At 58.2% G+C, this 95,830-nt stretch carries 87 protein-coding genes and 2 pseudogenes; 56 read left to right on the top strand and 33 right to left on the bottom strand.

The window, feature by feature from the left end; all coding sequences use genetic code 11:
- Positions 1-129: 129 nt before the first annotated feature.
- The 18 genes from C6366_RS09980 to gap all read right to left on the bottom strand — a co-directional run bounded on the left by C6366_RS09980 (position 130) and on the right by gap (position 18,784).
- A complete protein-coding gene (locus C6366_RS09980; RefSeq protein WP_107737539.1) occupies positions 130-462 on the bottom strand; it encodes a pentapeptide repeat-containing protein in 333 nt (110 codons plus the stop codon).
- Between the two features lie 57 nt (positions 463-519).
- Positions 520-1,005, bottom strand: coding sequence for an RT0821/Lpp0805 family surface protein (locus tag C6366_RS09975; RefSeq protein WP_107737537.1), 486 nt, complete (start codon positions 1,003-1,005; stop codon positions 520-522).
- A gap of 64 nt (positions 1,006-1,069) precedes the next feature.
- On the bottom strand, positions 1,070-2,065 hold the full coding sequence (locus C6366_RS09970) for an NAD(P)H-dependent glycerol-3-phosphate dehydrogenase (RefSeq protein ID WP_107737535.1): 996 nt from the start codon (positions 2,063-2,065) through the stop codon (positions 1,070-1,072).
- 349 nt (positions 2,066-2,414) lie between these two features.
- A complete protein-coding gene (locus C6366_RS09965) occupies positions 2,415-2,942 on the bottom strand; it encodes a GNAT family N-acetyltransferase (RefSeq protein ID WP_107737534.1) in 528 nt (175 codons plus the stop codon).
- A complete protein-coding gene (locus C6366_RS09960) occupies positions 2,939-3,217 on the bottom strand; it encodes a DUF1778 domain-containing protein (RefSeq protein WP_107737532.1) in 279 nt (92 codons plus the stop codon). Before C6366_RS09960 ends, C6366_RS09965 begins: the two co-directional genes overlap by 4 nt.
- A gap of 126 nt (positions 3,218-3,343) precedes the next feature.
- Positions 3,344-3,658 (bottom strand): hypothetical protein, encoded by a 315-nt coding sequence (locus tag C6366_RS09955; RefSeq protein ID WP_107737531.1) that lies wholly within the window; start codon positions 3,656-3,658, stop codon positions 3,344-3,346.
- A 42-nt stretch (positions 3,659-3,700) separates the two neighbouring features.
- Positions 3,701-5,677 (bottom strand): lytic transglycosylase domain-containing protein, encoded by a 1,977-nt coding sequence (locus tag C6366_RS09950; RefSeq protein ID WP_107737528.1) that lies wholly within the window; start codon positions 5,675-5,677, stop codon positions 3,701-3,703.
- On the bottom strand, positions 5,674-7,116 hold the full coding sequence (locus C6366_RS09945; RefSeq protein ID WP_107737526.1) for a glycosyltransferase family 9 protein: 1,443 nt from the start codon (positions 7,114-7,116) through the stop codon (positions 5,674-5,676). The genes C6366_RS09950 and C6366_RS09945 overlap by 4 nt, the downstream gene beginning before the upstream one ends.
- The gene (locus C6366_RS09940) at positions 7,116-8,909 is read right to left on the bottom strand and encodes a glycosyltransferase (RefSeq protein WP_107737524.1); all 1,794 of its coding nucleotides are present in this window, start codon (positions 8,907-8,909) and stop codon (positions 7,116-7,118) included. Before C6366_RS09940 ends, C6366_RS09945 begins: the two co-directional genes overlap by 1 nt.
- A gap of 7 nt (positions 8,910-8,916) precedes the next feature.
- On the bottom strand, positions 8,917-9,645 hold the full coding sequence (locus tag C6366_RS09935) for a flagellar motor protein MotB (protein ID WP_107737523.1): 729 nt from the start codon (positions 9,643-9,645) through the stop codon (positions 8,917-8,919).
- Between the two features lie 45 nt (positions 9,646-9,690).
- Positions 9,691-10,437: a motility protein A gene (locus C6366_RS09930; RefSeq protein WP_107737521.1), complete on the bottom strand. Its 747-nt coding sequence runs from the start codon at positions 10,435-10,437 to the stop codon at positions 9,691-9,693.
- Positions 10,438-10,441: 4 nt separating this feature from the next.
- Positions 10,442-11,560 carry a FapA family protein gene (locus C6366_RS09925; RefSeq protein WP_107737519.1) on the bottom strand — a complete coding sequence of 373 codons (1,119 nt, stop codon included), beginning with the start codon at positions 11,558-11,560 and terminating at the stop codon, positions 10,442-10,444.
- A gap of 39 nt (positions 11,561-11,599) precedes the next feature.
- Positions 11,600-11,947 (bottom strand): STAS domain-containing protein, encoded by a 348-nt coding sequence (locus C6366_RS09920; protein ID WP_107737517.1) that lies wholly within the window; start codon positions 11,945-11,947, stop codon positions 11,600-11,602.
- A gap of 57 nt (positions 11,948-12,004) precedes the next feature.
- Positions 12,005-13,168: a PP2C family protein-serine/threonine phosphatase gene (locus C6366_RS09915; protein ID WP_158269729.1), complete on the bottom strand. Its 1,164-nt coding sequence runs from the start codon at positions 13,166-13,168 to the stop codon at positions 12,005-12,007.
- Positions 13,169-13,219: 51 nt separating this feature from the next.
- A complete protein-coding gene (gene dtd / locus C6366_RS09910) occupies positions 13,220-13,684 on the bottom strand; it encodes a D-aminoacyl-tRNA deacylase (RefSeq protein WP_107737513.1) in 465 nt (154 codons plus the stop codon).
- 1 nt (position 13,685) lies between these two features.
- Complete coding sequence (gene queD, locus C6366_RS09905) at positions 13,686-14,072, bottom strand: 6-carboxytetrahydropterin synthase QueD (protein WP_107737511.1); 387 nt, start codon at positions 14,070-14,072, stop codon at positions 13,686-13,688.
- A gap of 14 nt (positions 14,073-14,086) precedes the next feature.
- Positions 14,087-17,587, bottom strand: a complete 3,501-nt coding sequence (dnaE, locus tag C6366_RS09900; RefSeq protein WP_107737509.1) for a DNA polymerase III subunit alpha — start codon at positions 17,585-17,587, stop codon at positions 14,087-14,089.
- Between the two features lie 192 nt (positions 17,588-17,779).
- The gene (gene gap / locus C6366_RS09895; RefSeq protein WP_107737508.1) at positions 17,780-18,784 is read right to left on the bottom strand and encodes a type I glyceraldehyde-3-phosphate dehydrogenase; all 1,005 of its coding nucleotides are present in this window, start codon (positions 18,782-18,784) and stop codon (positions 17,780-17,782) included.
- A 382-nt stretch (positions 18,785-19,166) separates the two neighbouring features.
- Here gap and C6366_RS09890 point away from each other — a divergent pair, with 382 nt between their 5' ends.
- From C6366_RS09890 to C6366_RS09855, 8 genes are all read left to right on the top strand, one after another.
- Complete coding sequence (locus tag C6366_RS09890; RefSeq protein ID WP_107737506.1) at positions 19,167-19,730, top strand: hypothetical protein; 564 nt, start codon at positions 19,167-19,169, stop codon at positions 19,728-19,730.
- Positions 19,727-20,476, top strand: coding sequence for a methyltransferase (locus C6366_RS09885; RefSeq protein WP_233248451.1), 750 nt, complete (start codon positions 19,727-19,729; stop codon positions 20,474-20,476). The genes C6366_RS09890 and C6366_RS09885 overlap by 4 nt, the downstream gene beginning before the upstream one ends.
- Positions 20,469-20,888: a nickel-responsive transcriptional regulator NikR gene (gene nikR, locus C6366_RS09880; protein WP_107737504.1), complete on the top strand. Its 420-nt coding sequence runs from the start codon at positions 20,469-20,471 to the stop codon at positions 20,886-20,888. The genes C6366_RS09885 and nikR overlap by 8 nt, the downstream gene beginning before the upstream one ends.
- 11 nt (positions 20,889-20,899) lie before the next feature.
- The gene (folE2, locus tag C6366_RS09875) at positions 20,900-21,691 is read left to right on the top strand and encodes a GTP cyclohydrolase FolE2 (protein ID WP_107737502.1); all 792 of its coding nucleotides are present in this window, start codon (positions 20,900-20,902) and stop codon (positions 21,689-21,691) included.
- Positions 21,692-21,981: 290 nt separating this feature from the next.
- On the top strand, positions 21,982-22,362 hold the full coding sequence (locus C6366_RS09870; RefSeq protein ID WP_107737500.1) for a flagellar basal body rod C-terminal domain-containing protein: 381 nt from the start codon (positions 21,982-21,984) through the stop codon (positions 22,360-22,362).
- Positions 22,355-23,263, top strand: coding sequence for a rhomboid family intramembrane serine protease (locus C6366_RS09865; RefSeq protein WP_107737498.1), 909 nt, complete (start codon positions 22,355-22,357; stop codon positions 23,261-23,263). The genes C6366_RS09870 and C6366_RS09865 overlap by 8 nt, the downstream gene beginning before the upstream one ends.
- A 59-nt stretch (positions 23,264-23,322) precedes the next feature.
- On the top strand, positions 23,323-24,741 hold the full coding sequence (pyk, locus tag C6366_RS09860; RefSeq protein WP_107737496.1) for a pyruvate kinase: 1,419 nt from the start codon (positions 23,323-23,325) through the stop codon (positions 24,739-24,741).
- 481 nt (positions 24,742-25,222) lie between these two features.
- Positions 25,223-26,236 (top strand): sigma-54-dependent Fis family transcriptional regulator, encoded by a 1,014-nt coding sequence (locus C6366_RS09855; protein ID WP_107737493.1) that lies wholly within the window; start codon positions 25,223-25,225, stop codon positions 26,234-26,236.
- A 207-nt stretch (positions 26,237-26,443) separates the two neighbouring features.
- Here C6366_RS09855 and C6366_RS19590 read toward each other — a convergent pair whose 3' ends face one another.
- Positions 26,444-26,707, bottom strand: coding sequence for a hypothetical protein (locus C6366_RS19590; protein ID WP_158269728.1), 264 nt, complete (start codon positions 26,705-26,707; stop codon positions 26,444-26,446).
- On the opposite strand from C6366_RS19590, the gene C6366_RS09850 reads away from it, so the two are divergent.
- Positions 26,706-29,753, top strand: coding sequence for a tetratricopeptide repeat protein (locus tag C6366_RS09850; RefSeq protein WP_158269727.1), 3,048 nt, complete (start codon positions 26,706-26,708; stop codon positions 29,751-29,753). The genes C6366_RS19590 and C6366_RS09850 overlap by 2 nt on opposite strands.
- Before the next feature lie 24 nt (positions 29,754-29,777).
- On the opposite strand, the gene C6366_RS09845 is transcribed toward C6366_RS09850, so the two are convergent.
- The 4 genes from C6366_RS09845 to rplM all read right to left on the bottom strand — a co-directional run bounded on the left by C6366_RS09845 (position 29,778) and on the right by rplM (position 33,864).
- Entirely contained in the window at positions 29,778-31,919 is a 2,142-nt protein-coding gene (locus C6366_RS09845) for a DUF3488 and DUF4129 domain-containing transglutaminase family protein (RefSeq protein WP_107737489.1), read from the bottom strand.
- Positions 31,916-32,935: a DUF58 domain-containing protein gene (locus C6366_RS09840; protein ID WP_107737487.1), complete on the bottom strand. Its 1,020-nt coding sequence runs from the start codon at positions 32,933-32,935 to the stop codon at positions 31,916-31,918. The genes C6366_RS09845 and C6366_RS09840 overlap by 4 nt, the downstream gene beginning before the upstream one ends.
- Before the next feature lie 95 nt (positions 32,936-33,030).
- Entirely contained in the window at positions 33,031-33,423 is a 393-nt protein-coding gene (gene rpsI, locus C6366_RS09835) for a 30S ribosomal protein S9 (protein WP_107737485.1), read from the bottom strand.
- A 12-nt stretch (positions 33,424-33,435) separates the two neighbouring features.
- Positions 33,436-33,864, bottom strand: a complete 429-nt coding sequence (rplM, locus tag C6366_RS09830) for a 50S ribosomal protein L13 (protein ID WP_107737483.1) — start codon at positions 33,862-33,864, stop codon at positions 33,436-33,438.
- Positions 33,865-34,265: 401 nt separating this feature from the next.
- Between rplM and C6366_RS09825 the strand changes: the two genes are divergently transcribed.
- From C6366_RS09825 to C6366_RS09790, 6 genes are all read left to right on the top strand, one after another.
- Positions 34,266-34,589 (top strand): ArsR/SmtB-type metalloregulator TsoR, encoded by a 324-nt coding sequence (locus C6366_RS09825; protein WP_107737481.1) that lies wholly within the window; start codon positions 34,266-34,268, stop codon positions 34,587-34,589.
- A gap of 18 nt (positions 34,590-34,607) precedes the next feature.
- Positions 34,608-35,069 (top strand): LULAXC motif (seleno)protein TsoA, encoded by a 462-nt coding sequence (gene tsoA / locus C6366_RS20695; RefSeq protein WP_368731484.1) that lies wholly within the window; start codon positions 34,608-34,610, stop codon positions 35,067-35,069.
- 28 nt (positions 35,070-35,097) lie between these two features.
- The gene (gene tsoB / locus C6366_RS09805; RefSeq protein ID WP_368731483.1) at positions 35,098-36,852 is read left to right on the top strand and encodes a rhodanese/DsbD fusion-like selenoprotein TsoB; all 1,755 of its coding nucleotides are present in this window, start codon (positions 35,098-35,100) and stop codon (positions 36,850-36,852) included.
- 59 nt (positions 36,853-36,911) lie between these two features.
- The gene (gene tsoC, locus C6366_RS09800) at positions 36,912-37,145 is read left to right on the top strand and encodes an NEPxGxxU motif selenoprotein TsoC (protein WP_368731485.1); all 234 of its coding nucleotides are present in this window, start codon (positions 36,912-36,914) and stop codon (positions 37,143-37,145) included.
- Between the two features lies 1 nt (position 37,146).
- Positions 37,147-37,461, top strand: a complete 315-nt coding sequence (tsoC, locus tag C6366_RS09795; protein ID WP_368731482.1) for an NEPxGxxU motif selenoprotein TsoC — start codon at positions 37,147-37,149, stop codon at positions 37,459-37,461.
- A gap of 78 nt (positions 37,462-37,539) precedes the next feature.
- Positions 37,540-38,322 carry a sterol desaturase family protein gene (locus tag C6366_RS09790; RefSeq protein ID WP_107737470.1) on the top strand — a complete coding sequence of 261 codons (783 nt, stop codon included), beginning with the start codon at positions 37,540-37,542 and terminating at the stop codon, positions 38,320-38,322.
- Between the two features lie 241 nt (positions 38,323-38,563).
- Here the strand turns inward: C6366_RS09790 and fetB are convergent, their stop codons facing one another.
- The 3 genes from fetB to C6366_RS09775 all read right to left on the bottom strand — a co-directional run bounded on the left by fetB (position 38,564) and on the right by C6366_RS09775 (position 40,565).
- Positions 38,564-39,340, bottom strand: coding sequence for an iron export ABC transporter permease subunit FetB (fetB, locus tag C6366_RS09785; protein ID WP_107737468.1), 777 nt, complete (start codon positions 39,338-39,340; stop codon positions 38,564-38,566).
- Complete coding sequence (locus tag C6366_RS09780; protein WP_107737466.1) at positions 39,337-39,978, bottom strand: ATP-binding cassette domain-containing protein; 642 nt, start codon at positions 39,976-39,978, stop codon at positions 39,337-39,339. The genes fetB and C6366_RS09780 overlap by 4 nt, the downstream gene beginning before the upstream one ends.
- Before the next feature lie 245 nt (positions 39,979-40,223).
- Positions 40,224-40,565 (bottom strand): PadR family transcriptional regulator, encoded by a 342-nt coding sequence (locus tag C6366_RS09775; RefSeq protein WP_107737549.1) that lies wholly within the window; start codon positions 40,563-40,565, stop codon positions 40,224-40,226.
- 280 nt (positions 40,566-40,845) lie between these two features.
- Here C6366_RS09775 and C6366_RS09770 point away from each other — a divergent pair, with 280 nt between their 5' ends.
- From C6366_RS09770 to C6366_RS09755, 4 genes are all read left to right on the top strand, one after another.
- On the top strand, positions 40,846-41,427 hold the full coding sequence (locus C6366_RS09770; protein ID WP_107737547.1) for an arsenic resistance protein: 582 nt from the start codon (positions 40,846-40,848) through the stop codon (positions 41,425-41,427).
- A 233-nt stretch (positions 41,428-41,660) separates the two neighbouring features.
- On the top strand, positions 41,661-44,879 hold the full coding sequence (locus tag C6366_RS09765; protein WP_107737464.1) for a chemotaxis protein CheB: 3,219 nt from the start codon (positions 41,661-41,663) through the stop codon (positions 44,877-44,879).
- The gene (locus tag C6366_RS09760) at positions 44,854-47,010 is read left to right on the top strand and encodes a PAS domain S-box protein (RefSeq protein WP_107737462.1); all 2,157 of its coding nucleotides are present in this window, start codon (positions 44,854-44,856) and stop codon (positions 47,008-47,010) included. Before C6366_RS09765 ends, C6366_RS09760 begins: the two co-directional genes overlap by 26 nt.
- On the top strand, positions 46,979-47,656 hold the full coding sequence (locus tag C6366_RS09755) for a response regulator transcription factor (RefSeq protein ID WP_107737460.1): 678 nt from the start codon (positions 46,979-46,981) through the stop codon (positions 47,654-47,656). The genes C6366_RS09760 and C6366_RS09755 overlap by 32 nt, the downstream gene beginning before the upstream one ends.
- Positions 47,657-48,139: 483 nt before the next feature.
- Here the strand turns inward: C6366_RS09755 and C6366_RS19290 are convergent, their stop codons facing one another.
- Positions 48,140-48,409: a hypothetical protein gene (locus C6366_RS19290; protein WP_146164816.1), complete on the bottom strand. Its 270-nt coding sequence runs from the start codon at positions 48,407-48,409 to the stop codon at positions 48,140-48,142.
- Here C6366_RS19290 and C6366_RS09750 point away from each other — a divergent pair.
- The 7 genes from C6366_RS09750 (at position 48,401) to C6366_RS09720 (ending at position 62,807) form a co-directional block, all read left to right on the top strand.
- Complete coding sequence (locus C6366_RS09750; RefSeq protein WP_146164815.1) at positions 48,401-48,760, top strand: hypothetical protein; 360 nt, start codon at positions 48,401-48,403, stop codon at positions 48,758-48,760. The genes C6366_RS19290 and C6366_RS09750 overlap by 9 nt on opposite strands.
- Positions 48,761-48,798: 38 nt before the next feature.
- The gene (locus C6366_RS20560) at positions 48,799-48,990 is read left to right on the top strand and encodes a Thivi_2564 family membrane protein (RefSeq protein WP_107737456.1); all 192 of its coding nucleotides are present in this window, start codon (positions 48,799-48,801) and stop codon (positions 48,988-48,990) included.
- Entirely contained in the window at positions 48,956-50,062 is a 1,107-nt protein-coding gene (locus tag C6366_RS09740) for a hypothetical protein (protein ID WP_146164814.1), read from the top strand. Before C6366_RS20560 ends, C6366_RS09740 begins: the two co-directional genes overlap by 35 nt.
- 305 nt (positions 50,063-50,367) lie before the next feature.
- Positions 50,368-59,244 carry a glucoamylase family protein gene (locus C6366_RS09735; protein ID WP_107737452.1) on the top strand — a complete coding sequence of 2,959 codons (8,877 nt, stop codon included), beginning with the start codon at positions 50,368-50,370 and terminating at the stop codon, positions 59,242-59,244.
- Positions 59,245-59,286: 42 nt separating this feature from the next.
- Positions 59,287-60,441 carry a hypothetical protein gene (locus C6366_RS09730; protein ID WP_107737450.1) on the top strand — a complete coding sequence of 385 codons (1,155 nt, stop codon included), beginning with the start codon at positions 59,287-59,289 and terminating at the stop codon, positions 60,439-60,441.
- A 179-nt stretch (positions 60,442-60,620) separates the two neighbouring features.
- A complete protein-coding gene (locus tag C6366_RS09725) occupies positions 60,621-61,487 on the top strand; it encodes a DUF305 domain-containing protein (RefSeq protein ID WP_107737448.1) in 867 nt (288 codons plus the stop codon).
- A 186-nt stretch (positions 61,488-61,673) separates the two neighbouring features.
- Complete coding sequence (locus C6366_RS09720) at positions 61,674-62,807, top strand: FprA family A-type flavoprotein (protein WP_233248449.1); 1,134 nt, start codon at positions 61,674-61,676, stop codon at positions 62,805-62,807.
- A 101-nt stretch (positions 62,808-62,908) separates the two neighbouring features.
- Here C6366_RS09720 and C6366_RS09715 read toward each other — a convergent pair whose 3' ends face one another.
- On the bottom strand, positions 62,909-63,280 hold the full coding sequence (locus tag C6366_RS09715; protein ID WP_107737445.1) for an HPF/RaiA family ribosome-associated protein: 372 nt from the start codon (positions 63,278-63,280) through the stop codon (positions 62,909-62,911).
- A gap of 408 nt (positions 63,281-63,688) precedes the next feature.
- On the opposite strand from C6366_RS09715, the gene C6366_RS19285 reads away from it, so the two are divergent.
- The 22 genes and pseudogenes from C6366_RS19285 (at position 63,689) to C6366_RS09610 (ending at position 81,608) form a co-directional block, all read left to right on the top strand.
- Positions 63,689-64,210, top strand: a complete 522-nt coding sequence (locus C6366_RS19285) for a hypothetical protein (RefSeq protein ID WP_146164813.1) — start codon at positions 63,689-63,691, stop codon at positions 64,208-64,210.
- Positions 64,185-66,923, top strand: coding sequence for a cation-transporting P-type ATPase (locus C6366_RS09710; protein ID WP_107737443.1), 2,739 nt, complete (start codon positions 64,185-64,187; stop codon positions 66,921-66,923). Before C6366_RS19285 ends, C6366_RS09710 begins: the two co-directional genes overlap by 26 nt.
- A gap of 590 nt (positions 66,924-67,513) precedes the next feature.
- Positions 67,514-67,615: pseudogene (locus C6366_RS09700) on the top strand (desulfoferrodoxin FeS4 iron-binding domain-containing protein); the annotation flags it as partial.
- Positions 67,616-67,669: 54 nt separating this feature from the next.
- Positions 67,670-67,819, top strand: a complete 150-nt coding sequence (locus C6366_RS20690) for a lmo0937 family membrane protein (RefSeq protein WP_107737441.1) — start codon at positions 67,670-67,672, stop codon at positions 67,817-67,819.
- A 52-nt stretch (positions 67,820-67,871) separates the two neighbouring features.
- A complete protein-coding gene (locus C6366_RS09690; protein WP_107737440.1) occupies positions 67,872-68,186 on the top strand; it encodes a BON domain-containing protein in 315 nt (104 codons plus the stop codon).
- 115 nt (positions 68,187-68,301) lie between these two features.
- Positions 68,302-68,550, top strand: coding sequence for a hypothetical protein (locus C6366_RS09685; RefSeq protein WP_107737438.1), 249 nt, complete (start codon positions 68,302-68,304; stop codon positions 68,548-68,550).
- Positions 68,551-68,572: 22 nt separating this feature from the next.
- Complete coding sequence (locus C6366_RS09680) at positions 68,573-68,752, top strand: CsbD family protein (RefSeq protein ID WP_107737436.1); 180 nt, start codon at positions 68,573-68,575, stop codon at positions 68,750-68,752.
- 130 nt (positions 68,753-68,882) lie between these two features.
- Positions 68,883-69,656 (top strand): BON domain-containing protein, encoded by a 774-nt coding sequence (locus C6366_RS09675; protein WP_107737543.1) that lies wholly within the window; start codon positions 68,883-68,885, stop codon positions 69,654-69,656.
- 101 nt (positions 69,657-69,757) lie between these two features.
- A complete protein-coding gene (locus C6366_RS09670; protein ID WP_107737434.1) occupies positions 69,758-70,324 on the top strand; it encodes a hypothetical protein in 567 nt (188 codons plus the stop codon).
- A 137-nt stretch (positions 70,325-70,461) separates the two neighbouring features.
- Positions 70,462-70,596, top strand: coding sequence for a hypothetical protein (locus C6366_RS20490; protein ID WP_255412091.1), 135 nt, complete (start codon positions 70,462-70,464; stop codon positions 70,594-70,596).
- Positions 70,597-70,979: 383 nt separating this feature from the next.
- A complete protein-coding gene (locus C6366_RS09665; RefSeq protein ID WP_146164812.1) occupies positions 70,980-71,399 on the top strand; it encodes a hypothetical protein in 420 nt (139 codons plus the stop codon).
- On the top strand, positions 71,396-72,886 hold the full coding sequence (locus C6366_RS09660; RefSeq protein WP_107737430.1) for an ATPase domain-containing protein: 1,491 nt from the start codon (positions 71,396-71,398) through the stop codon (positions 72,884-72,886). The genes C6366_RS09665 and C6366_RS09660 overlap by 4 nt, the downstream gene beginning before the upstream one ends.
- A 5-nt stretch (positions 72,887-72,891) precedes the next feature.
- Positions 72,892-73,797, top strand: coding sequence for a GGDEF domain-containing protein (locus C6366_RS09655; RefSeq protein WP_107737428.1), 906 nt, complete (start codon positions 72,892-72,894; stop codon positions 73,795-73,797).
- Between the two features lie 371 nt (positions 73,798-74,168).
- Positions 74,169-74,615 (top strand): BON domain-containing protein, encoded by a 447-nt coding sequence (locus tag C6366_RS09650; RefSeq protein ID WP_107737426.1) that lies wholly within the window; start codon positions 74,169-74,171, stop codon positions 74,613-74,615.
- A gap of 334 nt (positions 74,616-74,949) precedes the next feature.
- A complete protein-coding gene (locus C6366_RS09645; RefSeq protein ID WP_107737424.1) occupies positions 74,950-75,306 on the top strand; it encodes a hypothetical protein in 357 nt (118 codons plus the stop codon).
- A gap of 15 nt (positions 75,307-75,321) precedes the next feature.
- Positions 75,322-75,678, top strand: coding sequence for a phage holin family protein (locus tag C6366_RS09640; RefSeq protein WP_107737423.1), 357 nt, complete (start codon positions 75,322-75,324; stop codon positions 75,676-75,678).
- 33 nt (positions 75,679-75,711) lie between these two features.
- A complete protein-coding gene (locus tag C6366_RS09635) occupies positions 75,712-76,227 on the top strand; it encodes a hypothetical protein (protein ID WP_107737421.1) in 516 nt (171 codons plus the stop codon).
- A gap of 9 nt (positions 76,228-76,236) precedes the next feature.
- Complete coding sequence (locus C6366_RS09630) at positions 76,237-76,590, top strand: hypothetical protein (protein WP_107737419.1); 354 nt, start codon at positions 76,237-76,239, stop codon at positions 76,588-76,590.
- Positions 76,591-76,911: 321 nt separating this feature from the next.
- Complete coding sequence (locus C6366_RS09625; RefSeq protein ID WP_107737417.1) at positions 76,912-77,538, top strand: superoxide dismutase; 627 nt, start codon at positions 76,912-76,914, stop codon at positions 77,536-77,538.
- Between the two features lie 203 nt (positions 77,539-77,741).
- On the top strand, positions 77,742-78,821 hold the full coding sequence (locus C6366_RS09620) for an AI-2E family transporter (RefSeq protein ID WP_107737415.1): 1,080 nt from the start codon (positions 77,742-77,744) through the stop codon (positions 78,819-78,821).
- A 245-nt stretch (positions 78,822-79,066) separates the two neighbouring features.
- A complete protein-coding gene (locus C6366_RS09615) occupies positions 79,067-81,007 on the top strand; it encodes a glycoside hydrolase family 15 protein (protein WP_107737413.1) in 1,941 nt (646 codons plus the stop codon).
- On the top strand, positions 80,994-81,608 hold the full coding sequence (locus C6366_RS09610) for a cyclase family protein (RefSeq protein WP_107737411.1): 615 nt from the start codon (positions 80,994-80,996) through the stop codon (positions 81,606-81,608). The genes C6366_RS09615 and C6366_RS09610 overlap by 14 nt, the downstream gene beginning before the upstream one ends.
- 475 nt (positions 81,609-82,083) lie before the next feature.
- On the opposite strand, the gene C6366_RS09605 is transcribed toward C6366_RS09610, so the two are convergent.
- The 5 genes from C6366_RS09605 to C6366_RS20030 all read right to left on the bottom strand — a co-directional run bounded on the left by C6366_RS09605 (position 82,084) and on the right by C6366_RS20030 (position 89,369).
- Entirely contained in the window at positions 82,084-82,908 is an 825-nt protein-coding gene (locus C6366_RS09605) for a glucose 1-dehydrogenase (RefSeq protein WP_107737409.1), read from the bottom strand.
- A 340-nt stretch (positions 82,909-83,248) separates the two neighbouring features.
- Positions 83,249-84,583, bottom strand: a complete 1,335-nt coding sequence (locus C6366_RS09600; RefSeq protein ID WP_107737407.1) for a ferric reductase-like transmembrane domain-containing protein — start codon at positions 84,581-84,583, stop codon at positions 83,249-83,251.
- Positions 84,584-84,694: 111 nt separating this feature from the next.
- On the bottom strand, positions 84,695-85,198 hold the full coding sequence (locus C6366_RS09595) for a PRC-barrel domain-containing protein (protein ID WP_158269726.1): 504 nt from the start codon (positions 85,196-85,198) through the stop codon (positions 84,695-84,697).
- 587 nt (positions 85,199-85,785) lie between these two features.
- A complete protein-coding gene (locus tag C6366_RS20035; RefSeq protein WP_199221479.1) occupies positions 85,786-87,549 on the bottom strand; it encodes a S41 family peptidase in 1,764 nt (587 codons plus the stop codon).
- On the bottom strand, positions 87,546-89,369 hold the full coding sequence (locus C6366_RS20030; protein ID WP_199221478.1) for a PD40 domain-containing protein: 1,824 nt from the start codon (positions 89,367-89,369) through the stop codon (positions 87,546-87,548). The genes C6366_RS20035 and C6366_RS20030 overlap by 4 nt, the downstream gene beginning before the upstream one ends.
- A 980-nt stretch (positions 89,370-90,349) precedes the next feature.
- On the opposite strand from C6366_RS20030, the pseudogene C6366_RS09585 reads away from it, so the two are divergent.
- From C6366_RS09585 to C6366_RS09550, 8 genes and pseudogenes are all read left to right on the top strand, one after another.
- A pseudogene (locus C6366_RS09585) lies at positions 90,350-90,460 on the top strand (desulfoferrodoxin FeS4 iron-binding domain-containing protein); the annotation flags it as partial.
- Between the two features lie 44 nt (positions 90,461-90,504).
- Positions 90,505-90,654 (top strand): lmo0937 family membrane protein, encoded by a 150-nt coding sequence (locus C6366_RS09580; RefSeq protein ID WP_107737402.1) that lies wholly within the window; start codon positions 90,505-90,507, stop codon positions 90,652-90,654.
- Between the two features lie 236 nt (positions 90,655-90,890).
- Positions 90,891-91,043: a DUF3309 family protein gene (locus C6366_RS09575; RefSeq protein WP_107737400.1), complete on the top strand. Its 153-nt coding sequence runs from the start codon at positions 90,891-90,893 to the stop codon at positions 91,041-91,043.
- A 61-nt stretch (positions 91,044-91,104) separates the two neighbouring features.
- Positions 91,105-91,239 (top strand): DUF3096 domain-containing protein, encoded by a 135-nt coding sequence (locus C6366_RS20485; RefSeq protein ID WP_084185101.1) that lies wholly within the window; start codon positions 91,105-91,107, stop codon positions 91,237-91,239.
- A gap of 82 nt (positions 91,240-91,321) precedes the next feature.
- Positions 91,322-91,501 (top strand): CsbD family protein, encoded by a 180-nt coding sequence (locus tag C6366_RS09565; RefSeq protein WP_107737398.1) that lies wholly within the window; start codon positions 91,322-91,324, stop codon positions 91,499-91,501.
- A 72-nt stretch (positions 91,502-91,573) separates the two neighbouring features.
- Positions 91,574-91,795: a hypothetical protein gene (locus C6366_RS09560; RefSeq protein ID WP_107737396.1), complete on the top strand. Its 222-nt coding sequence runs from the start codon at positions 91,574-91,576 to the stop codon at positions 91,793-91,795.
- A 197-nt stretch (positions 91,796-91,992) separates the two neighbouring features.
- On the top strand, positions 91,993-93,510 hold the full coding sequence (locus C6366_RS09555) for a B12-binding domain-containing radical SAM protein (protein ID WP_233248448.1): 1,518 nt from the start codon (positions 91,993-91,995) through the stop codon (positions 93,508-93,510).
- A gap of 59 nt (positions 93,511-93,569) precedes the next feature.
- Positions 93,570-95,600, top strand: a complete 2,031-nt coding sequence (locus tag C6366_RS09550) for an HD domain-containing phosphohydrolase (protein ID WP_158269725.1) — start codon at positions 93,570-93,572, stop codon at positions 95,598-95,600.
- Positions 95,601-95,830 lie beyond the last annotated feature (230 nt).

Below are 95,830 nucleotides of genomic sequence, written 5' to 3'. Positions count from 1 at the left end.
GGCTGGGAGAAAACGTCTCAGGCCGCCCGGGGGGAGGCGGCCTGAGGGTTTTTGTTCGCCGTGAACAGGTTTCTATGGAACGTGCTCACGAAGTTGGCCGGTGGTTTATTCAGGGTGCAACGCCGCGCGCTAATTGCATTGACCGATGGACCCGAAGGCGCAGACCTTTCCATCGGTCCAGATGGCCTTGCTCAAATCCGCGCCGGTCAGGTTAGCTCCGCTCAGGTCAGCCTCATAGAAATAGACGTCAATAAGCTTGGCGTTCTTTAGGTTGGCACCTTTCAGGTTGGCCCCCTTCAGATACGCGCCTTGCAAGTTGACACCTTCCAGATTGGCATTGCTTAAATTAACCTCAGGGCACCTTGTATAGGCCTGGATCGAGCATCCGTCGATGACTTGCTGGGCCCAGGCCGGAGCGGCCAGGAAAAGTAGGCCGCAGGCCAGGATAACTGATCGGATCATCTTGACTCTCCTTGTTGAACCATGGATTAGGGAAGCATTGGCGGAATCAGCAAATGGTTACGACTGGACCTTCCAGGAACCGTCCGGCATGCGGCAGGCAGTGCCGTAGGCCTGTTCCGTCTTGCCGCCGACTTCGACCTGGGTCACGAATTCGCGGCAGTACTGGCCGTCGGGGCGCTGAAAGGTGTTCACGGGAGTGACTTGGTACTGGTTGCCCGTATCCGGGTTGCGCCACTGAGAGGTTTGCCCCGTGGGCTGGGTTTCCAGGGTGCGATTGACCTGCTGCTGATCCATGCGGTCCATGTAGCCGCCCACGTAGCTGCCCAGGGCCGCGCCGAGGATGGTCCCGCCGATGATCGCCGCGACCCTCCCGCTGCCCGCGCCGATCTGCGCGCCGGCGATGCCGCCGCCGATTCCGCCGAGCAGCCCGCCGCCGATTTGATGGATTTGTCCTCCGCCTCCCTGGGTGCTGCCGCAGCCCGCGGCCAGCAGGGCCAGGATTGCCACCACGGCCAATGATTTCCGACTCGATCTTTTGTGCATGCGTTCCTCCAAAAAAACGTGTTTGCTGGTTTCTCGGGTAGCGGGCTCCGAACGAATGCTCGGGCTATTGCTCGCTTTTCAGTTCCCGCCGCATCAATTCCTGCACGGCCTGTCGCGGGTCCTTGCCCTCGTAAAGAACCTGATACACCTGCTCGGTGATGGGCAGGTCGACCTTGTGCCGACGTCCAAGGGCGTGCACCGATTCTGTGGTCTTGACGCCTTCGGCGACCATTTTCATCTGCCCGAGGATATCCAAAAGTTTGTTGCCCTGGGCCAGTTTCAGGCCGACCTGGCGGTTGCGGGACAAATCCCCGGTGCAGGTCAATACCAGATCCCCCATGCCAGCCAGGCCCATGAAGGTTTGGGCCTGGGCACCCATGGCCACGCCCAGCCGGGACATCTCGGCCAGGCCGCGGGTGATCAGGGCGGCCCGGGCGTTGGTGCCGAAGCCGAGGCCGTCGGAAATCCCGGCGGCGATGGCGATGATGTTCTTCAAGGCCCCGCCTAGTTCCACGCCGCGAACGTCCTTGTTGGTGTAGACGCGGAAGGCGTCCGTGGAGAGCAGATCCTGGATGGACGTGGCCGCGGTCTTGTCCTTGCAGCCCAGGGTGACCGCCGTGGGCATGCCCTGGCTGACTTCCTTGGCGAAAGAGGGGCCGGAGAGCATGGCGAAAACGGGCTTGAGGCCGATAAGGGCATCCTCCGTCACCTCGGACATGGTCCGCAGGGTGTCCAGGGCGATACCCTTGCTGGCGGAGATGACCACCGGCTTTTTTGGGAGGAACTCGCGCACGGTCTTGAGCACCCCGCCGTAAAATTGACTGGGCACGACGAAAAGAAAGAAGTCCGCGCCTTCCGTGACCTGGGCCAGGTCGTCACTGGCGGTGAGGCCGGGGGCCAATTCCAGATCAGGGAGGTACCACGGGTTGCGGCGCTTGGCGCGGATTAGGGAGGCCAGTTCCTTTTCCCGGACCCAGAGCCTAGCCGAGCCGTGCTTGTGCGCCAAAAGGTTGGCCAGGGTCGTGCCCCAACTGCCGCCGCCGAATACCGCTGTTTGCATGATCAGAAGTCCGTTGTGCTGTGGTTTGATGCGCCGGGTTGGGAATCGGTCGCGTTCAGAGGGCCATGGCGGCCCGTAGAGGAAATATGAATTTGTCTACTCCAAGCCATTGACTCAATCAAGTGCGGGCTTGAGCCGCCCACTCAGGTCCTGCTTGAAGCCCAATGGGGCGGCATACGATAGCCCAGGGCAACGTCCCGGGACTGCGGCGACACAACAAGAAAAGCCCTGAAAGGGCGAAACATATGGTAATTCAAAACTGTCTTCGTACTCCCCGTGGCCGCAACCTTGATCAAGGTCAGATTTTTTTTCTAGTAACTGTGACCGGTTGGGAAGCTCGGTACGGGTATCAAAATCTGCTCGTTACGCTGAGTGCCGCCTGGATTGTCTTCAGCGGCAAGAGCAGGGAGAGGGGCTGGTCCAGGAGGGGCACGGCTCCGTAACCGGTATACCACCGTGCGGCACGTTCGTTCTTGGCGTCGATGAGCAATGCCACGCCGCCGACCTGGGATGCCGCCAGCAGGGAGCGCCGACCGGCGGCCAGGAGCAGTTGACCTCCGAGACCGCGGCCCTGGACCGAACGGTCCACGGCCAGTCTGGCCAGCCTGAAGACCGGCACCTCATGACGGGCCAAACCACGTTTGATCAATTTCGGCGTCCGTGCAAAGGCCAGCGAGGCTGGAGCAAGGCTGTAGAATCCAAGAATGGTTGCGCCATCCGCCGCGTTGACCGCCAAAAATGTTTTGGCCCCGCCCAGATCATGGTTTTTGCGGGCATGACGCTGGAGGAACTCGTTTAGCGCTGGCTCGCCGCAATCAAAGCTGTCCCGGTCATGCCCCCTGGCAATGGGCTGCTCATGCCAGGCCGGGACGCTCACGCCCAGTCCGGCAGGGCTTCGGCGGCCCGCAGAATTCTGCTGGTTGGTTTTGGCGGATTTTCCAGCACATCAAGGACATGGAGGCTGTCCCGCTGAGTCAGGGAGACCCGTTCGGCTTGCTGGACAATAGACCGAGCCGCCTCGATCGAGGTGCGGGTGACGAAAGTGGTCAAGTTGGTGCCTTGAATGGCCACGGCCCGCATCAGCAGGGCTTTTTCTTCCGGGGCGATCCGCAAGGACATTCGATAATTGTTTTCAATGGCGGCTTGGGGCATGGGGGGCTCCTATATTGTGTGCGCATTCAAAGCGTACAGAGGCGACTGCGCCTTGTCAATGGTCGACCGAAGGTTCTACAAGTGATCCCCGCATTTTGGCGGACCACTGCACAAATGCCCTTGCCTTCAAAGCACCTTGCGTTCCTGGGTCGAGGTCTCTTTTGGATCGCACGGCCCCAGGGCGTATAGACGGATTTTCGTGCTGCGGGGAAATTCCTTGCGCAGCAGGGTTTGGAGGAGCTTGCGCATTTTTTCCAGGGCAATGTCTTCAAAAAGACCCTTGCCGAAACCATCCTGAAGGACGTCCCAGGCGTTTTCGCCCACCCGTAGAAAAAGCACCCGCCGATTGCGCTTGTAGGTCCGGATATCCAGGCAGTGGCCCAAGGGCAGTTTTTCCAGACGCTCCAGGATGGTGGATACGGCCGAGTTTTTGTCGATCATGGTAGCGTGCGAAGGAGTCGGTGAGGATTATGTAACAGCCCGTTAGGGGCCAATGAGGCAAATGGAAATCTTGTCCAGGGCGTCTTGGCGAACCCAGTCCCATTTTTCCCTGAACAGGCGGTCGCTGCGAAACAGGTTGTTCTCTTGGGCGCGGGTCAGAAATCGGTCCAGCTGTCCCGGTCCTCCGTTGTACATGGCGTAGAGCATTCCGGCCTGGAGGTCCAAGGTCCAAGCCGCGTCAGGAGCCTTGCGCATCCTGGGGCGGGCGTATTTGGAGTGGTAGAGGTCCAGGATTTCGGCCCCGACCTGGGAGTTGTAGGCGATGTCCCAGCGCAAACGGGTCTGGTCGTAGAGGCCGCGCCAGACTCGTTCGTTGATCTGCATGATCCCCACCGAGGTGTTGTTGTAGGACCGGATGTACATGATTCGGTCCCCGGATGTCGTGAACTGTCGGAAACAGCTTTCCTGCCAAGCCGTGGCCAGAACCAGGTCGTGAAAAAAATCGCGGTGTCCGGCTGGCCGTTCGGTTTTGTCCAGAACCTCGCCTGTGCGATCTCTGAGCACCCTGGTCACTCGATCCATATACGTTTCCAGGTCGCGCGCCCGGAAAATCCACTGGGCAAGATCGGCCTCCAGTTCGGCCGGAGGGAACTCGGCCTGGGCGGTGCCTATGAAAAACGCCGCGAGATGGTCCTGGAGAAATTTCAGGCTCCGGGACCACGGAGAACCCGGCGGCGTCGATTCCCTTCCGGAGTCCTCGTTGCCCAGCCCGTTGTCCAGTCCCCTGTCCAACTCCCTGTCCAACCCTAAGACGCGGCGCAACTCCGGAAGCAATTCCGGGCCATACTCCAAAAGGGTCTCCTGCTCGTCCAGCAGCCAGGCCAGACGGATCAGCCCGTCCCGGCTGATCTCCAGCCCCAGGGTCGGACCCAGCTTGTCCAGGGCCAAGAGAGCGTCGGAAGCCGAAAAAAAGGCCAGGTAGCCCAGCAGGGATTCGTTGTCGGCATCCAGAAGGTGGCCGCGAAACAGCGGCCCGAGCCAGGTCCAGGCCTCCACGAACTGGACGCGGACCAAGTCGGCCTGACCCACGGGATCCTCGAGATGATGGGCGAACTCATGGCGCATGCGCAGCAAAACGTCCAGCAGAAGCATTTGCTCGTCGTCCGTAAGCTGTCTGGTCGCCAGGGTCGTGATCAGATGCACCAGGAAAGCGTCCCAGACTTCCCAGGCGACAATGAACTGTTCCAGTTCCTCGTGGGACAGATATGGCTCCAGCCATTCCGGTTCGGGCTGGTACAGTTCGTCGAAAATCGTCATCACGTTCTCCAGGCGCAATCCTTGAGCCTGGATCAGTACGTCTTTCGGACGCAGTCCGTTCAGCATCTCAAGGACTTGCGGCCGATCCGCGTCCGCCAGCATCAGCGGAAGGAAGTCTTGCAACTGCTGTTTGGGCGGGCCCAGGTTCACCGAGACGTCGGCCAATGCCCCCAGAACGTAGTCCTCCACCAAACGCCATGCCAGGGAGGCCAAGCGGGCCGATTGACCGTCCGGGGTGCGCATTTCGGATTTGACCGGTCTGAAACGCAGGGTCCAGTCCTCGGGAGAGATCGAGGGGCGCTGATGCATGACCAGCACCCCGTCGAAACTCAGCGGCAGGACGCAATACCTGCCCATGCTCCGGCCGTAGCGCAGATGAACCTGCGTTTCCATGAGCAACACGCCGCCTTCCTCCCGGAAGCGCGGAGCGGAAACAACGACGCCCTGGCAGCCGTCCTGCTCGTAATATAAGGTCTTGCGTGTTTTCTCCGTATCCACCCCCGCGACGGCTCCCCCTTCCAGAAACGTGTTCCGGACCATGGCGTTGAGCAGCGCATAGTCGAGGGTCATGGGCAGGGTGACCTGCTTGGGCTCGCCCAAGGTGTCGGCGGCCGGAGAGGCGGCGGCGATCAACGCCGTCCAGATCAGCAGGCAACCGCAGAGGGCTGCATATCCGATTCCATGGCGAATTTTCAGCGTCATAGGTTTTTCTCCCCAGCCACGATCCGGAGCAGTTCCTCGGTCATGGTCAAGATTTGTCGTTCACTTTTCCATGAAAAATCGTCGTTTTGCAAGATCAGGTGGGCTTGGCTGTAAAGCGGGCGCAGCATTGGAGGGCCTTGGGACCAAAACGTCTCGTCACTGGCCTGCCGCAGTTTGCGGTGAAAGCCGAACAGGAAGCGGATAAAGGTTTCGGCCAGGTCAGGGAAGGCGCGGGTCAGGTCGGTCCAGGCCGCCAGGGGCTTGTCCCGTTCCCACAGACCGAAGGAACTGCCCCAGAACATCGACCAGAATTCGTCCAGCATGTTCCGGGACGACCGCGTGGCGCTTTCCGGGAGCAGGCGGTTGAGGCGGTACAAGCCTTGGGGCGTTTTGGCGGACAAAAACAGGTTGCCGTTCGCCGTTCTCGGCCTGGCTTCGCCCCGGCCGTCAGGATCGGCCAGGGCATGGACCAGTTGGGCCACGCGGCGGGGCAGGAAATGGTCGTGGCATCTATGGGTTGCGTGGCGGGCTTCATGATGCGCCCCTGGATGTTTGGGGTGGGTGCAACCCCAGCAGCCCGCGCAGCTGATCCGGGCTTGAAGTACATGGTGGCCGGGCTGGTAAGGGCCGGTTTCCCAGGGGTTGACCGGGCCCAGGGACAGGTTGAGAACCCGCAGGCCGGTCCAGGCGGCCAGATGCATCGGGCCGGTGTCCGGCGTGACGAGCAATTCCAGGCTCTGGCCGAGGTCGGCGAGCTGGGCCAGGGTCAGCCGGTCGGCCAGGTTGAGGACGCTGTGCCCGATCTGTTTTTGGACCTTCGCGGCCATGTCCCGTTCAGCGGGGCCGCCCAAGAGGATCGGCCGCAGATCCCGGTGCAGCAGTTCCCGAGCCAGGTCGGCCCAGAAGCGTGGGGTCGGCCTTTTGGCCGGTTCGCTGGCTCCCAGGAACAGACCTATACGGCGTCGGTCTCCCAGACAGGTCCGGGGTTCGGGCCAGCGGGTAGCGGCGATCCGGGACAGAGGAACGCAGTCCAGGGCGTTCAGGTCGGCCCAATGGAAGCGGTTGTGGCGGTTGGCGTGGACCAGTCCGGCCCGGTAGAGGTGCCATGGGCCATGAATACGGCGTACGCCGCTGGTGGACTGCACCGGACCGACGCGGCGTTCGGCCCGGACCTCGCCGGCCAGGGCCGCCGCGGCCCGCTCGTGGCTGAGGTTGACGCACAGGGTGAAGGCGGTTTGGCGTATCTGCTCGGTCGCGGTCCAGGGAAAGTAGGTGGCCGCCGGACTGACGGGCAGCAAGGCCTCGTAGAAGCGCGGCTCGCCCACCACCCAGATCGGATGGCCTGGATGTTCCCGCTGCAACCACAAGAACAGGGGGAAGGACAAGATCAGGTCCCCCATTCGCTGCATCTGGAGAATGAGGATCGGCTTCGCGGACATTATCCGTAAACCGCGAGCATGGTCTTGAGCAGGGAGGTCATCCGCAGGTCGTAGGTATGCTCCCGGAGCACTCGTTCTCGGGCGGCCCGGGCGATTTTCTCGCGGGCCAGGGGATGATGCAGATAGAAGTCGATCAGGTCCGGGATTTCCTCGGGGTCTGAATAGGCCACGACCTCCCGGCCGGGCTCAAACAGCTCGTCCATCTGACGGCGCTGGTCCGTGATCAGAAATTGGCCGCAGGCCGGAACGTCGAAGACCCGTTGATTCACCGCGCCTTTCATCTGCATGCTGGTGCAGTTGAAGTTGATTTCGGAGCAGGGGTAGAACCGGGGCAGATCCGAGTAGTAGCTCAGTTCCGGGTGCCAGCGCCATGCTTCAGGTCGGCCGCGCAGGGCGATCTTCCAGTATTTGTCCCCGGCGATGAGCGGCTTAAAGGGCAGGATGCGCTGGACGCAACGGTTGCGGTACAGGCGGGTGGCCTCCCAGGTCACGGCGGTTTCGAAGGCCAGCCGTTCTTCCACCGATGGCAGGGCATCGAAGCATTGGAAAACCTCTGGGAAGACGATCCGCAGGTGCTCCCGGACGCTGTCGTCCGCTGAATCCCCGAAGGATCGGGCCACCTCGCGATAGGCCAGGAGCATGGGCCGGGGAAAGCGTCCGGCCTTAAGTCTGGCCGCCACCTTGGCCAGCATGGAGTTGCCCACGAAGGAGACCCGGGCCCGCCAGGAATCGGGACAGGACTCGGGGCGGTTCGCGGAGCCGGATGGCGGACGAAACCGGTGGATGTCCGTGCCCAGGGGCAAGTAGTGGACGTGCTCGAAACCCATGGCCCGCAACGAGTCCACGTTGTCCGCGTCCCAGCTGAAGATCGTGGCCCAAGGGCTGACCAAGTTGGTGTAGACGTAGAGCACCAAGTGCGGATTGTCCACGAACCAGGAGGCCAGGGGCAGGCGGCATTTTTCCAGCAGTTCCATGAGTACGCCTTCCCGGTCCACCCCCAGATGGTTGATGGTCAGGACCAGGTCCGGCTTGAACTCCAGAATCGCGGTGAGCAGATCCTGGACGAATTCAGTCCGTCCGGTTTCCCGGGGCGTGAACTCCAGTAACCGGTGGGGTACGTCCATGCGCTGGAAGGCCCCGATCACCTCGCCCAGCAGAAAATACTGGCTGGTCAGCAGCAAGACCCGGGGCGGCCAGGCGCGGCATTTGGGGTAGCTGGCCCGGGCCCAGATGTCGAAGCGGGAGCTGGCTTCCAAGTGAGCCAAGACGACCTTGTAATGTTCCGGGTCCAGGCGGGCGTACAGAGGCATGAGCAACGGACGCAACGGCAATCCGCCATGGTCCATCTGCCAGCGGGTCAAGGCGTCCAGGGCTTCTTCCGGAGTTGAGGCGTCCACCCAGAGAACCCGTGGATCGTCGGCCAAGTCACGGGAGCCGGTCACGGCCTGGATCGCCCTCTCCTTATCCACCACGGCCACGGGGCCGGAAGTGGTTCGCAACAGCTCCCGCAACGCGACGCCCAAACCGCAGCCCAGCAGCACCGGCAGTCCGCGGGACGAAACATCCAGCACTTTCTTGACCAGGTCCTCCTCCCGCCGCTTGCCGTCGCGGCCCCAGAGCCGCCATCGCCGGCCAGAGTCAAATACGATCAGGACGTCCTCCAACGATGAGGGGGAGTTTTTTTCAGGGTCGCCGGGGACGGCCTCGGCCAGATAGAGGGCGGGACCAGGGGGAGTGTCGTGTCTGGAAACGACTGCATTGCTCTCGGACACGGATTGAGGAAGGTCGGTCATGGATGGATCACCAGGATTGAGCGTCCGGGGAGTGGTAGTAGAATTCGACGCGTCGATTTCTCCGCCGGTTGTCTTCCGAATTGTTGGGTACCAGAGGCCGGCTGTCCGCATAGCCCACGGCCCGCATCCTGGTGGGAGAAAAGCCGCCGTGCTCCAGAATGTAGCGCAGGGCAGCGGTGGCTCTCGCCGAGGAAAGTTCCCAGTTGGAGGGGAACTGCGCCGTTCTGACGGGCGTATTATCGGTGTGGCCGCGGATGACCAGGTTCATGTTGTAGTCGCGCAGAATCTTGATGGCCGCTTCCAGGGCCGGGACGGCTTCGGGCTTGAGCACGGCGGAGCCGACGTCGAACATGGACTCGCTGTCCACCCGCAAAACCAGCCCCTCGTCGTCCGCCTCCACCCCTGAGCTTTTTTGCAAGGCCTCGTCGTCCTGCATGATGGTCCGCAACTGGACGACCATGTTCAGGACTTCCTCGTTTTGTTGGCTGAGTTCCAGATCCTTGCGCTCGAACTCCGAGGGGGAAAAGGCCACGTAGTCCGCCTCTCGGCGCTGGACCTGGACTCCGAAGGCGGTCTGGATGGAGCCGAGCATCTCCCGGAAACGGACGATGTCCATGTTCGCGAAGGAGAGCACCAGAATGAAGAAGGTCAGCAACAGTGACATCAGGTCGGCGAAGGTGACCATCCACAAGGGAGCGCCTTCATCTTGCTGGGGCTGTGCGGTGTTCTTGGGCATGGCGTCAGCGTCTTGAAAACGTGAAACGTCGCGAAAGAGTCCCGGTTATTGGCGCAAAGCCGGAGGCACGAAGGATTCCAGCTTTTCCTGGATCAGCCGAGGGTTTTCACCGCGCAGGATGGACATCACCCCTTCCATGGTCATTTCCATGATCGTGAATTCCTCCAGGGAGCGCTCCTCCAGCTTTTTGGAGATGGGAATGAAGGCCAGATTGGCCAACAGGGCGCCGTAAAGAGTGGTCAACAAGGCCAGGGCCATGCCCGGGCCGATGGCCGTGGGGTCGTCCAGGACCTGGAGCATGTTCACCAAGCCGATCAGAGTGCCGATCATCCCGAAAGCCGGAGCCATGGCGCCCATGCCCTTGAACACGCCCTGGCCCTGGCGGTGGCGCTGCTGGGTGAAGCTGAGCTCGGTCTCCAGGATGGTCCGGACCAGTCGCTCCTCAGTGCCGTCGGCAATCAGCAGTACGCCTTTTTTCAGGAACCTGTCCGAGATTGTGGCCCGCTCCAGGGCGATCAGGCTTTCTTTGCGGGCCAGGTTGGCCAGGGAAACCACCTCGTCGATGACGAGTTTGGGGTTGGGACTTCTGGAGAAAAAGGCCTTCAAGGCCACCTTGAAGGATCCAAGTACAACGCTCATGGGAAACATGATGAAGGTCACGGACACGGTGCCGCCGATGACGATCAGCGCCGACGGGGCGTTGACGAAGCCCATGAAGTCGCCGCCGAGCATGATGGCGATGAAGACGAAGATCACTCCGCTGATCAGGCCGAGCAGGGTTCCGATGTCCATAGTTCTAGGAGGCCTTCTCTTTTTTGGGTTCCGCCGGGGACGTCACTTCGATTTCTCCGTCGCGCAGGGTCAGATTGACGTTGGAAACAGAGTCGGAGATGGGCAAAAATGCCTGGCCGATGCTGAGCTCCACTCCCGGCCTGATCTGTCCGGGCACGATCACCGCGCAAGAAGCCAGATCCGAGGCGGAGATGCGTTCGGAACAGGCGAAGCGCTGCTTTTCCAGGACCGACAGTTTGTGGTCCAGTTCCCCAATCAGCTTCGCTTCAGCCTGGCTTTGCTTGTTCCGCGCGCCAAGGGATTCCCGACGGGCTTTCAATGTCCGGATCGTGCTTTCCATGTCGTTGATTTTTTGCATTAAAAACGGATCATAGCCCAGGGAGATGGTGGTCGTGGTGCTCACCCCGCCTCCCAGTTGGGCGCCGACCCGGACCAATCGCCCGCAGACCACTTCGCCCCCGATCAGCCTGTCGCCAACGGCCAGGGCGTTGCCCGCCAGCACCTTGCAGTGCAGGCAGACGCTTTCCACCAGAACGTTTTTGCCGGCACTGATCAGGGCGTTTTCGCAAAACTTGACCTTGATGCTGTTTTTGGCCTTCAATTCCGCCTGCTTGTCCCCTTTGATGCCTGCTTCCACCCGGATGGATTGGGAGGCATCAAGGGACGCGGCCTCCACCGTCCCTTTGACCAGGATGTTCCGGCCCTTGACCTTGAATCCGGATCGAACCGAACCATGCACGACCACATCTCCGACAAAGGAAATGTTGCCCGTGGCGTAATCCACGTCCCGGCGGACGTTGAGCAGGGTTTTAACGGAGATCCGCTCGTCCGGGTCGTAATAGACGTATCCGTTGGCCGCGGCCAGCAGGAGGTTAACGTTCCCAGGGTCGACCTCGGTGTTTGCGCCGACGGGAAAAACCGGCTGTTCCAGAATGAACCGGGGATCATGGCGGCCTGCTTCGTCGTCGGCTATCTGGATCAGCTCGGCCAGAATCTGCCCGATCACCACGTTTTGGACGTAGTCGCGGTTCAGGTGATCCACCCGTTCGTTGCCTCGCACTTTGGGCTTGATGTCCAGATGGTTGAAATCCGGGTCAAAGTGATGTTTCAAGAAAAACGGCATGTCATCTCCTCTCGCCCGTGAGGCGAAAAGGCGTCCCGTCTACACCGGAATGCAGGTGATCAGTGCGGATTCGTTTTCGATCAGCTCGAAGAAGGCCAGGAGTTGAACCAAATCCAGGGTTTTCAGGACCACGTCGTTGGGCTGATACAGGTAGAAGCAGCCGCCTTGCTGGCGGACTTTATTGTTCAGAAAAACCAGAAAACCGATCCCGGAGCTGTCCAGGAACGTGACACGGCCAACGTCGCAGACCAGAAAGGGGTTCTCGCCCATTTCCGCCAGGATGGCTTCAGCCTGGGCCTTCATCGTCTGGGTCGCCTCGTAGGTGATATTTCCTGACAAGGATAATTTGGTCCAGTTGTCCATTGCTTCATGTTGCATGTCGGCCATGACTTCTCCTGTTGAAAAATGCCTGAACGTGAGAGGGCGGGGAGATCGCGGAGGACCTCACCGCGGGCCCGGCCCGCGCAATCCGACCCGCAGGGCGCTGACGTCGTCATTGAGCCGAGGAGCGCTGGAACACCCTAAACCGGAAAACAGATCGTCGAGGACGCAGTCCGGGCGAGCGACGAACGTAGCGGCCCGTTCCAAGAACCGTTCCAGACCAAAGATTTCTCCTGGCCCGACTTCCCATTCGTAGCAGCCGTCGGTAAAGAAAAAGAGCACGGTTTCGCCTGCCAACTCGACGGTCTTCGGGTGCCCGGCGCACGGAAAAACGCCCAGGGCGGGGATGTTCGCCGGCAACTGTTCCGGAGCGGTGCCTTGACGAAGCACCATGCCTGGAACGTGTCCGGCGTTTATATATTCCAGAGATGAAAGGTCGGGGCGGATGTCCGCGATGAACAGGGTGACGAAGTCGCCGTCTTCTCCGGTGAACCGCAGTAACTGTTCGTTAAGCAGTTCCACCAGGCCGGCCAGGCTTTGGCCCGGGGTGCCGGAAAAGCGGATCATGGTCCTGACCATGGACATGATGAACGCGGCCTTGGCGCCGTGTCCGCTGACGTCGGCCATGACCAACCGCAGCCCTCCGTCGGGCAGGGAGAAATAGTCGAAGTAGTCGCCGCTGGCCTGGGATGAAGGAAGATACAGGCTCTGGACCGTGATTCCGGGGTGGTGGGGGGAGGCGGTGGGTAGGAGGCGGCGCTGTAGTCGGGCAATTTCCTCGATCTCCCGGTAGATGGTCCCATAGGCCTTGCGCAGGCTGCGGGTCAGGCGGACTTGGCGCTCGGCGACGCGAACCCTGGCCAGCAGTTCCAGGGTGTCGAAGGGTTTGACCAGATAGTCGTTGGCGCCCTGGTGCAGGGCTTCAGATTTTTGCTCCAGGGAGTCCTCGGAGGTCAGGACCAGTATGAACAGGTCCTGATCCCGGAACTCCCGGCGAACATGGCGAATCACTTCCAGGCCGCCCATTCGTGGCATGTTCATGTCCAAGACGCAGATTTCCGGACGCTCCTCCCCGTAGGCTTCCAAGGCCTCCACGCCGTCGCGACAGGAGCGGATCCGGTACTCGTCCTGGAGGATCTGTTCCAGGTAGTGGCGGACCGTCATGGAGTCGTCCACGATCATCACGCTGATCAGGGCGTCCGCGCCCTGTTGCAAGCCATGATGCATTGAGTGCATGTCCTGGTGGTGGGTTGTCACGGTACTCTCGGATGCAAGCAGCTAAATGTCCAGGGAGTCCCAGATCAGGGTGACCGGTCCCCAGTTGCGCAGTTGCACATCCATTTCCCGGCCGAAGCGGCCGGTGGCCACCCGGTTGGGCAGCAGGGACTCCAGTTCGGAAACAAAGGCCGTGAACAAGGATTCGGCCCGACGGGGCTCCGCGGCCGGGTGGAGCGAGGGACGCCGGCCCTTGCGGCAGTCGGCGTGCAAGGTGAACTGGGATACGGCCAAGATTCGACCTCCCACATCCGCCACGTCCCGGTCAAGTCGTCCGGCCTCGTTGGGGAAGATCCGGACCTGGACCAGTTTGCGGGCCATTCGGGCCAACATAGGGGAAGGCGTCGGCTCGTCCTCGTCTTCGCGTCCGAACCCGATCAGGACCAGCAGTCCCAGGTCGATGGCCGCCACCCGTTCGTCTTCCACCGTCACCGAAGCGGACGTGACCCGCTGGACCACCAGTCGCACGTCATTCCTCTGAATACGTGGCGATGGCGGTGGGGCCCTCGGCCACGGAAACGGCGTGCATGGTCACCCCGGGTCCGGGCAGCAAGGCCGCGAGACGCTGAAAAATATACCGGGCCAGGTGCTCCGAGGAGGGGTTGATCGCGGCGAACTCTGGCAGTTCGTTCAGGTTGCGGTGATCCAGTTCGGCCAGGACCTGTTTGAGCAGTGTTTTGAGTTCCTGGAAATCTATCAAAATGCCCAGCTTCGGATCCAGGTCGCGGCCTTGGACCTGAACCTGGACCGCGAAATTGTGGCCGTGCAGGGATTCGCACTTGCCCTGATAATGGCGCAACTGGTGGGCGGAACTGAAGTGGTCGGAGACGGTCAGTCGCCAGATTTCTCGGGACATGGATGATTCCCCGTTCAGGCTGATGGTGAGGACGCCGTCGGTCCGGCATCGTGCCAGGCGGCCACGTCCCTCCAGAACCGCGGACTTGGAGAAACCTGATGCCCTGGCCCGAGCTGCAGGGTGCATCGTCCCTCGGGCAGGTCCAGGACCACCCGGACCGGTGTCTGGCCTGGGTGTTTTTCGAAGAGTCGGTGCAATTCCAGGAGGTCGTCCTTGGCCAGGTCGGCGCGTCCGATGCGCAGATGTACCGGCTCGTCGTTGCGGGAACAGGCCTCGTCGAGGAAGCTGGCCCGCAGCACCTCCAGCTTGAGCTGTTGGGGGGCGTTCTCCGAGGCCGTATCCCCCCCCCGGCCCTCGTAATCGCTGATCCGGGCTTCCAGCAGTAGCGGGCGGTCGCTTATAAAGAGCGTCTTGGCCGGCAGGTAGACGTCCGCGAAGACCGTGGCCTCGGCCATGCCGGTGAGGTCTTCGATCTGACAAAAAGCCATCTTGTCGCCCTTGCGGGTCTGGAATTCCTTGATCCCGGTGATCAGCACGGCCAAGCGAACCTCGGTTTTTTTGGACAGTTCCTGACATTCCTGGATCGTACGTACGCCCAGCCGACGGGCTTCCTCGCGAAACGGACGCAATGGGTTGCTGGTCAGAAAAAATCCCAAAGCTTCCTTTTCAAAGCGGGACTTTTCCTCGTCGCTCCATTCCGGTTCCGGTCCTTCCCCCATTGGATCCAGCCCGCAGGCCAGTTCCAGGGCCATGCTCTCCCCGCCGGGCAGACAGGAGAACAGGGACATTTGCGAACGCTTCTTTTCCTTGGCCCGCTTCTGCGCCGTGGCCATGGCCGTATCCACTCCGGCCAACACTCTGGCCCGCCCGGGGTGGATGGAGTCGAAAGCGCCGCTCTTGATCAGATATTCAAGGACTCGCTTGGTCACCTTGCGGGTGTTGACCCGCTGGCAAAGATCGGAAATGCCGCGATAGGGACCTTCGACCCGCGCTTGGATGATTTCCCGGATAGCCTCCTCCCCCACGTTCTTGACCCCGGACAGGCCGAAGCGAATCTTGTCCGCCTCGACGCTGAACCGGGCCTGGCTGTGGTTCACGTCCGGAGGCAGGATCGGGATTTCCATCTCTCCACAGTCGTTGAGATACCGAAGGATTTTGTCCGCGTTGTCCACTTCCGAGCTGATCAACGCGGCCATGAATTCCACGGGATAGTGGGCCTTGAGATAGGCGGTCTGGTAGGAAATCAGGGCATAGGCCGCGCTGTGGGACTTGTTGAAGCCGTACCCGGCGAATTTTTCCATCAGATCGAAAATCTGGGCGGCCTTGTTCTCGGGAAGGCCGTTCTCGCGAACGCCCTGCATGAACCGGGAACGCTGCTGGGCCATGACCTGGGGATCCTTCTTGCCCATGGCTCGGCGCAGGATGTCCGCCTCGCCCAGGGAGTAGGCCGCCAGGTCCGAGGCGATTTTCATGACCTGTTCCTGGTAGAGGATCACTCCGTAGGTGTCCTTGAGGATCGGCTCCAGTTGGGGCAGCAGGTATTCTACCGGGAGTTGGCCGTGCTTGCAGCGGATGAAAGTGGTCACCATGCCGCTTTCCAGCGGGCCCGGCCGGTACAGGGCCAGCAGGGCGATCACGTCCTCGAAGCAGGACGGCCGCAGATCCATGAGCACCCGGCGCATCCCCGAACTTTCCAACTGGAAGATGCCCTCGGTCCGGCCTTCGCAGAGCAGCTTGAACGTCCCGAGGTCGTCCAGGGGCAGGTGGGCCATGTCCGGCGGGGTCTTGCCGCCCTCGCGGATCAGGTCCACGGCGTCCTGGATCACGGTGAGGGTCTTCAAGCCCAGAAAATCGAACTTGATCAGCCCCACACTCTCCACGCACTTCATATCCCACTGGGTGACGGTTTCCTTCTTCTTGCCCTGGCACAACGGAACGTGCTCCACCATGGCCCGGTCCGAGAGGACCACGCCAGCGGCGTGGGTGGAAGCGTGTCGGGCCAGCCCTTCCAAGCGCAGGGAGATGTCGATCAACCGGCCCACTGTGGGATCGCTCTCGGCCAGCTTTTTCAGGTCCGGCTCCTGCTCCAGGGCCTTGGCGATGGTCATGCCCAGGGAGCCGGGGACCAGCTTGGCGATCTTGTCCGTTTCCGCGGGTTTCAGTCCCAGGGCCCGGCCCACGTCGCGCACCGCGGCCCGGGCCTTCATCCGGCCGAAGGTGATGATCTGGGCCACGTTGTTCTGGCCGTACTTTTCCGAAACGTACTTGAGCACCTCTTCGCGTCGGGTAAAGCAGAAATCCACGTCGATATCCGGCAGACTGACCCGCTCGGCGTTCAGGAAGCGCTCGAAAAGCAGGTTGTAGGGGATGGGGTCCAGGTCCGTGATCCGCAGGGCGTAGGCCACGAGGCTGCCGGCGGCGGAACCCCGGCCCGGCCCCACGGGGATGTTCCGGGATTTGGCCCAGTTGATGAAGTCCTGGACGATGAGGAAATATCCGGCAAAGCCCTGAGAGCAGATCACGTCCAGTTCCGTGGCCAGCCGCCGGTCGTAGACCTCGCGGTCCGCTCCCGGCAGGATCTTGGCCAGCCGCTCATCCAGCCCCTGGCGGGCGGCCCGGCGCAGTTCCTCTTCCAGGGTCATGCCCTCGGGCAGGCTGTAGGCTGGAAAATGGGGCTTGTTGAAGGTCAGCTCCAGGTCGCAGGCTTCGGCGATTTCCGCCGTGGCTGCCAGGGCCTGGGGGCAGTGGCCAAAGGCGGCCTCCATTTCCTCGGGACTGCGGTAGTACAGCTCCTTGGTGTCGAAGCGCATCCGTTTTTCGCTCGTCTCGCAGGCGTTGGTCTGGATGCAGAGCAGGATGTCGTGGGCCTGGACGTCCTCGGCGGTCAGGTAGTGGCAGTCGTTGGTGGCCACCAGGGGCAGCTTGGTTACTTCGGCCAGTTCTTGCAGCCGCTCGTTCAAAATCACTTGGTCGGCCAGGCCGTTGGCCTGCATTTCCAGATAAAAGCGCCCAGGAAACAGGTCCGCGTAGAACCTGGCCGTCTCCAGTCCGACGTCGAAGCCCTCATGGGTCAGCTTGTAGGGCACCTCGCCCTTGAGACAGGCGGAGAGAGCGATCAGCCCTTCGGAGTGCTGGGCCAGGATTTCCTTGTCCACCCGCGGCTTGTAGTGGAAGCCTTCCATGTGCCCCATGGACACGAGACGGATAAGGTTGCGGTAGCCGGTCTTGTTTTGGGCCAAGAGCACCAAGTGGTATCCGGCCTGGGACGCGGACCGGGCGTCCCGGTCGTGCCGATTGTTCCGGGCCACGTAAACCTCGCAGCCGATGATCGGCTTCAGCCCGAAGGATTTGGCCGTCTTGTAGAACGTAATCGCACCGTAAAGATTGCCGTGGTCCGTGATGGCCACGGAATTCATGCCGAAATCCTTGGCCTTGGCGCAAAGATCCTTGATCCGGATCGCGCCGTCCAGCAGGCTGTATTCGGTGTGGCAATGCAGGTGAACGAAGTCGGGCATGGGGGTGGTGTAAAGTCAGAAGTCAGAATTCAGGAGCCAGAGGGTGGAAAGGCGTGAACGTCGGGGCCTGGCATTCGGCGAATATCGCTGTTCGGGTTTCTCCGTGCCGCTGTTTCTCCGTGCCGCTCCATTCATCTTTCGGCCTTCACCTTTTTCGCCCCCTGGGTCCGAGGGGATTTCGAGAGCGGGGACTCATCCCAAAGACTTGGCCACCTTGGTGGTCAGGCGTATCAGTTGGTTGCAGAATCCGGCCTCGTTGTCGTACCAGACGATGACCTTGGCCATCTTGTCCCGCATCACGCTGGTGCAGGGGCCGTCCACTACCCCGCCGAAGATACTGCCGTAGTAGTCCACGGAAACCAGTGGTTCCTCGGTATAGCCGAGAATGTCCTTCAGCGGGCCTTCGGCGGCCTGGCGGAAGGCGGCGTTGATGGCGTCCTTGTCCGTGGGTTTGGTGGTGTGGACCACGAGGTCGATCATGGAGACGTTGGGCGTGGGTACGCGGATGGCCATCCCGTCCAGCCGGCCCTTGGTTTCGGGCAGGACTTCGGCCACGGCCCGTGCCGCGCCGGTGGTGGTGGGCAGCATGGACATGCAGGCGGCCCGGCCGCGGCGCGGGTCCTTGTGCGAGCCGTCCAGGATGCGCTGGCTCATGGTGTAGGAGTGGACCGTGGTCATCAACCCGTAGTCGAAGCCGAAAGCGTCGCTGATCACCTTGACCGTCGGGGCCAGGCAGTTGGTGGTGCAGGATGCGTTGGACAAGATATGGTGGGTGAAGGGGTCGTAGGCCCCGTCATTGACTCCCATGACCACGGTCAGATCCGGGTCCTTGGCCGGTGCGCTGATCAGCACCTTTTTCGCCCCGCATTGCAGATGTTTTTGGCAACTTTCCCGGTCGGTGAACTTGCCGGTGGTCTCCAGGACAATGTCCACGCCCAGGTTCTTCCAGGCCCACTCCCCCGGTCCGTGGCGGGTGATCTTGATTTGCTTTCCGTTCATCAGGAAACCGTCATCGTTGGCTTCCAGGTTCCCGTTGAACCGTCCGTGGACGGAGTCGTACTTCAACAGGTGAGCCAGGGCCTTATTGTCCGCTCGGGCATTGACCGTCACCAGCTGCAGATCCTTGTTTTCAGCCAACAGCCGCACCACATACCGTCCGATGCGTCCAAAACCATTGATTCCTATGCGTACGGACATCGTATATTCCTCCTTTCTGAAACAATACCAACATGTTGATGAAAAAAGATCGCGGCGGCCATTGCCAGAAGCCGACACCGAAGATATATACCAAGCTTTGAGGATAAGCAAAAAGAAATCATATTGCATCCCTGAGAGGGTCTTTTGCCAGGGAATAACTGTTCGCATCAAAGTCAAAATTGCGATCGAAATCGAAATCGAAATCGAAATAGGAACTGGAAAGAGCTGTGCGTAGCCCCATGATGATTATGTCATTTTTCTTGGACATGACCCTCGATTTCGATCACGATTTCGATTTCGATACCGATTCAAATAGCGGGCGAGTTAGAGCAAATCTGCCCTGGGGGGCTTTCGCGGCGAATCGGCTTCTTGAGGATGATTCATGCAGGTGACGGAAAATCAGTTTTACATGCTTAAGGACATCCACGTGCTGGCCAAGGTCGGTTCCAAGGGGGGATGTCTGCCGCTCAAGGACGCCTTGATCTACGATCCAAAGGAGTTGCGGGGCCTGCAGGATCACGACTACGTGGAGGCTGTGGCCTTGATGATGCCCTGCGGCGGGGAGGTGCGCGGGTTCAAGTTGACGCGCAAGGGCGAGTGGACCTTGCGCAAGCTGGAGGCCAAGTACCGGTTGGACTCTCTGGACGCGGCGATCCAGCTTTACGCGGAACGCCACTGCCTGACTCCCGATCAGGTGGATATTCTTCGAGACGTCTATCATTATTGCAGGCTGCGCAAGTCCGGCGGCATTTTCCCTCGCAAGGAGGCCGAGGCGGCTTGTCGGGCGGATGACTTGGAGTTTCTCTATTTGCATGGCTATATTCTAAAAATTTCGTCCGGCGACTCTTCCGGCAGGAAGGAGAAAGGGTATATCCTCTCCAACAAGGGCGAAGACGTCGTGCGCGACGTGGAAATACCGGCGAAGCAGGGAGCTGACGCCTCGTGACCGCCGCGCCTTTTGCCGGGGATTCCTGCTCCGTACCGTTTTCGGTCCGCGGCGACACGCCGACGCGCCATGCGGCCTTGATCGCCCAGGCGCAATGTCTGCGGATCGACGTCGCGAAGCGGTCCTGGGCCGTTTATCGCCCCGGAGACCTGGAAGCGCTTTGGCAACAGATGGGCGAGGCGGATTTCGGGCCGGACGAACGAATTCCATACTGGGTGGAGTTGTGGCCGGCCAGTTTGCTGCTGGTGGAGTGGCTGGACCGGTGCCGGGACCGGATACAGGGAAAGGCCTGTCTGGACGTGGGCTGCGGTCTGGGGCTGAGCGCCTGCGTGGCAGCGGATGCCGGGGCGCGAGTGGTCGGGCTGGACTACATCCAGGATGCCCTGCACTATGCCCGGGCGAACACCGAGGGAAACGAAGTGAGCTTCTCCCCGCTCTGGGTCCAGATGGACTGGCGGTGGCCCGGACTCAAACCGCGCTGTTTCGACCTAATCTGGGGGGCGGATATATTTTATGAAAAGCGGTTCGCAAAGCCCCTGATGCGTCTTTTTGAACATGTCTTGGCCCCAGGCGGCCGCGTTTGGCTGGCCGAACCGGAGCGCAGCGTCTCCTCCGGGGCCTGGGAACTGTTGCGGGAATACGGCTGGGAGGTGCGTCGGGCCACGCGCAAGGCGGTGCCGACCGAAGGGTACACGGTGAACATCAATATCTGGGAAGCACAAAAAAACGAGGTGGAGCATGGGTAAGACGATTCGATTTGGGGTTTCATTGGATTCCGATCTTTTGGAGAAGTTTGACAAGCTGTGCGATGAACGATCCTACCAGACCCGGTCCGAAGCCATCCGCGACCTTATCCGCAACATGCTGGTTCAAAAGGAGTGGGAGGATCTGGACGGGGAAACCGCGGGCACGCTGACCATGGTGTATGATCACCACCAAAGCGATTTGGCCCAGAAGTTGACCGAACTGCAGCACGACTACCTGGACATCATCGTGACCTCTCAGCATGTTCACCTGGATCACCACAACTGCATGGAAATTCTGGTGCTGCGCGGCACCGGCGAGCGGCTACGCGACTTGGGCGCGAAACTGACCGCCACCAAGGGGGTCAAGCACGGCACTTTGAACCTGACCACCACCGGCAAGAACCTGGAGTAGAACCGGGCCGCATGCTCGACGACGTCCAGAACACCCCCGCCACGGTTCCCGTGGACATCGACCGGGTCGGCATCCGGCACGTCCACTTTCCGCTTGCGGTTTTGGATCGTGCCCAGGGTCGGCAGCACACCGTGGCCCAGGTGGAAATGGGCGTGGATTTGCCGGCCCGCTTCAAGGGCACCCACATGAGCCGGTTCGTGGAAGCCCTGCAGGCGTGGTCCGGCGTTTTGGACTATCCGAATTTGAAGCACCTGCTGGGGGACGTCCAGAACCGGCTGGACGCCCGGAAGGCCTGGATCAGCTTTTATTTCCCCTTTTTTCTGGAACGGTCCGCGCCGGTCAGCGGAAGCCGATCCCGGATGGATTATCAATGCCGGGTGATCGGCGAACACCAGGACGGTCGTCTGTTGTTCGGCCTTGAAGTGGAGGTTCCGGTGATGACCGTCTGCCCCTGCTCCCTGGCCATTTGCGACCGGGGCGCCCACAGCCAGCGGGCCATGGTCCGGATCCGGACCCGGAACAAGGGGTTGATCTGGCTGGAAGACCTGATTGAACTGGCCCAGGAGTCCGCCTCCTCTCCGGTTTACGCGCTGCTCAAGCGCGAGGATGAGAAACGGATCATCGACAACGCTTTTGAGAAACCCTGCTTCGTGGAAGATGTGGTCCGCACCGTTTCCCGCGGCCTGGAACGCCTGAACAAACTTTTGTGGTACCGCGTCGAAGTAGAGAGTCAGGAATCCATCCACAACCACAGTGCCTACGCCCGGATAGAGCGGTCTCTCGCCCAGGCGGGGAAGGGATAGCCGGCCGAACAGTCACCATCGGCTATCGAAATCGGACACGCACAATGCCTGTAGCCGTCATGCCTTGAGATTGGTTTGTTCGAGGCTGTTCAGAATTTCAATTGCGATTTCGGTTGCGATTTCGATACCCATTGGATTAAGATACTTCGGAAAGTCGAGAACACATTTGCTTTGGGGTGTCCCCGCGTGGATTTGAAAAACAGGATCAACTCGGCTAGGCTTCCCCCACAAACCTTGCGTATGCAGGGCACCGCCCCTGAACCGCCAACTCTCGGGACAAGGAGCCGAACATGAAGATATCTCCAAATATCCAAGCCATGCAGGTCATTGGTTTGTCCCGCCAGATCGGGGCGAACAACGTGGCTAACATGAACACGCCGGAATTCAAGGCGTCGCGGTTGACCTTGGAAACCGGGCCGGATGGCTACGGCGTCCGGCCGCAAAGCATCGATCAAGACACCTCTCCCGGCCCGCTTATGCCCGCTCTTGAAGGAAAGGTGGGCGAGGACGGGGTGCTGACCACGGTCTGGGGGCTGACCGAGGGCAGCAACACCGAACTGGTGACGGAAATGGTCAACTCCATCCGGGACGAACGGGCCTTTGAAGCCAATGTGGCCATGGTCCGCGCCTGGGACGACATGACCGGAACCGTCCTGGATCTGCGTGCGTGATGACTTCTCCGCCCAGGACGAGCCCCGCTCACTCTGGGACAATCTGACTTCGCACCAAGCGGACCGATACGCCTTGGTTCTGGCCGCGGTCGGCATTCCCTACCGTTTTCGCCGTTCCGGGTGGGGATGGACCCTGGAAGTCCTGGAACGGGACGCTTCCCAGGCCGTGGCGGAAATCGAAGAGTTCAATCTCGAAAACCCCCTTCTGGAAGATCACCGGCCACGTTCTGCCCCATCCCTCCCCCCGCCGCCGCGAACCCTGACCGGAGCGGCGGCGGCCCTGCTTCTGCTGGTTTTCCACTTGGTCACGTCCCGCGACGGGGCCCATGAAGCCATGATCATGGAGGCCGGAGCCCACGCGGCCCGGATTCTCGAAGGCGAGTACTGGCGCACGGTGACCGCGTTGACGTTGCACGCGGACGCCCGCCATCTGGCTGGGAACATGCTGGGCATCGCGGTCTTCGGCACGCTGCTGTGCCGGAGAGTGGGCGTGGGCGCGGCTTGGCTGCTGATCGTGCTGGCCGGGGCCGGCGGGAATCTGCTCAATGCCTGGCTGCACCAGGCCGGTTTTCTCTCCATCGGGGCCTCTACGGCGGTTTTCGCGGCCGTGGGGCTGCTGGGCGGAGTCCGGGTGTTTCCCGTGGAGGGCACGGAATATTCCGGTGCCAGGTCTTGGCTGCTCCCCGCCGGCGCGGCATTCGGTCTGCTGGCCATGCTCGGCAGCGATGTGCAGACCGACATTGGGGCTCACCTGATGGGCTGCGTGGTGGGTTTCGTTCTGGGAATTGCCTATACCCTGTTGGGGCCGTGCCAAGTCAGCGAAACTCGTCAGAATCATCTGCTTCTGGCCGCCTTGGCGGTGATAGCCGGGTCCTGGTGGCTGGTCCTGGAAGGGGGCTGAGCTTTTGCCTGATCCACACAACCGTGTTTTTTTGTTTCGATCCACAAAGGAGAATCGCAATGCACTGCAAGACTGTCGCCACACTCGGTCCGGCCTCGTTGAACTACGACGTGATGAAGGCCATGGTCCAACATGGGGTCCGTATCTTTCGGCTGAACTTCTCTCATGCCGACGCCAAATTCTTCGTTCCGGCCATGGAGATGATCCGCCGCCTGGAGGGGGAGCTGGAAATGCCGTTGACGGCCATGGCCGATCTGTGCGGCCCCAAGGTGCGCATCGGCGACGTGGATGGTTCGCCTCTGCAAGTGAACAAGGGAGGCCACGTTCTTTTGGGGCCTCTGGAGCTTAAGCGCCCTGGTTCCGCTCCCTATATCAGCCTGGAGATTCCGGCCCTGCTGCAAGGCCTTCAGGTAGGCATGCCGGTGAACCTCAGTGACGGCATGCTCCAGTTTCGCGTCTCTCGTGTGCTTCAGGAGAACGAACTTTTCGAGCTGGAGGCCCAGAACGGGGGCTATCTGACCTCGCACAAGGGAATTTCCTTTCCCGGCAAGAGCCTCTCGATCAAGGCGTTGACGGACAAGGACCGCAAGGACGTGCGCGAAGCCCTGGAGATCGGCATCGACGCCGTGGCCCTGTCCTTCGTGCAGGAAGCCTCGGATGTGGCCGACCTGCAGCAAGTGATCCGCGAACAGGGAGCGTGGATCCCGGTGATCGCCAAGCTGGAGCGCCAGAACGCCGTGGACAACCTGGATTCCATCCTGGCCCTGGCCGACGGGGTGATGGTCGCCCGGGGCGACCTCGGCCTGGAATGTCCGCTTTCGGCTCTGCCGATCATCCAGAAAAGAATCCTCCGGGCCTGCCGCCATGCCCAGAAACCGGCCATCGTCGCCACTCAGATGCTCTTGTCCATGGTCACGAATCCCATTCCCACCCGGGCCGAGTGCACGGACGTGGCCAACGCCATTCTGGACGGCGCGGATTGCGTGATGCTGTCCGAGGAGACCGCGGTGGGCAACAATCCGGTGGAGGCTGTGCGCTACATGCACGACATCGCCAGGGACGCCGAAGCCTATTATCTGGAGCGTTTGGGCGAGCCGTACTTCCCCAGGAAGGAAAAAAATCCCGGCAAGTACCTCGCTTATGCCGCCTGCCTACTGGCGGACAACGCCGAGAGCAAGGCCCTGGTCTGCCATTCCTCCACCGGCACCACCGCCCGACTGATTTCCAGCCGTCGACCAGCCCGGCCCATCTACGCCCTGACCACTGACGACCGGGCCCTGCGAGCCCTGAATTTCGTCTGGGGAGTCCATCCCCGGCTGGTGAAGCCCGAGCTGGAAAGCCACATGGCCCGTGCCACCAGTTTCGTGCAGGACTATCCGGAGTTCCAGCCCGGGGACAACGTGATCATCACCTCGGGGCAGAGAACGCCGGGACAAAAGGAACTGTCCACCAACCAGATCAAGATCTACACCAAATAGCGCACACTCTCGCCGGTTTTTCAACCCGCGCGCGGTTCGCCGCGCGCGGGTTTTATTTTTTGTAACTGCTCAAAAACTCCGGGCAGCCCTTTTCAGTAGGGCAGGCATCCTGTCTGCCTACTCAGCACGGAGCAATGCCGTTGTCGGCGTCGGAATCGGTATCGGGATCGAATTATTGTTAATGGCGAACAAACAGTATCGATCCCAATACCGATCCCGACGCCGACCCCGATAACAACGTCTGTCAAGATAACTGTATTATTTCATGAGAATAGCGCATTGTTGAATTAGAATTGGCATAATAGCCCCAAAAACCTGGGCAGACAGGCAAGATGCCTGCACTACTATTGTGCTTCTTTGTCGGGCTTGAAAATCGTTCAGAGGCTTGACTTTGTGTCAGAATGTTGACACGTATTAAGGCTTTGGGTGAAGGGCCGTTTTTCCAGCATCTTTTCAGTAGAGCATTCAGGAGCATGTCGCCATGGGCGTTGATCGGACCGGAATCATCGGGGAGAGCCCCAGTCTGCGGCAGGTGTTCGCCGTGCTGGGCAAAGTCTCGCCCACGGACAGCACTGTACTGGTCACCGGTGAATCCGGGACGGGAAAAGAGCTGCTGGTGCGCGCCCTGCATGCCAACAGCAAGCGTAAAGGCAAGGCCTTCGTGCCCATCAATTGCGGGGCCATTCCCAGGGACCTGATCGAATCCGAACTCTTCGGCCATGAGAAGGGCGCCTTCACCCACGCCATCCGTTCCCGGGCCGGCCGCTTTGAAATAGCTGACGGTGGGACGATTTTTCTGGATGAAATCGGGGAGCTGGACCTGACCCTACAGGTGAAGATCCTTCGAGTGATCCAGGAAAAGGAATTTGAACGGGTTGGCGGGACCGTGACCACCAAGGTGGACGTGCGCATCGTCGCGGCCACCAATCGGGACTTGGAGCAGGAGGTGGCCCAGGGGCGGTTCCGGGAGGATCTGTTCTATCGCCTGAACGTGATTCCTATCCATCTTCCCCCGCTACGCGAACGCTACGACGACATCATCTTGCTGGGGCAGCACTTTCTGAACGTGTTCTGCGAGCAAAAACAGCGCGAGGTGTTGCGTTTGACGTCCCAGGCCCAGGACTTTCTGATTGCCTACCCTTGGCCTGGAAATGTCCGGGAACTGGAAAATTTTATGGAGCGCATTTCTATTTTGTGCGAGAACAGTGAAGTCGCTCCAGAGGATTTACCCGAAAAAATCCTGAAGTTCGTGGGCCATGAGGTCCCGAAGCGGAAGCCGAAACTCGCCCTGGAGGGCTTTGCCTGGCCGACCCTGGTGGATTTACGCGATCAGAGCAGAGGGTTGAAGGAGTTCATGGACGAGATCGAAGACCGCCTGCTCCAGGAAGCCCTGGAGGAGTGCGGGGGCGTCAAAAATCAGGCTGCGGAACTGCTGGGAATCAAGCGGACAACGCTGATCGAAAAGCTCAAGAAGCGTAACGCCGCCAACGGCTGACCGCGAGCACGACGACGGCCTCGACCTTGCCTGGCTGAGGAAGGAGATTATTTCTTCCGTAACTGCTCAAAAATAATGTGGCAAGCATGGCCTGAATGCCCGCTCCCCGTCTGTACGAGGACAGGCTTCGCGGGCATGACAAGCTTGAGAGAACGTGCCATCTCAAGTCATTCCCGCGCAGGCGGGAATCCAGAATCAATGGGGCTTTCAGGCAATGCCCGGCCTTTTTGAGAAGTTACTTTCTTCCTTCTCTTCATGGTTCAGCATGCTTTTTGCTAAGCATTGCATTGAGCCGTGCCACCATGCACCCCTTCGTCGCGCAACCTCCCCTTTGGCGGACTTGAACACCATGCCCGTATTTTCCTGCCAGCCCCTTGCAGCCGTTTCACGGCGATGTCCGCGACTCGGGCGACTCCGTTGGGCCGTATCGGCGGAATCAGTCTGGAGTTTGTCCATTGCGTTCTGGATCATGTTCGGGGTTCCGGCGGCATTTGTCCTGGTTTTCGGGGGCGGACCCGCCTTGGCCCTGGAGATGAGTCTGCGACAGTATCCACAGCGGGAGCAGGTGGAATTGCGGTTGCCGGTGGACATATCGACGACTTCGACCGTTCCTTTGGTGCGTCGGGTCGAAGGCCAGGTCGTCCGCCTGGACCTGCCCGGCGTGAGCCAAAGCGAGCTGGCTGATCTTGACCTTCCCTCTCCCGCCGGGGCGCGGCTGCTGACGGCTTTTCTCCGGGAGCCCACCGGCCTCTTGGTCCGCACAAGCACCGAGGCCTTCGGTTTTGTCTCGCAATTCAATCCCTCCACCGGGCTGCTGCTGGTGGATTTTTTCCCAGACTCTTTGGGCAATCGCTGGCGGGAAACCGCCCCGCGCCAAGCATCCCCCTCAGCACCTCCAACGCTTCAGGCTCGGCCGGGACCATCTTCCGAACGTGTTCCCGAACCTTCAGAGGTCCCGACGACAAGCCCTCCGGAACCTTCCGCAGTTGCTCCGTCACCTCCTTCCCAAACACGGACTGCCACTGAACCGAGCGGGACGCCCGACCAACGGATCGTCCCGAGGGTGGAGCCATCCCCCGAAGGCGTGACGGAGGAGGTCCGCCGACCATTGCAGGAGCGTCCGGGTGATGAAGCCGTCGCCCCGATCTCCATGGCCGCTCTGATTCCGGCGGATTCGGAAGAAACGCCCCAAATCCGTGCACCGATTCGCTCCGTCGCTCCCGCACAGGTTGATTCGCCCGACCCGGATACTGCTCCATCGCGTATCCAAGCCCAGGCCCCGGGCGCGATTCGCTCGCCGATTTCCCGCGTCGGCCCGGAACAATCCGTCCCCGTGGCTCCGGTCGCTGAACGGTCCGTTGAGCGGCAGGCCGAATCGCCGAGCGAACCACCAGCGGAACCAGTGACTGTTCCGCCCGATGTCGCTCGGCCGCCTGAACCATTGATGCGTCAACCCATCGTTCGTCAGCCCGTGGCAGAAGCCGAGACGGAGCACGAGGAAGACGCCGAGCCTGCTTCCGGTGTGGAGGCGGTTCCGGAGCCGACGCCCTTCTCCAGTCCTTCCATTCCGGAGCGGGCCGAAGATCCGGACAAACAGCATCAGAGGTTATTGGCAGCGGCCCGAGCGGCGATGATGAACTCGGAGTTTGATGTGGCCATCGATGCCCTGCGGGTTCTTTCCAACATTCCGGACTTGTCGGACACGGCGCGGGAGGAGGTGTTGTACAACATCGGCGACGCCTTGTTCGGGCTGCACCAGGATGAGCTGGCTGACAATTTTGGCCCCATTGCCCATGCCTATGAGCGGGCCATGAATTTCAATCCGAAATCCCGCAGAACCCCGCTGGCCTTGCGCAATCTGGGTGTACTCCATTTGCGGGTGAACAACCTGCCGGAAGCCAAGGCCTATTTCAACGTGCTGAAGCGCGATTATCCCCATGACCCCGTGGTGCCCACCACGGAGTACTATCTCGGGCAGTTTTTTCTGGAACGGGGGGACTACGACCAAGCCGCGGACTATTTTCAAATCGTGGTCCAGAATCACCCGGAGCACTCCATCGCCCAGCAGTCCTCGGTAGGGTTGTCCAAGGCCTTGAACGCTCTGGGCTATGACGAACAGGCGTTCCAGGTCATGGACTTTATGGAGAAGCGTTGGCCCAGGTATTACATCGATGAACCCGAGTTGCTGGAGTTGGCCGGAATCATCGCCTTGCGCGTCAACGCCCTGGAATCCGCGAAGCAGCGTTTGCTGACCTACTACAACCTGATTCCGGATACGCCGGATGCTGATATGCTGTTGGCCCGAATCGGGGACATTTATCTGCTTTCCGGCCAGCCGGATCCGGCCAAACGAGTCTTTGAAAGGGCCGCGAAGTTGTTTCCGGACGAGGAGGGCGGGCTGATCGCCAAGATGCGGTTGGTGGAGGGTGGAATCCATGACGAACCCAGTCTGGACGACATCTTCGCCATTCGCAGGGCCGCGGAGGTTTATTCTGAAATTATTTCCAAACACCCGGACAGCCCTCTGGCCGCGGTGGCCACGATCAAGCTGGCCATCTGGCAGATATGGAATAATCGACTCGAAGACAGCTTGATGGTCGTCAGTGAGTTTTTGGAGAACCAACCCAACCACTCCCTGGTCCCCAAGGCTCTTGAAGTGGGTGTCGAGGCCTTCACGCAGTTGGTGGAACGCAACGCCGCGGACGGACGATATCCTGAGATTTTGGAGCAGTGGCGCGAGAACGTCTTTTTGCACGATCTGCTGGACGATCTGTCCCCGAGCACCCAACTTGGCCTGGCCATGGCCTACTGGACCGCTGGCGAGATGGAACAGGCCATTGCCTTGGCCCGGCCCTACCTCCGGGAGGACACGCCGAAGGAACTGCAAATAGCGGCTCTGGAGTTGATTTTGGGGATTTTTCTGGAGCAGCAGGAGTGGGCGCGGATCGTGGACCTGGCTCCATTTCGGGAGGAACTGCCCGAGGCGCAGCGGCGGGAACTGACCTATTCCGTGGCTCTGGCCATGGAAAATCTGGGCCGTTCCGAGGAAGCCCGGCCGCTTTGGCGGGGACTGGCCGAGGACCTCGGCCTGAGCGACGCCCAACGCGGCTACTCTCTGTACTTCTTGGCCCGCACGGCCATGCAGGAGGAAGACTTCGAGCGCGTCTACCTCTACGCCCAGGAGGCCCTGAGCCTGCTGCTGCTGGACCGGGAGGACCCGGGCAAGATCAGAGATGCCGTAACCTGGCTGACCCAGGTCACGGGGCGCACCGGCCGGCTTCAGGAAGCCCTGGCCTGGGCCTTGGAATTGGATCAGCTCATCGATCGCTCCGACCCGGACTGGAGCATGAGTCGCTATCGCTTGGCTCAACTCTACCAGCGTGCCCAGAACCACGCCGAATGGAAGGCCGTTCTGGAAAACTTGAAGGCCGAAGACCCCCAGGGCCTTTACGGCCGCCTGGCCGCCTCGGCCCTTCAGGGACGGACCCTGGAAGACAGCGCTGGTCGGTTTTTTTAGGATTCGCTTTTCCAGCGACACCCGTCAGGCCCGTTTGGGGCGAAATGCCCGAACCATCCGAATCAATTCGTCCTGTTGGGCCTTGAGAGAGCCTGCGTCCCGGCCGGACGACGGAGACTCCCCATAGCGTAACTGGATATAGCCCTCGCTGATGGCAGTGATCGGCTCTGCCAGATCCGGGCGCACTCCGGTGGCACGGAGGGCGAAATCCCGTGGGCCTTCCTGGGGCAAGCGGGGGATGCCGATTTTGGCCAGACGGCGGCAGAACCTGGAATAGATCTTGTCCAGGGCGTCCTCGGGCGGACGGGACCGGAGCAGAATCACGCCATAGATCAGGGCCGCGGCGACGAAGCTCAGGCTCAGAGCCAGGGCCAGGTGGCCGAAGCGTTCCAGGCGGGTCGTTCCGGCTAGGCCGAAACGCTCCAGAAAACGGCGCTGCCGTTCAAAGTCGAAATCCAGGACCCATTGGTTCCAAAGCGTATTGGCCGCGTCCCATCCCTGGGTCAGGCCACGCCAGGCGTTGATCACCCACCCCACTTCCCGGCTGGAAAGCATCCTGGGCATGTCGATATTCGGCACCAGGGCCCCGGCGCCCACGTCGATTCGTTCCGGTGCGAGCACCGTGGTCGGATCCACACGGGTCCAGCCGGTTTCCTCCAGCCAAACCTCGCTCCAGGCATGGGCGTTGTACTGGCGGATCACGAAGTAATCCCCCAAGGGGTTGCGGTCTCCGCCCTGATAGCCGACGACCACCCGGGCCGGAATGCCGGCCGCGCGCATCAGGAAGGTGAAGGCCGACGCATAATGCTCACAATACCCGCTCCGGGTCCGGAACAGAAAATCGTCCACGGCCTCCTTGCCCAGCAAGGGCGGACGCAGGGTGTAGCCAAAGGCCTCGTCGCGGAAAAAAAACAAAGCCTGGTCCACTACAGCCCGCTCTTCCGTTGAAGTCTCGACCCACTTCCGGGCCAGTTCCCTGGCCCGCTCGTTGCCGGAGGGCGGCAACGCCAGGGCGCGACGGCGCTCCAGCCGCGTCGGGGCGTTGGTTTCGAACTCCAATGCGGCCTGGAGCTGAAACCGGGCGCGACGACGCAGCTCTTCGCGAATCTCAATCCGAAAGTCCGGAGCAGGTTCGAGTTCTTCAGCCGTGACCCCAGGTGTCTCCGTTTCCGTGTCCGGCAGCGTTTCGTGGATCATCTCCGACGATGCCTCCGCCGATGAACTCAATTGCCCACCCCAGCCTTTCGTCAGCGGCATTTCCAGGACCGGAAGCCAGCGTTGATCATGGGCCTCCATGGTCAGGACGTATTCCACGGGTTCGCCTAGAGCCCGGACCCGCCATGAATCGAAGTCTCGCTCATACTTATGATCGGATGCCCGGTCGGGTTCGCCGACCCGCCAGGCCCGACCGTCCGTTTCCCAGAGCACCAGTGCCCGCCAGTACATTCGGCTCACCGTCGGCGGCTGGTCGACGAAGGCGACCCGGAAGACCACTTCCGATGATTGCAGCAGTTCGCTGATGTCTCCGGGGTTCATGGTGTCGCTCAGCCCGGTCAGACCGGTTCTCGGGGTCTGGAACAGGCCCCAAAGGGAGCCGGGCAGCCGGGGAAAGAGCACGAACAGGATCAACATTACCGGCAGGGCCTGGAGCAGCAGGATCCCAGCCTGGCGCAGCCGAAACCGCGGATTTGTCTGGCTGGCTGGGTGGGATACGCCAACCAGGGCCGCCGTGGCGATTAGAACGACCAGAATCATGTATCCCGCCACCAGCAGGCTTTGGCTGTGCAGAAACTGGAGCAGCACCAGCAGGTAGGTCATGAACAGAATTTGAATCTGATCCCGGCGTCCCTTGGCTTCGAGGGGCTTCAGGGCCAGCAGGAGCAGGAGCAGGGCCGTGCCGGGTTCCGGTCCCAGCAAATAGCCGAAACTGAGGAAGACGCCGCCCACGCAGCCCAGGGTCAAGGCGAACCGAATCATTCTGGGCGGCTTCAATTTTGGGTGCCGCAAGGTGGAGAGCCACAGGGTCCATAACCCAATGCAGGTCAGCCCTATCCACGCTGGATACCTGGCGAAGTGCGGCAGCGAGGCCAGGAGGGCCGGACCGAGAATCCAGAGCCAGGAGCCGTGGGGATCACGCAGGAGGGTTCGCAAGGCACGGAGCATCATCGCGGCGCCTCGTCAAGTGTCTGCGCATCAAGCATGGAGAAAAGCGCCAGGGCCGTCAAACAGGCGTGCATCTGGCGAGGTCCGTTGCCCGTTGGAATGCGTTTGCCGGGAATCCGAAGGCTGTAGGAGCGTCCGGAGACCTCCGCGTCCAGCACCAGACGACAGAGCCGGGACAGCTTGGCCTCGATCTCCTCATCGGGCAGCCTGTCCCAGTCCAACACGATTTCCTCCAGGTTCGCGGCGCCGCCGAATTCTTTGGACACCAGCTCCGACCCCCTGGCTACGGCCTTCCAGGCGATCCTTCGCAAGGGGTCGCCTGGCTGGTAGGCTCGCAAGCCATGATACTCCTCGCCTTCCAGGGGATTTCCCGCACGCGGCCGTTCCCCGCCTTGGTCCGGAGCAGCGTTGTGTTGATCCAGGAGGGAAGCCCTCGGGGCTGGGGCCGGGTATACCATGCAGCGCAAGGGCAGGGCGACCCAGGACCAGGCCCGGAACAGGCCCAGGGGGAAAACCGTGGCGATAACGACCCGCTTTGGCCGCAGTTCCCCTCGGTTGGCCGCTGGCAAGGACGGAAGAAAGGTCTGCTCCTCGGCGGCGGGAACGTCTTTCAAAGGTCCGGTTTCGACACGGGCCCAGCCGACCTGGATGCCGTGACGCGGCCACCGGCTGGGATTGGCGACCATGACCGGGAATTCCGCCCGGCTGCCCGCGAAGATCGGTAACGCAGATCCAGGCGCGATCAGCAGCCCGGAGAGGCCGCGATGGGTGTGAAAAATGCCGACCAGGGCGATGCCGGCCAGCAGGAAGGTCAGGAGGTAGCCGGGCGGGTTGTTGTAGTTGATGGAGATCAGCAGCAGGACTACCAGTAAGATGAAGAAGGCGACTCCGGCTTTGGTGGGCAGAATGTAGATGCGATTGCTTCCCAGCCGCACGGGTAGGCGGTTTTTTCCGTCAAGTCGGGTGGCTCGGCTGGCGATGCGAGATCGCAGGCGGCTCCAGATCGTGGAAAACGGCATGGTCGTGAAATCGAACGATAGAAAAGCGGCTCAAAAATAAAAAGGCGGACCTCTCTGGAGAGATCCGCCTGGAAAAATGTCGAAAGGGGCGGAGATTACCGCTTGGAGTATTGGAACCGGGCGCGGGCGGAACGCAGGCCGTACTTTTTACGTTCCTTGATCCGGGCGTCCCGGGTCAGCAGGCCGGCGCGTTTCAGAGTTGCCCGCAGTTCCACGTCAAAGGCCAGCAGTGCACGGGAAATGCCGTGGCGCAGGGCCTCGGCCTGTCCGGCTACGCCGCCGCCGTCCACGGTGGCCTTGATGTCGAACTTGCCCAGGGTTTTGGTCAGGTTCAAGGGCTGGCGCACGATCATCCGCAGAGTGGCCCGGGGAAAATATTCGTCAAAGGGTCGATTGTTTACCAGAATCTGGCCGCTTCCAGGGTAGATGCGGGTCCTGGCCACGGCGGATTTCCGGCGTCCGGTTCCGTAGAAGAATTCACTGCTCATGCTCGACCTCTCTTAAAAATCCATTTTTTTCGGCTGTTGTGCCGCATGGGGATGCTCGGTGCCGGGGTATACCTTCAGCTTCTTCAGCAACGCGCGTCCCAGGCGATTTTTGGGCAGCATGCCCTTGACCGCGTGCTGCAGGACATGCTCGGGCTTTTTCTGAAGCATGGTCCGCAGATTGGTCTGCTTCAGGCCGCCCATGTAGCCGGAATGCCGATTGTACATCTTCTGATCCAGCTTGGCGCCCGTAACCTTGACCTTCTCGGCATTGACCACGACGATAAAATCGCCGTTGTCCATGTGCGGGACGAACTCGGGCTTATGTTTTCCACGCAGGCGCATGGCGATGGTGCTTGCCAAGCGGCCCAGAATCTTGTCTTCGGCGTCGACCACGTACCATTCGCGGTTCAGCTCCGCCGCCGTCGGGGAATATGTCTTCATGCGCTCCGTCTCCTCGTTCAGAACTGAAAGAGGAAGCCTATAAGCGGAGAGGGCGAAGTCTGTCAAGCCGTGAGCCGATTCCCAAAAAAATAAGATCACCCCCCATCAAGCCCCCTAACCAAGCCCGGGCGACAGCCTTCACATTTCAAGAGGAAGTTGTCAGCTCGCTGCTAGTCGCGATACGTCGGATGCCATGTGGCAACTCTACTCTGTGCGGTCTGAATTTGAACTTTTGCCGTCCGATAGTTATCAAAAGGCTTTGAGCCATCTTCGATTTCGATCCCGATTCCAATGCCGAGTTGAGGTCGTGGGCCAATGTTCTCCACGGTCTTCCTTGACGAACACGCCGCCGCTTAATATATTAATGTCCGTTTATGTGTTTATTCGCTGTGAGGGCGCTCATGACCGATCCTGCCTGTATCCCCCAGGAAAAACTCGCTGACGCGGCCTTTCTGGCCAAGGCCCTGTCCGACGCCAACCGGCTGCGGATTTTGTGTTGCCTGGGCCGGGGCGAGCGGTCCGTGAACCAGATCGCCGAGGCCCTGGACCTTTCCCAGCCTTTGGTTTCGCATCACCTGAAGGAACTCAAGCGGGCCTTGCTGGTCCGGGTGGAGCGGCGCGGGCCGTTCATCTTCTACACCCTGACATCCGAGGAAATCCTGTCCATCCTATGCGCCTTGAGCGCGTTGGCCCAGGCCCTGCTTGCCGAGAAGAAATCCTTTTGACCACGGAGACCGACGACAATGAACGAATTTCGGAACGCCCTGCGCGACATGCCTCCGGAGGAGGCGGCCCGGATCGTGGCCGATGTGGCCGCGGACGTTTTTCCCTTGCTTTCCGACGAGCAGCGTCTGGCGATCATCGTCGGCATGACCGGGGGGCAAGGCACGGAACAGGGGGAAGACAAGGTCAGCAGCATGGTCCATCTCTGACTGGCCGAGTGCATGGACGAAGGTGTCGATCCAACAAAAATGTGTCAAAGCCTCGTGGACAAGGTGGCCCGCTCCCGGCAGCTGATGGCCATCGCCCATCCGGAAATCCTGGTGCTGTTCGAGAACTGGCTGGAAGAGTTGGAGGAGGAAGTGCTGCACATGGCCCGCTCGGGCACACTGGAAGCGGATCAGGTGGCCGAAGCCGTTGGGCTTTCCCGCTCCGGGGCGAATTTTCTCCTGGCCAAGCTGCGGCACGAGCGCCGGATTGATTGAGCCGCACTCCAAACCCTGGGAGGTCGTCATGCCGAAACGCATCGTACTGGGACTGCTTGTTTTCGTGATCGCGGTTGGAAGCGCCCTGTGGCTGACCAGCCGGGCCGTGACGCCGCAAGAGGCGAGTTGGGACGACGTCCTGGCCCAGGCCGAGCGCGGCGGATACGGCGTGGTCACCACGGACGAGCTCTGGGAGCTGTACCAGACGGACCCGGACCTGCTCCTGGTGGACACCCGCCAGGAATGGGAGTTCGCTCCCGGGCACATGGAAGGGGCCGTGGTCTTTCCCATGGAACCCACCTGGTGGGCCAGATGGAGCAAGAAGGACGATCTGCGGGCCGTCCTGGGCGAGGACAAGGAGCGGACCGTCGTCTTTTACTGAGACGGTCTGGCATGAGTCCGCAGCGACTCGGCGGCCCGGGTGGCCGTTTCCTTGGAGTATGTGAATGTTTATCGCGATCCGTTGGGTTTCCAGGAGTGGGAGGAGAAAGGCTACCCCACCGCCGCCTCACTGACTGAATTCGACGACGGCCACGCCGAGGCCCCGTTTGCTCCGGAAGCGCCGGGCCCCTTGTCCGGATGGGCCATGGTCTGGACCCTGCTGGGCATCTTTTTCGGCGGCATGGCCCTGAATTTGACGCCCTGCGTCTATCCGCTGATCCCCATTACCGTGTCCTATTTCGCCGGGCGGGACGAGCAGGGCAAGGCCGGGCTGATCGCCCACGGGCTGCTGTACATCGGCGGACTGGCCCTGACCAACTCCATCCTGGGCACGGTGGCGGCCATGACCGGGGGCTTGATGGGCGGGCTGCTCCAGAACCCTCTGGTCCTTGGGGTCATCGCCCTGGTTTTGGTGGCCTTTGCCATGAGCCTGTTCGGCTTCTGGGAGCTGCGCATGCCCGCGGCCCTGACCCGGGCCGCGTCCAAGTCCCGGGCCGGGTATGTGGGCACCCTGTTCATGGGCCTGACTTTGGGCGTGGTGGCCGCGCCGTGCATCGGCCCGTTCGTCCTGGGCCTGCTGACCTGGGTGGCGACCATGGGCAGCCCCTGGATCGGCTTTGTGGTCTTTTTCACCCTCAGTCTGGGGCTGGGCATCCCGCTGTTCGTGCTGGCCGTGTTTTCCGGCAATCTCCAGCGCCTGCCCCGCTCCGGGGAATGGATGATCTGGGTGCGCAAGCTGATGGGCTGGGTTCTGGTGGGCATGGCCGCCTATTTCGTCCGCCCGGTGCTGGGCGAGCCCTGGGGCCTGTTTTTGATGGCCGGAGTGGCCCTGGCCGCGGCCGTGCATCTGGCCTGGGTGGATCGCTCCACGGCAACCTTTCGGGCTTTCCCCTGGATCAAGAACGGCGTGGGCGTGGCCGGGCTGCTCCTGGCCGTGCTCCTGGTGGGATCCTGGGCAATGCGCGGCACCGGGGTGGAGTGGCAGCCCTATTCCGAAAGACTGCTGGAACAGGCCCGGGAACAGGACAAGCCGGTCATCATCGACTTCTACGCCACCTGGTGCGCGCCGTGTCGGGAGCTGGAAGCCGTGACATTCCACCATCCGGAAGTGGTGGAACGCGCCCGGAACATGGTCATGATCAAGATCGACGTGACCCGGGGCGGCAATCCGCTGCATGAGCGGCTGCTGCGCGAGTACCGGGTCCGCGGGGTGCCAACCATCGTCTTTCTCGACGCCCGGGGTCGGGAGCGCCCGGACCTGCGGCTGGTGGACTTTCTGGAGCCCGAGGCCTTTGCCCGGCGCATGGATCAACTGCTCAACCCCGATTCACGGGAGGAATGATCATGGTCAAGGTGCGTTTATTTCTGAATGAACCCCGGGGCAAAACCTGACAGCACTATCTGTCCGTGCTGCCCAGGTTGGGCGAGCTTAACGGCGTGGAAACGGAGATCGTCTCCAAACCCCGCGAGGAGTTTCAGGCCGAGGCCTATCGAAGCCTCGGTCTGCCGACGGCGCCCGGGATCATGATCGACGACCGGGTGCTGATCAGCGGCGGTTTTTTGGAGGAAGACCGGATTCTCGCCGCGGTGCGGGAGCGCCTGGACGCGAAGGGATCAACCCAAGGAGGCAACTGAAATGGCACTTGTGCGCTTTTTTTTGAATGAGCCCAATGGCGGCCCGTGAAAGCATTTTCAAAAAATCATGCCCAGGCTGGGCATGAAGTACGACGTGCAAATCGAGACGATATCCAAGCCCAAGGACGAGTACCATACGGACGAGTATTATGAACAGGACCTGCCCGCGGCCCCGGCGGTGATGGTCAACGACGAAATTGTGGTCGAGGGCAAGGACGTGGACGAACACGAGCTGGAATGCCGCATCTGCCGCCACCTGGGCCTGCCGGAACCGGAAAAGGTGAAAAAAGGCTTCCTGGGCCGTTTTTTTTCCTGACCGGCGGTCCGGCGTGAGTTCAACGACATCTTGCAAAACTGGCTGTCGACTCAACTGTTTTTCTGGTAATCCAAGCGCATGGAACACGAACACTGGTGGCGTTTGGCGTTTTTCGCGGGCGCTTTGCTGCTCTTAGGGGTCGCCGAGCACCTCTTTCCTCGTCGGCGAACGCCTCCCCAGCGCCTGATCCGCTGGGTGGGCAACCTCGGCCTGGTCGCGGGCTCCTTGCTGCTGTTGCGCGTCCTGTTTCCGGTCCTGCCCGTGGGGCTGGCCCTGTTGGCGACGGAGCGGGGCTGGGGGCTGCTGAACAGCGTGCCCCTTCCCTATCCCGCGCAGTTCATCGCGGGCCTGCTGCTGCTTGACCTGGTCATCTATTTCCAGCACCGGGCCTTTCATTATTGGATACCCCTGTGGCGCATCCACAGGGTGCACCACGCGGACACGGTCTTCGACCTGACCACCGGGGTCCGTTTTCATCCCCTGGAGTACATCCTGTCCATGGGCCTCAAGCTGCTGGTCGTGCTCGTCCTGGGCCCGCCGGCCCTGGCGGTGATCGTCTTTGAAATCATGCTCAACGGCGTCTCCATGTTCAACCACGCCAACATCCGCCTGCCCCTGGCCGCGGACGCCCGGCTGCGGCGGCTGGTGGTCACGCCGGACATGCACCGGGTCCACCACTCCACGAACATGAAGGAGGCGAACAGGAACTTCGGGTTCAATTTCCCCTGGTGGGACCGCCTGTTCCGCACCTACCAGGACCAGCCCGTCCAGGGCCACGAACACATGCCCATCGGCCTGAACATCTTCCGGGACCCGAGCCTCCAAAAACTCCGCAAGCTGCTGCTCATGCCGTTTGCGTGAGGGCCAGCCGACTCCAGCCTGTCCATCCGTGGCACTGCATTACAATGCCGCTCCCCTTGCCAGGCTGATCAACAAGCCGCCCAGTGCGGAGATGATCTCCACGGCCCAGGACGGTGCTTTCCACTTTTCCAGCAGCACGAACCCCGTCAGGGCCAGGGCGAAATCATACGGGCCGTAGCCCGTCAGAACTCCATGATATTCAAAAAAACGGAAATACGTTCCTGAGCTGACGGCGTTCGTTTCACAGCAACTGGTCCTCTTTGTTGAAAAACGTGCGACAGCCCAACTGAAGCATGGTGATGATGGTCAGGGCCACGGCGCCGAGGATGCCGAGCATGATGGCGATCTGGTAGGCAATGGCCGTGGTCGGGACGGTGCCGGAGAGAATCTGGCCGGTCATCATCCCCGGCAGAAAGACGATGCCCATGCCGACCATGGAGTTGATGGTCGGCATGATCGCCGAGTCAAAGGCGCCGTTGATGATTCCCCGGGTGGCGGTCTTGGGCGTGGCGCCGAGGATCAGGGCTTCCTCCACCAGATGTTTGCGAATGGTCATGCCCTCCAGCAGCGACTTCACGCCCAGGGAGATGCCGGTCATGGAATTGCCGATGATCATCCCGGCGATGGGCACGAAGTACCGCGGTTCGTACCAGGGCGTGACCCGCACCACCACCAGCAGGAAATAGACGATGCAGGTCAGGGTGCCGAAGCACATGGAAAAGGCCACGACCTTGCGCAGGGGAGTGGTCAGCTTGTCCCGGAATTTCCGGAATACCGTGTGGATCGCGAACGCTTCCATGACCACGATGATCAGGCCGGTGACATACGGGCTCGGGTTGTCGAACACGTAGACCAGCACGTACCCGACCAGGACGAGCTGCAGCGTCATGCGCAGCGAGGAGAGCACGATCTCCTTCTCGCGGCCGATGCCCCGGAAACGGACGATGGCCAGGACAATGAGCACGAAGATGTAGGCCAGGCCGACCTGGAGCATGGTCAGATCAATAACGTCGTTCATGAACGCGCCTCCTCTCGACGCACTTTCCCTCCGGACATCTCGATGATCGTGTCCGAGTACTTCCGGGCCACGGCCCTGGAGTGGGTGACCATGATGATGGTCTTGCCCTCTGCCCGGACATGGGCTGTGAGCATGTCGAAGATCAGTTGTTCGGTTTCCTCGTCCAGGGCCGAGGAGGGTTCGTCCAGCAGATAGACCCGGGGCTCCAGCAGGAGCACCCGGGCCAGGGCCAGCCGCTGGCGCTCCCCGCCGGAAAGCTTGTCCGCCGCCTCGTCCAGGGGCTTGGCCAGCCGGACCTGCTCCAGCAACCGCTTCAGAACTTCGTCGCCCGGCGGATCCTTTTCCTGAAACCGTGAGCCGGCCCGCAGATTGTCCCCAACCGTGCCCTCGAAGATCGCCGGACTCTGGGAAAGCATGACCACGTCGCGACGGTGGCGGACCGAGTCCCTTTGGCTCAGGTCCTCGCCCTGAAACAGGATGCGTCCGCGGGTGGGCGAGATCATCTTGTTCAGCAGGCGCAACACCGTGGTCTTGCCGCTGCCGCTGGCTCCCACCAGGGAGGTGACCTGTTCCGTGCCGAGCACCAGGCGCGGCAGGTCCAGAATGTTGTCATATTGCACGTCGATGAATTCAAACACCGTTGATCCTTCCTACCTGGGTGTTGAAAAAGTTCTTATCCGGCAGTCCGTTCAAAAACTCCAAGTGCAAGGAGCAAAAAAGGCTATCCGGACACGTCCTGTGTCCGGCCCCTACGGGCTGCAGCTTCGCCGCATTTTCGATTTGCCGTCCTGGCAATCGAATCAAGCTCGAAGCGTATTTATTCATACGTGAGAGTTTGAACTTTTTGCGGCGACGCAGCAATTGGGAGTTTTTCAACGGACTGCTAACCGGTTTCCGGAGCGCCTTGTTTCCGAACTTCCCCATGCCCCGGCATGGTTTCGCCCACAAGCTCCCGCAGCCGTTCCTTAGCCACGGCCAACCCCTCCAGCCCTTTCGCCGTGGCCCGGTAGTGCTTGCGCGTCACCTTCCCGTCCTTTTCCGTGCGGGAGACCAGGTACCCCTTGCGCTCCATGGCGTGCAGCATCGGATACAGGGTCCCCGGACTCAGCCGATACCCGTGCTCGGCCAACTCGTCGATCATCCACTGTCCGTAAATTTCCTGCTCCGAAGCGTGGTGGAGCACGTGCAGCCGGACCAGGCCGGAGAGCAGGTCGTGGTGTTCCAGCATTTTCGTGGTGCTTTCTCGTGGCATGATGAACCCGCCTTTTTTCGATATCGAAATCCGATATAACTTTTCCTTGCCCTGATGGCAAGCGGAGTAAATCGTCTTCCCGCCGTTATTTTCGGGTATGTTGACCGATACATACGGTTGGAGCAAAATGAAACGTATTGCGAATGCCTTGCGAAATCACTCTTCGGCCTATCCGGCAACATGCCGGAAGGGCGGGAAATCGACTCTCCACGTCACGAACACTCGTGTTCAAAATACCAACCGGAGCATGACATTGGACCGATTAACCCTCGAACGTCGTCAGGTCTGGTTGTACCTGTCGACGATCATCGCGGGTCTGTTGGTTGGAAGCGCGTGGCCCGGCGTGGGTCGCCTCTTCGAAGCCCTGCTCTGGCCGACCTTGATCGTCCTGCTCTATGCGACCTTCATCCAGGTGCCGTTGCTGCACCTGCGCGATGCATTCACGGACCACCGATTTCTCGCGGCAACGTTGACCGGAAACTTCCTCATCCTGCCCGTCCTGGTCTGTATCCTGGTGCAGGCGCTGCCTCCGGATCCGGCCTTGCGGCTGGGCGTCCTGTTGGTTCTCTTCGTGCCCTGCACGGACTGGTTCATCACGTTCAGCCAGTTGGGCGGCGGGAACGCGGCCCGGGCCATAGCGGTGACCCCGCTGAATCTGCTTTCGCAGTTGCTGTTTATGCCCGTCTTTTTGTGGTTGACGCTGGGAACCGAGCTTTCCGCCGTGCTCGGCTTTTCCGAGGTTTGGCCCGCCCTCCTGGTCGTTCTGGTCCCCTTGCTCGCGGCCGCCGGGTCCGAGCGCTGGATCGCGGCCCGCGGGCGGTGGCGGAGTACATGAAGAAAGTGTCCGCCCGCGAACTTGCCGCCCTGGGTTGTCCTTGGCCCCGGCGTTTGCCTTTGTTTGAAAAAACGGACATATATCGGTAAATCAGAATAGGGTCGGGTGCAAACAGGGATTTTGCCCCCCGGCGGTGGTTGGTGGGAGGTGGCTTGCGGCCGATAAAGGCAGTGTGCTGGAGCGGTTGGATATTTTGCGTCGAAGCCGGAACGGATGATCAATGGGGCGATATCATGGCCAAACAAGAAGCAAACAAGAAAGAAGCGGCCCAGGCGACGGCCCAGGGCACCGTCGATACTCCGCCGGGGGCTGGTGAGGCTTCCGCCGACGTTTTGGCGGCAACCGCTCCGGGCGGCTTCCCCATCGTGGGCATCGGCGCGTCCGCCGGCGGTCTGGCGGCCTTTGAGGCCTTTTTTTCAGGAATGCCCGCGATCGGCGACCCCGGCATGGCCTTTGTGCTGGTGCAGCACCTGGCCCCGGACCACAAGAGCATCCTGACCGACCTGATTCGGCGCTACACCCGGATGCAGGTCTTCGAGGTCGAGGACGGCATGACGGTCCATCCCAACTGCGCCTACATCATTCCGCCGGGCCGGGACATGGCCTTTCTGAACGGCGCCCTGCAGCTGCTGGAACCCTCGGCTCCGCGCGGCCAGCGACTGCCCATTGATTTTTTTTTCCGCTCTCTTGCCCAGGATCAACGCGAGCGGTGCATCGGCATCGTGCTTTCGGGTACGGGCAGCGATGGGACGCTGGGCGTGCGCGCCATCAAGGGCGAGGGTGGCATGGTCATGGCCCAGAATCCAGCGTCCACCGAGTACGACGGCATGCCGCGCAGCGCCGTCGCCACGGGACTGGTGGACTTCGTGCTGCCTCCGGCCGAGATGCCTGCCCAGCTTATCGCATATACGGTCCATGCCTTCGGCCATCCGCCCAAGCCCACGACGCCGACCTCCAGGGTCGAGAACGCGATGAACAAGATCTTCGTGCTCCTGCGCAGCCAGGTGGGCCACGACTTTTCCCAATACAAGCCCTCCTCGGTTCAGCGGCGCATCGAGCGGCGCATGGCCGTCCAGCAGATCGAAAGCATGGACGACTATGTCAAGTTCATCCGGGCGACGCCGACCGAAACCGAGGCGCTTTTCCGGGACATGCTGATCGGCGTGACCAGTTTCTTCCGTGATCCAGCGGCCTTCAAGGCCCTCCAGGAGCTGGTCGTGCCCAAGCTTTTCGCCGGTCGGTCGGCGGGTGCGACGATCCGCGTCTGGGTGCCGGGCTGTTCCACCGGCGAGGAGGCCTATTCCCTGGCCATCCTCCTGCGGGAGCATCTGGAGGAGCAACGGAAAAGCTTCAAGCTCCAGGTTTTTGCCACCGACATCGACAGCCAGGCCGTGGCCGTGGCCCGTACCGGCATCTATCCGGCCAGCATCGGCACCGACATCACGCCGGAGCGGCTGGCGCGGTTTTTCACGCCGGAACCCGGCGACGCGGAGGGGAATCCGCCCGCCTACCGCATTCGCAAGAACATCCGCGACCTGTTGATCATTTCCGAACAGAACGTCACCAGGGACCCGCCTTTTTCCAAGCTCGACCTGATCAGTTGCCGCAACCTGATGATCTATATGGGTAGTGAATTGCAGAAGAAGCTGATCCCCCTGTTCCATTACGCCCTCAACCCGGGCGGCTTTCTCTTTCTGGGCACCTCCGAGACCGTGGGCGAGCATGCGGATCTCTTTGTCGGATTGGCCAACAAGGCCAAGATCTACCAGCGCAGGGAAAATTTTCACGGCATACAGCGCGCGGCCCTGGGTCGGTTCCTGCCGCCCATGGTCGGGACGATGGAGGAGGTTCCGCTTCGATCCGCCGGACGCACGACGGTGCCCGCGAAACTGCCGCTGCGCGAGTTGACCGAAACAGCGCTGTTGCAAGAGGTCGTTCCGGCCGGCGCGTTGGTCACCGCCGACGGCGACATCCTTTATCTGCACGGTCGCACCGGCATGTACCTGGAACCGGCCCCGGGCGAGGCCGGTGTGAGCAACATCATCAAAATGGCCCGTGAAGGGCTCAAGCATGATTTGACCGTTGCCCTGAACAAGGCCGCCGGAACTCTGGAAACCGTGCGCTTGCCGGGCCTGCGCGTGAAGACCAACGGCAGTTTCCGCACGGTCGACCTGACCGTGCGTCCGGTGGACCCGAGAATGGGCGAACTGGCGCGGGACAAGCCCGCCGCCAACAAGCCGTCTCTGTTTCTGGTCATTCTGCAGGACGTGCCGGAGAAACCGGAGGCCGGAGATCAGAGCTCGGCGGGCGATGTCCAGACCGAGGACCGCGGCCTGGAAGACGACCTGAGCGGTGACGGGCTCGACAAGCTCGCCGTGGATGCCCGCATCACGGCGCTCAAACAGGCCTTGCGGGCCAAGGAGGAATACCTCCAGGCCGTCAATGAGGAACTGGAAACCTCCAACGAGGAACTCAAGTCCTCCAACGAAGAGATGCAGTCGGTGAACGAGGAGTTGCAGTCCACCAACGAGGAGCTGGAGACTTCCAAGGAGGAGCTGCAATCGGTCAACGAGGAACTGGTCACGGTCAATTCCGAGCTGCAGACCAAAGTGGCCGACCTGTCCCGGGCCAACAACGACATGAACAACCTGCTGGCCGGCACGGGCGTCGCCACAGTGTTCGTCGATCATCAGTTGCGCATCTTGCGCTTCACCCCCGCCGCCACCCGCCTCATCAACCTGATCCTCTCCGATGTGGGGCGGCCCGTGGGCCACATCGTCTCCAATCTGAAAGACTACGGCCGCCTTTCCCAGGACGTCCAGGCCGTGCTGGACACCCTGATCCCCAAAGAAGAACAGGTGCGGACCGCGGAGGACAAGTGGTACTCCATGCGCATTTTGCCCTACCGTACGCTGGACAACGTCATCGAGGGCGCGGTGATTACCTTCGTGGACATCACGGAGAGCAAGCAGGCCCAGGAGGCGCGACTCGAGTTCGAGCTGAAATACCGCATCCTGTACGAATTGTCGCCGGACGCTCACGCAATCGCTGAAATCGCGGAAAACGGCCGCGACCTGGGCTTTGTCGACTGCAACCAGGCGGCCCTGGACCTGCTGGGCATGACCCGGGACCAACTGCTGGCGGCCAGTGCCGTCGGCCTGTCGCCGGAGCGTCAGCCCGACGGCCGCCTTTCACGGGAAAAAGCCGGGGAGTTGCTCGCCCAATGCCTGTCCGAAAAAAGGCTGCGTTTCGACTGGCTGTATTCCCGGCTGGATGGCGAAACCGTTCCCGTCGAGGTCACGATGACCGTCCATCGCGAACGCGGCAAAACGGTCCTGTATAGCGTCTGGCGCGACCTGACCGGGCTCACGCGCACGCCGCAGCCCGAACGCCCCAGGGAAAGCAGTCAAGGAGAGGAAGGAAGCCATGACAAAGTCCAAGCCTCGGGCTGAGCAAAAGAGCAGCCAACTCCGAGCCAGGGCTGAGAAGCAACTGGCCGGGGATTTCCAGGGGGGCCAAATAGCTCCTGGCGAGGATGTTCAGAAGCTGATCCATGAACTGCGCGTGCATCAGATTGAATTGGAAATCCAGAATGAGGAGCTGCGTGAAACACAGGCGGCTCTTGAACAGTCCCGGGACAAATACCAAGAACTCTATGATTTTGCCCCTGTCGGATACTTTTGCCTGGACGAGAAAAATCTGATCAGGAAGGTCAACCTTGTCGGCGCGGAACTCTTGGGCCTTGAAAGGGCGTTTTTGATCCGGCAACGATTTTCCCGCTTCATCGCGCCCAGCTCACAGGATACGTTCTATTTCCATCGAAAAAAAGTGCTTGCGTCCAAAGACAAGCAGGTTTGCGAACTTGTGCTTGTGAACAAGGACGGCACGCGATTCCACGCCCAACTGCAAACCGAGGCCGTGGTTGATGACGCACCGAATTCCAGTCATCTGCGCATCGCGGTCATGGACATCACCGCGCGTGCCCGTCTCGAAGAGGAGCTGACGGCCGCGAACCTGGAACTGGAAGAGCGGGTCGAGGTCCGCACCAGAGAATTGACAAAAGCAAACCTGGAGCTCCGGGAGGAAATTGTTCTGCGTCGTCAGATCGAGCTGGAATTGCGGAAAACCGAAGAAAATTACCGTATCGTGGTTGAAAACGCGAATGAAGGTATTATCGTCACGCAAGATAGCGAAATTAAATTTTCAAATTCCAAGTTCGAGGATATTTCAGGATATACCAGGAAAGAATTAGCCAGTTTGCCCATCGTTGATTTTGTCCATCCGGACGATGCCGCGATGGTCATGAAATATCATACGCTGGCGATGCGGGAACACGTGCAGCCACAGGCATATAATGCGAGAGTGATTGACAAGGCGGGGCAAATACGATGGCTGCGAAACAAGGGGATACTGATCGAATGGAACGACCGGCCGGCCATCCTGAGCTTTCTTGACGATATTACCGCTCAGATGCACTCCGAAAAGGTGCTGAAGGAGATCGACGAACAGCTCAAGAATATTTTTCTGGAGTCGCCCATCGGCATCGCGGTCTATGATGCGCACGGCCTTATGTACGGAGTGAACAAATCCTATTTGACAATTTACGGAATGTCTGACCCAACCCGAATCCTTGGAACATCGCTCTTTGACGACCCTCTGCTGAGCAGTGAGACGAAAGAAAGACTGCTGGCTGGCAACGCGATCCGAGAGGAGGTCGTTGTTGATTTTCCAAAATCCGCGGATGGCTTCATGTTCGATCCAACAAGAGCGAAGGAGCTGTATCTGGACGTGCTGATCACCCCGCTGGGGATGAGCATGGGCGATGCCGTGGTCGGATATATGGTCCAGATTCAGGACATTACGGAGGAAAAAGGCGCTCAACGGAGCATTCATGCTCTTTCCCAACAGCTCATCAGGGCCCATGAAGCCGAGCGCCTGATGATATCCCGCGAGCTTCACGACCGCGTGGGGCAGGATCTTTCAACCTTGAAAATCGGCCTTGATTCCCTGCGACGCGAGCACCTCATTCAGAGTCCGGTGTTTTTGGAGAAATTGACGGCGTTCTCCAATCTTACGCAACAGGCCATCATGGTTGTCCGGGACCTGGCCTATGAACTGCGTCCCCCAGGTCTCGATCAATTCGGATTCGTGCGGGCCATGACGCAATATGGCAAGGATTTCTCCGAGAAAACAGGGCTTGATGTTGACATGAGCTTTACGGGCATGGAGGATTCGTCTCTTGATTTCGATGCCGAGATCAATCTGTACCGGCTGATCCAGGAAAGCCTGAACAACATTTACAAGCATGCCTTGGCCAGGCGGGTTGTCGTGAGGATGGTGGCATCCTTTCCGAAAATCATCTTGCGGATTGAAGATGACGGCCTCGGCTTTGATCCGGTGCAACGGATGGCGGGCGCGACCGCGGAGAAGCGCATGGGCCTGCATAGCATGCGGGAACGGGCCACTCTGCTCGGGGGCACGATGCGCATCCGCTCACGACTGGGAAAAGGCACGCAAATCCTGGTCGAACTCCCCCATGAAAGGAAACTGCATGACTCAGAAAAAAACAGTGCTGATCGTTGATGATCACCCGCTCTACAGGGAAGGTCTGAAGGCAATTATCAATCGAAGCCCGGCATTCGAGGTGGTCGGGGAAGCCGGCGACGGGAAGGAGGGGCTTCAGCAAGCCAAGGCATTGCGGCCCGATCTTGCCCTGGTGGACATATCCCTGCCCGAAAAAAGCGGCATCGATCTGGTCCGGGACCTGAAAAGCGTTCGGCCCGAAACGCGGATACTGGTTGTCAGCATGCATTCCAAAATAGACTACATCACCAAGGCCTTCCAAGCCGGGGCCCTGGGGTACATGGTCAAGGAATCCGCCGGCGAGGGACTCCTGAAAGCAATGGAAGCCGTGGCCAACGGGGAATTTTTCCTGGACGGTTCGTTATCCCGTGAAGTGATCCTGAAAATCTCAAAAATTCCAGATGGGGAGGCGGTCGTCATCAATGGCGACTACGGGAGCCTGACCTCCCGCGAGCAGGAGATCCTGCGGCTGCTGGCGGAAGGGCAAACGGCCAAGGAAATAGCGAACCGGCTTTCCATCAGCCCGAAAACAGTCGAGAACCACCGCGTCAACATCATGCGCAAGCTCGAACTCCGGCGGCCCATCGACCTGATTCGCTACGCGGTCAGGATCGGGCTGATCGATGTGGACCAGTGGAAGGATTGAACCCGGCCCACCCGCTTGCTTCACAATCTCTTTTCCCCGATCCGCGTGTTGAAAAAGACCTAAGGAGTCAAGCAAAAATATGTTGAACAGTTTGATGAAAATACAATGATATCTTAGGATTTTTTTCTGGCAATTATTACCGTAGGGGCAGGCCTTGCGCCTGCCCTGAATCTGCGTAATTAAATGGAATGCTGGTATATTGCTGCTGTACCGCATTGCCGCGACCATCCATGGCGGCCGCAAGGGCCGCCCCTACGGAGGGTCAAACGCGACACGGGAATAACTGCCATACTGTCCAGGTTAATCTTGCTCGCTTCCTAACTCGACATCCCCCTGGGCACGATCAGAGAACGTACCCCCCCCCGCACGCACCTGCCCCGCAACTCTCGTACTCCCGCCTCCACTCGGGAGATACTCCCATCTTCCAGGGTTTTTCCTCGGTATAATTAAGCGATTTCCCTACAGACACGGCTTAGGGAAAAGCTACACTCCGTCCTGAAAGCTGAAACAGATGAGACGACGAAAAGTCCGTCCAGCGTCCAGCGGTCCGTCCAACTCCATGCCCACAGCCGTTACAGAAGGAGGTAAGCCATGAAGTGCATTTTGAGAATGGGCATATTGTTCGCGGCCGCTTTTTTCCTGCTGGGTGTCGTCGGTGCGGTTCAGGCTCAAAAAAAACCGAATCAACCAGCCCGGAATGCGCTTGTTCAACCTGAATTGCGGACCATCGGTGATTTCCAGCAAATGGTCCAACAAAAGCTCCCGGGATTGGAAAAGGGTTTTGACGTGGCCCAAGCCAACGACTTGTTTGATGGTTTCGTGAGCCGGGTCGAACAGGCCGACATTGAAATAATCGAGGTGCTCCCGGAAAAAAATCTCTTGTGGATGATGTTCGTTGAGGGACAAAACGTTGACGTCATCAAGAACGTGGTCAGAGCGGGGAAAAAAAACTTCTTGGCTTTCGTGGTGACCGTGGAAAAAGATGAAAACCTTCACGTCTTTGTCGTCCCGGCGATGTGCGGCAATCTTGGGCTGGCCCGGATCGTCGCTCTGCCCCTCTCCGCTCCCGTTGGCATGAATTCAGCCCAGGCTTGGGGATTTTGAACGGACTGTTAACATTGAAAACAGTAAAGGAGATTGGAATGCCCTTAATAAATTTAATAATTATTCTGGTTGTCGTCGGCGTACTTCTCTGGCTGGTCAACAACTACATTCCAATGGACGGAAAAATTAAACAAATTCTGAATATCGTCGTGGTCATTGCTGTTGTAATCTGGTTGTTAAGTGTCTTCGGAGTAATTGGGTCTTTGTCAGGGATACGAGTCGGAGGTTGATAACGACCAAAATAGCGTGCCGAGATGTGCGTGCCGGACAAATTGTTTGATTCGGCACGGAAATGTGATCATCAACAAAAAGGGGGGAAAGGAAATGGAACGCGTTTTGAAGTTGGGCGTATGGCTTGTGGCTTTATTCGTGTTGCTGGGTGTTGTCGGTGTGGCTCAGGCCCAAACGCAACTCAAGGAATTGGGCCGGAGTCCGTTTTTCAAACCTGAATTGCAAACGGTCGGCGAATTTCAGGATATGGTCAAAGAGACGCTTCCAGATTTGAAGAAAGGTTTTGCAACGGCCGGTGCCTCTGCATTGTTTGACGATTTCGTGATTCAGGTCGAGCAGTCCAATATTGAAAAAATCAACGTGCCCATTGGCGAACAACTGCAGTGGATGATCTATAAAAAGGGGCAACGCGTCGAGGTCATGAAAAACGTGATCTGGGCCGGCAAAGAGCCTTTCACGGCATATCGGGTGGTCGTCGAAAAAGACGGAAAGCGCCATGTTTTCGTGGTCCCGACGATATGCGGCAACGTCTCTCTGCTTCGGTCAAGCGACCTGCCCGCCGCCGCTCCCGCTCCCGTTGTCACGGCACCGACACCGCCGCCGGTTGTCGCGGCTCCCGCCCCGGCCACGACCACGGACACTCCATGGACGGATCCGGTCCTGAAGCGCGGGAATTTCGTCGTCGATCTCGGCTATCTGCATCAGCCTGATCCCGCGAACTATCTGCTGATGCGGGTCGGCTACGGTTACCGCTTTCATGAGCATTTTTCCCTTCTGGGCATGATTGGTTTCGCCCCGGTCATCAGAGGCGACGACGACACCGATTCGTTCATGGCCGATCTGACCGCGAGCTACCACTACGATCGAATGTACATCGGAGGCGGTATGGGATTCTGGCATTCCAGCCGGAAGGACCGCGCGGATATGATCGTGAACGCGGGCTACCGGATTTACGGGGAGGCGTATCAGCGCAACCTTTCCTTGTTTGTCGAAGGTCGTATCGGACTCGATGATCTCAACGATTTTAACGATTACGTTCGCTACGGTGGAGGTTTGCGTTATCAGTTTTAAAGGGGGCGGTTCTTATACCAATTCTGATTCGATAATGCGTTATTCGCTTGAGAAAAAGCAGTTATCGGGGTCGGAGTCGGAATCGGAATCGACGATGTTTGAATGCGCATAGCCTGACTTCGACCCCGATAGCGATTCCGATAGCGACGCCGATAGAGAATCGCTGAATGAGAAATGGTATTATCCGTCAGTTACAAAAAGCAACACGTCTGTTTTCGCGGGACGGTCGCGAACGATGTTCACAGGGGCGGTTGGAAAACCGCCCCTGTTCTGTTTCAGGGGTTTCAGCCAAGGATGTTTGTGCCATGACGCTGACCAAGGCGACACTTATCGAGAAAGCAGTACAGCTCCGGGGGCGTTTGCGCGGGGTTCCCGGTATCCAGGGGAACAAAGACGACGAAGCGCCGTTGCGCTCCGAGTTGTTCAGTACTTCCCAGATGGAGGAGCACGGTAAAATCCTCGCGGGCCTGCATGCCTTGGGCGCGGAGCATGTTCCGGAGCGCCTGCTGGCAAGGCTTGCCAAGAACGAGAGGGTCCTTTTCGAGGTTCGCGATCTGCTGACTGAGGTGGTGCAGGCCAACCGCGTGATTATTCCGGCGGGGGAATGGCTGCTGGACAACTTTTATCTGATCGAGGAACAGGTTCTGGTGGCCAGGAAGCTGTTGCCCAAGGGCTACGCCAAGAGGCTTCCCCGGCTGAAGGACGGCCCGTCCAGAGGGCTTCCCCGGGTGTACGACATTGCCCTGGAGACCATCGCCCACGGCGACGGGCGGGTGGATCTGGAAAGCCTGAGCGGTTTTGTCGCCGCCTACCAGACGGTTACGCCGCTGCGTCTGGGAGAGTTGTGGGCCATTCCGATCATGCTCCGCCTGGCCCTGATCGAGAATCTGAGACGGATTGCCGCCCGAATTGCCGTGAACCGGGCCGACCGCGACCTGGCGGGTCAATGGGCCGACAAAATTCTGGAGACAGCCCAAAATGACCAGAATAATCTGATCCTCAGGGTTGCCGACATGGCCAGGTCGACTCCGCCCATGGTCAGTTCCTTTGTCGCGGAGCTGGCTCGTCGCCTCCAGGGCCAAGGTCCCGCGCTCGCACTGCCTCTGGCCTGGGTCGAGCAGCAACTCCTGGAATCCCGCCTGACCATTGATCAACTGGTGCAATCGGAGAACCAGCAGCAGGCGGCTGATCAACTTTCCATCAGCAACAGCATCGCCGGCCTGCGCGTTTTGAGCGTCATTGACTGGCGTGAATTCGTGGAGGCTCTGAGCCCTGTTGAACGCATCCTGCAAGGAGATCCGGCCGGAATCCATGACCGGATGCATTTCAACACCCGGGATCAATACCGGCACGTGGTGGAGGAGATCGCCAAGAAAGGCGGATTCACCGAAATGGAAGTGGCCCGTGCAGCCATCGAGCTGGCCGGAAAAGGCGCTGCCAAGGCGGACGGCGACAACCGGACCGGCCATGTCGGCTTCTACCTCATCGATGCCGGCCGGACCCAGCTCGAAGGCCGGGTCCGGCCCGGATCAACGGTCCTGGACAAGCTGCGTGGAGTTGGTCGCCGTTTTCCCCTGCTCCTGTATCTCGGCTCGATTCTGCTCCTCTCGGGGGTCTTTACCGCGGGTTTGCTGGCAAAGACCCGCGCGGACGGATTGGACGGCGTGCTGTTCTGGTTCGTGGCCGCCGTGTTCCTGCTGGCGGTCAGCCAACCGGCCATAGCGCTGGTCAACCTTGTCGCGACACGTCTTGCCAAACCGCATGGGCTGCCCCGCATGGATTTTTCCAAGGGGATTCCTCCCGATTCGGCCACGCTGGTCGTGATCCCGGCCATGCTTTCCAGTCCGGAGAATGTCACGGATCTGATCAATGCCCTGGAAGTCCGATTTCTGGCCGGACCGGAGGAGAACCTGCGCTTTGGCCTGCTGACCGACTTCCTGGACGCGGACCAGGAGACCGTCGCCGGGGATGCACCGTTGTTGCTGCTCGCCCAACAAGGCATCGAAGCGTTGAACGAGAGATACAAAGAGAGTGGCGACGCCTTCTTTCTTTTTCATCGGCCCCGGCAATGGAACCCTCGGGAACGAATCTGGATGGGCCATGAGCGGAAGCGGGGCAAGCTCGCGGCGTTGAATGCGTTGCTTCGAAGCGGCCGAGGCGGCAATTTGGAGCAGGGTTTGGAGAACGGCGTGGGGTCCCGCTTCTCGCTGATCGTCGGCAATCTCGGAGTATTGCGGGACGTGAAGTACGTCATCACCCTGGACACGGACACGGATCTTCCGCGGGATGCCGCATGGCAGCTCGTGGGCGCGATGGCCCATCCCTTGAACCGTCCCCGATACGACGCGGACAAGGGGCGCATCGTGTCCGGATACGGCATCCTGCAGCCCCGGGTGGCCGTCAGCCTGCCGGGAACGAACAGATCCCGGTATGCCCGCATGTTCGGGATCGACGCCGGCATTGATCCCTATACCGGGGTTGTCTCGGACGTCTATCAAGACCTTTTCGGCGAAGGATCGTACATCGGTAAGGGCATTTACGACGTTGACGCCTTCGAACAGGCGCTCCGGGATCGGTTTCCCGAGAACCAGATCCTCAGCCACGATCTCATCGAGGGATGCCATGCCCGGTCCGGGCTGATCAGCGACGTGCAGCTCTTCGAAGAGTATCCGGCGCGCTACAGCGAGGACGTAAGCCGCCGTATACGCTGGATTCGTGGGGATTGGCAGATTCTGCGCTGGCTGTTCCCGGGCGTTCCCGGCCCGAAGACGAAATTCACGAGAAATGCGCTCTCATTCCTGTCCAGATGGAAGATCCTGGACAATCTGCGGCGCAGCCTCGTGCCCATGGCCCTGACCCTTCTGCTCGTGTTCGGCTGGACCGTCTCGGCCTCGCCCTGGTTCTGGACCGCGGTGGTCATCGGCATCGTGCTGGTTCCGGCCCTGATCAACTGCCTGATGGGTTTTTTCAATACAAAAAGCCATGCCCTGATGAGCCATCACCTCGCCAGCGCGGTCCAGGCCATTGGCGGATGCCTTGCCCAGTCCATCTTCACGCTGCTCTGCCTGCCGTATGAGGCGGCCGCCAACGGTGCCGCCATCCTGCGAACCATGTGGCGGATGGGGGTATCCGGTCGGGGCCTTCTGGAATGGAACCCGCCGGGCCTGGCCCATGGGACGGGACGAACACCGTCAGGAACAGCGTCGGGCCTGGCAACTCTTGGCGCGTCGTATCGTGAGATGTGGGTCGCCCCGGTCACGGCCATGATCGTGACGGGGTATCTCGCTCAGGCCCGGACGATGCAGACAATAGTCTCGCCGGGAGCACTGCCGGAAGCACTTTTGGTTGCCTTGCCGGTGCTGATCCTCTGGTTCGTCTCTCCCCTGATTGTCTGGTGGATCAGTCTGCCCATCAGGCCCCGGAAAGTCCGGTTGACCGATGATCAGTTGGTCTTCCTGCGCAAGCTTTCCCGCAAGACCTGGGCCTTTTTCGAGAAATTCGTCGGCCCCGAAGACCACTGGCTGCCCCCGGACAATTATCAGGAAGCACCGCGCGAGGCGGTGGCCCACCGCACGTCGCCCACCAACATCGGGTTCGCGATGCTTTCGAATCTGTCGGCCCGGGACTTCGGCTACATCACCCTCGGGCGCTTCATGGATCGCACGGAGAACACCCTGGGCACCATGGATGGGCTGTCCCGGCATCGCGGGCACTTCTACAACTGGTACGACACCCAGACCCATACACCGCTCCTGCCCATGTTCGTTTCGTCGGTGGACAGCGGGAACCTGGCGGCAAGCCTGATAACCTTGCGGGAAGGCTTGCTCGCGCTTCCCGACCAGAAGCTCACGGGAGAACGACTGCTCGACGGAATCGCCGATACGGCCATGGTGCTCATGGATGTCGCGAGTGAGAGCATGCCCGCCGAGCTGACGGGGTTCATGCAAGACCTGGAGTTCGTTCGGTCTTCCCCGCCGGACGCGAGCCCGTCAAACGCGAGCCCGCCAAACGCGAGCCCGCCGGGCAAGACCCTTGGGCACCTGAAGACATGCCTCGGGCGGCTGGCCTCATCCGCCCAGGAGGTGGTCCTGAGCTTCGAAGACAACCCTGAGAGCGAAGCCGCGTGGTGGGCGCGGGCCCTTGAGCAACAATGCCGGGATGCGTTCGATGAGCTGAATGTGCTGACGCCCTGGGCCGGGTCGTCGCTTTCCGGGCAAATTGCCAATCAAATTATTGATCAAATCCCCTCTCTCAAGGATATCCCCACGCTGCGCCGACTGGCCTGCCTCGATGACGACGTGCCGATCCTGATCGAGGAGATGCGCCGAAGCAGCGGGACGCTGGAGGAAAAACAATGGCTCGACACGTTTGAACGGTTGATCATGGAGTCCAGTCTCCGTGCCGGGAGAAGCATCGCCCGCCTGGAAGAACTTGCGCACCGTTGCCAGGAACTGGCCCGGAACATGGATTTCGACTTCCTGTACGACGACACGCGTCGTCTCCTGGCCATCGGATACAACGTCAGCGAGGGGCGCAGGGATGGAAGCTTCTATGATCTGCTGGCCTCGGAAGCGCGGTTGAGCAGTTTCGTTGCCATTGCCCAGGGCCAACTTCCCCAGGAGAGCTGGTTCGCCCTGGGGCGGTTGCTGACCATTGCCGGAGGAAAGTCGGTTCTTCTTTCCTGGAGCGGCTCCATGTTTGAATATCTGATGCCGCTGCTGGTGATGCCCTCCTACGATCAGACGATTCTTGACCAAAGCTGCAAGGCGGCCGTGGCCAGGCAGATCGACTACGGCAAGCAACGCGGCGTTCCCTGGGGGATATCGGAATCCGGCTACAACATGACCGACAGTCAGCTCAACTATCAGTACAAGGCTTTTGGGGTGCCCGGTCTCGGTCTGAAACGCGGGCTGGCCGAGGATCTGGTCATCACCCCCTATGCTTCGGCATTGGCGCTCATGGTGGCGCCCGAGGCGGCCTGTCGCAATCTCGAGGATCTTTCGTCCCGTGGTTTTCAAGGCAGATACGGATTCTACGAGGCCATTGACTACACTCCCAGTCATCTGCCTCGCGGGCGGACCAACGCCGTGGTTCGATCCTACATGGCCCACCATCAGGGCATGAGCCTGCTCGCCCTGACGCATCTGCTGCTGGACCAACCCATGCAAAAACGGTTCGAGGCGAATCCCATGTTCCAGGCAACCGTGCTGCTGCTTCAGGAGCGACTGCCCAAGGCCACGGCATACCACTCGCAAATCTCGGAGCTTTCCGAGTCCCGGAAGGCCTCGGCTTCCCTGAAGGAGAAGCCGCTGCGCATTTCCACGACGCCGAATACGCCCATCCCCGAGGTGCAGCTCCTGTCCAACGGAAGATATCACGTCATGGTCACCAATGCAGGCGGCGGGTACAGCCGCTGGAAAGATCTGGCCGTGACCCGGTGGCGTGAGGACGGCACCCGCGATAACTGGGGGAGCTTCTGCTATATCCGGGACATGTCCAGCGGCGTCTTCTGGTCCACGGCGCACCAGCCGACGCTCAAGCCGACCGAGCGCTACGAAGCCATTTTTTCCGAAGGGCGGGTCGAGTTCCGCCGCAGGGACGAGGATATCGACACCCATACGGAGATCGCCGTTTCACCCGAGGACGACATCGAGCTGCGCCGGATCACCATTACCAATCGATCCAATATCCGCAGAACCATCGAAGTGACCAGCTATGCGGAAGTCGTTCTGGCATCGCCAGCGTCCGACGCGGCGCATCCAGCCTTCAGCAATCTCTTCGTCCAAACCGAGATCATCAGAACCCAGGGCGCGATCATCGCCACCCGGCGGCCCCGGTTCGCCGACGAGCAGCCGCCGTGGATGTTTCACGCCATGGCCGTCCACGGCGCGGACATGGGCGAGATGTCCTATGAGACCGACCGGTCGCGGTTTGTCGGTCGCGGGAACACCCCGGCCGCTCCCGAAGCCATGCACAACATGGCGCCCCTTTCGGGCGGCGAAGGGCCGGTCCTGGATCCCATCGTGGCCATTCGCTGTCAAATTACGCTGGACCCGGAAGCATCGGCAACCGTGAACATCATCACCGGCGCGGCGCAATCCCGTGATGTCTGCGCTGGCCTGGTGGGCAAATACCGGGACCGCTATCTTGTGGACCGCGTTTTTGAACTGGCTTGGACCCATAGCCAGGTGCTCCTGCAGCAGATCAACGCCACGGAAGCCGACGCGCAGCTCTACGGTCGGCTTGCGGCCTCGGTACTCTACGCCAATTCCGGGCTGCGCGCCGATTCCAGTGTGATCATGAAGAATATTCGGGGACAATCCAGCCTTTGGGGCTACTCCATCTCCGGCGATCTGCCCATTGTCCTGCTGTGGATCGAGGATCGGGAGAACATCCAGTTGGTCCGCCAGCTCGTCCAGGCCCATGCCTATTGGCGTCTCAAAGGACTGGACGTGGATATGGTGATCATCAATGAAGACCATGCCGGTTATCGGCAGGTTCTGCACGACCAGATCATGGGGTTTATCGCCGCCGGAGTGCATGGCAAGCGGGCGGATCGCCCGGGTGAGGTGTTCGTGCGCAACGCTGATCAAATTTCGGAGGAAGACCGGATCATCTTCCAGGCCCTGGCCCGGGTCGTCATTCGCGACAGCCGCGGAACGCTCGCGGATCAGCTGAACCGCGTCGGCCGTGATCAGCCGAAAATTCCAGCCCTGGCGCAGACCCGTATTTTTCGCCCCCTGCCGTCCACGGTCGCGGCCCGGCCGCGTGAGGATCTCCTGTTCTTCAATGGAATCGGAGGATTTACCCCGGATGGTCATGAGTACGTCATGACAACCAGTAGCGAGCAGGTCACCCCGGCACCGTGGGTTAATGTGCTGGCCAATCCGGATTTCGGAGCCATTGTCTCGGAAAACGGCCCAACCTACACCTGGAGCGAGAACGCCCACGAATTCCGCCTCACCCCATGGCACAATGATCCGGTCGTGGATTCAAGTGGAGAGGCCTTTTACCTGCGCGACGAGGATCGCGGCCATTTCTGGTCTCCCATGCCGCACCCCGTCAAAGGCGCTTCTCCCTACGTCACCCGGCATGGTTTCGGATACACCGTGTTCGAACATACGGAGCGCGGCATCTCTTCGGAAGTCTGGGTGTTCGTGGCCATGAACGCTCCGGTCAAGTTCACGGTGCTCAAGGTGCGCAACCGGTGCGGCCGTTCGCGGCGGCTCTCGGCGACTGGATTCGTCGAGTGGGTGCTGGGGGATGTGCGTTCCAAGACGGGGATGCACGTGAGCACCGAGATCGACCCTGATAGCGGCGCGATTCTGGCGAGCAACCCGTACAACACCGAATTCAGCAGGCGGGTGGCCTTCTTTAACGTGGATCATGCCACCAGAACGGTCAGCGCGGACCGGACCGAATTTATCGGCCGCAACAAAACCCTGGCCAGCCCCGCGGCCATGACCCGGTCCCACCTCTCCGGCAGAGTCGGGGCCGCGTTGGATCCCTGCGCGGCCATGCATGTTGTTTTTGATCTGGAGGACGGTGAAGACCGGGAGATCGTGTTCACCCTCGGCGCCGGGCAGGACGAATACGACGCCGCACGTCTCGCGCGGCGCTATCGGAACTCCGTTGCGGCACGCAAGGAGCTGGAATCGGTATGGCGATACTGGAATCACACCCTGGGCGCCGTCCAGGTGGAAACACCGGACAAATCCGTGGATCTTCTGGCCAATGGCTGGCTCCTGTACCAGACCATCGCCTGCCGGCTCTGGGGCCGCAGCGGCTTCTACCAGTCCGGGGGCGCGTTCGGCTTCCGTGACCAGTTGCAGGACTCCATGGCCCTGATCCATGCCGAGCCGGCTCTGGTGCGCGCGCATCTGCTTCGCTGCGCCGGACGCCAGTTTTCCGAAGGCGATGTTCAGCATTGGTGGCACCCGCCAACCGGCAGAGGGGTGCGCACCAAATGTTCCGACGACTATCTCTGGCTGCCCCTGGCCGCCTGCCGCTACGTCCAAAGCACCGGAGATACCGGAGTCCTGGGCGAAACGATCCGCTTCATCAATGGCCGTCAGCTGGGTCATCAAGAAGAATCCTACTATGATCTTCCGGTCAGGACCGAAGAGACGGCCAGCCTGTATGAGCATTGCGTGCGCGCGATCCAGAGAGGGCTCCGGTTCGGCGAGCACGGTCTGCCCCTGATCGGAACCGGCGACTGGAACGACGGCATGAACATGGTCGGCCACGAAGGCAAGGGGGAAAGCGTGTGGCTGGCGTTTTTCCTGTGCGAGGTGCTGAGCCGGTTCACCGGGATCGCGCGGCTGCGCGGCGACCTGGTCTTTGAGCGACAATGCCGAAACGAGGCTGCCCGGCTTGGCCAAAACATCGAGCGGCATGGTTGGGACGGAGCCTGGTATCTCCGGGCGTTTTTCGACGACGGCACCCCCATCGGCTCCGCTGAAAGTCCGGAATGCAGGATCGACTCCATAGCCCAAAGCTGGTCGGTCCTGTCCGGGATGGGCGACGAGGAGCGTTCGCGGGCAGCCATGGAAGCCGTGGACAAATATCTGGTTCGCCGCGATGACAACCTGATCCAGCTTTTGGACCCGCCTTTCGACAAATCCGCGTTGAACCCGGGGTATATCAAGGGCTACGTCCCAGGCGTGCGGGAAAACGGCGGACAGTACACCCACGCCGCGATCTGGACGACCATGGCCTTTGCCGCGCTGGGCGACAACCGCCGCGCCTGGGAACTGTTCGCCATGATCAACCCCATCAACCACGGGAATTCCGCCGAGGAAGTGAAAACGTACAAGGTCGAACCCTACGTGGTCGCGGCGGACGTTTACGGTGTCGAGCCGCACACGGGCCGGGGAGGATGGACGTGGTACACGGGATCGGCCGCCTGGATGTACCGCCTGATCATGGAATCCCTGCTGGGATTAAGGATGGAAGCGAACACATTGACCTTCGAACCCTGCCTCCCCGCGCAGTGGGACGCGTTCACGATCCGCTACCGCTTTCGGAAAACCAACTACCGGATCACGGTCAGACAGCAACGGGCCGACGAGGACGAAGCGGCCACCGTTACGGTGGACGGGGTGGTGCAACGGGAGTTGGCCGTGGCCCTTGTGGATGACGGCCACGATCACGTGGTGGAAGTGGTGCTGGCATGCCGTTGAGAAACCGCGTTGACCGCGATCATTTATAAAACAGGAGATACCATGGACACGTTAGAAAAAGACGACTTATCCGTGATCTGGGACAATTGCAGACCGCCTTGTCTTTCACTCTACCAGCCGACGCACCGGGGGCACCCGGAAAGCAAGCAGGACCGGATCCGGTTCAAAAACCTCGTGAAGGCGCTGGAGGAGTCGCTTTTGCAACGATTCCCAAATGCGGAGATCCGACCACTGCTGGAACCCTTTTGGGCGTTGTCCGCCGAAACTCCCTTCTGGAACCACACCTTTGACGGGCTGGCCATCTTGGGCGCGAAAGGCTTTTTCCGGGTCTACAACCTGCAGCGACCGGTCCCTGAATTGGCCGTCGTGGCGGACAGCTTTCACATCAAGCCGCTTTTGCGCATCCTGCAGTCGGCCGACCGATATCAGATTCTCGCCGTGAACCGGCAGGCGATCAGGCTTTTTGAGGGCAACCGGGATGCTCTGGACGAGATCGAACCGGCTCAGGGCGTCCCGAGGACGTTGACCCAGGCCCTGGGAGAAGAATTGACCGAGCAGCATCAGACCGTGGCCTCATATGGCGGCGTGGGCGGGGGGAAGTCGGCCATGTACCATGGCCACGGCAGTAAAGAGTCCGAGGTGGACAGCGACGCCCGGCGCTTTTTCCGGGCCGTTGACCAGGCGATCCTTGAACACCACTCGCGGACATCGGGGCTGGCGCTGATCCTGGCCTCATTGCCGGAGCATCACCATATGTTCCACGAACTCAGCCGCAATCCGTTTCTGGTTCCGGAAAGCATCGATATCCACCCGGATGCCCTGCCGTCCATCGATGAACTCCGCAAGCGCGCCTGGCGGCTTGTGGAGCCGCGATATCTGGCGCGCCTGGCCGATCTGGTGGAAAAGTTTGACAAGGCATGGACCGAGGGACTTGGCAGCAACGACCCGTCACGGATCGCCAAGGCCGGCCTGGAAGGGCGGGTCGCCACCCTGTTGATCGATGCCGACCGGGTCGTTCCCGGACGACTCAACGCCGCGACGGGCGATCTTGAGCCGAGCGACTTGTCCCACCCGCAGGTTGACGACGTGCTCGACGACCTGGGGGAACTGGCCCTGAAGAAGGGCGGACTCGTCGTCATCGTCCCCACCGAACGCATGCCGACCAAGACCGGAGCCGCCGCGATCTTCAGGTATTGAGACGCGGGAAACGGCAAGCCTTTCGCTATTCGCCTCTATTCGCGTAGGGGCGACCCTATGTGGTCGCCCTGTTAGTCCCGTGCGGGCACGTAGGCCCGCCCCTACATCAAACCGCGATTCCATGTTTTACGTGTCAAACCGGTTCTGAACCATCCCCAATACGGAAAGGGAGGTAGGAGATGAAAGCATGCTTTTTGCCGATATTTTGGGTGCCGCTTCTCGCGTTGACCATGTTTTTCGCCGTCGGCCTGCACGGGGCGGAAGATGCGATGCATTCCGAACATATGCACCAAGTACACAGTGAACTGGAATTTCTGGTGGAAATGATTCCGCGCCACCAGGAGGCAGTGGACAGCGCCAACCAGATTCTGACCATCACCGCTCGCCAGGAAATGCGCGACTTCGCCAAGGCGGTGGTGGACGTGCAGGCCGAGGAAATCGCCATGATGCGGAAATGGATTGAGCAATGGTATCCGGGCCCGGCCAGGCAACCGGCCTATCAGCCCATGATGCGGGACCTGGAGGGGCTGTCCGCGGAAGAAGCGGACATCGTGTTCCTTGAGGACATGATCAAGCACCACCGCGCCGCCGTGCGCATGGCCCAAGATTTCCTGGATAAAAACCTGGCCGAGCATGACGAAGTAAAAACCGTGGCCAGGGAAATCGTCGCGACCCAGACCCTGGAGATCGAAAAAATGCGGGAATGGCTGGAGCAGTGGCGCGGCGAGGCCGCTTTGGCCCTTATGATCCATAAACCCGAAGGGATCGAGGCCAAACAGAAATACGTATTATTCCTCCACCCCAAGCATGAGGCTTTCGAGTGTGTCAGATGTCATCACACTTCGGAAGGTGCCGACATAAACCAGGGTTGCAAGGATGCCGGTTGCCACGACATGTTTGTCATAGAGACTCCCGAGCAAAGAAGGGAAATCAGGTACTTTGAAAAGGCGTACCATGATCTCTGCATCGGCTGCCATCGGGAGTTAAGACGTCAGGAAAAAACGACTGGACCTGTCGACTGCAAAGGCTGCCACATCCAGGAATGAAGAAACTTCCAAGGTCAACAGTGCTCCAACGGAGCAATGATCATCCATGCCGTGACAAAAGCCGGGAGAAAGAATGGATTTGGGCTCTCGGACCATGCCGTCCAGTGTTCAGGAATCAACTTCTCATTACGGAGGCAAAAAATGCATTCAAGGCAAATCAGTGAAAGAGTATCGTGGCTTGGAGTCGTGGATTGGGATAGGCGTCTTTTTGACTCGTTGATCCCTCTTCCGGACGGGACCAGCTATAACGCCTACCTGGTGCAGGGCAGCGAAAAGACGGCCTTGCTGGATACGGTTGATCCGGCCATGGCCGACACGTTGATGGCGCAACTGGGTGAGGTGCCCGGAATCGACTACATCGTCTCGCACCATGCCGAGCAGGACCATTCCGGGACCATCCCCCTGGTGCTTGCAAAGTTTCCTCAAGCCAAGGTCGTCGTGACCCCCAAGGCCAAAGGCATGCTGATGGATCTTCTGCGGCTTCCAGAGGATGTCTTTGTTTCGGTGGAGGACAACGAAACCTTGTCCCTGGGGGACAAAACCCTGAAGTTCATCCATGCCCCATGGGTGCACTGGCCGGAAACCATGGTCTCCTATCTGCCTGAGGACCGCATCCTGTTCAGTTGCGACTTTTTTGGCTCGCATATCGCGACGACTGATCTTTTTGTAACGGACGAGGGGCGCGTATTCGAGGCGGCCAAGCGCTATTTCGCGGAGATCATGATGCCGTTTCGCGCGGTGATCGCTAAAAATCTGGAAAAGCTGTCCGGCCTTGACATGGACGTCATCGCTCCCAGCCACGGCCAGATTCATCGCCGTCCGGCGTTCATCACCGATGCCTACAACGAGTGGGTGCATGCCACGCCGCGCAATCTGGTGGTCCTGCCATACGTTTCCATGCACGGCAGCACGCAGGCAATGGTCGATCACCTGGTCAATGCACTGGTAGTCAACGGCGTGCGGGTTGAATTGTTCAATCTGGTCGTGACCGATATCGGCAAACTGGCCATGGCTTTGGTGGACGCGGGGACGATTGTCGTGGGCACGCCCACGGTTCTGGCCGGCCCGCACCCTCTTGCGGCCTATGCCGCTTTTCTGGCCAACGCTCTGCGGCCCAAGGCGCGGTACCTGTCCATTGTCGGCTCCTACGGCTGGGGAGGCAAGACCGTGGAGACATTGTCGGGGATGATTCCCAATCTCAAGGTTGAGGTGTTGGAGCCGGTGCTGTGCAAGGGCATGCCCAAGAAGGATACCTTGCAAGCATTGGACAACCTGGCGGACTCGATTACCCGCAAGCATCAGGAGCAAGGGTTTGCATGAGGAGTTATTCGCCCTGCAGCGGCAATATGCCGGTATTCCATGTAACTGCGTTGAATCAGGGCAGGCGCGAGGCCTGCCCCGACGTTTTTTGGGTAGACTTCTTATGACTCATCCTCCGGCTCCGGCGCGGACGGATCGGGGTCCGTGCGTTGGCTTTGCTGCTCGCGCAGGCGCTCGCGAGAGTGCTTGATCAATTTGATCAACCTAACCGTGGCACCCTCGACGGCCAGGTCCACGTCCGCCGCCCGGTGTGCGACCGCGATGGGCTGGTGACCCTCGAGGCGGGCTTCCAGCAGGCAGCGTATGTCATCATGACCGCCTTTCTTGTCGCTGTTTTGGTCGCTCAAATGGACTTCCAGCAGCGTGATCCCCTCGCTGAAACGGCCCAGGGCGCTTTCCACTGAATCGGTGATTACAGCTTGCCGGGCTTCGTCAATCCCGATGTTGCGGTCGGAGTTGATTTGCATCTGCATGGTTTCCTCCTTGCGGTATACGCTGGTTATTTTTGGGGCCAACTCCCAGTATCAAAACCTATTTTTTGAACCGAGTCTCTAGGGGAAATGCTCACTGTCGCGAGGGAAAATCCCGTGCGTCGAGGCTGAGCGTTTCTACTTCTCCAGAACCCGCCCCACGCTTTCATTCCTTCCATCCCGGAAAGGGCATGATCTAGGAAAAAGTCCTTATTCCTGGGATTTTTCCTTGCCCAAAATAAGCGGTTTCCCTACAGACGTGGAAAACAAAATGTTATTGTGTCGGAAAATGATGACCAAAGAAATAATCGAATAGAGGTGTGATCGGTGCGGTCGCGCTCTGCTCAAACCAGGGGCTGGTTGGCCGGTTTGCGGTTGCTGTCGTTCATCAACGGAAAGGAGGTGAATACAATGCCAAATCAAGATGGAACAGGACCTAAAGGTCAGGGACCGAAAGACGGTCATGGCAAAGGCAAGGGAAAGGGCGACCGCCCTGGTCAGGGGCCCATGGCTGGTGGAAAGAAAGGAAGAAACCAAAAACTAAACCAGCCTGAAGACGAGTATTGGGCTTACGAACAATCGCCTGAGCGCAGACCAAAAAGGCCGGGACAGACATGTTTGTTGCTCATCATGTCCTTTGTTCCGGCCTTTTTTTCAGGGCAGATTTTGATCTCGATATGTTCTCTGGAAAATATCCATAATTTCATGGTGGTAGGTTGTAAGGTGCTCCAAGGGGAACCCCTTTGGGTGGGCCGACAATCATCGAAATCGCAATCGCTATCGAAATCGGAACGTTACCAGAAATCGATTTCGATCACGATTTCGATTCCGATCCAGGGCGCCCGTGGTTCGAGAACAAAATTGCCCTGTCAGGCACAGCAAGAGTCACTTTTCCAGGAACATCTCCATGTCCACACAGACAGACACGCATGAAGCCACCATCGACCATCCCCATGCCCTGACGGTGCAAGAGTGCCTCGACACGTTGCAAAGCCAGGCTGCCGGGCTGGAACCGGATGATGCGCAAAAGCGCCTCGAACGCTTCGGTCCGAACAAACTGCCGGAGCCGGAGCCGGATGGATTGCTGAAACGCTTTTTCAAGCATTTTCATGACATCCTGATTTACATCCTGCTGGCCGCGGCCGGCATTACCGCTCTGCTGGGGCACTGGATAGACACCTTCGTCATTCTGGGCGTGGTGGTCATCAACGCCTTGATAGGCTTTTTCCAGGAGGGCAAGGCCGAAGAGGCTCTGGCCGGCATTCGCAAAATGCTCTCCCTGCACGCCCAGGTCCGTCGCGGCGGAGATTTTCATGACATCGAGGCGGAGTTGTTGGTTCCGGGGGACATCGTTCGTTTGCGCTCCGGGGACAAGGTTCCAGCGGATATTCGGCTGCTGGACGCCACAAACCTGCGCATCGAGGAATCCGCGCTGACCGGCGAATCCGTTGCCGCGACCAAGCAAGCCGAACCCGTGCCGAAGGACGCTCCCCTGGGGGATCGCAAGAGCATGGCGTATTCCGGGTGTCTTGTTGCGGCCGGACGCGGTGTGGGCGTGGTTGTACACACCGGCGTACAAACCCAACTTGGCCGGATCAACCGCATGATCCAGGAAGTGGAGAAACTGGCCACTCCGTTGACACGCCAGATGGCCTACTTCGGCAAGGTGCTGTCCGTGGTCATTCTCTTTCTGGCCGGCCTGATGTTCGCTGTCGGGTGGCTTCTCCATGACATGCCCATGGAAGACCTCTTTTTCGCGGCCATCGGCTTTGCCGTGGCCGCAATTCCCGAAGGACTGCCGGCCATTCTGTCCATCACGCTGGCTTTGGGCGTGCAGCGCATGGCACTGCGCAAGGCCATTATCCGCCGCTTGCCCGCCGTGGAAACCCTGGGTTCGGTGACGGTGATCTGTTCGGACAAGACCGGCACCCTGACCCGCAACGAGATGACCGCCCGGGCCGTGGTGACCGCGACCCAAACCTACCACGTCAGCGGCACGGGCTACGTTCCCGAAGGCCACATCCGAGGGGCGGATGAACAACGCGCCGAACTCGGAGCCAATCCCGATCTTTTCCAGATCATTGAGATCATGGCCGTATGCAATGACGCAATGATCTTCGAGGAGGACGGCCACTGGAAACTGAACGGCGAGCCCACGGAAGGGGCGTTGCGCGCTCTGGGCCGCAAAGCTGAATTTGATGCAAAGCCATATACTCGCCTGGCTGAGCTGCCTTTTGAATCCGAAACCAAATTCATGGCCACCTTGAATAAAAGTCCTGAGGGAAAAATCCTTCTGTTACTCAAAGGCGCGCCGGACCGTTTGCTGGACCGCTGCACGCACCAACTCGCCGCTGACGGCGGCACCGAGCCCCTGGACCGCGCCACGTGGGAAGCCAAGCTGGAGGAGCTGGCCGCTCAGGGTCAGAGAATCCTGGCCGCGGCCTGGCGGGAACTTCCCCGTGAAGATCCGGATGCGTTGCGACTGACCAAAAGCCAGACCCTGTCTTCGGAAGACGTGGACCAAGAGATGATCTTCGCCGGCCTGGTGGGCATCGTTGACCCTCCTCGCCCCGAGGCGGTTGCGGCGATCAAGATCTGCCGCGAAGCCGGCATCCGGGTGAAGATGATCACCGGAGACCATGCGGCCACGGCCATGGCCATCGGCAGGGAAATGGGAATCGGCAACGGTACGGCGGCCATCACCGGACCGGAGCTGGAAGCCGCGAGCGATACGGAAATGCGCCGTCTGGCCGTGCAGCACGACATTTTTGCCCGCACCAGCCCGGAGCACAAGCTCCGCCTGGTCACGGCCCTGCAAGCCGAAAAGGAAGTGGTGGCCATGACCGGAGACGGAGTCAACGACGCTCCGGCCCTGAAACGGGCCGATGTCGGCATAGCCATGGGCATCAAGGGCACCGAGGCGACCAAGGAGGCCGCGGAGATCGTACTCATGGACGACAATTTCGCCACCATCGAACACGCCGTGGAAGAAGGCCGTACCATTTACGACAACCTGCGCAAGGCAATTTTGTTTCTTCTCCCGACCAACGGCGCTGAAGGGTTGGTCATCCTCACCGCCATCGTCGCCGGCTTTGCGGTGCTCCCTTTGACGCCGGTCCAAATCCTTTGGGTGAACATGGTGACGGCCATCACCCTGGCCATGGCCCTGGCCTTCGAACCTTCCGAACCAGACCTGATGTCCCGGCCTCCGCGTCGCCCCGGTACGGCCATACTTGGCGGCTATTATCTCTGGCGGATCGGTTTTGTCTCCGTGCTTATCGGAGGAGCCACCCTGGCTGTTTTCCATTTGGAAATGTCCCTGGGCATGGACGTACAAATCGTGCGCACCGTCTGTGTGAACACTTTGGTGGCTGGTCAGTTGTTCTACCTGTTCAACAGCCGCTTTCTTCGAGAAGCCGCGTGGCTGCCCTCTCGCCTTCTCAGCAACAAAGTCGCCTTGATTGCTTCCGGAGTCCTGATCCTCTTCCAACTCATTTTCGTTTACGCGCCGTTCATGAATCTCTGGTTCGGTTCAGCCCCTTTGGCGCTTCGTCATTGGTTGGTACCACTGGGCGTCGGCCTGTTGGTCTTCACCCTGGCGGAAATCGAAAAAATCGTGTCTCGGAAATTTCAAAGGGTAAATTAAAAGTACTACTCAGCACAATTTGCGTTGGTTTCATCAAAAGACCGGGTTGACGCGTTTTGGGTTTGCCGATTGTCTGCCTGTATCGGATGCCTTTCCAGCCCTGAAAAGCCAGGACCGCATCAATTCCTTATCGTTCAGGATCGGACAGTACGAGGACATGAAGGAATCAGCCCTTGATCCCTATGTCGCCTTTCGCGACGCCTATATCCAGTACCGCCACGCACTCGTTCAAGACTGACGACAACTCCTCGCCCGAGGTCCGGCCTGCCGCGATTATTCGGCGTCGCAACGCCTTCGTGAGCTTCCTGCGTCGGAGTTGGGCATTTCCTCTTCTCCAGAACCCGCCCCACGCTTTCATTCCTTCCATCACGGAACGGGGATGACCTGGGAAAATGTCCCGATTCCTAGTACTTCTCCTCATCCAAAATAAGCGGTTTCCCTACAGACACGGTCAACCAGAATGTTATTGTAACGTAGAGGAAAGAGAAGGCATCTTGAAATTCTTTTCCGACAGGGGCGGGTGGGAGCCTGAAGAATGAAGAAGAGTATCCCGCGCAGAAATAACAATGGAACCAAATTGGAGGCAAATCATGACCAAGGTTAAAGAGAACTACAAATGTGACGCATGCGGGAATGTCGTTGAAGTCAAGAAGGCCGGTGATGGTGATCTTGTCTGCTGCGGCGAGCCGATGAAGAGGCAGTAATCGTATCCAGTTAGGATAAACAGTTCACCGTGGGAGGTAAACATGCTTTGGACGATCTTTATTATTCTCTTGGTATTGTGGGCTTTGGGATTGATGACAGGGGCCACGATGGGCGGCGTAGTGCACATATTATTGGTCATAGCTCTCATTGTCCTTGTTGTTCAGGTTCTTCAAGGAAGAAGAATCACGTGATCATGCACTTTTTGTTGATGATTACATTTTTAAGTAAAAAGGAGTTCATATCATGAAGAATATCCAGTTGATGTTTTGCTATTCAGTCCTTTTCCTGCTCATCACCGCATTCGCGGGCTGCGCCGCGACTTCCACACGGGGGAGCACAGGCGATTACGTTGACGATACGGTCATAACAACAAAGGTCAAGGCACTTCTTGCCGAGGATGATTTTCTCAAATCATTCAAGATCAGCGTGGAAACTTACAAGGGTACCGTTCAATTGAGCGGCTTCGTAAATTCTCAGCAGGCAGTCAACAAAGCCGTGGAAATCACGAGAAGCGTTCAAGGGGTCAGCGCCGTCAAGAACGATCTGATCGTGAAATAGCGGGGCGTGGGACGTTCAAGGGCCGAACTCAACATAGTACACGGCTCTGAACGTTGCCACGGGGTTGTGAACCATTTGGACATCACGATCCATCAACATCCATGCGGAGGGAAATATGAACTCGAGAATTCTTATCGGATCATTGTTGATTCTCGTATCGCTCACGTTTTTCGGTTGCAATCAGTTTACAGGCGGAGCGGCCACTGGAGCAGCCGTCGGAGTGCTTGGAGCGGGAGCGGCATATGAATATCAGAACAAGCGGCAGATGGATCAGCTTGAGCTGGACTACAGCGAAGGAAAAATCACTGAGCAGGAATACAACATCAGGAAAGAGCAGATTCAACGTGGATCGATCATATATTAATGCCAATAAGGGAGAAAATATCATGAAATCGAGCACGAGGGATGAGGCTGAAGGCAAGATGCATCAGGCGAAAGGAAAGGTCAAAGAAGTCATCGGGAAGGCAGTCAACAATCCCGATATGGAAGCCGAAGGCAACGTCGAAAAACTCGGCGGCGTTGTGCAGGAAAAAGTCGGCGATGTGAAAAGAGCCGTGGGGAAGTAGGGTTGTGCGCGATTCCACGGAAACGGACTATTTTTACATTAAGGAGATAATACAATGAAAATGAATTAGCGTGTGTAATGCGGAATAAGTGCCAATAAATTTATCCATAGCCAACAAGGAGAATATGACCATGGAAAAAACGATGTATCGCATACTGCTGCTAGCTGTTTTTGGTTCACTATTGTTAATCAATGTCAGTTTTGCCTCTGAAACGGACGACCGGATCATAGCATCAGCAAAAGAGTCTTACGTGTTCAAGACATTCCTCAAGAACGGCGATGTAAAAATCCAGTCCAAGGATGGTGTTGTGACGTTATCGGGAACGGTCGCCGAAGAATCGCACAAGCTTCTGGCCCAGGAGACCGCGGCGAATCTGCCCGGAGTGAAAAGTGTGAACAACGAGCTGGAATTTAAAGGTGAACGTCCCGCGGAGATGTCGGATGCGTGGATCACTCTGAAAGTGAAATCCACGCTCTTGTTCCATCGCAGCGTCAGCGCCATGACCGAAGTGAGCACCGAGGACGGGATCGTGATCCTGAAAGGGGAAGCGGACAACCAGGCGCAAATTGACCTGACAACCGCGTATGCCAGGGATGTCGAGGGGGTCAAAGAGGTCATAAACGAGATGACGGTTGCGAAGACTCCCGCAAAACCAGCTGAAAAGAAGCCGGAGGAAAAAACCGTGGGCGATAAGATCGACGACGCCTCCATCACCGCCCTGGTCAAAGCAGCCTTGCTGTCTCATCGCTCGACCAGCGCCCTGAACACCAAGGTCGAGACCAGCGATGGCGTGGTCACATTGAGCGGTGTGGCCAAAAACGCGGCGGAAAAAGAGTTGGCCGCCAAATACGCCAGTGACGTAAAGGGCGTAAAGAATGTGGTCAACAACATGACCGTCGAGTGATCCAAAGCGAAAGTTGCCTTCCCGGCCATGGCCGGGAAGGCTTTTTATTATGCGTTGTCGTGAGTCTCTGAAAAGTTGGCGGGAAGAGAGGAGGGCGGAAAATGAAGAACGAACTATTTTCGACGGCACTTGTGGTCGCTGTTGTCGCCTTGTTTTTTGGATGTGCGGCCATGCCTCAAACATGGCCGGATTATGAACGCAGCGCGGAAAACAGGATGGTTGTCATCCAGGAAAAGATTGGAGATGGGCTGAAAACAGGCGCGCTCACCCCTGACCAGTCGCAGATGTTCCTGACGACACTGAAGGGCATTCGAACAGACTCTACGGATTTGAGAAACAAACCTGTTCGCCGTGATGAGTGGGACAGACTCAATGTGCGACTTGAAAGGCTTGGCAATGAAATTGACCGGGCACTTGTTCGACCAATACGAATGGAAGGACCACGGACCGGGGACAGGATTGTCGCGCTTCAATGGACAATTGACGATGGGAGAGTCAGCGGACGCTTGCCCGCTGGAGAGGGACGCGAAATTCAATACAGGCTGGACTCCGTTCGGCGTGATTACCTGCACATGACGGAAGGAGGCAGGGCCATGACGTACGAGGAAGGAGCTGACATTTCGCGCAGGCTCGATACATTGGAAATAGACCTGAATCGGTATCGGTAGCAACCCGATGATAGTAGTTCCCGGAGGATGATCAAGCTTGGCTTCACTGGACAGTGTGAGAAATTACGTTTCCTGTAATCGAAGCGATAGGGTGACAAGGGGGGTGAACATGGAACAACGACAAAGCAACAGGGCAGATGGAGGACGCCGAAGACAGGGAGCGGATCGAAGGGAGCAGTCCGACCGAAGAAGCGGCCTGGACAGGCGGTTTGAAGGTGAAAGGCGTACGCTTGGAGATCACGGGTCGTCTCGAAGGACTGCAACTCGAATGAATGATGGAGAATTATTCCCAAAAAAGGATGGGTTATCGCCACAAGTTGCCTGGGAGCGCCGGAACAGCGAAGACCGGAGAGGAACCTATCAGGGTGAGAAATCGGCCAAGTATTCCATGACGGATAAAGAGTTACGCTTTTTATTGGGACGATGATCTCGCGGGCGAGGCAACGAATTTCTGTGCGGGCCTTTAAAAAATGGTTCACTTGGGGAGGCGGAATTTCAGACAAACCATGCCAAATATCGAGACAGGCTGGACCCGTTCGTGCCTTGCAATGCGAACACGCTGAGCAATTGAACAAAAAAACTCGGAGCGATTGCCCGGTTTTCAAGTCAACGCCGCACTGGAGGTAACGTTTCAATGCCAAGAACAGAGGATAGCATGTATCTGGAAACCGTACGTTACACGTCGTTGAACAATGTCGGAAAAGCCCCGGCCAATGCCGGTGCGATCGCCGAAGCCACACTCAAGACCTGGCATCAGGTGTCCGCCAGGCTCTCGCCGGTAATCGGCGAACGGGGGGTCGACGCCCTTTGGGGGCGCTCGTTGTACCTGACAAGTGCCGCCTACCCGTGGCTGTCAAATGTATGGGATAATGTTGACAGCGCCACCATGCTTTCAGGCCTCAAGGCATGCATTGCGAGCCGCGACCCGGATGCCGCCTCGGGGGCTAGCCACACTCTGCTTGCGAACTTCGTCATACTGTTGTCGAACATGATTGGAGAGGCATTGGTAGAACGGTTGTTGGGCCCGATGTGGGCATTCTCTCCATCGGCGTCTGAGCAGGAGAGGCTACAGTGAGCAATAAAACAGCCATCCGCCGACTGGCCACGGGCGTGCCAGGACTTGATGCGATCTTGGGCGGAGGCTTGCCGGAATATTCCTTGAATATCATTATTGGGCCTCCAGGGTCCGGCAAGACGACACTGGCGCACCAGATCATGTTCTCCCTGGCAACACGGGAGCATCCTGCTCTGTTTTTCAACGTGCTCGGCGAACCGCCGTTAAAGATGCTGCGCTATCAGCAGCAGTTTTCGTTCTTCAACCCGGACAAGATCAACGACGCGATTCGTTTCGTCAGCTTGAGCGAGGACATCGCAACCGGCGACTACGCCCGTGTGCTGGCGCGCATCGTGCGAGAAGTCCAGGCTTCCCCGCCGGGACTGGTCTTCGTCGATTCTTTCCGCTCGGTCATGTATGAGGCGCAACATCTTCCAGATAATACCATCAGCCTGCAACAGTTCATCCAGCAGCTCGGAATTCAGCTGGGCTGCTGGCAGACCACCTCTTTCCTGATCGGAGAATACTGGTCGGAAAGCGTCCATCATCCGGTTTTTACGGTAGCCGATGGCCTGCTCTCGCTGCGTCAGAGCGTCCATAGGAATTCCATGGTCCGCAAAATACATGTTCTGAAAATGCGCGGCCAGGCGATCCGACCGGGGATGCATACCTTCAGCATCACCAGCGCGGGGATCGTCGTCTACCCGACCGCGCTGGTTCTTGAAGGCATCGCAGACGCCCCGTTGGTTGCCGGGGAGCTGCGAGGCCGGGAGAGGCTGGCCACAGGCGTGCCGCGCCTGGACGAAATGCTGGGCGGCGGTTTGCCGTCGGGATATTCACTGTTGGTGGCCGGACCGTCCGGGTCGGGCAAGACCATTCTGGCGGACGCCTTCCTTGCCGAAGGAGTCCGCCGGGGCGAACCGGGCGTGATCGTTGCTTTTGAGCAAACGCCGAGTCAATCCTGGATGCGCGCGCTCAACGATATGATCCGTAACGGACAAATCGGCCTGATCAATACCCGTCCCCTGGATCTGTCCATCGACGAGATCGTTCATCGTCTGACCGAAGTCATTCACCGAATGAAGGCCACGCGCGTGGTGATCGATTCGTTGTCCGGCTTCGAACTGGCCGTGGCGCCGACTTTTCGCGAGGATTTTCGCGAGTCTCTTTTTCGGATGTTCGCGGTGCTGTCCGGGCTCGGGGTGACGGTGCTGATGACGTCAGAACTTGAGGATCGCTATATTGATCTGCGGTTCAGCCCCTACGGGGCGGCGTTTCTCACCGACGCGATCATCGTCCAGCGCTACATTGAAGTGCGGAGCACTTTGCAGCGGGTCATGGCGGTGGTCAAGGTCCGGGCCAGCGCCCACGACAAGGAAATCAGGCGGTACGAGATAACCGATGAGGGCATTGTCATCGGCGACCCGGTGATCGAGTACGAGGGAATCCTGGGCGGGCAGCCGACGCGAACAAAAAGGCGCGGTCAGGACGATCAAGGTAAACGGTGATCCACATGCAGAATCGTCTGCAACCGAAAAACGCCCAGGAGAGTCTGTTTGAGGAAACCGAAAACACCTTGCCCTCGGGTTCAGTGGCCGAGCATGCCTTTGCCGGGCAAGCAAATTCCGGAAATAAACAGACCAATGATAAATGCCACAGGTTTTCTGGTCCAGATCGGCGCGGAGATGGCACAGGCCGGCGACGAGGGGTTGCGGATCGGCGCGGAGGTGACACGGGCCAACGGGACAAAGACATCGATCTTTATGAACAGGACATCTCGGCAGAGCCAGGCGGGCATTCCGAGGCGCTGCTGCGTGACGTCAACGAGCAGCTTGTCGTGGCGACTATTCACGCCCAGACGCAGGCTGAGACCGCTGAACAGATCGCCGCGAAAATGGCCCATTTGGCAGAGCACGATTATCTTACGGGCTTGCCGAATCGTGCAGTGCTGGACGACCGTCTGGAGCGTTCGATCGCCCTTGCGCAGCGTCACGGCATTCAGGTCGCCCTGCTGTATCTGGACATCGACAACTTCAAGCACATCAATGACTCGCTCGGGCATGCCGCGGGTGACCAACTGCTTCAGTCCATTGCAAAGCGTCTGCAGGCCTGCATTCGTTTTTCGGATACGGTCAGCCGACAGGGTGGCGACGAATTCGTGGTTTTGCTGGTCGACGTCAAAGGCGAGCATGGCGCTGTCCTTGCCGCTCAAAAGTTGATCGCGGCCATGGTCGAGCCGCATCGTATCGGCACCCACAGTCTCCACGCCACCTTGAGCATCGGCATCAGCCTCTTTCCCGATCACGGCAAGGATAAAGAAACAATTATCCGCAATGCCGACACGGCCATGTATTTTGCCAAGCAAAAAGGGCGTAACAACTATCAAATATTCACGCCGGACATGAAAGGCGTGCGTTAAAAAGCGATCCTCTGGGTTTGCCTTTGACACGGCGGCAACTTCATCCGAACACCTCCATCCGGGAAAAATTCCTGTCTTCCGTGATTTATCCTCGTAAAAATGAGCGATTCCCCTACAGACGCAGCTTAAAATAAGGTTATTCTCTTAACCATAGGCTTGGCTCCGCGGTGAGTGATTGAAAAACCATGCATTTATTAATCTTCAAAGTTCAGGGAGAAGATAAGGGTTCGATATATTTCTCAGCTTCCTCAACGCACAGTTTAGGAAGCCGCAAAATAAACCAAAGATGAGGAGGAGCATCTCAATTTCAAAGCTGAACGTGTCTCATTTTAAATACCTACAACCAAAACAAAACAAGGAGAAAAAGCACCATGATAAAATCGATGAATCACTCAATACTGATGATTATTTCGGCAATTATATTCTTAATCAACGTCGGCTGTACATCAGAGACTAATGTCCCCCAGGAATCTAGCGATAAAGTTTCAGTCATGCCAAGTGGCGCAGCAGATGTTGGAGATGGCACGGCAGCGATGACTGAAGCAAAGGTCACTGATGAATCAGGTGAACGAACGCCGGGCCAAATGATGGAGACCACGCTCGAACAGGGCGATGACGCGGCCATAACAGGCCGGGTCAAGGCGGCGTTACTGGAAAATCCCTTGACCAGCGGCCTCGACACCAACGTCGAGACAAAGGATGGAGTGGTAACATTGAGCGGCCAGGTCAAAGATGCGGCTGAAATGGAAGCGGTCGCCAATTTTGTGAAAGATCTTCCCGGCGTAAATAATGTGGTCAACAACATGACCATCGAGTGATCCTCGTCCAAGATCAGCCGGAACAGCCGGATCCTTGCCGGCTGTTCCGGCGCGAATAGAAGCAAGCCGGGAGCATTACGAGTTTTTGGGAAGAGTCTCTTCCTTTCAGGCCGCCCTTTCAGGGCTATGAAGGATATCTCCCAGGTTCCCAGGCGTTGCCTTGGGCTGACCATTTCGCCTCTTTCAGAGCTTGTTCTTCAGCCCCAACGGGGCGGCATGCGATAGCCCAGGGCAACGCCCTGGGACGGAGATGGCAGAACAAGAATAGCCCTGAAAGGGCGATCCTCAATTTCCGGAAAATCGCCGCCTGCAACAATATTTTACGAGGTGAACCATGGGTATATACAATCAGAGAGTTGGCAATACGGGAGAAACCGCGGGAATGTCTCAACACTCAGGCAAGTCGCACGGCTTTGAAAATGTCAAAAATATTATTGCTGATCAGTTGGAAACCGTTGCTGAGGCGTTAGGCGAAAATGCCACTGGTCAGGATGCACAATCCGGTATTGCGCAGTATGGAAAGCAGGCATCCGAGTTGTTGGACCTGTCCGCCGGGTATGTTCGGCAATTCGACTATGAACAGGCGCAAGGCAGAGTCAGGGAATGTATCAAGCAGCACCCGGGACGGAGTCTCTTGGTAGCGGGAGCCATTGGTTTGATTATTGGAGTTGTTTTGCGACGCAGGAAATAAAGGTGGGGGAACTCTATGAGCACAAAAGTGGAAAACAAGAACTCTGCTTCGCCTCGTGAATCGTTCACTGAACTGTTGGAACAGCTTGCCAACAACTTTTCCTCGGTGGTGCATGACGAAATTGAACTCGTTGTTCAGGAAGTACGGGAGAAGGTGTCGAGCGTTTGCAGTGGATTCTTCACCATCGTCGCGGGAGCATTCATCATTTTTGCCGCACTTTTGTCATTTTGTGCTGCACTGATCATCGAACTCACTTCGTATATGGCCCCTGTCATGGCAGCTCTCGCTACCGGAGCAGCGCTTGCGTTTTTCGGGGGGATCATTGCCTACATCGGCTATAGGAGATTGAATAAAGCGATCCTGAAACCATAGAAGGTTTTCCGGAACTGCAAAGGAGGGCAAATTATGAATGAAAAAGAGCATCGTAGCAACTCAAGTGTACTGAATGGCGAACGGAGTTCCGAAGAAATACGTCGGGATATTACGAAAGAAAGAGAGAACATCTCCCAGACAGTTGGACAAATCGGCGAGCGGATTAAAGAGAAAATGGATTGGCGCGAATATGTGCATGACTCCCCATACCTGGCTTTGGGAGTAGCCGCGGGCATCGGCTATTTGGCCTCGAGCGTTTTCACGAGGCGAGCTACACCCTTGGAGCAAATCATGCGTCCCATTGCCGAGGAAGTGTGTGGCTCTCTCGGTGGCCTGAGTCCGGGGGCCGGCAGCCCCGGGCTTGTCAAGCTGGCCCTGGTCGGCATTGTCGCGAGGGCTGCCGCCGGCTGGCTCAATCAAGCAACCTTGACGGAAGGTGCAAGCGGCTTAGGTTCTCATCCTCGCAATGGACGTGGCTCAACCGCAAACCCACGAGGGGATCGCGACATTCGCAGGGAAAACGAACAGCTAACCTTTAAACATTCTTAGGAGGATGACATGGATATCGAAAACAAGACGTACGAGACCCCCAAACAGCAGAAATATGGAAATCCCGGCAGCGATAGTGACGCTGATCAGCTCCTGGAGCGCGGTGCCGAGGCTTTAGGGTCCGCGGAGAAGGCTGTAGGCGATGTGTACGATAGAACGACTCAGAAGGTCAGTGAGACGTATGATCAGGCCAAGAGCTATAGTAGCGATAATCCAGGGAAGACAGTGCTCATCGCATTGGGGATAGGAATCGGGCTGGGGCTTTTGTTGAGTGCAAGTGCGCGGCATTCTCGTGGTGGCAGCCAGTACGCTGAACCCGTGGTTCATGCGCTTTCAGATATGGCCTTAAAATTTTTTCGGTAAAAATGGTAACTACTCAGCTGTGTTCCGGCTTGTCATGGAAATGTTCTGAGTAGTTTCATTCTGTATTTGGTAATTCTTCAGCAGCCTATTGATACTGAAAGATAAGGAGGAGCCTTGTGAGTAAATGGAATTTACGGAAAAGTGAACGAGGCAAGATAGGATGGATTTTGCTGTGGGCCTTGGGAATCCCGATCCCGATCTTGTTGGTGTTGTTCGTGCTGCGGGGGTGCACCTGATACGATATTCCGCTGTCTCAATTGGGGAGTCTTTTTGTAATAATTGCACTTAAAAAATAGAAAAAGTATATAATGAGGCAAAATTATGGACAATGTAAAGAATAAATCGGCGTCGCCGCATATCCTGCCGTCCTTGCCGTATCAGGATAATGCTCTGGATCCGGTAATCTCCGCGAACACGATCAGTTTTCACTACGGAAAGCATCACAAGGGATATGTCGACAAGCTGAACGAGCTTGTAGCAGGAACGCAATTCACGGAACTGTCGCTTGAAGAAATAATCGTCGCGACATCCGGAAAGCCAAGTATGGCGACGACGGCAATCTTTAACAATGCAGCGCAAACTTGGAACCACACGTTTTACTGGAGCAGTCTGAAACCAAAGGGCGGCGGTGATCCTCCCGCGGAGTTGAAGCAAAAGATTGAGGCTGCCTTCGGGACCTTGGATGCGTGCAAGAAGGAGTTGGCAGACGCTGCAACGGCCCAGTTCGGCAGCGGCTGGGTGTGGCTCGTGCTGGACGGCGTCACGCTCAAGGTGGTCAAAACCGGCAACGCGGATCTGCCCTTGACCAACGGGATGAAGCCGCTGTTGACCATCGACGTATGGGAGCATGCCTATTACCTGGATTATCAGAACCGACGCGTCGATTATGTCAAAGCCGTGCTGGACGAACTGATCAACTGGGATTTCGCGGCAAAGAACCTTGGCTGACCGCGGCAAAATACAGGCACATGAAGTGTTGTTTTACCTGAACCAGTCAACGCACTTTGGAGGCATGGAAGAAAGCCGGATTCCCGGTCGGAAATGAGATTGAGAAGAAGGAAGAAAGAACTAAAGCCGCTCGAATCAATGTGTTTGATACTGCCTGAAAAGCGGCAAAGTCGTTCCTTTGCATACCTGGTGAAAGATGACTGATGACTGACCAGCCCAAAGCCCCCTTTCCAGTGATCGAACATCGGACTGGCGTTGCCGAGCGGCGCTGGTTTCGAACCGACAGAGTTCTTCTGCTCGGGGCCTTGGGCCTCCTGATCTGGATAATCGACGACGTCCTGCTGTTGGTGTTCGCCAGCGCCCTGTTCGCGGTTGGCCTGGATGGTTTGGCTACGGGCATTGCCAAGCGTACGCCGCTGGCACGTAGTTGGGCGCTGGCCCTCGTGCTCGTTCTGCTGACCAGCTTTTTGGGATTCTTCGGCTACTTGATCCTACCACGATTTTTTGAACAGCTCGATGATCTCTGGCAGACGTTCCTGGGCTTTCTCGAACGAATGCAGGGGTATCTGTATGAAGCCGGCTGGACAGAAACGTTTTTCAACAACAATGGGCAAGGGCGGGAGCAGTTGGCGGACATATCCCAAAAGATTGCCGAGCATCTCGCAACTGCCACAACGAGCGGGATGAGCGCCATCGCCAGCTTGATCATTTTTCTGGCGATCACAATATTTGCTGCTGCCGATCCCGGACTCTATCGGCGCGGCTTGCTGAGGCTGCTCCCCGTCCATCGCCGTCGGCGCATGGACGAGACATTCTCGGTGGTTGCTCATGCGCTGCATTGGTGGTTCCTGGGGCAAATCGTTTCCATGTTGTTGCTGGGCGCCACGGTATCCCTCGGTCTGTGGCTGATCGGAATCGAACTTTGGCTCAGCCTTGGAGTGCTCACTGCGCTTTTGACCTTTATTCCGTTCCTGGGCCCGATCATTGCGGCCATCCCAATCGTCATCGTCGGATTCACCGCAGGCATGCAAACCGGCGTGATCGTCTTGGTTTTTTATCTGATCATACAGAACGTTGAGGGCAATTTCATCGTGCCCATGATCCAGCATCGTGCAGTCAATCTGGCGCCGGCCTTACTGATTTCCGTGCAGGTGCTGATGGGCGTTCTGTTCGGGGTGTTGGGCTTGATCCTCGCAGCGCCTCTCACCGTTGTCGCCATGGTCATGACAAAAATGCTTTATGTCGAGGATGTGGTGGAAGGCGAAAACAAAGTCCCTTTTTAGAACAGGCATGACGCGCAGGTCATTGTCCTCCGTTTCATCAATGAGGTCTGAGAGTAAGAGGCAATGTACGGGCACGATATCGAAGCCCATGCCCGAAGGGTGGAATCATTCGACTGGGAAACCGTTTTGGTCCCGGACTGACATGATTTCGAACAGACCATTCGTCAGTCAGGAACAGGAAGCTTTCATCCACGATTTCGGCCAAGAGGTCGGCCTCGCCAAAGTCTGAAAAGGAGACCTCAACTATGAGCATCCAGGATTACAAGCCTATTTCCGATTACGGCATCATCGGCAATCTGAAAAGCGTCGCCCTGATCGCCAGGGACGGTTCCATTGACTGGTGCTGCCTGCCCAGGATGGACAGCCCAAGCGTTTTCGGGGCCATCCTGGATGCCCGGCAGGGAGGATATTTTCGGATCGGTCCCCCGGGCGGGGGCAGCGGCAACCAGGAATATGTCGAGGAAACCAATGTCTTGAAGACCAGCTTTACAATGAAGGGCACCGTTCTGACGGTGACCGACTTCATGCCTCTGGAAGGAGACATCAACGGGCGCCACGACTTCTTCGCGCCCCCGGAAATTCACCGGCTGATCGAGTGCCGCGGCAATCCCGTGGATGTCGAGGTCTTCTGGTGCCCACGGTTTGATTACGCCCGAAAGCCCGTTGCCGTGGAGCGCAGCACCGGCGATTGGATCGCTCGGGCCGGAGAGGATGCCATGCGCCTGGAAGGCCTGGAAAACGCGGAATTGCTCGATGATGATCACGGTCCGCTGGTTCGGGCCAAATTCCGAATCAACCCCGGAGAGCGCAAAGCCATTGTCCTGCGCTGGGGCGCCGAGGACGGGAACAACCGATACGAAACGGCTCTTGCGCTCAAATCCACCATGGAATGCTGGAACGGCTGGATCCACCAGGAAGGGAGCGTCAAGAAGCAAGTCTGGGCCGGTGATCAGATTAACATGCTCATCCGGTCGGCGCTGGTCTTCAAGCTGATGTGCTTCGGCGATGCAGGCTCCATTGCCGCGGCGCCCACCACCTCCTTGCCGGAGGTGATCGGTGGGGTGCGCAACTGGGATTATCGCTATACCTGGATCAGGGATGCGGCCATGACGGGCCAGGCCTTGATCTCCATCGGCCATGAAACGGAAGCCGTGGACCTGTTGCGCTGGTTCGAGGAGGTTTCGAAAAACTGCAAGACGTGCAGGCGCGAGTTGCAGATCATGTACGGTCTGCACGGCGAATTGGAATTGACCGAGCATCAGCTTGAACACCTGGAAGGATACAAGGGCTCGAGACCGGTGAACATCGGCAACGAAGCCTACGATCAGTTTCAGCTCGAGGTCTACGGCGAGCTGGTCAGTACGGCGTACGAACTGGCCCGGAGAGGGCATCCGCTCACGGAGGACATCAGTGAGTTTATCGTCTGGGTCGCCGACCACGTGGTGGAAGTGTGGGAGCGGCCCGACTACGGAATCTGGGAGTTCCGGGGAGAAAAGCGTCATTTCGTCTATTCCAAGGTGATGGCCTGGGCCGCTCTGGACAAGGCCCTGCTTCTGGCCGAATTTTTCGGGCTCAAAGGCAATGTGGAACTCTGGGACGCCACCCGGAAGACAATCCGGGAGCAGATCATGCAAAACGGGTTTGATGCCGAACTGAATGCCTTCGTCCAATCCTACGGCTCCAAGGACATGGATGCCGCCAATCTCCGCCTGCCCCTGGTGGAGTTTCTGCCGGCTGACGATCCCAAGATCCAGGGAACCGTTAATCGGATCATGGAAGAATTGATGAGCGACGGCCTGATCCGCCGGTATATCGCCGACGACGGTCTCCCCGGCGAGGAAGGGGCGTTCGGGTTGTGCACCTTCTGGCTGGTGGACGTGCTGGCTCTTTCGGGACGGATCGAAGAAGCCGAGAACATCTTCAGGAACATTGTTCAATATGCCAATCATCTCGGACTGTTTTCAGAACAACTGACACCGGAAACCGGAGAATTCCTCGGCAATTTTCCCCAGGCCTTCACGCATATCGGCCTGATCAACAGCATTTTCTATCTGGCCTATGCCAAGGGGCTGGATGTGCCGGTGCATGATCCGGTGGGCACTCCCGGTCACAGGGAATTCCGGAACGGTCGGGATGCCGACGGGAAATCAGTAAAGACAAAAGGAGCAACCGATGAAAATTCATGACATATCCATGCTGATCCACCCGGACATGCTTGTCTATCCGGGTAATCCCGCGCCGCGCATTGACCAGTATAAGAATGTCCAGGATGACGGCATCAACGAGTCGTCCCTCTTCCTGGGCATGCATACCGGAACGCATGTCGATGCGCGGCTGCATATCGAAAAAGGCGGCGCCGGCGTGGCCGAGCTGCCCCTGGAAAGTTTCTACGGCCCCTGCGTCGTTCTGGACATGACTCGCCATGGGCGGCAAATCACCGCGGAACATCTGAAAAATGAAGACGTCCACAAAGACCTCATCGTACTGCTCAAGACGGAGAACTCCCTGAAGGGCTATGACCGGTTCCGCGAGGATTACGCCCATCTGACCGCGGATGGAGCCGCCTATCTGGCGAAGCAGCAGGTGAAGACCGTGGGCGTGGACTATCTGAGCGTGGAGCCCTTTGAGAGCGGGATGAAGGTCCACCTGACCCTGGTCCCGGCGATGACGGTTTTCGAGGGCCTCGATCTGCGGGATATCTCCGCGGGAAAATACATTTTTTTGGGCCTGCCTTTGCGGATCAACACGGACGGCGCACCGGCCAGGGCCATCCTGATCAGCCCGTGATACGGCAAATGTGTCTGCATACATACATTTGTGTTCGATGAAAAATACATAATGCCCTAGTTGATCATTGTCCGGCAGCAGTAGCGAGTCCTGCTCTCTTGCATCAATTTTCGCTTCCGACAGCAAGCTGATCAAGCATATCCGGAAGCATATCCGGAAGTATATATCTGGCGGAAGCGCATTCACCTTCAACAATAAAGGAGTAACGTCATGCCTATTATCTTATGGCTTCTCGGAGTGCCGGTTACATTGCTCATTATTCTGTGGCTGCTCGGCGTATTCTAGTTCTGAGCACTGAAATGATGAGTCGAATCTGGAACAGGTTGCCGGTCAGTGGCAACCGGTTCCAGGCTCATGCATTCACAATGAAAAGTGATTCAACGGCAGATTGGATGAAATCAAAGACAATGCTCTGAAAAAGGTCCATCGAAATCGCTAAAGGGCGCAGCCCACGGGGGCGTTGATGGTGAGCGGCTCAGCCGGCGGAGATGAATCCGGGATAGAGTGTCATGCCTCCGTCCACCACCAGGCTCGTGCCGTGGACGTAGTCCGACTCGTCCGAAGCCAGCCACAAAGCCGCCTTGCCGATATCCGAGGAGTCTCCGATTCGATTGCGCGGGATCAGCTTCAACAGTTCGGCCTTGGCCTCCGGGTCATCCCAGGATTCGCGATTGATGGGCGTCCTGATCGCGCCGGGAGCGATGCTGTTCACGCGAATTCCCTTTGCTCCCAGCTCCTGGGCGATGCTTTTCATGAACAGCATCAGGCCGCCCTTGGACGCCGCGTAGTTCACCCGTCCGGACCAGGGGATTATCTCATGCACCGAACTGACGAAAATGATCTTGCCCAGGGCTGAAGAGCGCCCCGGAACCATGCCCCGGCGGAGAAATTCCCGGGTCGCGGCCCGGGCGCAGAGGAAGGCTCCGGTCAGATTGATGCTGATGACCTTGTTCCATTCATCCAGGGTCATCTCCGTAAAGGCCGCGTCCTGCTGCACTCCGGCGTTGCTGATCAGGATGTCCACGGTGCCGAATATCTCCACTGCTTGGCGGAACATGGCCTCCACATCCGACTCGCTGCTCACGTCGGCCTGGACGGCAACGGCCTGGGAGCCCTGTTCTCTGATCCTCGCGACGACCTCCTCGGCCCTCTCGCGGCTGCCGGAGTAGTTGACCACCACGTTGGCCCCGGCTTCGCCCAGAGCCCGTGCAATGCCCGCGCCGATGCCCGAACTGCCGCCGGTGACCACGGCGGTCTGTCCGTTCAGAACAGCCGACGGTTTTGGAGATTCCTGGTTCATGTTGTTCCTCCGATGGATGCAATTGTGGTTTGTTCGGCTGGAGAGTTTTTTTGAAGAATGAACCGCCCGCTTCGCTCGAGGCGCAACGTTCGCCAAGGAAAACATTTTGGAAAGCAGGGAAAGAGCTGCTTTCCAAAAAGATTGGCGTTCCCTGACGGGAGACAAGATATATCGCCGTCAGGCGTGAAGCCCTTTTGACTTCCGCATCTTTCCAGCGGAAGTAAAATTCTTCTTTGCGTCCTCAACGCCTTGAGCGACCAACGGGAGCGGGCGGTTCGTACGATGTTTGAGTTCTATCCTGGCCATGTACTGAACCGGATAAGCCGCTATTGTTTTGGCATCAGATGATGCTGAAGTCTTCCGTGAAGATCTGTTCAAAAGGCACGTCGGCTTCCATGAGCTGTTCCCGGAGGGAATCCATCAGCACTTTCGGCCCGCAGATCAGATAGACCTTGGTCTTCAGGTCGCCCACCCGGTCCGCGATGACCTCCGGCGTGAGATATCCTTCGGAATCGGAAGAGTGGGGGATGTAGTGCAGGTATTCCTCCTTTACGCCAAGGTCCGTGATTTCGTCGTGGTAATAGGCTTCTTCCGGTACCTGCACGCTGTAGAAGAGATGCGCCTTGTTGTATTTGCCCGTCAGGAAATCCGCATTCTCCACCATGCTCAAAAAGGGCGTGATCCCGATTCCGCCGGCTACCAGCACGGATTCCATGTCCGCATGCTCCGTCATGTGTTCGCCGAACTTGCCGTAGGGCCCCCAGACATAGGCCCGCTGACCCGGCTTCAGGATGGGAAGCTGCTTTGTCCAGTCGCCCATTTTCTTGACGGATATCCGGATGTTCGCGGCCTGGGGCGCCGATGAAATGCTGAATGGATGCGGCTCGGCCCGCAGATCCGTGGAATCGAAGTAGACGTACAGAAACTGGCCGGGGTGAAAGGCCATCTTCCGTTTCGGATCCCGCGGGCGCAGATACACCTCGGTGATGTCGCCCAGGATTCGGACATGATCCACCAGGTAGTCATGGAGCGGCCCAAACCACCTGTAGAGTACCCGAATGAAGACATAGCAACACATCCCGACCGCGGCCCACACGGCGAACCAAGCCCCAAGCACCGGATACGACATGATCTCGCCCTGGGCGACGACTCCGTGGAAGATCACCAGCGCCAGCACCAGCCCGAAGATGTTGTGCGTCTGTTTCCAGTAGTGGTAAGGTGGCGAGATCCAGAGCGACAACGACGTCAGCCCGACCAGGGCTCCCAGGGCGATCAGACCGGTCATCCGGGCAAATAAATGATGTCCCGCTTCGCCGGGCAGTTGGGCTATCCAGAAAAAACGAACGAAGTCGAATTCAGGATTCAGGGCCAAAAATATCGGGTGCAGTAAAATGAGGTACAAGGCGACTTCGCCAATTCCGCGGTGCGCCTTGTAGACCTTGTCCAGGCCCCCGAACAACCGCTCCACGATACGCAACCGCGCGGCCAGCACCAGCGCCCAGCACATCAGCATGGTCGTTCCCATGCTTCCGATCTTGGCAAGATACTTCAGGCGGTATGTATACCAGTCGTCGTAGAACCACATGGATCCGAAATAGATCGCATACGTGAGCACCAGGCTCAACCCAACAACCAGATATCCCCAGTAGTACTGCTTCTTGATAATCACACCCATTCACCTTCCCCTCATGAGAAGTAGAGGAGACATCAAAAAACTGTCCAGGCGACAGATTTCTCCGTGCCTGGACAGTTCGAAAGGTTGTCTCAAGGGAACAACCTGTCAGTTTTATTTTTTGTACTCCGGCATCTGACGCAGTTCTTCCTCACTCATGGGAATGTAGACGCGAATGTCATCCTTCGCATCCTTGTGAATGTCGGCTTCATTCACATTAATAGATACGCTGCGGGCACCCATGCCGAGAAAGCCACCAACGTCCACGATAAGTCGATCAATTTTACCTTCAGGTGTGATCAATACTTCCTTTACATCGGCCACGCTTTCATTCTTAGTGTCATAGACACTTGCGCCCTTCAGGTCGTCCGCGGTGATGAGATCAGACGATACACGCTGATATCCTTCCTGAGGCTCTACTTCCGTGGCCCGATGAGGACGCGCGGGATCAGTGGTTACTTTGCGCTCATTATCATATTTCGGCAAGACTTTCTGTTCGCCAGTTTGTTCAGAGCGTTTCTGATCAGTTTCTTTTTGTTTCGTGTCCACAGTACTTTGCGCGAATGCGGGACTCAAACTCAGTAATCCGATAATAATACTAGCCAACAAAGCTTTCATAGTCATTTCTCCTTTACATACATTATTCGTTGATTGAAGTGACACTGATCTTCCAACCGATTGATTCTTACGTCTTGTTTAACCTCCGATTTTGAATGTCGCCTTGTTTTGGTTGTCTTACCCACACCACTGGCTACGTAACTGGAGGATAATCTTTTGAGCATTCCTGTCTGTAGGAGAATCGCTTATTTTGTGTGAGGAAAAATCTCGTAGCCGACGGGAAAAATTCCCGGGCGGAGGTTGCGAGGTGGCGGCAGAAGGAACGTTTGATCCGGGTTTTGGGCCACGGAGGGAAGATGGGTGTCACAAAATCAAGGCGCTGGTCCGTAACCATTGGGCCATTGAAAAATAACAGAGGGGAACAAAAGCAGAAGGGTACAAAGACAAAAGCAGGAGGAGATAAATAGTTCTTACTGGACAAGCGGCTTGATGAGACGAGGCTGGCGAGGGAGTTTTGAACTGGCCAAAACAGGGGGTACCAGCCACTTGCGGAGGGGATTTATGAGAACCAAATTGACTTGGTTCCGCCCCGCTGAAGGCTATCCAAGGCATTCTGACGGCCAAGCTTGGCCGTCAAGATGCCGTCTTTATGATGCATTCCGGGAAGGGCGCCGTGAGGTCATTTGAAGCAAATTTATTACCGCCGCCTCAAGTTGTCGATCACGCCCGGCGATCTCGTCAGCCGGAGTATGATCAACAAACAGGTCGGGGATTGCGCCGTTTTGCTCCATATCGGTGCCGTCCGGCAGATACCACCCACGAAAGGGCAGGCGGACCGTTGCCCCATTGATCAAATAGTGGCTACCGGCGGAAATGACCCCTCCGTAGGTCTGTTTTCCCACCAACGTACCTCGTCCAAGCGTCTTGAATGCGTGGGCCAGGATTTCTGAGTTTGAAAAGCTTTTCTCATTGGCCAGCATGTTGATCGGCAGGGTATAGCGTGGTGCGTCCAGGCGATCCTGGGGATAGCGGCCATTCAAATGTGGATCGGCTCCAGCGGGGACCGTATAGGCATGTTCCGCGGTCATGATCGAAGCAAGGATGCGGTCGCTGGTATGCCCCCCGCCATTGTTGCGAACATCGATAATCAGGCCGTCTTTCGATTCAGCAGCCGCGTACAGATGGGCCTGAAATTTTTCCAACGAGGCCTGATTCATCTCCTCGATATGAATATAGCCGATGCGTCCACCTGAAAGTTCCAAAACCTTGCGCCGGCTCTCTTCCTGAAAAGCATCGTAACGCAGTTCGGCAAAGTCGTTGTAGGAGATTGGAGTTAAGATCGCCTGGGATGCGACACGTTTGCCGCCGATGGATCGGTCGAAGTCGACAATAACTTCCTGTTCGACTTTTCCTCGCAACCGCTCCAGCAAGGAATCATATTCATCAAAGCTTTGCATATCAATCCGGGTTATTATATCGCCCTGGGACAGGCGGGCAGGTCCACGGTCCGAGGGTCCTCCGGGAATGATCTTCGTAATCAGATACCCTTTCCTCCCATCCTCCAGAGTCACCCGCGCATATTCAATACCCAAACGACCAGAGGGTTCGCGTAATGCGGAACCCGGCCCCGGATCGGAGAGTCCCATGTGCGAGGCTGACAGCTCCCCCAGGAGTCGATTGGCGATATCGCTGAATTCACTTGCGGTTCGAGTCCTGACAATGAGTTCCTCGTAGTCAGCGACAAGCCTCTTCCAGTTCAAGCCCTTCATGTCCGGCCGGTAAAAACCTTCCTCGATCACTCGCGCCACTTCCCGAAACTTCTGTAAAGACTCTTCCTGAAGATCGATTCGGATACGACCTGAGATGTCAACCTGCGTGTGCGCTTTACCGTCCAGCGGAGCAATGCCGACACGCCCATCCGCAATGTAAATCACTCGGTTACCCACAACATCGAGGTGTTGTACATTTCCCCGTGGCCCCAGACGCTTGCGGTCGCTGCCGTCCCAGTTCACGGCGATCAGCCCTTCGTCTCCGGCATTGAAGACGTACCGGTCGCCGCCAGGGGTCATCTCGTTGGCTGTTTGATGATCGGGAGATGCCATGACGCGTTCCACGCGCTGCCAGGCTTTTTCCAGTTCAAGCCCATTGGCGGCCTGCCACGCGGGTTGTCTCAGCGAGAGTATCGTTCCAGGCTTGCGAACAGGTAGTGGGCGGTGCTTGCCGGCAGCGACGCGAGCCCTGTCATAGTAATTGTTCAACTCACGCCGGGTCCAATTATTCATCTCGGGATCGAGACAGACCCTGTAGAGATCGTAACCGTCACCTGATCGATTGGAGATGAAGGTCAATATTCTGCCGTCCGCCGACCAGCGGGGATTGAAGTCGTTGCGTGGATGACGGGTAATGTTCACGGGTTCGTGTGAACCATCCGCGGGAGTAATAAATATATTGTGCTGAAGTTCAGATCGTTCTGGTCATAAGCGAGATGACGCCCGTCCGGCGACCAGCGCCAATGCAGAGCACTGTCCCAGCCCTTCACAAGCGTTCGAAGCTCTTTCGTGAGAAGATCCATCACAACCAGATCCCCACGTCCACGGCGAAATGCGACGGAACGACCATCAGGGGAAGGCGAAACACCACGGTCGTTGCCATCTTCCACGACAACGGACACGACACGGAATTGAACGGCATCATGCCAACGAGCAGGATCCTCTTGTTCGGCCATGGGTCCCGACTTCTCCGTGGCTTGGCTCTTATCCTGCGAAGAAGAAGGCACATCAGTCGGCTCTCCGGCCGGTTCCGGTTCGGACGGATCGAGCGAATCCAGAGGATCAAGTGGATTGTTGGGATGCAGCGGCGCTAAAGGATCATCCACATTCGAATTCACGGAGTGCTCGTAGTTATGTTGCGCGCTTTCGGGCCCGCGCGATACGTGCGTTGCAGTGCTTTTCGCAAGAAGCGCGCCACTTTCCATCGGGAGTTGCTGATGGGCGAGACGGATTTCATCTCGGGTCAGTGCCACCTGGGCCTTGTAGATTGAGAGCGTACCGTCGGCATCACTGACAAAATATAGATGCAGCCCATCCTGAGACCATGCTATATCCTGGTGACGGGCATGGGAATCCGGAATTACCGCCCGGGTGGGACTGTATTCGTCGACATGGCGGATGTAGACCCGTCCATAGGCAATATAAGCCATTACTTGTCCATCCGGACTGAGTACGGCCTCGGTAACGTCCCGGTCGATCCAGCGCAAGGTATGGTCATCCCAGCCATCATCACCCGTTTGAATATGCAACGGTTTCGGCTCAGCCCGGGGATCAACAAGGTTCAGGGTGTACAGCCGATCCCAGACCTGAAGAACGGCCATGCTTCCATCCCTTGAGACGTCAAAATCCTGAATGCCTCGTCCTCTAAAATGCGTGATACGCTGAAGAGCACGATTGTCGCCATCCAGGTTGACACGGTAGAGATTGACCGTGTCGAGCTGGCGTTCAGACATGAAGAGCAGCGTATTGTTGTCCACCCACCTGGCGCTCCCGTCGTCGCCTTCCCATTCCGTGACGGCCTCGAAACGCTCTTCCGAGCGATGCAGAACCCAGACGTTCATTGCATCTGGTCCGCGATACCGTCGATGATTCCAGTCGTGATAATATCCACCGCGGGTAAAGACGACTCGTTGACCATCCGGAGAAAGGCGAGGTTCGGAACCGAAGGCTTGATGAAGGAGTTCATGTTCCCCGCCTTGCGGTGATATCCGGTAAGGACGCTGATCACGGTAGACATCGGCCTCAAGAAGAGCCGAAAAGGTGACGATCTCCATCCCTTGTTCATCAATCGACCAATGCGGTGCGCGCAGGAAGCGATCACTGTGGGTCAGCTGGGCAGTCCCCGTGCCGTCGCGCTGAATGCGCCAAAGGTTCATATAGCCGTCGCGCATCGACGTGAAGACGAGGGATTGACCGTCGGGGCTCCAGCTTGAATGCAGGTCGTCGAAACGATGCCGAGTCAGCCGGTTCGCCACGCCGCCATGTACCGGAACGATCCAGAGATCTCCGCCGACACTGAAAACAATCTCTGAACCGTCAGGATTGATCGATGGAAATCGCGGCAGTTTGGGAACAGCGGCATTCGCGGAAACAGGAGCGAATCCACATCCTAACGCAAGAAGCAGAAAAGCCAAAATGGTCCGTTGAATCCATCGTCGGAGACATCGATTTTCCATCTGCATGTATCTCATTCCTAAATCAGTTTTTTTCCAGTTTGCTCTGGTACACTTTGGTATTGCATACACTAAACTTATTATTTATCCACGGAGCAAAATGCGCTTTTTAGCCGAAATTCGCTACGCGTCAGAATTCTATATTTAGTGATTGATATGACAAAATTTTGACTTGCCGCAGATTCAAATTCTTCCGTACCAAAAGCCGCTAAAGTCGCTTTCATCTGCTTCTCGCATCACACGTCCTCGAAACAATAACATCAATATAATCAAAAACCGTGCCACTGCTCAAAACTTTGGATGTATCAACATCTCATACATAACGAGTATCAGGGCAAACACCTCCTTCCACTCCCTCGTAGCTTCCGCTCGGGAATTATTCCCGCCCCCCGTGGTTTTTCCTCACAATAAATGTGCGATTTCCCTACAGACAGGGATACCCAAAAAGGTATCCTCTCGTTTCAGAGCCTTATCCAGGTCTCACTGCAAAAGCCGAAGAGAGTCATCTTTCGTTATTTTTTATCGTTTGATCTAATGTAATTATTAATAAAATCTGGCCGATTTTGGTTTTTTTTCAGGAGCATCAGGTAGGATGGATTTTGTTGTGGGCACTGGGAATCCCGATCTCGTTGGAGCTGTTCGTGCTGCAGGGGGCGCACCTGATGCGATATGCCATTGTCTCAATTGAGGAGTCACTTTGCAACCCGTTAAAAAGACACGAAAAAGGATGCGAGGTGAACCTTGGCGACGGCGGTGTAAACAGTCGCGTGTCGGGCAGTAATGCTCCCATGCCCATGCGCACCCGGGAGATTTCTCCACCTCATGGGATTTTCTCCCGCAATAAATGTGCGATTCCCCTACAGACAGGGCCTAGAGAAAGTATCAGTATCTCATAAAAAGAGGTAAAATTTCATCGCCGAGAGGTGAGTGATCATGGCGCATGAAAATCTCAGGAATGAATCAACATTGTGACCGGATGGAGGCAGATCATGACGAAGGTAAAAGAAGTATACAAGTGCGAAGAATGTGGAAATGTCGTGCAAGTAATGGAAGCCGGTGATGGCGAATTGGTTTGTTGCGGTGAGCCTATGAAGAAGCAGTAAACCTGTTAAATGGCAATGAAATGCGCCGAGTAGGAGGTAACATGCTCTGGACAATATTTGTCATTCTTTTGGTCATGTGGTTGCTTGGATTGATGAGCGGGTACACTATGGGCGGCATTCTGCATATACTTCTGGTCATTGCCATCATTGTCGTACTGGTTCAGGTTCTCCAGGGGCGAAAAGTATTATGACCTGTTAGAACCATTAAAGAAGAAAAAAACATATTTTTTGTAAATACCCAGTACATACAATGCATGACCATTCTCAAGTACTGGATTCCGGCTTTCGCTGGAATGACGTCTCATATCATGTCGTTTCCAAGTCAGTCATGCCGGCGAAGGCCGGCACGTTTACGCTACCCAGTCCGAATTGTCGCTGATGATCTGAGTAGTTACAGTTTTTTACATTGGGGATAGGAGAAAATGCCATGGGAACCATCCTGATCGTCATCCTGATCCTTGTACTGATCGGCGCTTTGCCCACCTGGAAACACAGTAGGTCCTGGGGGCCTTATCCCAGTGGAGGAATCGGATTAATCCTGTTGATCCTGGTCATTCTCTTGTTGATGGGGCGAATATGAAGTGGACCGGAAAAACGGTAAAACATGCTCATCATGCAAAAATCAAAGGAGATAGAAAAATATGCAAATCAATATAGCGCCTGAGCCCGTTGTTTCGCTCATCGCGGGAATCCTGATTCTCATTTTTCCGAGATTGTTGAATTACATCGTGGCTTTTTATTTGATCATATTCGGCATTCTCGGGCTGATTCGATGAGGAGAGTCTTTGTGAATCGTGCATTTTGTCCACCATACCGTTTTTGAGCGCGTCAATTCTCAACCAAAGAGGAGAAAATATCATGAAATCAAGCACGAAGGATAAGGCGGAAGGCAAGATGCATCAGGCCAAAGGAAAGGCCAAAGAAGTCGTCGGGAAGGCCGTCGGCAATCCCGATATGGAAGCCGAGGGCAAAGTCGAAAAACTCGGCGGAGTTGTGCAGGAAAAAGTAGGCGATGTGAAAAGAGCCGTGGGAGAGTAGAGCGGCACGCCACGTAGGAACGAATCAGGATTCGTTCCTGCGTTTTCATTTTTTCACGGGGGAGGACATACAATGAATGCGATAAGAGTAGTTGCGCTTGCGTTGATTCTTGTCGGCGCTTTAGGCTTGGCGTACGGCGGTTTCACGTACACCAGGGAAACCCATGAAGCCAAGCTGGGACCACTGGAATTCTCGGTGCAGGACAGGCAGACGGTCAACATTCCGATCTGGGCCGGAATAGGGGCGATAGTGATCGGCGGCGGGCTTCTGTTTGTCGGCGGCAGAAAGCTTTAGCAGTCCGTTGAAAAACTCCCAATTGCCGCGTCGTTGCAAATAGTTCAAGCTCTCACGTATGAATGAATACGCTTCGACCTTGAACTATTTTTGCTCCTTGCACTTGGGGTTTTTGAACCGACTGACAGATGAGAACTTTTCCAACACTCAGTTAGCTTGGTCACATCCTGCCTGCCGTTGCCACAAGGGGAGAGCACATGACTTTAGATTCACAAACGTCCCCAATCAATGTCCTGCTGATCTATCCCGAGATTCCGGATACGTTCTGGAGCTTCAAGCACGCCCTGAAGTTCGTGGGCAAGAAGGTCTCCTCGCCTCCGCTAGGACTCGTGACCATTGCGGCCATGCTTCCGAAGCATTGGAATCCGCGTCTGGTGGACCTGAATATCCGGGAATTGTCCTTGGACGATCTGCTCTGGGCCGAGTACGCCCTGGTCAGCGCCATGACCGTGCAGCGGGAATCGTCGCGCAAGGCGATCAGGTTGTGCAAGGACGCCGGGCTGCTGGTTGTTGCCGGTGGGCCGCTGTTCACGGTGGAGCATGAACACTTCCCCGAGGTGGACCATTTCGTGCTCAACGAGGCCGAGCTGACCCTGCCGGAATTCCTGCTGGATCTCTCCCTGGGTCGGGCCAAACGGGTCTACGCCACGGACCGATTCGCGGACATCGGACAGACGCCTGTTCCGCGCTGGGATCTTCTGGAACTGAAACAGTACGCGAGCATGAGCGTCCAGTACTCACGGGGGTGTCCGTTCAGTTGCGATTTCTGCAACGTAACGGCCTTGCTGGGCCGCACACCGCGCAACAAGAACGCGCCTCAGATGATTGCCGAGCTGGACAGTCTTTATGCCAACGGCTGGCGTGGCGGGATATTTTTCGTGGACGACAACCTGATCGGGAACAAGCGGCGGCTCAAAGCCGAGCTGCTGCCCGCCTTGGTCAACTGGAGAAAAGGCAAGAAAGGAATGCCCTTCGGCACCGAGGCGTCCATCAATCTGGCTGACGACGAAGAACTGTTGGCCATGATGGTCGAGGCGGGATTCGATACCGTTTTCATCGGCATTGAAACGCCCAACGAGGCCAGCCTGTCCGAATGCGGCAAAGGCCAAAACATTTGCCGCGATCTGATCCGGGACGTGAAGCGCATCCAGCGCTTTGGAATCCAGGTCCAGGGAGGGTTCATCGTCGGCTTTGACAATGACGAGCCAACCATTTTCAACCGCCTTGTGGAGTTCATCCAGCAAAGCGGCATCACCACGGCCATGGTCGGCCTGCTGCAGGCCCCTCCCGGCACCAGGCTTTACAGCAGGCTCAAGCAGGCCGGTCGGCTGCGCGAAGGCATTTCCGGCGACAACGTGGATGGAACGACGAATATCCTGCCGACCATGACCCTGGAGTCGTTGCGCGACGGGTACAAGGAAATCCTGAAGAACATCTACTCGCCCGAGGCATACTATGCCAGGGTGATCACCTTTCTGAGGGAGTACAAACTGCCGGTCAACAAAAAGCCATGGCAAATCCGGCGCTTTTCCGAAAGCCTGATGGCTCTGTTCCGATCCATTTTCCGCCTGGGCATCCTGGGCCAGGAACGGTTCCATTACTGGAAGCTGTTCTTCTGGACCCTGCTCCGACGGCCAAGGTCCCTGCCCCTGGCCGTGACCCTGGCCATCTACGGCTACCACTTCCGACGGGTCTGCGAATTGCGGGTGTTGTAGATGCAGGTTGCCTGGAAAGAGGCGATATGGCAAATTGTCTGCAAAGTGGCGAGGTTACGATGAAAGACAACAAAGCAAAAAAACGGCTTGCGGGAGAACTGAAGGGATTGCGCTCCCAAGGTGCCGAGCTGGAAACAACGCCACCCATGAAGACGTCCGTATTTACGGTCGACAACGCCCTTCAATGTGCCGAAAGCATCGTGGACACCATTAGAGAGCCACTGTTGATTCTGGATGCGGACCTGAAAATCATCTTCGCGAACCGCAACTTTTTCAAGACCTTCCAGGTAACTTCGGAGGAAAGCATCGGCAGTTTCCTCTATGATCTTGGAAACAAGCAGTGGAACATCCCCATGCTCCGGGAACTTCTTGAAGAAGTCCTTCCAGAAAACCAAGCCTTTGACGACTTCGAAGTGAGGCATGCTTTTCAGGACATCGGGCCCAAGGTTATGCTGCTCAATGCCCGTCAAGTATATCGGAAGGACTTAAACGGCAAAATGATCCTCCTGGCCATCGAGGACATCACGGAACGCCAACGTCTGGAAGATGATCTGGCTGAGTCCGAAGAGCGCTTCCGACGTCTATTTGAGACCGCGAACGACGGGATCGTGCTGCTTGAGAAACATGAAGGGAAGATCGTCAACACCAATTCAGCCACTGAGAAGTTGTTGGGGTATACCCAGCAGGAGAGCATCGGACGGAAGCTTCCGGATATCGGCGTGGATATTGATACAGGGGATTTCCCGGCGACAATGCAGGCCTTGAACATGAACGGCATTCTCAAATATGACGATGTAACGGTGATCAACAAAGACGGACATCATATCGACGCGGACGTATATCTCGTGGACAAAGCCACCTTGGTGCAGTGCAACATCCGTGACGTTACCGAGCGCAAGCTGGCGCTGGAGGAACTGCAACGGAGCGAAGCCCGCCTGAAAAGCCTGGTGGACATTCTGCAGCATACTTCCATGACCGTTCAGGATTTTATGGATTATGCGCTGGAGCAGGCCATCAAACTGACCGGGAGCAGGATCGGGTACATTTATACATACCACGAAGATCGTCGGGAGTTTGTCCTGAATTCCTGGTCCAGGGAGGTGATGCCCGCATGCACTGTCCTCAACCAGGAAACGAAATACGAATTGAACAAGACCGGGATCTGGGGCGAGGCGGTCCGGCAGCGTCGGCCAATCATCGTCAATGATTATCAAGCCCCTGATTCCCTGAAAAAAGGCACCCCCGCTGGCCATGTGCAACTCGAAAAGTTCATGACGCTTCCAATCATTCAAGGCGGGAACATTGTCGGCGTGATCGGCCTGGCGAACAAGGAGACCGATTATGAATACACGGACATTCTTCAGATTTCGCTGCTGATGGAAACCACCTGGAAAAGCATTGCGCGCAAGAAGGCGGAAGAACAGCTCCAGCAGACCCTTGAACGACTCAGGAAAGCGTTCAGCGCCATCATTCAGGTCATGGTATCGGCCGTGGAAATGAGGGACCCCTATACCTCCGGGCACCAGCAACGCTCGTCCGACCTTGCCCGGGCCATTGCCGTGGAAATGGGACTGCCTCTGGAGACGATCGAAGCCATCAGCATGGCCGGCCCCATCCATGATATCGGAAAAATGTCCGTACCCTCGGAGCTTTTGTCCAAGCCAACAACATTGTCGCCAATTGAGTTCGCGCTGATCAAGGAACACGCATACGGCGGATATGTGGTTTTGAAGGACGTGGAATCCCCCTGGCCCTTGGCGGAAATCGTCTATCAGCATCATGAGCGGATGGACGGCTCCGGGTATCCAAGAAGTCTGAAAGGAGACGAAATTCTCATGGAGGCCCGCATTCTGGCGGTGGCGGACGTGGTGGAGTCCATGGCCTCCCACCGTCCCTACCGTCCATCCTTGGGCATTGCAGCGGCCCTGGAGGAGATCGAAACAAAACACGGGACATTGTACGACACGACGGTCGTGGATGCCTGTCTGCGGTTGTTCCGGGAAAAAGGATACCAATTGGGGAAGGCCTGGATAAAGGACACCGAACTGGTTGAGTACGGCGAGCACGCTGCTCGTGCTGCCGCAACATGAAACAAGAACGACCCGCGGGTGATCAGGCTGAAACGAATGCGGCGGGAACATTTGGTTTGTATCGAACGAAATAATGGCGGTAAGAACACGAGAAATTGTTACACAGGACTTTAACCGCATCGCGCCAAATCCAGCCTTTTCCGCAATAATTTCTGCATGTTAACCTGGCCCTTTGCGTAAGACCCTACTGATATCTCTGCTTTTTTGTCAAAAAAACGTTTAATTTTATA

This window comes from Desulfonatronum sp. SC1, from assembly GCF_003046795.1.
In the GTDB taxonomy this organism is placed as follows: domain Bacteria; phylum Desulfobacterota; class Desulfovibrionia; order Desulfovibrionales; family Desulfonatronaceae; genus Desulfonatronum.
Note: the sequence above shows the minus strand (reverse complement) of the source record. Positions and strands in the feature narration are given on the sequence as shown.

Bases quoted from the DNA above. Each gene is read 5' to 3' on its own strand.
- C6366_RS09580 (WP_107737402.1), top strand. From the start codon at position 90,505: ATGCTCTGGACAATATTTGTCATTCTTTTGGTCATGTGGTTGCTTGGA.
- C6366_RS09730 (WP_107737450.1), top strand. From the start codon at position 59,287: ATGGACACGTTAGAAAAAGACGACTTATCCGTGATCTGGGACAATTGC.
- C6366_RS09555 (WP_233248448.1), top strand. From the start codon at position 91,993: ATGACTTTAGATTCACAAACGTCCCCAATCAATGTCCTGCTGATCTAT.
- pyk (WP_107737496.1), top strand. From the start codon at position 23,323: ATGCACTGCAAGACTGTCGCCACACTCGGTCCGGCCTCGTTGAACTAC.
- C6366_RS09760 (WP_107737462.1), top strand. From the start codon at position 44,854: ATGACAAAGTCCAAGCCTCGGGCTGAGCAAAAGAGCAGCCAACTCCGA.
- nikR (WP_107737504.1), top strand. From the start codon at position 20,469: ATGGGTAAGACGATTCGATTTGGGGTTTCATTGGATTCCGATCTTTTG.
- C6366_RS09665 (WP_146164812.1), top strand. From the start codon at position 70,980: ATGTATCTGGAAACCGTACGTTACACGTCGTTGAACAATGTCGGAAAA.
- C6366_RS09630 (WP_107737419.1), top strand. From the start codon at position 76,237: ATGGATATCGAAAACAAGACGTACGAGACCCCCAAACAGCAGAAATAT.
- C6366_RS09645 (WP_107737424.1), top strand. From the start codon at position 74,950: ATGGGTATATACAATCAGAGAGTTGGCAATACGGGAGAAACCGCGGGA.
- C6366_RS20560 (WP_107737456.1), top strand. From the start codon at position 48,799: ATGCCCTTAATAAATTTAATAATTATTCTGGTTGTCGTCGGCGTACTT.
- C6366_RS09600 (WP_107737407.1), bottom strand. From the start codon at position 84,583: ATGGGTGTGATTATCAAGAAGCAGTACTACTGGGGATATCTGGTTGTT.
- C6366_RS09650 (WP_107737426.1), top strand. From the start codon at position 74,169: ATGATAAAATCGATGAATCACTCAATACTGATGATTATTTCGGCAATT.
- C6366_RS09755 (WP_107737460.1), top strand. From the start codon at position 46,979: ATGACTCAGAAAAAAACAGTGCTGATCGTTGATGATCACCCGCTCTAC.
- C6366_RS09675 (WP_107737543.1), top strand. From the start codon at position 68,883: ATGGAAAAAACGATGTATCGCATACTGCTGCTAGCTGTTTTTGGTTCA.
- C6366_RS09635 (WP_107737421.1), top strand. From the start codon at position 75,712: ATGAATGAAAAAGAGCATCGTAGCAACTCAAGTGTACTGAATGGCGAA.
- C6366_RS09975 (WP_107737537.1), bottom strand. From the start codon at position 1,005: ATGCACAAAAGATCGAGTCGGAAATCATTGGCCGTGGTGGCAATCCTG.
- C6366_RS09980 (WP_107737539.1), bottom strand. From the start codon at position 462: ATGATCCGATCAGTTATCCTGGCCTGCGGCCTACTTTTCCTGGCCGCT.
- C6366_RS09685 (WP_107737438.1), top strand. From the start codon at position 68,302: ATGAACTCGAGAATTCTTATCGGATCATTGTTGATTCTCGTATCGCTC.
- gap (WP_107737508.1), bottom strand. From the start codon at position 18,784: ATGTCCGTACGCATAGGAATCAATGGTTTTGGACGCATCGGACGGTAT.
- rpsI (WP_107737485.1), bottom strand. From the start codon at position 33,423: ATGAGCAGTGAATTCTTCTACGGAACCGGACGCCGGAAATCCGCCGTG.
- C6366_RS19590 (WP_158269728.1), bottom strand. From the start codon at position 26,707: ATGATCCAGAACGCAATGGACAAACTCCAGACTGATTCCGCCGATACG.
- C6366_RS09870 (WP_107737500.1), top strand. From the start codon at position 21,982: ATGAAGATATCTCCAAATATCCAAGCCATGCAGGTCATTGGTTTGTCC.
- C6366_RS20030 (WP_199221478.1), bottom strand. From the start codon at position 89,369: ATGCAGATGGAAAATCGATGTCTCCGACGATGGATTCAACGGACCATT.
- fetB (WP_107737468.1), bottom strand. From the start codon at position 39,340: ATGAACGACGTTATTGATCTGACCATGCTCCAGGTCGGCCTGGCCTAC.
- C6366_RS09575 (WP_107737400.1), top strand. From the start codon at position 90,891: ATGGGAACCATCCTGATCGTCATCCTGATCCTTGTACTGATCGGCGCT.
- C6366_RS09710 (WP_107737443.1), top strand. From the start codon at position 64,185: ATGTCCACACAGACAGACACGCATGAAGCCACCATCGACCATCCCCAT.
- C6366_RS09915 (WP_158269729.1), bottom strand. From the start codon at position 13,168: ATGCATCATGGCTTGCAACAGGGCGCGGACGCCCTGATCAGCGTGATG.
- C6366_RS09690 (WP_107737440.1), top strand. From the start codon at position 67,872: ATGAAGAATATCCAGTTGATGTTTTGCTATTCAGTCCTTTTCCTGCTC.
- C6366_RS09935 (WP_107737523.1), bottom strand. From the start codon at position 9,645: ATGCCCAAGAACACCGCACAGCCCCAGCAAGATGAAGGCGCTCCCTTG.
- C6366_RS09615 (WP_107737413.1), top strand. From the start codon at position 79,067: ATGAGCATCCAGGATTACAAGCCTATTTCCGATTACGGCATCATCGGC.
- dnaE (WP_107737509.1), bottom strand. From the start codon at position 17,587: ATGCCCGACTTCGTTCACCTGCATTGCCACACCGAATACAGCCTGCTG.
- C6366_RS09725 (WP_107737448.1), top strand. From the start codon at position 60,621: ATGAAAGCATGCTTTTTGCCGATATTTTGGGTGCCGCTTCTCGCGTTG.
- C6366_RS19285 (WP_146164813.1), top strand. From the start codon at position 63,689: ATGCCAAATCAAGATGGAACAGGACCTAAAGGTCAGGGACCGAAAGAC.
- C6366_RS09560 (WP_107737396.1), top strand. From the start codon at position 91,574: ATGAATGCGATAAGAGTAGTTGCGCTTGCGTTGATTCTTGTCGGCGCT.
- folE2 (WP_107737502.1), top strand. From the start codon at position 20,900: ATGCTCGACGACGTCCAGAACACCCCCGCCACGGTTCCCGTGGACATC.
- C6366_RS09735 (WP_107737452.1), top strand. From the start codon at position 50,368: ATGACGCTGACCAAGGCGACACTTATCGAGAAAGCAGTACAGCTCCGG.
- C6366_RS09945 (WP_107737526.1), bottom strand. From the start codon at position 7,116: ATGTCCGCGAAGCCGATCCTCATTCTCCAGATGCAGCGAATGGGGGAC.
- C6366_RS09845 (WP_107737489.1), bottom strand. From the start codon at position 31,919: ATGATGCTCCGTGCCTTGCGAACCCTCCTGCGTGATCCCCACGGCTCC.
- C6366_RS09595 (WP_158269726.1), bottom strand. From the start codon at position 85,198: ATGAAAGCTTTGTTGGCTAGTATTATTATCGGATTACTGAGTTTGAGT.
- C6366_RS09920 (WP_107737517.1), bottom strand. From the start codon at position 11,947: ATGGCCGACATGCAACATGAAGCAATGGACAACTGGACCAAATTATCC.
- C6366_RS09655 (WP_107737428.1), top strand. From the start codon at position 72,892: ATGCAGAATCGTCTGCAACCGAAAAACGCCCAGGAGAGTCTGTTTGAG.
- C6366_RS09970 (WP_107737535.1), bottom strand. From the start codon at position 2,065: ATGCAAACAGCGGTATTCGGCGGCGGCAGTTGGGGCACGACCCTGGCC.
- C6366_RS09625 (WP_107737417.1), top strand. From the start codon at position 76,912: ATGGACAATGTAAAGAATAAATCGGCGTCGCCGCATATCCTGCCGTCC.
- C6366_RS09550 (WP_158269725.1), top strand. From the start codon at position 93,570: ATGAAAGACAACAAAGCAAAAAAACGGCTTGCGGGAGAACTGAAGGGA.
- C6366_RS09890 (WP_107737506.1), top strand. From the start codon at position 19,167: ATGCAGGTGACGGAAAATCAGTTTTACATGCTTAAGGACATCCACGTG.
- C6366_RS09960 (WP_107737532.1), bottom strand. From the start codon at position 3,217: ATGCCCCAAGCCGCCATTGAAAACAATTATCGAATGTCCTTGCGGATC.
- C6366_RS09565 (WP_107737398.1), top strand. From the start codon at position 91,322: ATGAAATCAAGCACGAAGGATAAGGCGGAAGGCAAGATGCATCAGGCC.
- C6366_RS09605 (WP_107737409.1), bottom strand. From the start codon at position 82,908: ATGAACCAGGAATCTCCAAAACCGTCGGCTGTTCTGAACGGACAGACC.
- C6366_RS09955 (WP_107737531.1), bottom strand. From the start codon at position 3,658: ATGATCGACAAAAACTCGGCCGTATCCACCATCCTGGAGCGTCTGGAA.
- C6366_RS09715 (WP_107737445.1), bottom strand. From the start codon at position 63,280: ATGCAGATGCAAATCAACTCCGACCGCAACATCGGGATTGACGAAGCC.
- C6366_RS09765 (WP_107737464.1), top strand. From the start codon at position 41,661: ATGGCCAAACAAGAAGCAAACAAGAAAGAAGCGGCCCAGGCGACGGCC.
- C6366_RS09680 (WP_107737436.1), top strand. From the start codon at position 68,573: ATGAAATCGAGCACGAGGGATGAGGCTGAAGGCAAGATGCATCAGGCG.
- C6366_RS09790 (WP_107737470.1), top strand. From the start codon at position 37,540: ATGGAACACGAACACTGGTGGCGTTTGGCGTTTTTCGCGGGCGCTTTG.
- C6366_RS20690 (WP_107737441.1), top strand. From the start codon at position 67,670: ATGCTTTGGACGATCTTTATTATTCTCTTGGTATTGTGGGCTTTGGGA.
- rplM (WP_107737483.1), bottom strand. From the start codon at position 33,864: ATGAAGACATATTCCCCGACGGCGGCGGAGCTGAACCGCGAATGGTAC.
- C6366_RS09825 (WP_107737481.1), top strand. From the start codon at position 34,266: ATGACCGATCCTGCCTGTATCCCCCAGGAAAAACTCGCTGACGCGGCC.
- C6366_RS20490 (WP_255412091.1), top strand. From the start codon at position 70,462: ATGGAGGACGCCGAAGACAGGGAGCGGATCGAAGGGAGCAGTCCGACC.
- queD (WP_107737511.1), bottom strand. From the start codon at position 14,072: ATGTCCCGAGAAATCTGGCGACTGACCGTCTCCGACCACTTCAGTTCC.
- C6366_RS20485 (WP_084185101.1), top strand. From the start codon at position 91,105: ATGCAAATCAATATAGCGCCTGAGCCCGTTGTTTCGCTCATCGCGGGA.
- C6366_RS09620 (WP_107737415.1), top strand. From the start codon at position 77,742: ATGACTGACCAGCCCAAAGCCCCCTTTCCAGTGATCGAACATCGGACT.
- C6366_RS09670 (WP_107737434.1), top strand. From the start codon at position 69,758: ATGAAGAACGAACTATTTTCGACGGCACTTGTGGTCGCTGTTGTCGCC.
- C6366_RS09840 (WP_107737487.1), bottom strand. From the start codon at position 32,935: ATGCCGTTTTCCACGATCTGGAGCCGCCTGCGATCTCGCATCGCCAGC.
- C6366_RS09750 (WP_146164815.1), top strand. From the start codon at position 48,401: ATGGTCCAACAAAAGCTCCCGGGATTGGAAAAGGGTTTTGACGTGGCC.
- C6366_RS09930 (WP_107737521.1), bottom strand. From the start codon at position 10,437: ATGGACATCGGAACCCTGCTCGGCCTGATCAGCGGAGTGATCTTCGTC.
- C6366_RS09940 (WP_107737524.1), bottom strand. From the start codon at position 8,909: ATGACCGACCTTCCTCAATCCGTGTCCGAGAGCAATGCAGTCGTTTCC.
- C6366_RS09855 (WP_107737493.1), top strand. From the start codon at position 25,223: ATGGGCGTTGATCGGACCGGAATCATCGGGGAGAGCCCCAGTCTGCGG.
- C6366_RS09610 (WP_107737411.1), top strand. From the start codon at position 80,994: ATGAAAATTCATGACATATCCATGCTGATCCACCCGGACATGCTTGTC.
- C6366_RS09950 (WP_107737528.1), bottom strand. From the start codon at position 5,677: ATGACGCTGAAAATTCGCCATGGAATCGGATATGCAGCCCTCTGCGGT.
- C6366_RS09640 (WP_107737423.1), top strand. From the start codon at position 75,322: ATGAGCACAAAAGTGGAAAACAAGAACTCTGCTTCGCCTCGTGAATCG.
- C6366_RS09925 (WP_107737519.1), bottom strand. From the start codon at position 11,560: ATGCCGTTTTTCTTGAAACATCACTTTGACCCGGATTTCAACCATCTG.
- C6366_RS09850 (WP_158269727.1), top strand. From the start codon at position 26,706: ATGTTCGGGGTTCCGGCGGCATTTGTCCTGGTTTTCGGGGGCGGACCC.